Raw genomic sequence first — 115,343 nt, 5'->3', positions numbered from 1 at the left:
TTTCGTCTTTAAAATCACCAAAGGATTCAATCAACGCTATATTATCCATCTATTCTTTTTTCTTTTTAAAATTTAATTACTACTAATGCTTTTTTGATCTCAGGATAAGAAATCTCTTTCTCTTCCTCCACATCTACTTTTCCTTTTCCGATATCTTTCGGCTTGCGGTAACGTAAAACAAGTGTGATCTTCTCATCATCTACTTTTGACAATTCTCCTTCAATTTTAGAAGAATCTTCCAGCATTACCTCAATTTCTCTTCCAATATTTTTACCGAATTGTCTTGGTGTGGATAATGGCTCGCTCAGTCCTGCAGACATCACCTGAAGGCTAAAGTCATGCTCTTCACGATCCATATTAAATTCAATGGCACGGCTTGCATCAAGACAATCCTGCAAAGAAACTCCGTTATCACCATCCAAAATCACTGTAATATCATCCCCTGCAGAAATTTTAAGATCAATAAGAAACAGATCTTTTCTGGTCTCAAGGAATTCATTTAATAATTCTTCAATTCTTTTTCTAAACTCCATATATTTTTATCTTGATTTACAGTACGAAAAAAGGCTTTCTTCCGAAGCCTTCCCATTTTTTCCGTAAATCCATTGCAAATATAAGCTTTTTTTCTAAAAACACAAAATTATCTTAAGTATCAAGTAAATAGCGCCGGATTCATTTACAATAAATTAAAAGAATATGTCAGAGGATTTTTATTACTTTTGTCTTTAGAATTTTAAAACAAACATTTTGAATATAACGATTGTAGGAACAGGTTATGTGGGATTAGTTACAGGAACTACTCTGGCAGAACTTGGCAATTCAGTATACTGTGTTGATATTGATGAAAAAAAAGTAGAAGGTATGAAAAACGGCGTTGTTCCCATCTATGAGCCGAACCTTGAAGAAATGTTTTTAAGAAACATCCAGTCTGAAAGATTATTTTTCACTACCAACCTTAAAGAAGCTTTAGACAAAAGCGAAGTAATATATCTTGCACTGCCAACCCCTCCGGGTGAAGACGGATCTGCAGATTTATCTTATATACTTCAGGTAGCTAATAATATTGGCGATCTGATGACTGAGTACAAAGTCATTGTAAATAAAAGTACTGTTCCTGTAGGAACCGCAGACAGGGTAAGAGAAACGATCTCTTCTAAAACAGACATTCCTTTTGATGTCGTTTCAAATCCTGAATTCTTAAGAGAAGGCTTTGCCGTTGAAGACTCCATGAACCCCTCAAGAGTCGTTGTAGGTGCCAGCTCAGAAAGAGCAAAAGATATCATGTCTAAAATATATCAGCCTTTCACCAATACCGGAATTCCTATTATTTTCATGGACGAGAAGTCTTCAGAACTTACCAAATATGCAGCAAATTCATTTTTAGCGGTAAAAATCACCTTTATGAATGAGATTGCCAACTATTGTGAAAAAGTAGGCGCTGATGTAGACAAGGTAAGACTGGGAATGGGTAGTGACGACAGAATTGGGCATAGATTCTTATTCCCGGGAATCGGATATGGCGGAAGCTGTTTCCCTAAAGATGTAAAAGCGCTTATAAAATCAGGAAAGCAGGAAGATTTTAATTTCCAGATTCTTGAAGCTACGGAAAAAGTAAATACAACCCAGAAAGTAATCTTAGTCTCTGAAATTGAAAAATATTTTGGTGGAAATATTGAAGGAAAGAAAATTGCCATGTGGGGACTCGCCTTCAAAGCAAACACGGATGACATCAGAGAAGCTTCGTCTTTAGACAATATCGCGCTTCTGCTGGAGAAAGGTGCAGAGATTATAGCGTATGATGCTGTAGCAGAAAGCAATGTTCAAAAACGTCTAGGCAATAAAATACAATATGCCAAAGGAATGTATGATGCACTGGAAAATGCAGATGCACTATTTATTGCTACAGAATGGCCTGAATTCAAAAATCCTAATTTTGAGCTTATGGCTAAAAAAATGAAAAACAAAGTCATTTTTGACGGTAGAAATATGTATCCCTTGGAAATCCCTGAACAAAATGGATTCCATTATAAAAGTATAGGAAGAAAGACCATCTCAAAATAAATAAATGAAAAACATTATCATTACAGGAGGTGCCGGATTTATCGGCTCCCATGTTGTAAGAGAATTTGTAAAAAACAATCCGGATACTAAGATCATCAATCTCGATGCTCTTACCTACGCCGGAAATCTGGAAAACTTAAAGGACATTGAAGATGAACCCAATTATGTTTTCGAAAAAGCGGATATTACAAAACCCGAAGAACTCAGAAAAGTTTTTGAAAAATACAACCCTGATGCTGTTGTACATTTAGCAGCAGAAAGCCACGTAGACAGAAGTATTACCGATCCAATGGCATTTATCAATACCAATGTAAACGGAACAGCTAATCTTCTTAATCTTTGTAAAGAGTTCTGGACATTAAATCCTGATCATACTCATGGCAGATTCCCCGATGAAAAAAGAAACAACCTTTTTTATCACATTTCTACAGATGAAGTATATGGAAGTTTAGGGGAAACAGGTTTCTTTTTAGAAACGACATCCTATGATCCTCAATCTCCATATTCCGCTTCAAAAGCTGCTTCAGACCATCTGGTAAGAGCGTATGGAAATACCTATGGAATGCCATTCATTGTGTCGAACTGTTCTAACAACTACGGCCCGAATCATTTCCCTGAAAAGCTGATTCCACTTTGTATTTCTAATATTATCAATGAAAAACCGCTTCCTATTTATGGGGATGGAAAGTACACCAGAGACTGGTTATTTGTCATTGACCACGCCAGAGCCATTCATCAGATTTTTAAAGAAGCTAAAACGGGTGAAACTTATAATATCGGAGGATTCAATGAGTGGCAGAATATTGATCTTGTAAAAGAGCTGATTAAACAAATGGATGCCAAACTGGAAAGACCGGAAGGCTATTCTGAAAAACTGATCACTTTTGTAAAAGACAGACCAGGCCATGATAAACGTTACGCCATTGATGCTACAAAATTAAATAAAGATTTAGGCTGGAAACCATCGGTAACTTTCGAAGAAGGTTTAGGAAAAACCATCGACTGGTATCTTGAAAACAAAGAATGGCTTGAAAATGTAACCAGCGGAGATTACCAAAAGTATTACGAAAAGCAATATTCGTAAAATGAAAAAGTACTTATTTTTATTTTTCGTGATTTTCTCAGCTTTGTTGTATTCGCAATCTGTCATTCAGACCAAATATCCCACTGAAACCCAAAAGAAACTTATTGATAAGCTTATTGAAGTGAGTGGATATAATGACTCATTGATGAAAACAGCCAACTTACTATTGTTCAGAAAGTCTATGCAGCATGAAAATGGTAAAAATTTCGAAATTTTAAATACAGAAGAAAAGAAAATCATCCTTAATAGAATAAGACATAATTATTCAGAAAAAGATAAACTCTATTTTGATTTCATGAATTTGACTGAAAAGAATCTGGTGAATTTGATTCAATTTTATGATGAAAATCCGAATTTGAAATCCAGCAATTATATATTTTCCTCAGATATTATAATTCATAATCTGGACAATGAAATCAGCCATGAAGTCAATAAGATTTTAAAAGAAAAATCCACACAATAAAATGAAAGGAATAATATTAGCCGGAGGTTCCGGAACAAGACTTTACCCTCTAACAATCGCAGTAAGCAAGCAGCTGATGCCTGTTTACGACAAACCTATGATCTACTATCCTCTTTCCACATTACTTTTAGCAGGAATAAAGGATATTCTCATCATCACTACTCCACATGACCAGGCAGGTTTTATCAAACTTTTGGGCGACGGTTCCCAAATCGGCTGTAATATAGAATATGTTGTACAGCCTAGCCCGGACGGTTTAGCACAAGCTTTTATTCTGGGCGAACAGTTTATTGGTAATGATCCCGCTGCCCTGGTATTGGGTGATAATATTTTCTACGGCTCAGAAATGGGAACATTGCTTAAGAATAAAACCAACCCTAAGGGAGGTGTTGTTTTTGCTTACCACGTAGCAGACCCTGAAAGATATGGGGTAGTAGAATTTGACAAGGATCTGAAAGCCGTTTCTATTGAAGAAAAACCTTTAAATCCGAAATCAAACTACGCTGTTCCTGGTCTTTATTTTTACGACAACAATGTAGTGGAAATTGCTAAAAATATCAAACCTTCTGCAAGAGGGGAACTGGAAATCACAGATATCAACAATGTTTATTTAAACAATGGAAAGCTTGAAGTAGCTGTTCTAAACAGAGGAACTGCATGGCTGGATACAGGAACTTTTGATTCTCTTCATGACGCTTCAGAATTTGTAAGCGTAATTGAAAAAAGACAAGGGTTTAAAATCGGATGTATCGAAGAAATTGCCTTCAGAAACAAATTCATTGATGAAGACAAACTGCTGGAAACAGCTACCAAATATGGTAAAAGCGGATACGGTGAATATTTGAAACAACTTATCAGAAAATAATAAATAGAATTTATAAAAATCATAGACTATTGGCTTTATGGCCAATAGTTTTTGTTCATACCGTCAAATATCAATATATTAGTTGTTGATTTTTAGTTTTATTTACAATGAAAATACATAAACTAAGAAATACGGTAAGAATTAATTATTATAAATTTGCAAAAACTTACACAGATGAATGAACCACAACAGAAGTGGACTGAAACGATTGATGCTGATCATTCGTTATTTGACTTGAAGCTAAAAGAAGTCTGGAGATACAAAGATCTTGTTTATATGTTTGTAAAAAGAGATTTCGTGTCCAGTTTTAAGCAGACTATTTTAGGACCGATCTGGTTTTTTATCAATCCCATCTTAACAACCATCGTATATCTGGTTATTTTTGGAAGAATCGCCAAATTACCTACAGATGGAGCTCCGCCGCTCCTTTTTTACCTGGCAGGTGTTACTCTCTGGAACTACTTTTCGGCATCATTACTGGCTACCTCCTCTACTTTTACAGGAAATGCAGGAATCTTCGGAAAAGTATATTTTCCAAGGCTCGTCACTCCATTATCCATTGTGATCTCTAATCTAATGAGGTTTGGGGTTCAGTTTCTTTTATTTATTCTTGCGTGGGCATATTACCTGAACGAAGGAATGGTTCATCCTAATATCTGGGTTCTGGCAACTCCTGTACTTATTTTACTGATGGCTCTTTTTTCTTTGGGGCTGGGCATGATTTTTTCTGCGCTTACAACAAAGTATAAAGATCTTACCATGTTGCTGGGCTTTGGGGTGAGTTTATATATGTATGCAACCCCTGTCATCTATCCTATTTCTTCTCTCAGCGGTATTTTCAAAAAACTTGCTTTATATAACCCTTTAACAGGGATCTTCGAATGTTTTAAATATGCATGGTTAGGTGTTGGTGACTTCTCTCCTCTTATGTTAGGCATGAGCTCTGTTATCATCATCATCATCATGGCAATAGGAGTTGTGATTTTCAATAAAGTTGAGAAAACTTTTATGGATACAGTGTAATTATTTGCTGTTTAAAAATTAAAATTTAAAAAACATGCTGGCTTTAAAAGCAGAAAACATATCAAAACAATACCGTCTGGGACAAGTCGGAACAGGAACTCTTTCTCATGATTTAAACAGATTCTGGCATAAAGTAAGAGGGAAGGAAGATCCTTATCTGAAAATTGGAGAAACCAACGACAGAACGACAAAAGGAGATTCTGAATACGTATGGTCTCTTCGTGATATTAATTTTGAAATTGAAAAAGGAGATGCTGTAGGAATCATTGGAAGAAATGGAGCCGGGAAATCCACATTGCTTAAATTATTGAGTAAAGTAACAAAACCCACTACAGGAAAAATATATACGAATGGAAGAATAGCTTCTTTATTAGAAGTAGGCACAGGCTTCCATCCGGAAATGACAGGAAGAGAAAACGTATTTTTAAATGGAGCCATTCTAGGAATGACCCGCAAAGAGATCAAACGAAAATTTGATGAAATTGTAGCCTTCTCCGGGGTTGAAAGATACATTGATACTCCTGTTAAAAGATATTCTTCCGGAATGTATGTTCGTCTGGCTTTTGCAGTTGCTGCTCATTTGGAATCTGAAATTCTTATTGTAGATGAAGTTCTGGCCGTTGGAGATGCCGAATTTCAGAAAAAATGCCTGGGAAAAATGAATGATGTAACCAAAGGGGAAGGAAGAACTATTCTTTTTGTAAGTCATAATATGGCAGCTGTCAAGCAACTTTGCACATCAGGTATATTAATGAAAAACGGGCAGGTATCCCATCGCGGAGACATCAATAGTGTGTTGGAAAATTATATTATCAATGAGCTGTCTCCTAATATTGAATTCAGGTACATTGAAGATATAAGCAAAAAAGCTCAGATTCAAAAAGTGAAAGTATACAATGATAAATCTGTAGAAACCACAGAATTTGGGCATAATGAAGACATCAACATAGATTTGAGTTTTATCAATAGAAGTGTAAATACAGGTATCAGGGTTAATGTTGCGGTTTTAGATAAATTTGAAAATGTAATCTTCATCACAAGAAAAGTATTTGAAGAAAAAAATGAGAACAATTTCACAATAAAGATTGAAGGTGGTAAATTAATACCTAATACTTATGTACTTTCAGTCGCTATAGATACTCCGTCAGTAGAATTGTACGATATCATAAAAGGAGGTATACAACTTAATATCATTGAAACAGGACATGAGAATTTCCTTGCCGGAGATACAGATAACGGAATTATCACTCCTCCTGTAATATGGATGTAAAATAATGGGTAAAAAAGTATTAATTCTTTCTACAGGTGATGTAAATGGTGCTTATGAAGCCATGTACAAAGTAGCTCATATCATGAAAAATATGGGACATGAAGTAGTCATGTGCGTGAAACATAAAACAAAGAATGAAGAATTCATTAAAGCCTATAATCCTCCCTCTTCTACTGCTGTAAAGCCGGGTTTACTGACTTCCGTGATTAACAAAGTCAAAACCAGACTTAATATAGCAACCCCTAAAGAGACAAAAAAAACAATTAGCACAGACAGAAAATATTCTTTCTTCAGTAAAGACGAAATAACAGAAAACATCAATATTGACAGCTTATTAAAAACAACAGGATTTACACCGGATTTTGTTTTTACTGGGATGACTATTGACTTTCTCAACAGCACAGATCTTCTTAATCTATATAATGCAACGCAGGCAAAAATATATAATATCACCGTAGATATGAATCATTTCACTGGAGGATGTCATTTTTCCTGGGGATGTGATGGTTATGTCAGAGGATGTGATGAAAATTGTCCTGCTATTACAAAAGAAGATGAAAAAGTAATAGCTAAAAATAATTTTGAAAGAAAATATGAAAATGCTAAAAAAGCCAATTTCAAAATCATTGCAGGCTCAGGGCTAACATTGATACAGGCTCAAAACTCAAAAATTTATAAAGACCAAAAGACAATTTATAATATTAATAGTTTAATTGACACTACCCTGCTCAATGATAGAAACAAGCCAATAGCAAAACAAATATTTTCATTATCTGATGACTGTTTTTATATTTTAACAGGGGCTCAGAATATGGAAGACCCAAGAAAAGGTTTTGCCTATCTGATAGAAGCTCTTGAACTGCTGGACCAGGAATTACCCCAAGAATTAAAAGAAAAAATTGTGCTTCTTGTTGTTTCTAATACCGTCAATGAAGAATTTGACAAGGTCACTTTTAAAAAGCAAAAAATAGATTATATAAAAGATTATAGATTATTGTCATTATTGTATCAGGCAGCTGATATCTTCATCAACTCATCTATTGAAGATTCCGGACCAATGATGGTTTCGGAAGCTCTGGCCTGCGGAACACCTGTGGTAGGTTTTGATACAGGAGTCGTTATGAATATGGTAATCAATGACTATAATGGATATAAAGCACCATTGAAAGACAGCCGAAAATTAGCAGACGGAATAAAAAAGATTTTTGAATTGGATAAAGATTCTTACAGCGTATTTTCTAAAAATGCGGTAAAGCAGGTAGAAGAATTTTCATCGTATGAGTATGCCTCAGCAATATTCTCAAAAATATTAGAACAGAATGATTAAAAGATTATATAATAAAAAAATCTCAGGATTGGGGCTCGCTATATTCAGAATTGTTTATTCATTGGTATTATTATGCAGTGTTACTCAATTCAATTATTTCAGACATTTGATTTTTGATAAAGTACCTTTCATAAACCCCGCAGAAATTGATTTTGGAATTCCTATTAAAATCTGGATGATCGCTATCATCTTTATTATATTCGGCCTCTTTACCAGATTAGCAACCATTATCAATTATCTGATGACCATTATTCTCATTGGAAGCATCAACACTTATGAATACCATATGTTTTATGCTTACCTTGGGATCAATTTCCTGATTTTATTTTTACCCATATCAAGAAATTTGTCATTAGACCGTCTTATTCTAAAGCTAAAATATTCCAATACCCGTTTTACCTATGAGCCTCCTAAAAAAGTAAGCGTTCTAAGCTATCTTATACCCATTTTTATTGGGATTGCATTTGTATATTTTGACTCTATATTTTACAAATCTTCATCTTCTTACTGGACTAGAGGTTTAGGAGTATGGTATCCTACCAGCTTTCCTTTTACCAACTTTTTTTCTATTCCGGATATTTTGGATCAGGAATATCTGATGCTATTTTTGGGGTACCTTACGTTACTCTTCGAACTGATATTTATTTTTACTTTTTTCCGTAAAAAATGGCGTGTCCCTTTACTCATTATTGGTTTAGGTTTACATCTGGGAATATCTGTCTGCTATCCTATCCCCTGGTTTGGATTAGGGATGTGCTCTATATATTTATTAATGGTTCCTGTTGCATGTTGGGAAAAACTATTTGCAACAAGCAGGACCCCAAAAAAAATGGTATTTTATTATGATGGTGAATGCCCTTTGTGTAACCGTACAAAGATTATCATTCAACATTTTGATATTGCCGGAAGAATAGATTTTAAAACGGTGCAGTATTATGCTGAACAGGAGGAATTGCTAAAAAACATACCCGTTGATGATCTTTTGAATGATATTCATTCTATCAGAAATGGAAAAATTTATAAAGGATTAGATACCTATATTCAGGTTTTTGATTCTATTATCTATCTAAAACCGATCAGTTGGTTTTTAAGAGTTCCCGGGATCTATCATTTGGGAAAATCCGTATATCAATTTGTCGCCAAAAACAGAAATACAGAACGCTGCACCGAAGAAAACTGTGGCTACACTCCTCCTACATTACCTCAGGATGAGGATAGTTTTAAAATCCTCCAGAACTATACTTTAAAAGATCTGAAAATATCAGGAATTAAATCGGGGCTTTACTTTATTATCCTGATTCAGGTGATTATCTCCTACAATTCTATAGGGAATAAAGGAGGCTTTGAAAAAACTTCTATCAGCCGGGTCATAAACATTTTTTCAGATGCTGTGGAAAGGTCTTCCAAAACCTTTCTGGGAATTACCCATCATGCGGTCTTTATGGATTACCACTTCAAGAACTACAACCATATCGTGGCTATTTCTTATATGGACAAAAAAGGCAATGAGACATGGTTACCAATAATAAAAAAAGACGGCACCCCCGGAACGGCTCTTTATTATGGTCCAGTATGGGTAAAATGGTCATTCAGAGTCAACAATAATGAAATCAACCAATCTAATCTGAAAAAAGGAATACGGGACTTCACCGCTTTCTGGGCCTATCAAAATAATATAAATTTAGATGATGCTAAATTTATCATTAAGCTTAAGAAAATAGATACCACCCCTTATCATTGGGAAAAAGGATTCCTAAAAAAACAAATGGGAAAACCATGGACTGATGTAGGAGTTGCAACATGGAATAATAAAAAATATTCAATCCAGATTCCGGAAATTGAAACATTATAATTTTTAAACAAAGTATCATCTTTCAAACTTTAAATAGTCTTTCATGAAAAAAATCGCCATATTAGGAGCCAGCTATTTACAGATGCCACTTGTTCAGAAGGCAAAAGAAAATGGACACGAAGTACATTGTTTCGCATGGGATGATGGAAGAGCCGTGTGCAAAGAATATGCAGATTATTTTTATGATGTTTCTGTTCTGGAAAAAGATATCATTCTTGAAAAATGTAAGGTAATAGGCATCAATGGCATTCTTACTATTGCCACTGATATCTGTATTCCGACAATAGCCTACGTAGCTCATGAGCTCAATCTTCCGGGAAACAGTATTGAATGTTCATTACTGACCACCAACAAGTCGTTGATGAGAAAATGTTTTGAAGAACATCATATCCGCTCACCTCGCTCCATTACAGTTTCTGAATTTAATGCGGATGATTTTACAACGTTTAATTATCCTTTAATCATAAAGCCGTCTGACAGATCAGGAAGCTTAGGGGTGATAAAAGCTGCTTCTCTTGAAGAAGGTAAAACAGCTATTGAAAATGCAATAACCTATTCTTTTTCTAAAACCTGTGTGGTAGAAGAATACATCAAAGGAAAAGAAGTAAGTGTTGAAACCATCAGCTTCAAGGGTGAACATCAAATTATAATTATTACAGATAAAGTAATTACTACAGAACCTTATTTTGTAGAACTGGCACATCACCAGCCCAGTTCATTCCCGGAACATATTCAAAATAAAATTCATGATATTACCTATGCAATTCTGAATGCCACCAAAGTTGAAAACGGAGCCTCACATGTAGAGCTTATGATAACAGAAAACGGAGATGTTTATCCTATTGAAATAGGCAGCCGTATGGGTGGAGACTTTATAGGATCAGATTTGGTTCAGCTCTCAACAGGATTTGATTATGTGCAGGCTGTTTTAGATATCGCACTAGGTCAATTCATTTTACCCCTTGAAATACAACAAAAAAAATACTCAGGTGTTTATTTTCTATCCGAAAACACTAAGCACCTGTTACCAATTTTCACCGAAAGTCAATTTGACAAATACATCGTAAAAAAAGAAATAACCAATTCTTCATTACAAAATGTACACTCCAGTAATGACCGATCCGGATATTTAATTTATCAGTCTGACCAAAAAATTGATTTATTATGAAACGTATTGCTATAATTGGGTCTGGCCACCTTGGGCAGCAGATTCTTTATCATATCCAGACTGACACCGATGATAAAGTTGTTGGCTTTTTTGATGACTTTCAGGAAAAAGGAAATACAGTTAAGAATCTTCCCATATTAGGAGGAAAAGAAGAGATTACTAATATTTTCCAACAGGATATTTTTGATGAAATAATCATTGCTATTGGTTATAAACACCTGGAATTTAAAAAGCAGGTGTTTGAAACTTTTAAAAATAAAATTCCTTTTTATACTTTTATTCATTCTACAAGCTATATTGATCCTTCTGCAACAATAGGAGAAGGTTCAGTGATTTACCCGAATTGTATGATCGATCAGAATGTGAACATCGGAGACAACGTCCTTATGAATATTTCGTGTACAATAGCTCATGATTCATGGGTCGGAAATCATTGTTTTCTATCTCCATCTGTAGCGGTAGCTGGTTTTGTTTCTATCTCAGAACTATGTATTCTTGGAATAAACAGCACCATTATTGACAACATCAACATTTCAGAAAAAGTACAGCTGGGGGGAGGCTCGGTTGTTATTAAAAATATTTCCGAATCTGGTCTATATGTAGGAAATCCTGTAAGATTTATACGATAACTCAGTGATTACATTTTATAATAATATATTTGTATTTAATATTGGTGTATTTATTTTTATACCAGGCATAACTATTTTAGTCAGTTAAGTCTCTTATAGATATATTGAAAAAAGTTTATAGACATCAAAGATTCAAAATTTAAAACACTATGATCCCATTTAACAAACCATTTATTATTGGTAAAGAGCTTACATATATTGAAGAAGCGGTAAAGAGCGGTAAAATTTCAGGAGATGGAATGTTTACAAAAAAATGCCAGAATTTCTTTGAACAGAAATATCATTTTCCTAAAGTACTGATGACTACATCTTGTACCGATGCTCTGGAGATGGCAGCCATTTTGTGTAATGTAGAGCCAGGTGACGAAGTAATTGTACCAAGCTACACCTTTGTATCTTCAGCCAATGCTTTTGCCCTGAGGGGAGCAAAAATAGTTTTTGTAGACTCCTGCCATAATAATCCCAATATTGATCCTGTAGAAATAGAAAAGCATATCACCGAAAAAACAAAAGTAATTGTTCCCGTGCATTATGCAGGTGTAGCATGTGATATGGAAAAGATTATGGATCTGGCTCAAAAGCATAATTTATTTGTAGTGGAAGATGCTGCACAGGCTATCGACAGCTATTATACTTTCTCAGACGGAACCAGAAAAGCACTTGGCTCTATAGGCCACTTTGCAGCCTTTTCATTCCATGAAACCAAAAATATCATTGCCGGAGAAGGCGGAATGCTGGCCATCAATGATCCTCAATATTTTGACCGTGCTGAAGTAATCCGTGAAAAAGGAACAAACAGAAGTGCTTTCTTCAGAGGAGAAGTGAACAAATATGGCTGGGTAGACCTTGGATCATCGTTCCTGCCTTCAGAAATTATCTCAGCTTTCCTGTATGCTCAGCTGGAGAATCTCGAAATCATCCAGAAAAAAAGATTGGAGATCTGGAACAACTATCAAAACGGACTCTCATCATTACAGGAAAAAGGCTTTATAACCTTACCTGATATGCCTTCTTATGCAACCAATAATGCTCATATGTATTATATTATATGCAGAAGCTATGAAGAAAGGACCCATCTGATCCAATATTTAAAGACTCAGGATATTCACCCTGTTTTTCATTATTTAAGTTTGAATAAAAGTGATTTTTTCCTGGCCAACAATCCTAAAATAGATATTCCTAATTCAGATCATTTCACAGATTGTCTGCTAAGGTTGCCATTTTATTATGAATTATCTGAAAATGAGCAGAATAAAATCATAGAACTGATCAACAGTTTTTATACAAAATAATACAACTGCCTTGTCACTTCTCAATCATAAAACATGAATTTTTTTAAAAAATATATTGTCAGTTTTTTATTCGATATACTGAATTCGAATGCTTATAAAACCCACCAGCAAAACAAACTGAATATATGGGCTCAGAAAAGCTTCAAAAAATTCGGAACGAATTCTGCATTACCGGAAGAACACTGGATAAAAAATCCTAAATATATCTCAATAGGTAAAAATTTCAGTTCTTTATATCATTTAAGGCTGGAGGCATGGGATCGTTTTCAGGGAGAAGAATTTCATCCTGAAATTGTAATTGGAGATAATGTAGTGTGTAATTCCGATGTTCATATTGGAGCAATTAATAAAATTGTTATAGGAAATAATGTACTTATGGCCAGCAGAATATATATTTCTGACCATTCCCATGGAAATATAGCGTTTAATGACCTGGAAAACACTCCTGCTACAAGGCCTTTATATTCTAAAGGTCCCGTTATTATTGAAGATAACGTATGGATTGGTGAAGGAGTATGTATACTTCCGGGAGTCACCATTGGGGAAAATAGCATCATAGGAGCCAATGCTGTAGTGAACAAAAGTTTCCCTAAAAATTCAGTTATTGCAGGAATTCCCGCCAGATTAATAAAAACATTAGAAAACTGATTATGAAAAAAATAAAACCGCTTGCATTTTATCTCCCTCAATACCACCCTGTCCCCGAAAATGACGAATGGTGGGGAAAAGGTTTTACAGAATGGACCAATGTAAGTAAAGCTCAACCGTTATTTGAAGGGCATGAACAGCCTATATTTCCTGCAGACCTTGGATATTATGATCTCCGTGTTCCTGAAGTAAGAGAACATCAGGCTCAGATTGCAAAAGATTATGGAGTACACGGGTTTATCTTTTATCATTACTGGTTTGGCAGCGGTAAACAATTGTTGGAGCGCGTTGCTAATGATGTATTGAAATCAGGAAAGCCAGATTTCCCGTTTTGTTTCTGCTGGGCCAATGAAACGTGGTCAGGAATATGGCATGGGTTATCAGAAAAAATACTGGCAGAACAAACTTATCCTGATGAGCAGGATTTAATCGCTCATTTTGAATATCTGCTTCCTTTCTTTAAGGACGAAAGATATATCAAAGTAGATAATAAGCCTCTTTTCATCATCTATGATCCTAATCATTTAAATGAAGGAGATCCGCACTATATTTCAAAATTCAGAGAGCTTGCCAAAGAAAACGGATTTGATGGATTGTATGTGATGGCTTCCAACAAACTTTCTGATGATATAGATTTTCAATCTATGGGATATGACAGTAAAATTTCCAATGCTTTTCATAAAGCCTGGATACCGCATATTAATAAAAAAGAATACATCTCTCATTCCCAATATTATAAAAACAGAATAAAAGGATTAATCGGAATTAAGAAAAAAGAACAGCCTAAAGTCAGAATTCAGGATGCTAAGGCAGTTGTAAATGACTTAAAGTTTGAAGAAAGCAATGTAGCGACCTATCCATGCGTTCTGCCCAATTGGGACAATACGCCAAGAAGTGGCTACCGAGGGATTATCCTGGCCAACAATTCACCGGAACTGTTTGAACAGCAGGTAGAAAAAGCGGCACAATATCTTGAAGATAAAAAAGATTATCCGGAACAGTTCTTAATTGTTAAATCCTGGAACGAATGGGCAGAAGGAAACATTTTGGAACCGGATAGAAAAAATGGTTTCGGCTATTTGAATGCATTAAAAAAAATCTTGAATAAACACAGTAGAAATGAGTAAATTCAGCGTACTTATTGCCAATTATAATAATGGTCATTTTTTTGAAAAATGTTACCAAAGTTTAATGGCTCAGACTGAAACCGACTGGGAAGCTGTAATTTTAGATGATGGCTCTACTGATGATTCTCTTGAAGTCATAAGAAAAATGACAGGTGATGATTCCCGGTTTAAAATCAATCAGAATGATCAAAACAGAGGAATCGGATATACAAAAAAGAGATTAATAGAGCTTGCTGAATCTGAAATATGTGGTTTTTTAGACCCTGATGATGCGTTGGCTCCCCATGCGCTGGAGTTTGTTTTAAAAACACATTCTGAATATCCTGAAGCAGGGATGGTTTATTCCAATCTCGTATTTTGTGATGAACACCTTAATCCTAAATCAGTACATAAAGCAAAACAGATTACTGAGCTCGATCAGTCTTATCTAAATTTTAATGGTGAAATTTCACATTTTGCTACTTTTAAAAAAAAGATATACGAAAAGACTTCCGGAATTGATCCGTTTTTAAAAATTGCTGAAGATAAAGACTGGTACATGAAAATGTGCGAGGCAGCTCCCGTAAAGTATATTGATGAAGATTTATACCTGTATAGGATTCATCAAAATGGAATATCTACCACAAAAAATACAGAAAAAGCCCTGTTCTGGCATTGGGTAGCTCTTATCAAAATGGCTGAAAGAAGAAATATCAATATTGAAGATCTTTTTCTCGAGAACTATATTCCAAAAAACAAATACAAATATACTCTTGACAAGCTGGATCGTGTGAAGAATTCACGATGGGCAAAACTGGGAAATAAACTTGGACTATTTAAAATCTTCAGATACCTGTAAGGTTTTTTAAAACGTTTAGATAAAAAAAGCATATGATTATTGGCAATGGAATTCTGGCAACAGCCGTAAGACCTTATGACAGAGAAGAGATACTATTTTTCGCTTCAGGGGTTTCCAATTCTCTGGAAAAAAATCCTGCAGAATTTGAAAGGGAAATCTCTCTATTAACAAAAGTAACAGAAGAGTTTCCGGATAAAAAAATAGTGTATTTTTCGACTTGCAGTATTTATGATCCTACAAAAAAAGACAGCCCATACGTTAATCATAAACTTAACGCTGAAAAGTTCATTACAGAGCAATGCAAAAACTTTGTCATTTTCAGAATCGGAAATGCCGTAGGCCGTGGAGGGAATCCAAATACGTTGATCAACTTCCTTAAGAACTCAATTCTGTCCGGAAACAAATTCACGATACACAATAACGCCAGAAGAATCCTTATTGGCACGGATGATATTGCTTTATTTACGGAGCAATATCTCGATGTATTCAACAATGAAATTATCAATCTTACTTATCCTTATCAGTATTCTCTTCCCGAAATTCTTTCCCTATTGGAAGAACATTTAGGCAAAAAAGCAGAATATGAAAATATTAATGAGGGCTCTTATTATAATATAGAATTTAATCCCCGTACAGAATCTTTTTTCCATGGAATTTCTTCCGAGGATTACCTAAGAAAATTATTTTCAGCATATTTATAAAATAAAACATATTGAATGACAAATAAAGTTTCCATCATTGTTCCTTGTTTTAATCATGCAAAATATCTGGAAGAATGCATACAGTCTGTTATGAACCAGTCTTATCCCAACTGGGAATGCATTATTGTAGATGATGGTTCTACAGATGATACAGCAGTGGTATCCAAAAAACTTGAAAATGATAGGATACGCTATGTTTATCAGGAAAACAAAGGTCTTTCCGGAGCCCGCAATACAGGGATAAGAAATGCTTCAGGAGATTATATTCTGCCTCTGGATGCAGATGATACGCTTAACCCGTTGGCTTTAGAAAAGATGATGGATGTTTTTGATCAAAACCCTGATACTCTAATTGTTTTTTCAGATACGATTACCTTCGGTCACACCAGTAAAAAATCAAATTTACAGGAAAAGTTTACGCTTCAGGAATTGCTTTTGGGAAATAAATTATACTGTACTTCTATGTTTGCCAAAAAATATTTTGATGAAGGCATTATTTATGACGAAAAATTAAGACACGGATTTGAAGACTGGGAGTTTTGGATACAACTTATCTCTTCACACAGAAATCAACCTATAACCAAGATTGATTATGTTGTTTTCAATTACAGATCCCATCCGGACACTTCCATGATAAAAGATATTACCGGCAGCAATGATAAAAAAGAGTTTATCTATCATGCCGTTTATGAAAAACACAAAGCACTGTTTCATGAGTTTTTCCCCAGTTATATTGCCCTTTTAAACAGGAAAACCTTTTATGAAATAAAACTGGAAAATATTTACAACAGTAAACCTTACAGAATATATAACTTTTTAAAAAATTTATTTAGATGAGTCAGTTTGTACACGTGATAATGACAAGATTCAATGTTCCCACAAAAGGCTGGAACGAGACACGTTCAGGATATAAACCTCTTACCGAAGATTGGCTGGATGACAGATTCAAATTATTCAGAACCTACGTACTCCCTTCCTATAAAAATCAGACGAATCAAAACTATGTATGGCTTACTTTTTTTGACATCAATACATCTGATAAGTTTAGAAAAATCATCAAAGAAATCGAAGCGGAATACCCTGTTTTCAGAGCTGTTTTTGTAGAGGATTTTGATGCAATGAAAACCAAAGCTGTAGAAGTTATTCCTCAATTCTTCACTCCTGATACAAAATTCGTAATCACCAGTGAACTTGATAATGATGATATGCTTCATCAGGATTATATAAAAACCGTACAGGAGCACTTCAAGCCGATTCATGACCTTGTTATCGATTTAAGAAGAGGATACCAGCTTACCATGCTTCCGGACCGTAAAGCAGTAGTGAATGTTTATAATGCTGTGGTAAATCCTTTTGTAAGCCTGGCAGAAAGTGTAGATAACTTCAAAACGATGTTAAAAGAAAGAGCTCACAATAGTTATCGCCATTATCCGGATTTTTCTGTGGAAGACAGCAAGGAAATGTACATACAGATCATCCATCAGTATAATCTGATGAATGTTACTTTTAAACATAAAGCCGTTCCTAAGGTTGATTTTTCAGAATATGGAATGACTGAAGACACGAAATTTACCATAGATGGCTTCAAAACCTTTCAGCATAATATAGCAAGAGTACCTTTTGTAATGGGACTTATTTTGAAGAAAATTTTTAAAAGATAGGATTCGTCCGGGTATGAAACTGAACAACCTCCAGATATTAAGAGGAATTTCAGCATTATTGGTATGTTGCTTTCACTTTCGTGATACCATCAACTTACCAGGGCTGAATCTTGGTGACTTTCTATTTAAAAAAGGAAGCATCGGTGTTCCCGTATTCTTTATTATCAGTGGATTTATCATGGCTTTCACCACTCAAAAAATAAATTTCAGCAAGGATACTTTTCAGCAGATCACTTTATTTTACAAAAGAAGAGTGATCAGAATTGTTCCGCTGTATTATCTTTTGACATTTGCCGCAATAATACCGGGAGGCGTTTTCTTTCTATACTTCCATGGAGAAGGCCTTTATGAGCTTATTCATTCTTTATTATTTCTTCCTACCCAAAAGGAATTCCCTGTGCTTTTCTTGGGCTGGTCTTTAAATTTTGAAATGTTCTTTTATCTCATATTTGGACTCTCGTTATTTTTTAAAGAAAAAAGGTATTATTTCATCGTAGGATTTTTCATTCTTACTTCAATTTTAGGCTATATTATCCATTTTGACAGTCCTTATCTGAAAATGGTAACCCACTCACTGAATCTTTATTTTGTAGTAGGAATTCTTTTTGCTCTTTTACTTAATAAATACACAATTCCCAAAAATTGGGCAGCCATAATTTCTGTAATAGGAATACTATCATTTATTCTCGTTTTGCTTGGTATTATTCCTATCGACAATGACTGGGTGAAGTTGGCCATCATATCCACCTTTGTTTTTTCTTTCCTTACTTTTGATTATATTTTCCATTGGAAAGGAAATAAATTATTAATATTTCTGGGTGATATTTCCTATTCATTATACCTGTCTCATCCATTCGTGGAGATTGTTCTCAAAAGATTCAAAGTAGAAGGCTATTTAAATATTTCTTTTTTTCTTCTCAAAATTGTTTTAGTTATTATGGTAGCTTCCCTTCTGTATTATTTTGTAGAGAAAAAAGTTACCCATTATTTGAAAATTAAATTAAAAGCATAATCGAAAAAATGAAAATTTCAGTCATCATTCCCGTCTACAATGCCGAAAAGTATGTTGCTCAGGCTGTAGAATCTGCACTTCAGTTCGAAGAGGTATATGAAGTGGTATTGGTAGAAGACAAATCACCGGACAATGCATTGCAGGTGTGCCGGGAGCTCGCTGAAAAATATGAAAGGGTAAAGCTCTATCAGCATCCGGACAAAGGAAATCACGGGGCAGGTGCCAGCAGAAACCTGGGGATGGAAAAAGCAGAAGGAGATTTTATTGCTTTTCTTGATGCAGATGATTATTATCTTCCCAACCGTTTTGATGCAGAAAAAAAACTGTTTACCAATCATGAAGTAGATGGCGTATACGGTGCTATAGGCGTTCATTATTATTCTGAAAAGGCAAAAGAACAGTATTATAAAGTTTTTGGAGACCGCCTGACTACAGTTTATAAAGAACATCCTCCTAAAGATGTATTTCCGGGACAACTTAATATGAGAGGAACTTTCGGGCTTTTCAGTATTGATGCATTAACGATCCGTAAAAGTTCTTTGAAAAACATGGAGTATTTCTTTAAAACCCATCTAAAGCTTCATCAGGACACAGAATTTTTATTCAGGCTTTCCTACTATCTGAATCTGTATCCGGGAATTCTTGACAAAGCGGTAGCGGTGAGAGGTGTTCATGAGAATAACAGAATTACCAAAGTAGATTCCGGAGAAGTAAAACCAGCCTCAACAAGGGTTGTATTATGGAAAGAGGTCAATCATTGGGCAGAAAATGAAAATACCATTCCTGAAGAGATTAAACTTCACATCAAAAGAGTATACAGAAGTTTCCAGATCGCCAATGCTCCTCTTCTCAAAAAATGGGGAATGATTACAAAATATCTGTTTACAGATTATAAAAGTATACGTTCAGGACTGTATAATATTAATTTTAGAAACGATTTGTTCTAACGACAGAAGTAAACTAAACGACTAGTTTAAACTATTTTTAAAATTGTTATCGTTTAGCAAAATGGATTTTCCTTAAAAGATCACGCATGGGTTTTTCAATAAACTGGTAAAAAACGGCCGAACTGAAAAGCATAACAATAATATAAATCACAAATACAATATCAATACTGAAGGTATATTCCTGCCATTTTAAAAATGCTCTCACAAGATAAAGAACAGGAATATGGGTAATGTATATTCCATAACTTATTTCTCCCAGATATTCCAGAGGCTTTAGTGAAAAGAACTTACTGACTCTTCCGTTATTAGCCGAAATAAAAAGAATGGCAGGAACAAAAAGCAAAGCCATCAACCCGTTGTGGTAAAAAAGCGGAACAAACATCAGAGATACAAGAATTAGTAAAAAGACGGCGATCACCTGACGATCGTAATTTTTTTGTTTGTAATTTCTCACGAAAAATATCCCTGCAAGGTTTCCGATCAGGAACTCATTAAGATGCCAGAAAGGAAAATAGTATAGAAACTCATGGCTTTTTGTATGTGGCCCTTCATAAGCTCCATACACAGGATAAAGATTAGAAAATACCTGAGTGATCAACCAGAGGCCGATCGCAAATACCCAGATCATTTTATTTTTCTTAGCATAAAAGTAATTGTACAAAAACGGAAAAAGCAAATAAAAGAAGAACTCTACGGAAATGGACCATCCCGGAAAATTAAGGATCATTGCTTCTCCCGGGATCCAGCTCTGAATGCCCAATCCATATAAAACCAGTTTATACCAATCAAACATCTCGTATCTCGTCATAAAATACAGCAGAAGCCCCAGCATATAAAGCGGATAAATCCTGGCAAACCTATTTTTATAAAATTCCAGGTAATCAATTTTATCTTTTTTATGATAAGCAATGATCATGATAAATCCTGAAAGAATAAAGAAATAGCTTACTCCAACATTCGCCCTCAAAAAAAGATTGGAAATATAATCTATCTTATATAAAAACAGATCTTTATTGAAATGAGAAATAACAATTGCCATGGCGGCAATAAACCTGGTAAATGTAATCTGACTTATCTTCACAGAACACAAAATGCTTTCCTTTATCAAAACCGGACAACCTGAACGTTGAAGGCTGTTTTATTTGATATAAAGTATTAATTTAAAGGCACAAAAATAAGATTTATTCTTATAATTATATAAAACAAATTATATTTGTAAACTACAAATGTGAAAATAAATTCAGGTATGCTTGATGAAATTTTAGCAAAAATTCAACGAAAAGGCCAGATTTCTCGTCTCAAAAAACACCCCAATGTTTCTTTTAAAGGGATAAAACTTGGGATCAGTAATCATTTTGTTCTGCACGAAAATCTAAAAAATATTACTATTGGAAATTCCGTTAGTTTCAGAAACTATGTACATATTCTTGTGCAGCAAAATGCCACTTTAGAAATCGGAAATAATTTTTTTATGAATAATTTCTGCTCCATCAATTGTCTCGACAGAATTTCAATAGGAGATAATACATTATTCGGAGAAGGGGTGAAACTGTATGACCACAACCATGCTTACCAAACCCAGCCGGAATTCAAACTGCTCTCCTCAGAATTTACCACCGCTCCCATCAAAATAGGAAGTAACTGCTGGCTTGGAAGTAATGTGACCGTCTTAAAAGGGGTTACTATTGGAGACAACTGTATCATCGGAGCTGGATGCACCATTCATAAAGATATTCCGTCTAATACCACTGTTATCAACCATCAAGATTTAATACTCAAGGACCGGTAATGAAGTTTTCTATTCTTATTGCACATTACAACAACGCCATTTTTTTTAAAGACTGTTTGGAAAGTATCCTTCAACAGACCTATACAAACTGGGAAGCTGTAATTTTAGACGATGCCTCTTCTGAAAATGAGAAGAAAATGATCCAGGAAATGATTTCAAATGACAAAAGATTTAAATTTTTTGAAAATGAAAAAAATTCCGGTGTAGGTGTTACAAAAAGTAAACTGATTGAGCTTGCTGAAGGAGAAATCTGTGGTTTTGTGGATCCGGATGATGCCATTTCCCCTACCGCTATTCAAAAATGTATGGAGATTTTTCAGGCTAAAAAAAATACGGTACTTACCTATTCAAGGTTTATGACATGTGATCAGAATCTGAAGCCTATAGCTCCGTTCAGATCAGCTATGCAGGTTCCGAACAGAGATCCTTATTTTTTTAATTTCCCGATTCAGATTGCTCATTTTGTAACCTTCAGAAAAGCGGTTTATGAACAGACTGAAAAAATGAATCCTAATTTAAAAATAGGAGAAGATCAGGATTTATATCTTAAAATGTATGAAAAAGGGAACGTTCAGTTTATTAATGAAACCAACTATCTTTACAGAACCCATCAGGGCGGAATTTCCCAGAATGACAATAAAAAGAAATCCCATGAGTATTTTGCCCAGGTGATTTTCAATACCATGAAACGCAGAGGACTTACCACCATCAATGGAGAAAAAGTTCCTGATCAGTATACAGGTTCAGATAAAATATTTGGACTATTGCAGTATCAGCATCAGCTGCCTTTCCGTATCATGAAAAAAATAAAAATTACGTTACAATCAATCTTCGGATAATGTTAGAAAAAAAAATAAAAATTTTGTTCAGGCATCGTTCCATGGAAATGGGAGGTGTAGAAAAAGTATTGCTGGGACTTCTCAATAATCTTAATCCTGACAAATTTGAAATGACAGTATGTTTGACTCTCAACCAGGGGAAACTGCGTGATGAACTTCCGAAACATATCAGAAAAGTATACCTTACCGACGGAAAAGAAGATTTTTCCCACAACTCTCTTTTACAGAAACTTCAGCTCGTTAAAAGAAGAATAAAGCTAAGAAAACTGAAAAATTCTCCTGCCATTGCAGACCGTCTGATTAATGATACTTTTGATATTGAGATCGGGATGGATTACAGGGACTATGATGCCATTCTTAATTCTACCCATAAGAATTCCAAAAAAATAGGCTGGTTTCATTCTGAAATTAACGTTCCTAAGTTTCAGCCGTTAGTGCCGAATATTTTAAAGAGCTTTCCACAATTTGACCATATGGTATACTGCTCTCATAAGATAAAGGATATGATGCATCAGTATTACCCGAATCTCAATTATCCTGCTGAGAGTGTTATCATCAATCCTATCCCTATCGAAGAAATCAAACGTAAGGCCGAAGAAAAGCTTGAAAATTTTCCTGAAGGGCCTGTTTTTGCGTCTATCGGAAGACTTCATTCAAGAAAAGGATATCATAAACTTATTGACGCTCATACGAAGCTTATCAATGAAGGGTTTCATCACAGCATCATTGTCATTGGTGATGGTGATGAAATGAACAACCTCAAAGCACAGGCAGCCAAAAATAATGTTGAAAAGACATTTATTTTAATGGGAAATCAGATGAATCCTTATCCTTATATTAAAAAGGCTGATTATTTTATCCTTTCTTCTGAATCTGAAGCATGGCCACTGGTCATTGCTGAAGCTTTAATCCTTCAGAAGCCTATTATTGCAACAGAAGTAGGAGATGTAGGCCTTATGATCAAAGACCGGGAAACAGGATACCTCATCAATTATGAGACAGATGAAATGTATTCAGCGATGAAAACATTCCTTACCGATCCCAGCCTTGTTTCGCACATTAAAGAGAATCTTAAAACTATTGAAAGTCAGTTTGATAATAAGAAAATATTTGACAGTGTAGAAAATATTATAGAAACACTGCTCAAAAAATAAGTTATTGTGCGGAATATCCTCCGTCAATCACAAGGTTAGTTCCTGTGACCCATCTTGAGGCATCAGACAGTAAAAAAATACAGGCATTCGCTACATCTTTAGGCTCACCTATTCCCAGCGGATGCTTTTTTATAATTTCTGATGAAGCTTCTTCTCCGATATTTTCAAACATTTTCTCTAAAATTGGAGTATTGACCATCGCCGGACTTATGCTGTTAACCCGAATATTACTTCTTGATAGTTCCATAGCCAAAGAACGCGCTCCGGAAATCACAGCCCCTTTGCTGGCAGAATAAGCAGCCTTCCCCGCCTCTCCTATCATTCCTGCAACGGAAGAAATAAATACAAAACTTGAGGTCTCATCCTTATATTTTTTTAAAGATAAAATTTTAGCAATTTCAAGTCCTGCAATGACATTGACAGCAAATATATCCTGATAAAGCTGAGGGTTATGTTTCTTTAGTGGTAATGTTTTCTCAATACCGGCACAATGTATAAATCCTGCTATTTTACCTAATACTGAAATTTTATCCGCAATGATGGCTTCAAGGTTTTCAGATTGGGTAATATCTTCAGTGATGGTTTCAACTTTTGTTTCAGGATTCAGCATAGATACTGTTTTCATCAGTTCCTCATGGTTTCTTCCCACGAGAATAAGATCAGCACCACTTTTACTGCATTCTACAGAACAGCTTCTCCCGATCCCGGAAGAAGCGCCTGTAATGAGAATAATTTTATTTTTTAATGAGAAAGCATCCATTAATCTTCAAAATTTTCTTTTCCTATAACATTCATCAGGTCTGAAACGGTTTCAATATCTTTAAAATGTTTAGTATCAATTTTTTTGCTGAAGTTTTCGTCTACAAATGCAATAACAGAAAGCAAGCTGATAGAATCGTAGCTTTCCAAAGATTTTAAATTTGTTTCAGTGGTTAATGTTTCATCTTCTTCCAATTCCTCCTGTAGTTTTTCTAAAAAAACGGATGTTTTCATATTTTATAATTTTAAATGTTTTGTTCTCTTATATTTCAATAATGGTGGCTCCCCATGAGTATCCTACTCCAAACCCAGCCATTAAAACCTTATCCCCTTCTTTCAGCATTCCTTTATTCATCATATTTTTAAGAGCAATAGGAATGGTTGCGGAAACGGTATTCCCGGTTTTTTCCATATCAATATAGAACTTTTCTGCCGGAATTTTTGTTTTCTTTCTTAAATAATTCAGCATAAAAGAATTGGCCTGATGAAAAACAAAATGGTCAATATCATCCATCGTCATTCCATTCACTTCCAGTGTTTCTTTTACCAGTCCAGGGATATTTTCAATCGTAAAATTAAAAATTTCAGGACCATTCATATAAATATTTTCAGGGCTGAATTCATGTTCAGGATTCAGTTCAAAATCTTTTTTGAAAGCTCCTTTCTTCACGATAAGATTTTCTGCACCACTTCCATCTGTTCCCAGGCAAAACTGATAATCATTGCCTTCTGATTTTTCAATAATTGCAGAAGCAGAGGCATCCCCGAATATACTGCGGTTCCCTTTATCTTCAGGGTGAATGTGTTTGGTATACGTCTCTGATGTTACCAGGAGGATACTTTTTGCAATGCCTGCGGAAATTAATCCTTTTGCAAAAGCCAGTCCATACACAAATCCTGAGCAGCCAAGGTTAAAATCTATAGCTCCGATATTTTTTCTAAGCCCTAATCTGTCCTGCAAAATACAGGCCGTTGTAGGCAGGAAATATTCCGGGCTTTGGGTACAGAACAAAATAAAATCTACTTTGTTTCTGTCATAGTTTTCAAAAATTTTTTCTGAAGATTGTACAGCCATATCCAGTACGGTTTCGCTGTCAGAAGAAATATGACGTTGGGAAATACCTACTTTCTCCTGGATACGTTCGGAGCTCCATTCAGGGAACTGTTTCTCAAGGTCTTCGTTAGTTAACACCTGCTGAGGCAGATAATATTCTATTTTTGAAATTTTCATCATATTAATAAATTCTCTTTCTTTGCAAAAGTAACGAAAACAAATTTACACTTGTGATGATTTTTATATTCAGAATCCTATTAAAAATAGACTCCCTCTACCATACTTTTTTGAACAGAGGCAGCCTTGAAGTGGCTAAATATAGAGGGATGAAAGTAGGAAAAAACTTTAATATGCCTGATAAAGTGTATTTCGGAACTGAACCTTACCTTATCGAAATTGGTGATCATGTAAATATTGCCGGTGATGTAAGGTTTGTGAATCACGGGGGAACAACCACCTTGCTCAGAAGACTTCCAGGCTATGAAGATGCAAGGATTCTGGGAAGAATAAAAATTGGAAACAACTGCACTATTGGACTTAATTGTGTGATCATGCAGGATGTTCAGATTGGAAACAACTGTATTTTGGGCGCCAACTCTGTATTATCACAGTCTATGCCTGACAATACGGTCTTCATCGGAAACCCGGCACAATTTCTGTGTACTATTGAGGATTATGGTGATATTGTTCTTAAAAACAACCCGGAATATCCTCGTGAACTGGAGAAAGACCGAAAAAAACTGGATGCTTATATCAAAGAAAATCTTCCTCACAAGTATAAAAAAGCAAGAAAAATTAAATAAATTTAATCTTGCCAAATCATAAAAAAGAAAAAAAGCAAATTGAAAAAGAAAAAACTCCTCATTCGTATAGGTTCATTACGTCATGGTGGTGCTGAGAAAGTATTAATCAACTTTTTGAAAAATCTTCCTCCTGATAAATATGAAGTCGACCTTTTACTTAATCTCTATTCGGGGCTCTATCTTAAAGAGGTTCCGTCATGGGTGACCCTGTACTATTTGACGAAAGGAGAAATGATAACCACCAACAGGCTGCAGGATATTCCTGTGAAAGCATACAGGGTGCTTTATCAGAAGATGTTTCTTTGGTTTCCTTTCCTACTTTATAAATTTGTTTTAAAGAATAAAAAATACGACGTAGAGATTGCTGCCATCCATGCGATGCATCAGGAAATTCTCTCCAGTCCTCAAAAAGATTCGAAAAAGATTATCTGGGTACAGAATGATATTTTCAATTTAAAAGGATATACTCCGGAAGTCATCAGACAGTTTTTCAAGTTTGACAGAATCCTCGTTATTTCCAACAAACTTCAGGAAGGGATGTATGAATTGGCTAAAAACGACGCAGAAAAAGCATCCGTGATTAAGATCTTTAATCCGATTGACAAAAATGACACGTTAAGAAAGGCAGATATTGAAGTTAATGACTACCCTTTCAACAGTGATCTTCCTACTTTTGTAACCGTAGGAACAGTATACCCGCAGAAAGGATATGACAGATTGCTTAATGTTCATAAAAAACTGATTGACGAAGGGCTTCAACACCAACTCCTGATCATTGGTGACGGATACGACTTTGATACTATTCAAAACCAACTTGATACCTTAGGGCTTCAAAATACTGCCAAAATGCTTGGCTTCAGCAGTAATCCGTATCCTTATATGAAAAAGGCAGATTTTTACATTATGTCTTCACGACACGAGGGATTCCCTACGATTATAGCAGAAGCGCTTATCCTCAATAAACCTATTTCTGCAACAGACATTTCCGGCATCAGGGATCTTCTTCAGGATGGAAAGCTGGGAAATATCACACCCAATTCCGAAGAAGGAATATATGAAGGAATGAAAAAGTTTCTTACGGATAAAAATATCACTGAAGAATACAAAAAGCAGGTATCAGAAACTGAGCTTCCGTTTGTTTTGGAAAAATCTGTAGAACACCTTCAGAAAATAATTGACGAAGTATAAAAATATTGACGATGGCCGATTATTCTATCATTCAAAAAGATTTTTACCGGGAAAGCGGAAAATGGCTTTCCACTTTTCAGATCTGGAAAAAATGCATTCATCCGAATCTTCATTTTGTCTATATTCTGAGAAAGGCTCAGAAATATCAGAAAATTCCTTTTTTGAATACTTTCTGGAAAATTGTACTGAGGCATTATCAGATCAAATATGGTTTTCAGATTTACCCTGAGACCCAGATCGGCGAAGGTTTTTATTTAGGGCATTTTGGAAGCCTTGTCATTAATCCCAAAACAATTATCGGGAAAAACTGCAATATTGCTCATGGAGTCACGATAGGTCAGCAGAACCGTGGAAAAAATGAAGGTTATCCGGTTATTGGCGATGAAGTATGGATCGGCACCAATGCCGTTATTGTAGGAGGAATCACTATCGGAAATAATGTATTGATTGTTCCTAATTCTTATGTCAACTTTGATGTTCCCTCCAATTCTGTTGTCATAGGAAATCCTGCTAAAATTATCCCTACCGCAGATGCAACAAAGGATTACATCAACCGTAAAGTATAGTAAATCCAATAGTTATAGTAAAAATTCTACTTGCATTTATCGGTAATTTCGTGTACATTTGAAAAAAATGTATTGTTTGGTTATATAATAATAACACAATCATCAATTTTAAATAAAATATGATATTTTATTTTTGATGAAACCTATCCTTCAATACCACTTGTTCTGAAAAAAATCGCTTAATATTAAAAACACAACCCAGACTTATTATTAATTTTTTAAAATAATTTTTGATGAAAAAAAATACTACCCAAATATTCCAATTCCTACTTATACAATCAACTCTATAAAGCGGAAAAAGACATACCGCTCTAAACCATAACAATTTATCTTCAAAAGTTTCTTTTTTGAGTTGATGCAATATCTATAACACTCAGGAATTATTATCTGATAGTAATTCTTTTCATGCACTCCATGATTCTGATATTCGGCAGGCTCTTCTGGAAACTCTAAGAGGAAGATGATATAAAATTTATCTTAACAGCCCAGACACCCACAACCATGTTCAAAAAAATAGTTCCCATTCTTCTCATTATAATATACCTAACGGGTTTTTTGATTTCATTCCCTTATATCTTTGATAATCTCTTTGGGGCTGAAAAAACAGACAGTATCCGGAATATTTTTGAGTATGGAATTATGTTTTCTTCGTTTCTGGTATTCAATGCACTTCTTTTTAAGAATAAATATACAACTGTCATTGCTGGTATTCTCTGTTTATTGCTAAGCATTAACTTTCTGATCTCAGTATCCTGTTTTCTTATTTATCATTCCGGATTTAATGTAGGAATGGCCATCAGTATTCTTGAGTCTAATCCTGATGAAGCCATGAGCATGTCTTATATGTTTATTCTTCCGGTCATCTTATTTTTCATTTTTCTGGGAATGGTAGTGTACTCGGTGAATTACCTAAAAACAAGTGTGGTCAAGTTTGATGCTAAATTTATCATTATTGCATTACTGTGGCTTATTTTACCCTTCGGATATCACCTTAAACACACCTATGTAAGCAATAAAGGTGGAGGTAAGATGATCAAGAATGTATATTATCATTTATCGGATTTCAATACTGCATTGAATATACAGAGAGATATTAATGAAATAAAAAAGAATATTCCGGTTTTCAATATCAAAAAAGTACAGCCTGGAATAGAAAATGTAATTCTTATCATCGGAGAATCGGAAAGAAAACAAAACATGTCCCTGTATGGCTATTCTAAAAAAACAACTCCTTATACAGATCAACAGGCCGAAAACATGATGATTTTTGATCATGCTGTTTCTCCTGCAGGAATTACGAACCTGAGTGTCCCATTAATGTTATCCAGCATTCATCCGGATGAATTCAGATATCGTTATGATAAACTTTCCTACAATATCATTAATCTTGCCAATCAGAGTGGCTACAATTCTTTTTGGCTCAGTACACAGGCAAGTGCAAGAGGAATTACAGCCATAGCCTCCATGTCTAAAAATAAAAAATGGGTCAACGGCTACGATGAAGTAATTGTTCCTGAGCTCAAAAATGTAATACAGAAGAATGAGAATAAATTTGTAGTTCTTCACATTATGGGAAGCCATCCAAACCCATGTAACAGACTTCCTCCTAACTGGAGTTCCGGAGATCTTAACTGCTATGACAGCTCTATCAAATACACGGATTATGTTTTCAACAATATTTTCAAAACGCTGAAAAACACTAATTCTGTGGTAATTTATGCTTCAGATCATGGCCTTAAAATACAAGGAGACAAATTATTGCACGTAGACTCTAAAGAATCTACTCAGGTACCGTTTTTTGTATGGTTTGGAGACAAAGTTCCGGCAAACTACAGAATTACCGGACATGAATCCCAACAGACCCAAACTACTTACATCTATCCTCTGATCATGAAATATATGGGGCTGGAAGCTCCTCAACACTATAAAAATGAAGGAAATAAGTATTTGAACTTAGAGATGAAGAGTATGGAGTATAGTCAACTACCGGAATAGAACCTTATTCTGAAATTGCAACCGTTTTTGTATTAATAAAATAGGCCATTAACAGATTGGGAACCCAACACAGCCACGCTACTGCAATATAAGAGCTTTCAGCATCTCCAGTAATCTTTGTCAGCAGAGGATACCATAGCCTCAGTGTCACTGCAGCAAAGGTGCAGGCATAACTATAGGTCATGAATTGCTGATGTTTACTGACATTCCCTTTTCTGATCTGTATAACCGCTGCAAGAGTAGTCACCAGCCAGATTAATCCCAAACTGATGAACCCTGCCGATGAAATTAATCCGCCATTCGCATAAAAGCCCATATAAACAGCCGAAACAGAGCTAATAACCACTGCAATCACATAGAGTTTCCCAATGATGCGATGCACCCTGATATTTTTATTGCGGAATGATTTCCCAAACTGAGACCAGCCAATAAAAAGTGCCAGCCCACCCAAAATAATATGAGAGAAAAAGGCGGATTTCCAGATAACATTATGGAGAACTTCTGATGATTTTGAACCCAGAAAAGTATATTTTTGTTCTACAAAAGCGTAAATAAAAGGATATAATCCGATAAGTAATGCCAAAATACCCATTATTACAAACAGTAACTTTTTCATAGTTGTCAATTTAATTTTCTGTAAAAATGAGCATTATAAAAGTGTCAACTGTTCCAAAATGAAAGGTGGAACCTATTTATAAATCACTAGTAATAAATCGTTTACAAATTACCAACCAGAAATATCAACAAAATCATTCCATATGAATGCTTTGGCTTTTTAAAAATTCTGTGGGTGAGCAATTCATGTATTTTTTAAAATTTCTGTTGAAAGAAGTTTTAGAATTGAATCCACATTCAAAAGCCAATGAAAGAATTGTATATTTTTGATTTTCCTGAAGTACTACAGTCCGTTTAAATTCTTCAATACGCTGTCTGTTGATATAATCATAAAAATTTTTCTGCTCCATAGAATTAATGACCTGAGACAATACATTAGGGTGCACCTCTAATACTTTGGCAATATTGTTCAGATTAAGTTCCGGGTCTTTGTATAGTTTTTCGTGTTCCATTTTATACACGAGCTTTTCATAAATAGATTGTATGGCCTCATCACCCGGAGAATTTTTCTGATATTTTACCATTTCATGATCCTCTTCCTTATCCTCTGTCATATCAATACTAACAGGCAGATCCAAAATCCCCACCCGACTGATTCCAAAGTAAGCCGCCACTACAATGAATAGAACAACGATGGAAAAAATAAGAATATCATTTCTAATAACGACAGCAATCCATATGAAAGCGATACCTGCAATAAGATAATATAACCAGTTCAGATTAATTTTCTCAGTATTTGAGTATTGGCTGGATATTCCTTTCGTATATTTCCTGACAGCAAGAAGGCTTAAAACAACATATACAATTCCTGATAAGATCATAAGATATTTAATGACCTTACTTAATGATTTACACCCGTTATTCCCATTCTGATAAGAAGCAAGCTTATCCCAGGGAGACAACATCAGAAGTGGAGATAACAATATACAGATCATCAGAACAGGAATACCATGCAGCAACGCTGTCTTCACACCAGGATTTCTTCCTGTTACACACAGAACATATACATACAGCATTGGCCCATGAACAAAGGGAAAGATCACTTCAAAACCAAGAAAATAAGGATACTTCACATAGCTGCCGGAAAAAAACAGCATAAATAATATAAGATGTATTCCTATAATCAAAAACCAAACTGCCAGTACATAATCTGCCATTATTTTTTTGCGTTTCCCCAGAATCAAAAGAGAAGAAAAACAGGCAATAAAAACCCCTGCCAGGTAAAATAAGGATGGTAAAGATGGCAATCCAAAATCAGACATTCAATGAATAGATTTATCAGACCTTTAAATTATTCATTTTCTGATATATTTCGATGATTTTTTTAAAGCTCAAATCCAATACATCCATGAACCGATAAATAATTAAGAATATTTTAATTCACAAATCTCAAATTTTCATTTATACTTCGTAATTTTATCCTAGCTTTTTAAACGTTTGGATTACCTTATAGATGTCAATATGTGTAAAGCAAAGTATATAGGAATATTAGATATGATTTTAAGCATATTTTAATATTAAACTTTGTTAAAAGTGTTTGACTTTTTAACAAAAAGTATATTTTTGCATAATTATTGATTTAGTCTATTGATTTTGAAAATAATTTAAACGAAATAAATAATTATAAACTTTTAAAATTTAAAATTATGTCACAATCGTACGAGGTTATTTTCGAAAACAATAAAAAATGGGTAGAGTCAAAGTTAGCTGAAGATCCAAATTTCTTCCATGAGCTTGCAAAAACTCAGCATCCGGATTATCTGTATATAGGATGTTCAGATAGCAGAGCCACTGCAGAAGAGCTGATGGGAGCAAAACCGGGAGAGGTATTTGTTTACAGAAACATTGCCAATGTTGTTAATACTTTGGATATGAGTTCCACAGCTGTTATTCAGTATGCTGTAGAACATCTGAAAGTAAAACACATTATTGTTTGTGGGCATTACAATTGCGGAGGTGTAAAAGCAGCGATGACCCCTCAGGATCTTGGATTATTAAATCCATGGCTGAGAACCATCCGCGATGTTTACAGACTGCATCAGGCAGAGCTGGATTCTATTCAGGACGAAAACAAGCGTTATGACAGACTTGTAGAGCTTAATGTTCAGGAGCAGTGCATCAACGTGATCAAAATGGCCTGTGTACAGGAAAGATACATTTTAGAAGAGTATCCTATTGTTCACGGGTGGGTATTTGACCTTAGAACAGGTAAAATCATTGATCTGGAGATTGATTTTGAGAAAATCTTGAAAGACATCCAAAAGATCTACAATCTTACAGGTTCTGATTGGGTAATGAGCAGAAAGACCAAGTAGTTTTTCTAAAAAGAAGGTAAAATGAAATTCTGGAGTATTATTGTATTAACGTTTTTTCTCAATTTCACAGCGCTGCCAGGCATTGCTGCAGTTGCAGGCTGGGATATTGCGAGAACGAATATAATAATCAATGAAGAAGAGCCACATTCTCACCCATCCTCATTCATTGTTTACGAAAAGACAATTCCGAAACCTTTAGATGTTTTCGATTATCTGAAGTTTTCTGAACCTGATGTTCAGGGCGTGTCTTTTATTCTGATTGATGATTCTTTTCATCTTTCACCTTTACTTACTATATTTTCTCCTCCTCCGGAAGCGTAACTCCTATAGTTAGATTTTTTTGATACTATTTCCATATCATTTTTGATATCGGATACGCATGTACTTTAAAAATTATTTTTTTCAACTTTTATAATTGACTTATTTAAAAACAGATAAGCCGGTTATACCTTACAGCTTCACATTATGAAAAAGACATCATTAATAGGAGGAATCAAGGAAAATTTTCCTTCAGGACTCGTGGTATTTTTAGTAGCACTTCCGTTGTGTTTAGGAATTGCTTTAGCATCAGGTGCTCCCCCATTATCCGGTATTATTTCCGGTATCGTAGGCGGCCTGGTAGTAGGAACAATCAGTAATTCAAATATTTCAGTATCAGGACCTGCAGCGGGTCTGACGGCTATTGTTTTAACAGCAATAACAGATCTTGGCGCATTTGAACTCTTTCTGTGTGCAGGAATTATTGCAGGACTTATTCAATTGGTTTTAGGGTTTGTAAGAGCCGGAAGTATTTCCAACTATTTCCCGAATAACGTTATTGAAGGAATGCTGGCAGCCATAGGAATCATTATTATTTTAAAACAGATTCCGCACGCTTTAGGATTTGATAAAGATTATGAAGGTCACGAATCTATTTTTGATAACGGCCTGAATTTCGGATATTTTACAGAATTATTCGGAGCTATTCATCCGGGAGCCATTGTTATTACTTTAGTTTCTGTAGCCATCCTTATTGCATGGGACAAAATCCACGTACTGAAAAGGATGAAAATGCTTCCGGGAGCATTGGTGGCAGTAATTGTAAGTATCCTTTTGAATCAACTCTTTAAGATGTCCGGAAGTTCTCTGGCTATCGAAACCCAGCATTTGGTTTCTTTACCGGTTCCGCAGACTTTTGATGATTTTAAAAATCTGATCACCACTCCGGACTTTAATGGTTTTACCAATCCTAAAGTATGGATTGTAGGGGCAACGATTGCCATTGTAGCTTCTATTGAAACGTTACTTTGTATTGAAGCTTCGGACCGTTTAGACAGACAGAGAAGAATTACAGATACCAATCTTGAACTTAAAGCTCAGGGAATAGGAAACCTTATCAGTTCATTTATTGGTGGCCTTCCAATGACTTCTGTAGTGGTAAGAAGTTCTGCCAATGCCAATGCCGGAGCAACCTCTAAAATTTCCTCTATTATTCATGGAGTCTTTTTATTGATCTGTGTGCTTTCAATTCCTGTTATTCTAAATTTAATTCCATTAGCAACATTAGCTGCGGTATTAATTTTAGTGGGATATAAATTGGCAAAACCAGCTACATTCAAACATTTCTGGCACTTAGGAAAATTCCAGTTTATACCGTTTGTAGCAACCGTGGTAGCTGTAGTGGCAACAGACCTGTTAAAAGGGGTAGGAATTGGTCTTACCATCTCCGTTTTCTATATCCTTCAGGGAAATATGAAAAGAGCTTACTATTTAAGCAGAGAAAGGCTGGATGACGCTGATGGGATCAATATCAAACTGGCAGAAGAAGTATCATTTTTAAATAAGGCAGCCATCAAAAAAACACTTAAAAATATAAAACCCAACTCTACAGTGATCATAGATGCGAAAAGTACATCCTACATTGCAACCGATGTGTTGGAAATGATTCAGGACTTTGCCAATATCCGTGCCAAGGAACAAGACATCAATGTAGAACTGATAGGGTTTAAAACTTCATACAGAGATTACGAAAGAAGTGAGGACTCTCACATTTTAGTTACGCATAAAAGAGCTATGTAATCTCTATAATTAATTAATTTTTTTAACTTTAAATTCGAAAACAATAAAAATATGAAAGCACATACATACGAAACACAGTCAACTATTACTCCTGAGAAAGCATTAGAATTCTTAAAAGAAGGAAACCAGAGATTTGTAAACAACCTTAAGGCAAACAGAGACCTTCTTGAGCAAGTGAACGCTACCCGTGAAGGACAGTGGCCTTTTGCAGTAGTTTTAAGCTGTATAGACAGCCGTACTTCTGCAGAGCTTATCTTTGATCAGGGATTAGGAGATGTATTCAGTATTAGAATTGCTGGTAATTTTGTTAATCAAGATATTTTAGGGTCTATGGAATTCGGTTGTAACGTTGCCGGTTCTAAGCTTATCGTAGTGTTAGGACACACGAAATGCGGAGCTTTGAAAGGAGGTCTTGACGCGGCACAAATTGAAGGACTGGGAATGGATAACCTGAACCACCTTATCAATCATTTCAACCCTATCATCAATGACATCATTGAAGAGAACGAAGAACGTTCATCAAAAAACAGCTCACTTCTGGAAAGGCTTAATCATCAAAACGTAAAAAGTGCGATTGAAGATATCCGTAAGCAAAGTTCAACACTTAAAAATCTTGAAGCAGAGGGTAAAATTAAAATTGTTGGAGCAAATTATGATGTTGAGACCGGTGCAGTAACCTGGTTATAAGAAGTAACTTCATTAAATTTCAATTATAATTTACAGAAAATGCCATCGAAATTCGGTGGCATTTATTTTTTGTTCCAAATCAAGGTATAATTACCTTGTTGAAATTTCATTTCAAAGAAGCTTTTTTAATTATCTAAAAATAATTATATATTCGTGCTGCTGAGAAAATACTCTCACAAACCATGATTACAAACTCAAAAGAATATGATTTTTCCAAAAGCAAAAAAAATAGCCAGAGACCTTGGATGGCATAAAACAAACCATAAGGTGTTCGGACTTTACAAAGGCTATTTTTTCAATGTTTCAGATGCAAGTATAATACACACTCCTCAATACAAATATGTTTCAGTAACAACCGGCAATTTGACCGAGGAACAAAGGCAAAAAATCAAAACAGAGCTGACGATAAACAAAAAAAGATTAAAATTTACTTTCTTTGATATCAGAGAAAACACTATTTTTTTCAAGTTCACTGAAAATATAATGCCGACTAAAATCAGCACTGTTTATGTTCTGTTTGACTTTTTAGTTGGCTTATTAAAAGACTTAAGCATACCGGAGCAAAGCAATTGTCATAGCTGTAAAACAAATGAAGGAATTAACTATTACGATCTGAACCATACTGGTGTACTCCTTTGTGATCATTGTTTTAAACAGACAGATGATAAATTCTATGAAATTGAAAAGGAAAGAATTTCAAAAGAGAAAAGCTATCTGACAGGATTTTTAGGGTCCGTTGTTTTTTCAATTCCTGCCATTATCATTTGGGTCTTATTTGCTGTATATTTTGGAGCTATTTCTTCAGGAATGGCATTTGTTATTGGCCTTCTTGGTTTTTTAGGTTATGATTATTTCAAAGGATTTCGTGGAAAACTGACAAGATATATCATCTTCTTCACAAGCATTATAAGCATATTTGCAGCCAATATTATCACTGTAATGGCTTTATTAATAAAACAGGGACTCACAATTAACCAGGCGATATCTGAGTTTCAAACAAACCCTGCAGCAAATGAAATATTTATGCAGAATATTATTGTATCTTTTATATTATCATGTATTCCTTGGATATGGATATTGTTTATCAGGAAAGATGATAAATTAATTATAAAACCAGCAGAAAAATTTTAGAAGTACATAAATAAATGACTGCCTCAATAATAAGGCAGTCATTCAATATGATAAACTGTATTTTAATTTCAGAACTTCTTTATCCTCATTAGAAATTATTTCCCGTTAAATGCAGACATTGTATTATTCAAGCCTGCGAAAACGAAAGAAAGACTTGCCTTGGAAAAGGTTTCAATTCTCTCCGAAAGTTTTTCTGTTTCTTCTTCATTCCACGTGCCCAGAACATAATCTACCTGTCTTCCGGCAGAAAAATCAGCAGAGATGCCAAAACGCAGCCTTGCATAGTTCTGAGTCTGCAATACTTCATTGATATTTTTAAGTCCGTTATGCCCTGCATCAGAGCCCTTTCCTTTCATTCTTAAAGTTCCGAAAGGTAAAGCCAGATCATCGGTTACGATCAGCACATTTTCCAAGGGAATATTTTCTTTCTGCATCCAGTATTTCACTGCATTACCAGAAAGGTTCATATAAGTATCCGGTTTAAGAACAAAAACTTTTCTGCCTTTGTACTTTCCTTCTGCCAGCCAGCCAAAATTGGAGGTATTGAATGATACTTCGAGAGTTTCAGCGATTTTTTCAGCTACTTTAAAACCTATATTATGTCGTGTATTTTCATATTCTGAGCCTTTATTACCAAGCCCGACAATTAAATATTTCATCAGAAATTTTTTGCAAAATTAAGGGATAAAAAATAAAAAACTCAATCTTAGGAAAGATTGAGTTTGAATATTGTTAAAAAATTCTTCTATTGTGGTTTATAGATGTAATTAACGCCATATCCTTTTGTCATATAAGTCTGAGGATCATAAACGTAATTGGTACTCTTCACAATCGGAGTTGGAATAGGTGGTGTAAGATCTGTTACCGACCATCTCTTAGGGTTGTTTGGAGATAAAATAAGACTTTCTTTATCATTGATTACTGTAGATAACAATCTTGAGATTTTATATACATGTGGCAACAATGTGAATGGACTTACCTGATCATCGTATGCATAGTACTCGTAGCTATATTTTCCAGTAACAGCACCAAATACTCCTCCTGTCATTGTTCCGTAATTTCTTACCACTTTAGATACATTGTCTCCTACGTAAGTATAAGCTGTTTTAGAGTAATCTGTGAAATTAAGTGGAGCTCCCGGAACATCTGGTCCGTTCTTCATAATGATTGAATCCAGCTTTCCTGTAGCAGTACTGTACTTAACCTGATAAGCAGTTTTCTCTTTTTTCAGTAACGTCTGTGGTCCCGAAGGGCCTCCCGGTATTACAGGCGGAGGTCTTCTGAAGGTTGAACGGCTTTCAGAAATCAGCTGAAGCTTATTGTTATTAGCATAAGTGAATAATTGAGTATACGATACACTGTCCTTATCAAGTTTTCCGTTTCCGTCAAGATCCAGGAAACCGTTGAAATTAATCTGGCTGATTTTATCACCACTGTACATAATATCAGTGATGGAAGCACTGTCTGTGAGTACTTTAGTCACAAGAAGTCCGCTGTAGTGATATTCTGCGATAGTATCTTTATCTGTAATTTCTCTGTATAATGCTCTGGGACCGCTTAGTCCTCCTGTATTGTTAAGATCCAACAATGGATTTCCGTCCTCATCCAGCATGTCCTTGCAAGAATGTATTGAGGAGAAACCTGCGATCAGTAAAATAAAATAGAAAATTTGTTTCATTTCCTTGTAATTGATTATTTTTTTGACAAATATAATTTTTTTTTGCCTAAAAATTGTATTATTATTTATATTCTGGTAAGATTAATAACTATATTTCTCCTATAAATTTTTATAGGTAAAAGTTAAATTCTGATTTTTCTCAACAACCACATATCCTTGATTATCATAAGAATAGCTTTGCGCAGTATTAACAGGAGTGGCGGGTGCCGGTAATTCTATATACATTGAAGTAGGGTTATTCGGAGATATTTTATAGAACTGAGCCGGATTGATCAGACTTCGCGCGATGAAATAAGCTGTTGGAAGTGTGGAGTACGGACTTTTCTGAGCATCATAGTTCTGAAAGCTATACTTACTTATTACAGCCGTACCCATATTTGGACTTCCGTTGATATCCAATAATCCTTTGGAACAAACTACTTGAATTACATTTTCTCCGCTATACACAAAAGCATAGTTGATAAATTTATTATAAGCACTTATTCCTCCTTCTTTTCTCTTCTCAAGAATCTTGGTAAGCCTATTGGTAACCGGGTCATAGGTAAATGCATAATCACTCACCACTGAAGCGGAAGGAGTTGCTCCCGTTGTAGTGGATGTGGCATTATAAATCTTTTTACCTGTAGCATCGGGAACAATATTAAATTCATAAACAAGGCTGGATGTTGCTGAACTTACAAATTTAATTTTAGTGATATTTTTGTTAGTATACGTTACCGTTCCTGTGTAATACGCACTTCCGGCAAAAGATTCATCTTTAGACACAGCAGTCTGCAGGTCTCCGGTTACAGCTGTTGTAACATAGTCTTCCTGAGACATATTATTCGAGCTCACCTTTGCTAAAACCCTTTTAGGAGGTGGTCCATCATCCGGATTCGGGATAGATTCTGTAGGATCTGAAGTAGTATTACATGCTGTCAGCAGCCCAAGAAAAGCAATACCGGCAAACATTTTTAAAAAATAGTTTTTTACCATATAGAATTTTTTTAGCTTGTCCAAATATAATTCAATTTTCGATAATACACTTCACTTTATCTGAACAAATTCACAAGAAATAGAGTTAATAAACAAAAAAAATCTAAAAACATAACGTTTTTAGATTTCCTATTATTGTATTATGATGAAAATTAATAAGGCTGCAATATAGAGGTTGTCAAAACAGACTGTGACATATCGCTATTGAGGAAGGTAGTATTCACCGCAGTTCCTACTCCAAGTGTTGATCCGGAAATAGCTCTTTTTGTACAGGCAACTTTAACTTTATAATCATTTTTAGGCATAAGATTAGTCAGTGTTGCATTAAGATTGAAAATTTTATATGCTCCTGGATCACCAAGCAATACGTCAGTTCTTACGGCTCTCAACACATCGTCTACAAATACCCCACAGGCAAAACTTGCAGAATTGGAGCCTGTTTTCTGTACTGTTGTTTGAAACGAAAAAGTGGCTTTATTCGTTTGATTGGTCACAGAGAAAGTATCCATTGTTCCTGTAAGTACAGACCAATTCGCATTTAATGGATCTCCGTCACCGTAAGGGTTAGTTGAACCATTATTTCCTGAAAAACTAACTCCTGTCTTGTCTGAAACCGTATTTATTGAAAATACAGACATACTTCCTTGTCCGTCAGCAATTTTTATTGCTTTCCAGTCATTGGTGTTTAAATCTGCATTATTATGCAGGATATCACCTGCTGTTCCGGCAGATCCTTTCAGTATATCAGTACCTCCTGTTCTTAATTCTTTTCCAATATTCAGATCTCCGTTTACATCCAGCATATTCGTTGGATTAGGAGTATTAATTCCCACTTGTGCAGTTACTATAACAGCTAAAAGAAGTGATGTTACAAATAGTATTTTTTTCATGACCTGCTTAGTTTATAATTGTGTTAAACACTTCTGGAACTTCATATACGTCAACTTTTAGAGATGACTGGGCAATAAAGTCATTAATGTTAGAATATCCATTAATTCCTATCGAAAGTTTATTGCCGGAAGCTCCGTAAGAACCCAATCTTGTACAGGCAACGTCTACCGTATGATCTCCTTTAGCAAGATTATCTACAATCCCGATCTGAGTATGGGTAAGAAACGGATGTGTACTGGTAATGGCCTTTAAATTCCTTTGTCTCAGGTTCACCAGTTTACCATCTACAAAAATACCACAAGCATAATCTATTGAAGTATCTACTGATCCTACTGCTCCAAAGTCAGCCTGAACCACTGTTTCGAACTGGAAGTAAGCCTTACTTTGAGTACTGAATACACTGATCGTCTTTGAAAGATTCGTAATTTTTTTAAAACCCGGAAGACTGTTAAGTTCTTTTCCTTTGGTAAAAGTTGCCCCTCTTGAAGCGAAACCTACCGTAGAATCTTCTGAAGAGGTAAAGGTAACTCCTACTTTATCTGAAAAGGAGTTATTGTAGATCAGATAAAATTTATTCGGTTCATATTCAGGAATACGAAGGGATTTCCAGATTGGCGCAAAACCCTCACCTCTGGAAACCAAAAGCTGATCATTATTTCCCTGAAATACGGTGTTATCTGTGGCATTAAAAATACCAATCTTATTTCTGAAGTTGGCATCTCCGTTTACATCAAGCTGTGCTTTTGGGGTATCTGTTTTTATTCCTACCTGAGCTGTTGCCAAAAGTCCTATGCTAAAAAGCAGTGTTGATAATAGTTTTTTCATCATTAGTTAGTTTTATAGCTCACGTATTCGATAACATCCATTTTCATGGTAGATTCCAAAGTAAACGAGCTGGATACTCCACTTGAAGATTGTACATTACTTCCGATTGAAAATTCTGAAGTGGAATTTGAAGTATCGATCTTGCGGCATGCAATTTCAATATTGTGAACCCCTACAGGGACATTCTGTTCCGTATAATTGAGGGTAAAGATATAGTCCTGAAGACCATTTTTTCCACTGTTGTTATTCGTAGCAATTCTATCCGGACGTACAGCCACCAATAAACCGTTTCTGAAAACACCACAGGCAAATCTGACACTTTCTATAGTGGTAGATGACTGTGCCTTCATTTCAATACCTGTCTGAAACTGATAAGTGATCCTGTTTTTTCCGTTTTTGATTGTAAACGTATTTTTAAGACCATCAATTTTTTTCCAGTTACCTTTAGCTGCATCAGTGACATTATCTCCCACTTTGTTTGTATAGATATTATCCCCGGCAACCCCATTAGAAATAGAGGTAACCCCTAATTGATCAGACGACAGATAAGAATTGATCAGCTTATACTGTCCCTCTTCCATAAAGGAAACATTCAAAGATTTCCACACAGGAGGCAAACCCTCACCCTGAGAAACCAAAACCTGGCCGTTTAACCCGGCATTTCCAGCCTGAGTTGAAGTCCCGCCTACTCTAAGTTCTTTTCTTAAGGTGGTTTTTCCGTTCACATCAAGAACAGATTTCGGTTTCGCTGTACCTATTCCCACCTGTGCGTTGGCGTAGAATGAAAGAAGTCCAGCCGCGCAGCAATATATAAGTTTTTTCATAATAAGGACTGCAAAGGTAAACAATGAAGTCCAAAAAATTCCAGTTATATATCGGTAAACCTATAGAAATAAACGCATTACAGAATAGAATTAATAACACACAAAAGTAGAATTATTTCTACATAACTCCACTTTTCACAATTAAAAAAAAGAGAATAACGTCTCAAACCCTTACTGTACGGGCATTTACAAGAATTCTTTAATCATCAGAAAGTGATTTCAAGCCCCTAAAAAGGCCCTTAATTCTCTGTAACAGGAATATTACAAAATAAAAACATGATAACAATCACAAAAAAACGTATAAAAATTTAATATTCTTATACGTTTTTCACAACTTTTATCATCTTATTTCCAACAAATAAAAAATAAAATTTAATTATGTTCAATGATAGCTTTAAGCAATAGATTAACCTCATCTACATTTTTAACCCTTTCCTTTCTCATCATCAGTTGGTTACCTTCTTTTCCTGACTTCTCTTTGAGCTGTGCTTCAGCAGGATTTCGGGTCAGATAATTAATGATATGCCTGAATCGGTCAGTCTGATAAAACTTATCCTGAGGATTCCCCGGAAAGTATCCTAAAAACACCCCGTTTTTCATGACAATTTTCTCAAAGCCAATATCAGCAGCAAGCCATTTCAGAGAAACGCTCTTCAAGAGATTGACCGCTTCTTTTGGCAATGCTCCGAAACGGTCAATCAATTCCAGTTCAAACTGATGAAGATCCGCCTCATTATTAATCTCTGCAATTTTCTGATACAACAACAACCTTTCTTCCGTATTGGAAATGTATGAATCGGGTAACATCAACTCTAAATCTGTATCGATATTAACATCCTTCACAGATTTGAAAAGTTTCTGCCTGTCTTCTTCATTTTCAAAAAGGCTTTCAAAATCAGCATCATCTTTCAGTTCTTCTAAAGCTTCCTGCATCAGTTTCTGATAGGTTTCAAACCCCATTTCATTGATAAATCCACTCTGCTCAGCCCCCAAAAGATCACCGGCACCACGGATCTCAAGATCTTTCATTGCAATCTGGAAACCGCTTCCCAGATCCGAAAACTGCTCAATGGCTTCCAGACGTTTTCTGGCATCTGAAGTCATCATATCGTAAGGAGGAGTGATGAGATAACAGAATGCTTTTCTGTTGCTACGTCCTACTCTTCCTCTCATCTGATGCAGGTCTGCCATACCAAACCTTTGGGCATCATTGATAAAGATAGTATTGGCATTCGGAACGTCCACCCCACTTTCTACAATGGTAGTAGAGACAAGAACATCATATTTCCCTTCCATAAAATCCAGCACATTCTTTTCCAGCTGTTTTCCTTCCATCTGCCCGTGTCCTGTGATCACTCTTGCATCAGGCACCAGCCTTTGGATAAGTCCCGCAATATCTTTGAGATTTTCAATTCTGTTGTTGATAAAATAGACCTGTCCATCTCTCTGAAGTTCATAGGAAACAGCATCTCGAAGAGTTTCTTCATTAAATCCTATCAACTGCGTATCTACAGGCTGCCTGTTAGGCGGTGGTGTTTTGATAACAGATAAATCCCTTGCAGCCATTAAAGAAAACTGTAAAGTTCTTGGAATAGGAGTAGCTGTCAGAGTAAGCGTATCTACATTACTTTTAAGTGTTTTCAGCTTATCCTTTACTGAAACTCCAAACTTATGTTCTTCATCAATAATCAGCAAGCCCAAATCTTTAAATTTAACAGAGCTGCTTACTAATTGATGAGTCCCGATAATAATATCCACCTTTCCATCTTTCAGAGCACTTAATGTTTCTGATTTCTGTTTAGCTGTTCTGAATCTGTTTACATAACCAACATTTACCGGAAAATCTTTAAGTCTTTCTTTAAAACTTCTGTAATGCTGAAAAGCAAGAATAGTCGTGGGAACCAATATCGCAACCTGCTTCCCGTCTGTAGCCGCTTTAAATGCAGCACGGATGGCAACCTCCGTTTTACCGAAACCTACATCACCACACACAAGTCGGTCCATAACCGTATCAGCTTCCATATCTTTTTTCACATCTATGGTCGCTTTTTCCTGATCTGGTGTATCTTCATAAATAAAGCTTGCTTCCAACTCGTTCTGCAGATAGGAATCTGGTGTAAAAGCAAAACCTTTTGCCGTTTTTCTCTGAGCATATAGCTGAATAAGATCAAAAGCAATCTGTTTAACCTTCGCCTTTGTTTTCTGTTTCAAAGATTTCCAGGTTGGAGATCCCAGTTTACTCAATACAATTTCTCTTCCATCCGGTCCGTTGTACTTCGAAATCTTATGCAGAGAGTGAATACTTACATATAATAAATCTCCATTTTTATAGGTCAGTTTAAAGCATTCCTGAATTTTACCATCGTTATTAACTTTTACAAGTCCCATAAATTTCCCGATTCCATGATCAATATGGGCGATATAATCTCCGATTTTCAAAGACATCAGGTCTTTCAGGGTAAGCTGTTCAGATTTTGCAAAAGTATTTTTAGCTTTATATCTCTGGTAACGGTCAAAAATCTGGTGATCAGTATAAACCATCAGTTTATGGCCATTATCTACAAAACCTTCATGAAGTTCAGATTTAAAACTTTTAAAAGGGAGTTCATGTTCAAGTTCTTCAAAAATAGATTCCAGTCTTTCTTTCTGTTTTTCTGTTGAAAAGGAAATCCAGGTATCAAATCCGACATTCTGCTTTTCTTCAATATCTTCAATCAGCAATTCAAAGTTTTTATGAAAAGACGGTTGTGGAAGCTGTTCCATTTTGACCTCCGTAATTTCTTTCAGTCCTTCAATCACCGTTCCTCCAAAGTCAACCGTTTTGAATTTTTTATAATCGAATAGAAACTCCTGATCAGAAATAAAAAGTTCCTGTGGAGCTCTGTGCGCAATATCTTTACTTAATGTATCATATTTCTCCAGAGATTTTTCGTAGAATGTCCTGATCTTCTGCATTCCCACCATACCGTTTTTGGTAACCACAAAACTTTCTTTAGGCAATAGCTGAAGCAAGGACACTCTGGTTCCCGTTACTGAAAAGTTCATATTGGATACCAATTGGAAATCCTTCACTTTATCCACCGACAACTGAGTTTCGATATCGAAGGTTTTAATACTTTCCACTTCATTACCAAAGAAGGTAATTCTGTAAGGTTTTTCATGTGAATAGGAAAACACATCTACAATCCCTCCTCTTACTGAAAACTCTCCAGGTTCGGAAACGAAATCAGCTTGCTGGAAATGATAATGATTAAGCAGCTCATCCACGAAATCAAAATCAAGCTGGTCGCCCACTTTTATATGATGAGAAATTGCTTTAAAATCTTCCTTTTTCAAAACTTTTTCAGATAAGGCTCCGGCATAAGCTACAATCACTTTTGGAGATCTTCCTGAATTGATTTTATTCAACACCTCGGTTCTTAAAACCAGATTGGCATTTTGTGTTTTTTCCACCTGATAAGGTTCAAGATGGGTGGCAGGAAAATACAGCACTTTATCCTTACCAAGAAGATCTTCCATCTCCGTATTGGCATACAATGCATCCTCTTTATCGTCTACCAGATAAAGAATATTTCTCTTCTGAACCAAAAAAAGCTCAGCGACAAAAATAGAAACCGAAGATCCGGCACTTCCTTTTACAGCAATATGCTGATTGTTTTCTAGCTGGGTAAAAATTTCTTTCCCAAACTCTTTCTGCATAAGGTCTGGAAGGAACTTTTCATTAATGGATTTTAACTGCATAGATAGTAAAGGTATAAACGACAAAAGCGATTTCGGGAGTTTTCCGAAACCGTTTATGAGGTACAAAGGTACGGATATTTTTTCTCTTCCCCGGAAAAACTGAAAGACTGAACGTTTAAAATGAAGGACTTACCCTCAGAAATCTTAATTTTTTACAATTTTATTTAATAACCTGTTAAAAAAATTCAAGTTTCCCCTCATGGCATAGTGTTTGGCCTTTTAAGGATAACCAAACATTTAAGAATGATATTATGAAAAAAGCAATTAAAATCTTAGGAGTTATGATGCTGTTACTATTCACAGCATTATCTTTTTCGTCGTGTAGCAAAGATGACGACCCTGTAAACAATGAATTTTTTGCCGGAACCTATAAAGGAAAGATTTCCTATAATGATGGAGGCTCTACCAGCATCAGTACCGATAACGGAAGTGTATTTGTAACAAAAATCGCCAGCGGTACCAAGTATAATTTCGCTTTCTCAAACAGTATTCCGGATCTTAACGGAATTGAATTCAATCAGGAAGGAGACCATACTTTGGTTATGATTGGTTCTACAGCAACCTCTTATATCAGAATTGACAATAATACCTTAAAAATATTATTTGCAAAAGACGGCAAAACGTGGACAGCCAACTGTACGCGTTAGATTTGTCTATTTATATATTATGCAAGCCTGTCTTCATCTTTGAAGGCAGGCTTTTTTATGATAAATGAAGCGTTTTAATTTTTTTTTAAGCTGTAATAAACTTTAGTTAAGTTTCAAAAACCCAACTTTCTAGCCTGCTTTTTGTATATCTTTATTCAACAAAAAACAAACATTAATTCTTATGAAAAAATTCTTATCTGCAATGTCTTTGATCCTGGGATTAGGACTTGCCACTGCTCAGCAGACTGCTCCCGCTACAAGCGCTACCGCACATCCACCTGTAAAAGCAACGGCTGCAAAAGCTGTTAAACCAGCAGAAGTAAAAGCTGCAAAACCGGCCATGGATGCAAAAGCGGCGAAGCCTGCACAACCGGCTGCCAAAATGAAAAAAGACGGTACACCGGATAAGAGATATAAAGAAAACAAACACCTGAAAAAAGACGGTACGCCTGATAAAAGATATAAGGCCAACAAATAAGCATAACATTAACATATAGTTGTTATTTTCATAATCAAATTTCGAAAAGCCGATGGAACCTGTTCCATCGGTTTTTTTATGTGAAGCTTTATAAAAAATGATTCCAGATTCTCTACTTATTTATAAATTTGACCCATGTTAAACTTCTTCAAGAAAAATGCGGCGCTGATCTGGGCAAAGAAACATGTCCAAAAAGCAGAGGATTTCAAAAAAAATGCTGAGAAAAATCAGGATGATCTATTAATTTCTCTGGTAAACACTGCTCAAAAGACACTTTTTGGGCGTGAACATGATTTTGAAAATATCCATTCTGTAAAAGAATTTCAGGACAGAGTTCCTGTAGCCGACTATGAAGATCTGAAACCTTATATTGAAAGGGTAAAAAAAGGACAGTCTAATATTCTATGGACAGAAACTCCGGAATATTTTGCCAAAACTTCGGGAACAACCTCAGGATCTAAATATATTCCAATTTCCAAGGAAGGAATGCCATTTCAGATTGCAGGAGCTCAAAGTGCCCTTTTTCATTATATCAGCAAAAAAAACAATGCTGATTTCGTCAACGGAAAAATGATTTTTCTGCAGGGCAGCCCGGAGCTTGAAGAGGTATTCGGAATAAAAACAGGAAGATTATCCGGCATTGTAGCCCATCACATCCCTAATTACCTCCAAAAAAACCGCCTTCCAAGCTGGGAAACCAACATTATGGAAGACTGGGAATCCAAAGTAGACAAAATCATTGAGGAAACAGAACGTGAAAACATGACACTGATCTCTGGAATCCCACCATGGCTGATTATGTATTTTGAGAAACTATCGGAAAAACATGGTAAAAAGATCAAACAGCTTTTCCCTAATCTTCAGCTTATTGTAACCGGAGGAGTCAACTATGAACCGTACCGGGATAAAATGGAAGAATTATTGGGCGGTACAGTAGATATTGTTCAGACTTTCCCGGCATCTGAAGGTTTTTTTGCCTTCCAGGACGACTATACCAAAGAAGGACTTCTGCTATTGACTAATCATGGAATTTTCTATGAATTTATTCCTTTGGAAGAATATGGTAAGCCCGGAGCGAGAAGATTAACGTTAAAAGAAATTGAACTTCATAAAGATTATGCGCTGATTCTTACCACTAATTCCGGATTATGGGCATATTCTATTGGAGATGTTGTAAGGTTTATCAGCAAAGACCCGTACAGGGTTTTGGTAAGCGGAAGAACCAAACATTTTACTTCTGCATTTGGAGAACATGTGATTGCCTTTGAAATAGAAGAGGCTATGAAAGCTACGCTTGAAAAATATCCGGCACAGATTACGGAATTTCATCTTGCTCCTCAGGTAAATCCATCCGAAGGCCTTCCTTATCACGAATGGCTGATTGAATTTGAAAAAGAACCGGAGCATTTGGAAGCATTCAGAGAGGAACTGGATCAACAGCTGCGGGCAAGGAATACTTATTATGATGATTTGATTTCAGGAAATATTTTACAGAAGCTACACATTACGAGACTTAAAAAAAATGCCTTTCATGAATATGCCAAATCTCAGGGAAAATTAGGAGGCCAGAATAAGACTCCGAGATTGGCTAATGACAGAAAGATTGCAAATCTCTTAGAAATTTACAAACTTTAATCATATTTTTTCAATTCCGAAAACGTATATTCGAAAAAAATTATAAATTTGAAAAACTAAAAGAAAATAATGAAAGCATCTGTACTGTTGAAATCATCTTTACTAACGTCTTTATTTGTTATTACGTCTTGTGCTACGACAAAATACAGCGAAGATATTTCAAAAAACAACTATTCTAATCTTGAAGCCGGAAAAGTATATAAAGTCACTATGAGAGACGGCTCTCCAAAACAGACCATCTTATTCAGAAATGTCGTTGGCGAAAATCTTGTAGGTACAGCCGGTAAAAAAGACAGTACAGAAGTAATTATTCCTAAATCAAATGTAGCGGCTGTAAAAGACAGAAGAAAAGCAAGAATTGCTGCAGGAGCTACTATCATTGGTGCAGCAGGAGTTGCAGCCATCGTATTGAGTTCTTCCAGAGCTGACTAAAATAGATTTTATCTTTTGAGATATATTTAATATATCTTTCAGAAATTGTCATATGAATAGCCTTAAATAAATTTTTAGGGCTATTTTTGTTCATGATTTCCTTTACCCCGTTACAAACATTACAAAATGTTGAATTCAGAAATCTTCTCACCGGGAGATTTTTTATTGTTTTAGCTTTCAGAATGCTTGCCACTTTATTAGGATGGTGGGTGTATCAATTAACAAAAGATCCCTTTTCAATAGGCCTTATCGGACTTTCAGAGGTTATTCCTGCTGTAAGCTGTGCGCTGTATGCGGGACATGTTATTGATATGAATGAAAAAAAGAGGCTGCTTCTCATCTGCAATTATGCTTACATTTTCCTGATCGGGCTTCTGCTGATTCCGGCCTTTCTGGATGTAGAAATGCATTTCACCGGTCATCAGATTACATATTATATTTATGGAGTTATCTTTTTTACGGGAATAGCAAGGGCTTTTATCGGGCCTATCGTTCCTTCTATGATTCCTAAAATTGTAAAGAAGGAAAACCTTCCGAATGCAGTAACTCTGAACCAGGCCACTTTCCTGATCTCTTCTGTTTGCGGACATGCAATTGGTGGTGTTCTTATTGGATTCATCGGCGTAAAATGGACTCTGGTTGCTATTTTAGCATTAATATTTGTTGCCTCATTATTTTTCTGGCAGCTCCATAAGCAGTATTCAGAATATAAAAAAGAAACGGTGAATATAGTGGAAAGTATGCGTGAAGGGATTTCTTATATTTTTAAAACCAAAGAAATTCTGGGTGCTTTATGTCTTGATATGTTTGCGGTACTTTTCGGGGGTGCGGTGGCAATGATCCCTGTATTTGCAACAGATATTTTAAATTCAGGAGCTGAAGGCTTCGGTTTATTGAATGCAGCTTCAGACATTGGTTCCATGTGTATTATTACTATTTTGTCGATTGTCCCTCTGCGAAAAAATCAGGGAAAAATACTTCTTGTCGTTGTTACGGGATTCGGACTATGCATCATTGGATTCGGCTTATCAAAGCTGTACTGGTTGTCTTTTATGTTCCTGGTGATGAGTGGTATGCTTGATGGAATTTCCGTGGTTATCCGAGGTACAATTGTTCAGTTGAAAACACCTGATCATATCAGAGGACGTGTTCTGAGTGTGAATTCAATTTTCATTATGTCCAGCAATGAAATGGGGCAATTCGAAAGTGGACTTATGGCTAAATTATTAGGGGTTGTACGCTCCGTTGTATTTGGCGGCTGTATGACTGTTTTAATTGCTTTGCTTGTAGGAAGTACCAATCCTAAATTGAGAAAGATGCAATATTAATTTATTGTTTATCAGTCTATTTAAAATCTGAGACAAAAAAAATCAGAATTCGAAATACTTAAAATCAGAATAGAACGTTTTTCTATTCTGATTTTTATTTTATACCTGTTTTTTAAAACCTTATAAAAGAATTAAACTATAAATATTCATTAAAACCACTCATATCTTTACGATCTCCATATAATTCAACCTAAAGAATAAAATACCATATTAAAAACCAATATATTACTTTCATTAAATATATCTCAAAATCTTTAATTTAACGTTAATAATTTTTTATATTTGCTTCATAAAATATCCCCTATGACTAAACTTTTACTATTTTTGAGCTTTCTCATGGCAGGTTCTCTGATGAATGCTCAATTTTTTTCAGATCAAACCTTACAACAAACTGTTCTGCAGCTCAATACTGCTAAAACAGAAAACGACTATGATATGCTTTTCTCTAAGTTTTCAGAGGCTAAAACTTCAGAAAAATGGCAGGCTAATTACTATGCAGCTGCAGCATTATATCTTAAAACAAATTTCCTGTTAAAGAACAGCCCGAACAGCCCTCTTGGAGATCCTAATGAGTCTGCAAGAAAGCTGGCAATGCAGGCACTTGCTTCGGAAAAGAATAACGGAGAAGTAAACCTTCTTCTTGCTCTTATTCATTTTCAGAAAATCAGGATAAAAACAACTGCAGATCCCAAAAAGGAACTAAAGACTGTTACAAGCTTCATGAATAAAGCCGAAACAACTTTAAAGAATAACCCAAGACTTTCCTTCTTAAAAGCTGAAATGGCTGAAAAACAAGGAAACAAGGTAGAAGCAATAAAGTTATATCAAAAAGCAGCCCAAGAATTTGAAACATCAACCCCTTCATCCGGTTCACCTAGCTGGGGAAAACAGTTGATAGGAACAAATTAACCGTAAGAAAATGCATGATCTTCTGAATACATCGGATGATCAGTTTTTTTTGATATAAAAGCTTTAAAATTCACTTAATGATCAGCGCATCATTTTTTATATCAGATAAAGGACAGCATTTTTTTAGTAAAAAAAACTTTTAATATTTCTTTTTAAAATCTACTCTTATGAAAAAAACATTACTTGTTTTCTTACTCATATTTTCACATATTCTATTTGCCCAATCAGACTGTAATACTGCAATGGCAGTCTGTGGTAACTCGGATATTTCATATACACCAGGCGGACACGGGGACATTGCAGAAGATTTGGGCGGATGTTTAACTTCTGATGAAAAGTACTCTGTATGGTATTCTTTTACCATAGCTACAGCAGGAACCCTTACCTTTGAAATTATCCCTAATGATCAGGGAGATGATTATGACTTTGGAGTATATGGCCCTAACAAATCTTGTGGTAATCTTGGAGCTCCGATCCGTTGTTCTTATTCAGGACAAAGCGGAAACACAGGTCTTAACATGACCTCAACAGACCTTAGTGAGGATGCAACAGGAGACAAATGGGTAAAATACCTTGATGTATTGCCTGGCCAGACTTACTATCTGATTGTAAATAACCACAGAGAAACGGCTAACGGATTCAAATTATCATGGGGTGGAACAGCTACTTTATCTTCTCCATTCACAGATCCGAATATACAGCCTCATCCGTTTATCCCACCGGGAGTTCCGGGAGCTAATCCTAATGATCCAAGAGAAGTTGTGATATGTTCAAACCCGGCTACTTTTGATTTTGCCTCATTATCAGCAGGAATTCTGAACGGTAACCCTAACTTCAGCATCAGCTATCATACCAGCCAAAATGATGCCTTAACAGGTAACAACCCTCTTATTGGGCCTCAAACAGTTACTCCTGTTGGAGTGTATTTCTATAGCATCAACTATACGGATCCTACGAATCCTAACAGTCCTATTAACAAATGTAGACAGACTGGTAAATTTAAATTTAAAGATGGTACCATAACAGCTACAGACGTTACGCTAACAAGCTGTAACAACAACAATGCAGGTACGGCAATGTATGACCTTACTACGGCCGCTGTTTTTGCTGATCCTACGGCAACCAAAAAATATTATTATACTTTATATGATCTGAATAACTCAATCAATGAGATTACAAACATTTATCAGTTTGTTTCTGCAGAAGGTAAAATATATGTAAAAGTAACTTCTGTATTCGGATGTACTGATATTGCAGAAATTACCCTTAAGTTCTACCCGGCAATTATCGCAAAAGATGCAGAATTAAGATCATGTTTTCTTGAAGCCAATCCTTCCACAGCTTTATTCAACCTTGATAACGCTGCTGTCATTACACCGCAAGCAGGTATCACTAAAAAATATTTCCCTTCACTGACAGATGCAGTAGATGGAACCAACCAGATTTTAAATGCTAACTATATTGCACCAAGTGGTTTGGTTTACGTAAGAGTATCTGATACCAGAGGATGTTTTGTAGTAGTAAAAATTGGTTTAACTGTAATTGCTCCGGTAACGTCTAGTGTTCTGAAAGACAAAATCATTTGTGTAGAAGATACAACAACGTTAGATGCCGGACCTGGATTTAAAAGCTACGAATGGAGTACAGGAGCGACAACCCAGTCTATCAAAGATGTAGGAGTGGGCGTTTACTGGGTAAAATTAAAAACAGGAGAATGTGTTGCCACTCAAAAGGTGACCGTATATCCTTCTGAGCAACCGGTAGTAACCAACGTTGATATCTCCAACACTACATTAACAATCAATGTGATAGGAGGAACACCGGATTACCAGTACTCTATGGATAAAATTTTATGGCAAGCCTCTAATACATTCTCCAATGTAGCAAGAGGAACTTATAAAGTATACGTAAAAGATGCTTATGACTGCGAGCCTATTGAAGTTACCGTAGTAGTTCCTAACCTTATCAATATGATCACTCCAAACGGAGATGGTGTAAATGATGTTGTAGATTATTCTGCTATGGCAGATAAACAAAGCCTAGTTTTAAGTATCTTTGACAGATATGGAACAAAAATCCACCAGGGAGACAAATCCAATGGTTACAAATGGGATGGCACAATTGCCGGCAAGAAAATCCCAACTGGTACTTACTGGTATTCTGTAACATGGAATGAGAATGACAAGAAGAACACTCCTTTCAAGTTTTCAGGTTGGATTGTTGTAAAAAACAGAGAGTAATTCTTAACAATATAAAAAGCCGCTTTGGCGGCTTTTTCTTTTACAAATAATGATAAAATTTATTGATTTCAAATTTGTTTAACAAAAATAGTTTTAACAATGAAAAAAATATTACTTCTTTTTATTTTATTGATAACGCAAATGGCCTTTTCACAGTCAGACTGTGTCACAGCAATTCCCATCTGTGGTAACTCTGACATTTCTTACACCCCTTCAGGACCTGGAAATATCATAGAAATTCTTAACCAAAACGGAGGATGTCTTGGTACCAATGAAAGATATACCGTTTGGTACACCTTCACGGTATCCTCACCAGGAACACTGGCATTTAAAATAAAACCTAACGATCAAGGGGACGATTATGACTTTGCAGTGTATGGGCCAACAGCAAACGGTTGTGCTTCTTTACAGAATGCAGATCATGTCTTCATACAGCCTATAAGATGTAACTATAGCGGTACTCCGGGAGACACAGGTCTGGATCTTACTCTTGCTCCACCTGCAGTATTCCCTACTAACCCTCCTGGCGTTACATCCAGTATGAACAATGGTAAATGGAGTCCTTACATGGATGTGCTGGCAGGTCAAACATATTATTTGGTGATTGACAACTTCAGTAGATCCGTTAATGGTTTCTCTTTAGAATGGTCGGGTACGGCAAGTTTAAGTTCCGCATTTAACGATCCGGTTCTTTCCCCTAACCCATTTATTGCACCGGGAATTCCTGGAGCTACTCCTACTGACCCGAACCAGGTGATGGTTTGTGCATTACCTACGCAGTTTGATTTTACAACACTTTCTGCAGCTATCATCAATGGTAACAGCCCTAACTTCAAGGTTAGTTATCATAAAACAACCAACGATGCTCTTACAGGACAAAGCCCTCTTACAGTAGCAACTGTTGATGGGGTTACAACATACTATTACCGAGTTGTATACCAAGATCCAAACAATCCGAACAACCCTATTAACGGATGTTTCATAACAGGGAAATTTAAATTTGTCAACGTGGGTATTTCAGCCAATGCGGCCACTTTATACTCTTGTAACAACTATGGAGCCGGTACTGCAAAATATAATTTAACAACAGCCAATGTATTTGGAGGTGGTGGTGCAACCATTAAGTATTATGCTACCATTGCTGATATGAACGCAGAGATTAATGAAATTACAGATCCTGCCAACTATACTTCTCCCGAAACAACGATATACGTAAAAGTAGTTTCTACTTTCGGATGTATTGCAACCACTACGATCAGATTATTATTCTACCCTACGGTTGTATTGAAAGACGCTGTACTGCAAAACTGTTATATTGATAACGATGTTACCCGCTCAACATTTGACCTTTCTAAAGCAGATATCGGAGTAGCTGTTCCAACACCTGCCGGAACGATTATCAAATATTATACCTCTATAGCTGATGCCCAAGCACAGACAAACCCTATTGTAATGGCATTAAACTATCTTTCAGAAAGCAAAACGGTATATGCAAGAGTAGATAATGACAAGCTGTGTTATTCGATTGCTAAGATAGAACTGATTGTATTACCTCCGGTAAAATCAGCTGTATTAAAGGATAAAACGATTTGTGCAGAAGCCAAAACTACTTTAGATGCAGGACCTGGATTTGTAAGCTACGAATGGAGCACAGGTGAAACTACACAAGCGATCAACAACGTAGGTGTGGGTGTTTATTGGGTAAAACTTCAGACCGGAAAATGTTTCACCCTTCAGGAAGTACGTGTACACGCAAGTCTTCAGCCTGTAATCTCAGGAATAGAAATTAACAACAATAATATCACTGTAACAGCTTCAGGTGGAGTTCCTCCTTACAAGTATTCTGTAGATGGTGTTAACTGGCAGGATTCCAATATATTTACAGGACTTCCTAGAGGAGAGAACACAATCTATGTAAAAGATACTTACAACTGTACTCCTATTCAGGTAACTGTGACGGTTCCTAACCTTATTAACGCTATTACGCCTAACGGAGATAACGTAAATGATGTTATTGACTACTCAGCATTAGCTTACAAGAAAAATCTAGTCTTCATTGTATATGACAGATATGGAAACAAACTTCATGAAGCAAATAGAATGAATAACTTCTCTTGGGACGGAACAGCCTTTGGTAAGAAAATTCTTACCGGAACCTACTGGTACACGATCTCATGGAACGAAAACAATAAAGACAATACCGAAACCAAATATTCAGGATGGGTATTGGTAAAGAATAAAGAATAAGTTTTACTTCATCTTTTTGAAAAATCACCTCAATCTGAGGTGATTTTTTTTATCAACAAGACCAACCTCCTGTTTACAGCAGATTGCAGAGAACTGCTAATAATTTGTTGAATACTATTTTCTTATTATTTTTTAAATAAACTATCTTTGCATCATGGCGCAGAAAGAAACATTATCATCCCTGACACACGGAAACTTTGCAAAAGAATTGTCTATTGCGGATGGAAAAATGCCTCCCAATGCAGTGGATTTCGAAAGACTTGTTATCGGAACCTTCTTAATTGATAAGAAAGGGCTTGACCATTCCATTGACCTTCTTACCTCAGAAGTATTTTATGATCCGAGACATCAGGTCATCTTTTCTACCATCTTAAAGCTTTATGAAGGCAACCATCCGGTAGACTTAATGACCATTATTCAGGAGTTAAAAAAAGGCGACAAACTAAGCCAGGCAGGTGGTGATCATTACATCATTGATCTTACTATGGGAGTAAGTTCATCTGCCCACATTGAATATCACGTACGTGTTATTCTTGAAAAATATATTTTAAGAAGCCTTATCAATGTTTCTGCCAACGTTATTGATTCTTCCTATAAAGAATCAACCGATGTTTTTGAACTTTTGGATAAAGCGGAACAGTCTTTTTTTGAGATCACCAACGGAACGATTAAGAAAGGATTCGATACCGCCAATTCATTGGTAAAACAGGCTATTGATACCATTAAATCTTTGAAAGATAAGGAAGGACTTTCAGGAGTTCCTTCAGGATTTAGAGATGTGGATAAAGAAACCGGTGGATGGCAAAACTCTGACCTTATCATTATTGCAGCCCGTCCGGCGATGGGGAAAACAGCATTCCTGCTTTCCATGGCGAGAAATATTGCAGTAGGCCACCAAGTTCCTATGGCTCTTTTCTCTCTCGAGATGGCATCCGTACAGCTTATCACCAGAATGATTGCTTCTGAAACCAGAATCTCTTCAGAAAAATTAAGAAAAGGAACGCTGGATGATGAAGAATGGCAAAGGCTATTCTCCAATGTATCTGAATTGGAAAATGCTCCTTTATATATTGACGAAACCCCTTCCCTTTCTATATTCGACTTCCGTGCAAAATGCCGAAGACTGGTAATGCAGCATGGAGTAAGGATTATCATGGTCGACTACCTTCAGCTGATGACAGCAGGAAGTGGAGGAAAAGGAGTTGGAAACCGTGAACAGGAGATCTCCATGATTTCACGTTCATTAAAAGCCATTGCAAAAGAACTTAACGTTCCGGTAATTGCTCTTTCCCAGCTTTCAAGAAGTGTGGAAGCCCGTCCAGGAAAAAGACCTCAGCTTTCAGATCTGAGGGAATCGGGAGCGATCGAGCAGGATGCAGATATCGTGTCTTTCATTTTCAGACCGGAGTATTATAAAATTACCGTTTGGGATAATGATGAAGAAGGGCAGGAAACATCTACTGAAAACCAGGCTGAGCTGATTATTGCAAAACACAGAAATGGTGCTACAGCAGATGTAAGATTATCATTCTTAAAACATTTTGCAAAATTTGGTGATATTGAAGCTGCACTTGACGGTGCCGGTGGTGGATACCCTTCCAACTTCGGAGAACCAAGCGGCTTTGACAAGATCAAAACAACCATTCAGCCGGGAGCAGCATTCGACCTTCCGGACAGCTCAAAACTTTCCGGTTCTTCAATGAATGATTTTGATGATGATGATGACTTCCCATTTTAAGGAAGACTAAAGCTTAGATCAAATTCATTTTAATTTTACTGTCAATACATCAATTTTTAAAAAACAGATTTGAGAATCGAAATTTATACCGACGGGGCTTGCAGCGGAAATCCGGGAAAAGGCGGATATGGAATTCTCATGCGCGTTCCTGAAAAAAATTACCAGAAAACATTTTCAAAAGGTTTTCGAAAAACCACGAACAACAGAATGGAACTTCTGGCTGTTATCACGGCATTGGAAAAACTGAAATCAACAGAAAATGAAATCCATGTCTACACTGACAGCAAGTACGTATCTGATGCCATCAACCAAAACTGGATTGCCGGATGGATCAAAAGAGGCTGGAAAAATGTAAAGAACCCTGACCTCTGGAAAAAATTCGTTGAGCTATACAATAAGCACACCCCAAAAATGCATTGGGTAAAAGGCCATGCAGGACACTTTGAGAATGAGCTTTGCGACAAATTAGCCGTGGCAGCAGCCAATTCTTCGGATCTCGAAATTGATACTTATTTCGAGAGTCTTGATAGTAATTCTCTATTTTAATCTTAATTAAAACAAATCTAAAGCCGCCGCTCAATATTTACCATTTCATCAGAAGAAACAAGATTTATTAAAAAATAATTAAATTTTTTAACAAAATTAACATTAAATACATATTGTTTAGTTGGGATTTAATATCTTTACACCTTAATAAAAGTCCCATCTACATGAATAAAAATCTATTATTGTATTTATCTGTTTTTTTACTCTGTATAGCCGGGAAGTCCTTTGCCCAGACTTATCAGCTTGTTGGAAACCCGGTGAACACTACCGGATGGACGATGGTTTCACCTACTCAGGTAAACACAGATTTTATTCAGCTTACTCCGGATACCAACAACCAGTCCGGCTCCATCAGGCTGAATGACCCTATTAATTTAAAATATTGCGACAAATGGAGAGTGGAATTTGATTTCAGAATGGACTCCAACCAAACTTCTAACGGGGATGGAATTGCCTTCTGGTATCTTGCCAACCCACCCGTTGCCAGTGTATTAGGTTCCGGTCTTGGAGTATCTCAAAATGCTGTAGGGCTTATCGTAGGACTTGACACTTATAACAATACCACTACTGCTACCATGAGTAAGGTTCATGTTGCTTATGGACAGGTTCAAAACACAACTGATAACAATAACGTAGAATTCTTCAATGTTCCCGGAAGTTCTTTTCACTCACCGGACTTGAATACTACGCAGCCTTTTCAGGGAACAACTTTTAAACATGTTGAAGTTACAGCGCAGGTAGATCCCGCTTCTCCTACCGGCTGGATTATCAAGATCACAATAGATGGAAATGTAATTTGTAATCAGCCTTTTGCTCCTTCAGGCACCGCTGCCGCAATGACTGTAGGATATTTTGGTTTTTCCGCTTCTACAGGAGGGGCAAGATCAAGACATTCTATTAAAAATGTAAAAATTTATACGGATAAAGTTCCTATTTTACAGAACTCAGCAACACAATCGTTTTGTCCTAATCCCACAACGGGATTTGGGTCTGTAAACCTGACCTCTTTCAATTCACAATTTGTCAACAATACATCAAATTATACCTTTACCTATTACCCGCTGGGAAGCTCAACACCTATTGCTAACCCCACCAGTTATCAGTTCAATGCCAACACAACGGTTACGGTGGTTATTAAAGATAATGCAGGATTGCTCTGTGATAACCCGGATGGTAAAATTTTATTGGTTCTCGCCCCTTTCAAAGCAGAAGACAAAACAATTACCGTTTGTAACAATAACAAGGTAGGAACAGCCGCTTTCAATCTGAATACTGCAGCTGTCACAAATGTTCTCGGGGCCACAAAAAAATATTATAAAACTTTAGCGGACCTCAATGCTGATGTTAATGAGATTCAAAATCCTGATAATTACTTATCGGCTCCCGGTGTCGTTTACGTAAAAGTAACCACTCCTCAGGGATGTACGGGTTCAGCAAAAATTACACTTGCATTCTATCCTGATACTCCAGTGAAAGAAGCGACCTTGAGATCATGTTTCATTGAAAATAATATCACGAGCGCCATCTTTAATTTAACAACAGCAGATGTTACTACTTTAGGAGCGGGTGCCGCAAAGAAATATTATACGTCAATAACCAATGCTTTAGACGGAATCAATGAGATCATGAATCCTCTTCAGTATTTATCTACAAACACTGTCGTATACGCAAAAGTAACTGATACCAACGGATGTTTTAATATTGCTAAAATCAACCTTATTGTATTACCACCTGTACCATCTTCTGTTCTGAAAGACAAAACCATTTGTATTGGTGAAAAAACAGATTTGGATGCAGGTCCCGGATTCGATGGTTATGAATGGAGCACCGGAGCAACAACCTCTTCCATTAAAGATGTAGGAGTAGGCACTTATTGGGTAAGACTTAAAACAGGCAACTGTATCACTACGCAGATTGTCAATGTAAAAGCATCTGCAAATCCTGTAATTTCCAGCATTGATATCGACAACAACACGATAACAGTGAATGTAGCAGGCGGAACTCCTCCATACCAATATTCACTGGATGGAGTTAATTGGCAGCCCAGCAATATATTTACAGGCTTAGCAAGAGGAGAAGTAAGAGTTTATGTAAAGGATTTTTACAACTGTACCCCTGTTGAAGTTCAGATTACAGTACCCAACCTTGTTAATGCGATCACTCCAAATGGCGACAATGTAAATGATTTCATTGACTATTCAGCACTTGCTTACAAGAAAAATCTTGTATTCATCGTCTACGACAGATATGGCAACAAATTATACGAAGCCGGAAAAATGAGAAACTTTACCTGGGACGGAACAGCTTCCGGTAAAAAAGTTCTTACAGGAACGTATTGGTACACCATTTCATGGAACGAAAACAATAAAGACAATACTGAAACTAAATACTCAGGCTGGGTATTGGTTAAAAACAGAGAATAAATTTTACTATCAGAAACTACCTCATTTGGGGTAGTTTCGGTATTAAGAGCAGGATCTGCCTCATCAGAATCTGAGACCGGATATTGCTTTTTATGATCTATACAAACATTCAAAAAACAATTTTATATCTAAGAATAAATATAACATCACAATCCATCCACTATGAAAAAAGATATACTCATTTTTGCACTGACTATCTTATTATGCTTGCCGGGAAGATTATTTTCACAAACCTATCAGCTTACCGGAAACCCAGTAAATACAACAGGCTGGGATCTTGTCTCTGATGCCATAGTAAGTGGAGACTTTGTACGGCTTACAACCGATCAGACCAGCAGATACGGCGCTGTAAAATTATCAACCCCAATTACGTTAAGCTATTGTGATAAATGGAAAGTAGAATTCGATTTCAGAATTGACGGAAACGGAACCACGCAGTTTGGAAAAGGAGATGGTTTTACCTTCTGGTATCTTGCTAATCCACCAACAGGATTTGTATCAGGAGGTGGACTGGGTATTCCGGCCAATGCTTCCGGTCTTATGGTTGGTTTTGATATCTTCAACAATACCACTGAAGGCCAGATGAGTAAAGTTCACATTCTTTACGGAACCAACAATACAGCAGGTAACAATATTGAATACAATACCACTCCTGGAAGCACATTCCACTCTCCGGATCTTATTGCTACCCAACCATTTGTGGGAGATACCTACAGACACGTTGAAGTAAACGGAGAAACAGACCTTACCAACCCAACAAACTGGATCATCAAAGTAAGAATAAACGGTGTTCTTATCGTAGATCAGTCTTTTGCTCCATCCGGAGGGGCGGTAGGAATGTCACAGGGATATTTTGGTTTTTCTGCAGCTACCGGAGGAGCCAGCGCAAGACATTCCATTAAAGACGTTAAAGTATTTGTAGATAAAGTACCCATTTTAAGTAATACTCTAACTCCGTTCGTATGTACCAATCCTGCTACAGGAAACGGTGTGGTAGACCTTACTTCTTACAATTCTCAATTTGTAAATAATCCTGGAAATTATATTTTCACTTATTATGTATTGGGAAGTTCTACCCCTATTGCCAATCCTTCAGCTTTCCAGTATTCAGGAAACACTACTATTAAAGTGGTTGTAAAAGATCCTACCTCTACGCTTTGTGATAATGGTGACGGAGTTATTCAGCTTAATCCTACTCCATTTGCTGCAACAGATGCCAGTCTTTCCGGATGTAATAACAACAATGCCGGAACAGCGACTTTTGATCTTAATACTGCGGCTGTAACAACTGTTGCCGGAGTTACCAAAGAATTCTACCCTACTTTATTTGATCTGAATAATGGAACAAACCAGATTACAAACCCTTCTGCCTATGCATCAGCAGCAGCAACTATATATGTAAAAGTAACCACACCTCAAGGTTGTGTAAGTACTGCAAAAATTACATTGAATATTTACCCTGTTGTGGTTGTCAATGACGTTGAAATAAAATCCTGCTTTATAGAAGCCAACCCTTCTATGGCATCCTTTAATCTTACAGGAGCTATAGTTTCTCAGGGCGGAGTTACCAAAGAATATTATCCATCATTGACTGATGCGATCAGCGGGACTAACGCCATCTCTACTCCGGCAGCATACATTGCACCTAATGGAGTTATTTATATTAAAGTATTCGGGGCAAACGGATGTTATTCTATTGCTAAAGTTACATTAACCGTAATCCCTCCTGTTTTCTCAAGAACTTTACATGATGTAACTATTTGTATTGAAAACACCACAACATTAGATGCCGGAGCAGGATTCAAAAGCTATGAATGGAGCACAGGAGCTACTACACAATCTATCAAGAATGTAGGAGTAGGAACGTACTGGGTAAAACTAAAAACCGGAGATTGTATCGCAACACAAAAAGTGACGGTATATCCTTCCGATAATCCAGTGGTTACCACTGTAGATATTTCAGGAAGCACAGTGACCGTATATGCCAACGGCGGAACTCCTCCTTATCAGTATTCTATGGATAATATTAACTGGCAGGATTCCAATGTGTTTACCAATATCGCCAGAGGAGAGGCTAAAGTATATGTAAGAGACGGTTACAACTGCATCCCTGTTGAAGTGAATATCACCGTTCCTAATCTGATCAATATCATTACCCCTAATGAGGATGGAATCAATGATTTCGTTGATTATTCAGCACTGGCCAATAAACAAAATCTGGAAATAGCGATCTTCGACAGATATGGTTATAAAATGTTCCAGGCAGATAAAACCAACGGCTACAAATGGGCAGGAACTACCAATGGAAGCAAAAAAGTTCCTACAGGAAACTACTGGTATTCTGTTTCATGGAATGAAAATAATAAAAACAGTACTCCGATAAAATTCTCAGGCTGGATTGTTGTAAAAAACAGAGAATAATTACACTTTCCGCCACATCAAAAGAATCACCCTGCCAGTCGGGGTGATTTTTTGCATTTACAGGGAGGAGATATTTCATTTTAAAGACTCTTTATTCATATTCAATTCTTAAATTTGTGCTATGAATTATTTGGAAGCTTTAAGCAGAAGATATTCTGTAAAAAAATTCAACCATCAGATTATTCCTCAGGAAGCCCTTCACAACATTCTTGAGTCAGGAAAGCTGTCTGCCAGTTCTCTGGGACTTCAGCCCTATAAAATTGTGATTGTTGAGAGTGAGGAGATGAAGCAGAAATTAATTCCGGCTTTCTATAATCCATCTCAGATTTCCACCTGTTCTCATCTTATTGTCATTATTTCAAAGAAAATTATTGAAGAGAACTATATCCGGGGTTATTTTAATCATATCTCTGAAGTAAGGGATACTCCTATGGAAAAACTGGATCCTTTCAGAAATAGCATTAATCAGCATATTAACCAGAAAACACACGATGAAATTTTCAACTGGGCGGAAAAACAGTCTTATATAGTATTGGCCAATCTTATGTATGCCGCTGCTATTGAAAGTATAGACTCTTGTCCTATGGAAGGCTTCCGTCAGGATCTTATAGAAGAAATTCTGAATATCAATCCTGAAACAGAAAAAGTAACCGTTACCCTCGCTTTAGGCTACCGTTCTGAAGAAGATCATTTCCAACACATGAAAAAAGTAAGAAAACCAAACGAAAAATTGTTTAAATTTATTTAATATTTTAAACGATTGTACCTAAAGCCAGCATATGATAAAAGCGGATGTATTAGTAATCGGTTCCGGCATTTCCGGACTTTCCTATGCCATTAAAGTTTCTGAACAGCTCCCTGATGCCAAAATCATTATTGTAACAAAATCTGATGAAGACGAAAGCAACACAAAATACGCTCAAGGCGGTCTGGCTGTTGTTACAGATTTTCAAAATGATAATTTCCAAAAACATATTGACGATACGATGCGTGCCGGGGACGGAGAAAACAAACGCGATGTCGTAGAAATGGTGGTAAGAGAAGCTCCCGCAAGATTCAATGAAATTGTAGAATGGGGAGCACAGTTCGATATGAAGAATGGTAAATTCGCTTTAGGAAGAGAAGGAGGTCATACCGAAAACAGAATTGTCCATCATAAAGATATCACAGGTTTTGAAATTGAAAGAGCTTTATTGCAAACGGCTAATAACAGCCCGAATATCGAAATTCTTGATCATCATTATGTGATTGATATTATTACACAGCACCATGTTCCCGGAAAAGAACTTAACGAAGGAGACATCCACTGCTATGGTGCTTATATTCTGGATGAGAAATCCAAAACAATCAAAAAAATAACGTCTAAAATAACACTGGCTGCCACTGGTGGAGCCGGACACGTTTATAAGAATACGACTAATCCTACTATTGCTACCGGAGACGGAATTGCTTTCGTAGCCCGTGCCAAAGGAAAGGTATCCAATATGCAGTATTATCAGTTCCACCCAACGGCTTTATATAGCAAAATGGATGGAATGTTATTTTTAATTTCAGAAGCTGTTCGCGGAGACGGCGCTAAATTAAGAACCAAAAGAGGCGAAAAGTTCATGCATAAATATGATGAACGTGAGGAACTGGCATCAAGAGATATTGTAGCAAGAGCCATCGATGCCGAAATGAAAATTACAGGAGACGAATTTGTCGGTTTAGATTGCAAGGAAATGAACCATGAAAAATTCTTAGAACATTTCCCGAATATTTATAAAAAATGTAAAGACGAAGGAATTGATCCTTTCACTCAATTGATTCCTGTTGTACCTGCCTGCCACTACTTAATGGGAGGAATTGAAGTAGACAGAGACGGACAATCTTCCATCAGAAATCTTTTTGCAGTAGGAGAATGTACCAATTCAGGACTTCACGGTGCCAACAGACTTGCTTCCAACTCACTGCTTGAAGGTTTGGTTTTCGGACACAATGCCGCCATGAAAACAGTAGAACTTCTGAATGAAAACAGTTTCAACTTTGATGATCTTAAAGCCGTTCCGGAATGGAATGAAGAAGGAATGAAAATCATGGACGAAATGGTAATTGTCAGCTATCTGAGAAAACAGCTTCAGGAAATGATGAGTGATCTGGTAGGTATTGTAAGAAGTAACAGACGTCTGAATATGGCATTACAAAAACATCAGGAAATTGCCGCAGCGGTGGATGAAATCTACCACTACTCTATTCTTTCTCCACAATTATCAGAATTAAGAAACTTAACAACCGTTGCACACCTCATCATTACCCAATCTATGGAAATGACTGAAAATAAAGGAGCATTTTATAATAAAGATTTAGTCTAAAAGAATCACACAATGAAAAGACCAGCATACGTAACAGATAAAGCGTTAAAGACATTCATAAAAAGTGCACTTGAAGAAGATATTCAGGATGGAGATCACTCTACCCTGTCTACTATTCCGCAGGATCTTGTACAAAGTGCGAAGCTTTTAGTAAAACAGGATTGCATTCTTGCAGGTGTTGAACTGGCTGAAATCATTTTTAAAACATTTGACAAGAATTTAAAAGTTGAAATTTTCATTAAAGATGGAACCCCTTGTAAATTCGGGGATATAGCTCTTATTGTAACAGGAAGCGCAAGATCTATTCTTTCCACGGAGAGATTTGTTCTTAACTGCATGCAAAGAATGAGCGGTATCGCAACCCTTACTCATGAATGGGATTCCCGATTAGTGGGTACAAAAACTAAACTTTTAGATACAAGAAAAACGACCCCTAACTTCAGAATGTGTGAAAAATGGGCTGTAGCTATTGGCGGCGGAACCAATCACAGATATGGTCTTTATGACATGATCATGCTGAAAGATAATCATATTGACTACAACGGAAGTATTACCAATGCTGTAGCAATGGCAAAAGATTATGTCAAAAAGAACAAGAAAAAGTTAAAAATAGAGGTCGAAACCAGAAATCTTGAAGAAGTTCAGGAAGCAATTAATGCAAAGGTGGACAGAATCATGCTTGATAATATGGATGTAAAAACAATGAAGCAGGCTGTAAAAATGATCAATGGCGCTTGTGAGTCTGAAGCTTCCGGAGGAATTACCCGGGATATGCTCAAGGAAATTGCGTCAACAGGCGTAACATTCATCTCTGTAGGAGCCCTTACACACTCTGCTGATAATATAGATCTGAGTCTCAAAGCAGTGAAATAGCGTTGAATTTTTAACAAAAACACCCCCACTTTGTTAAAAATTCAATAACATGACTTTTTTCATACAAAAATTCAATTTTTAGCCATAATATTGATTTTTAACACTTTAAGATTATTAAGACTGATTAAAAATTAACATTGAGTTAATAATAGTTAAATTTTATTTTGCGAATTTTGCAGAAAATTAAATCTAATTATTACTAACGATTATGAAATTAATCAACAAATCGATACTAACTGCGGTTATTACATTATCTACAGCTAGTGTTTATTACGCTCAACAAGTTCAGGACACGGTACAGAAGTCCAAAGATATTGAGGAGGTAATCTTAAGAGGTGTTACGGATATCGCTAAAGATAGAAAGACACCTGTTGCAGTATCTACTATTAAGGCTGCTCAGATTTTAGAAAGACAAGGAAACCAAGAACTTGTCGAAATACTAAACACAACACCTTCCGTATATGCTACAAAAGGAGGTGGTGGTTTCGGAGATTCTCAAATTGTAATGCGTGGATTTGAGTCTAGAAACATTGCAGTAATGGTAAACGGTATGCCTGTAAACGATATGGAGGGCGGTAGTGTTTATTTCTCAAACTGGACTGGATTATCTGATGTAACAAGTACATTACAGGTTCAAAGGGGATTAGGTTCTTCTAAATTAGCAATTGCTTCTGTTGGAGGTACAATGAACTTCATCACCAAGTCTGCAGACATGAAAAGAGGAGGAGTTATTAGATTAGGAGTTGGTAACAATGACTATTTAAAAACATCTTTTGCCTATAATACTGGAAAATCTAAGGATGGTATTTCTGCATCATTCTTAATGAGCAGACAAGCTGGTGGTACTTATATTGAAAATACGGATTACGAATCTTATGCATATTTCTTTGCATTAGGTTATGAGATCAATAAAAAACATAACTTACAGTTCTCAATCACTTCTGCTCCTCAGTGGCACGATCAAAGAACTTTTGCTCCAACAATCCAAAATTATATCAACTATAATCCAGATCATGACGGAACTCCTAATAGAAGATATAATTCAGATTTTGGATATTATACTGATGCAAATGGAAACAAAGTTGCTTTAGCAAACAGAGCAAACTACTATTCTAAGCCGGTAATGATGTTAAACTGGGACTGGACGATGAGCGAAAAGTCAAAGTTAAGTACAGTTGCATACATGTCTAACGGTAGAGGTGGTGGAACTGGAGACTTAGGTAAAGTAGGAGGAAAAGGGATGACCGATTTCTATGATGCAGCAGGTCACTTCAACTATGATGCTATTTTTGCAGCTAACGCAGCCGTTAACTTAAATACTGCAGGTGCAGGAAGTACTTTAGTTCGTAGATCAAATATCAACTCTCACAACTGGTATGGTATCTTGGCTAACTTCCAACACAAAGTTAACGATAACTGGAATTTCTCAATCGGTACAGACGACAGATACTACTACGGTTACCACTATCAGGTGCTTACAGATCTTTACGGAGCTAAAGGATACAAAGATGCAGCTAACAAAAACATCACAGCACCTAGAATCGTAAATGCACTTTATGACTATAAAAAACTTTCTTGGAATCCTTTCGGAGGAAAATTAGCTCCAGCTGAAGATCAGATAGGATACAGCAACGATGGTGAAGTTATTTGGTACAGTGGATTTGCACAGGTAGAATATACCAAAGATAAATTATCTGCATTCTTACAAGGTTCCGTATCTAACCAAGGGTATCAGAGAATTGATAACTACGTAGTAGACGGAAGCACATTAAGAGGTCAAACCGTCAACACGAAAACAGGATTCAAAAATATTTTCGGATATAATATTAAAGGGGGTGCTAACTATAACATTAATGAGCAACATAACGTTTTTGCTAACTTAGGTTATTACAGCAAACAACCATTCCTTAATACTGTTTACCCAAGTAACCAGCAGCTTATTAATCCTTATCTAACGAACGAGAAGATTTCTTCTGCGGAAGTTGGTTATGGGTTCAGATCTGCAAAATTCACTGCAAATGTTAACGTATACAGAACACAGTGGAAAGACAGATGGTTAAGAAAAACAGGTCAGACTTTCAATTTAGTAGACGGTACAACGACTACAGGTTATTCTGAGATCAATGGTATTACTGAAATTCACCAGGGAGTAGAATTCGATGGAGTTTACAAACCAAACCGTTTCTTAGAAATTCAAGGGATGTTCTCTTGGGGAGATTACTATTACAAAGGAAATGCTAGTGTAGCTTCTTTTGATGACAACAACAACCCTGTTACTTTAGCTGGATCAGCAGGAAACGAATTATACTTAGATAAAGTAAAAGTAGGTGGTTCAAGTAACAACAGTATCCCTCAGATGACTGCATCATTAGGACTTACTGTAAAACCGGTAAAAGATCTTAACATCTTCGGAACATGGAGATATGTAGGTAAACTTTATTCTACAATTGACGCTGGAACATTTACCAATATTGCAGCTCAAGACAGAGGAGTATTGAAATTACCTGATTTCAACTTATTTGATGTAGGTTTCTCTTACAAAATCAGATTACAAAACGAAGCTCAGTACTTCACAATCGGAGCTAACGTTTATAACTTGTTTGATAAAATTTATATTTCTGATTCTGCAACAAGTATCTTCGGAACAGATAAAATTACAGCAAACAATGATCCTGACAAAGGAAAAACTTATGAAGAAGCTGGTAGAATGTACAATGGTATTGCAACAGGTAACCGTGCTTATTTCGGTTTCGGAACTACTTGGGCAGCAACCTTATCATTCAACTTCTAATAATATCACAATATTAGATTTTATAAATATCAATCCCGGCTTTGAGCCGGGATTTTTGTTATCTTTGTGTACAAAAAAATAGGATTATGGATTTTTACAACATTTTACTTAATGCCCACAAAGGTTTCGGGTATCTTGAAATTCTTTTGGTAACATTATTTATCATTGCACTTTTAGCTACCATGTTTGGTTTCAGTGGAAAAGTGAACAAATTTTTGAAGAAGACCACTCTTTTCACGATGATTTTCTTCCACGTTCAGTTTTTATTGGGAATCATTATGTTGATCACAACTTTTAGCAAAGGTTTAAACATGGGAGAAGTAATGAAAAATGCAGCATTGAGATTTCAATATGTTGAACATCCATTCTCTATGCTTATTGCAGCAGTTTTGATGACGATTGTCAACAAAAAAGTAAAATCCAATGATACTATTTCTTTAGGAGTAGTGATTATGGGATTGATCGCAGTAGGTTTATTTGCATTCGCGTTCCCTTGGACAAGAGTCTTTGGAGCTTAAAACAGATAAAGAAATTATATGTGTTATAATTTATAAATAGTTTAATCTTAAATTTTTAATTAAATCAATGAAAGTAGCTGTAGTAGGTTCAACAGGAATGGTTGGACAAGTTATGCTTAAAGTTTTGGAGGAGAGAAACTTCCCTGTAACAGAATTAATCCCGGTAGCATCCGAAAGATCTGTAGGCAAGAAGGTGAAGTATAAACAGAAGGAATTTACGATTGTAAGCATGAAGGACGCTATAGCTGCCAAACCGGATATTGCCATCTTCTCTGCTGGAGGTTCTACTTCCCTTGAATTCGCTCCTTTATTTGCAGAAGCCGGAACAACAGTCATTGACAATTCTTCTGCATGGAGAATGGATCCTGATAAAAAATTAGTGGTTCCGGAAATCAATGCTGATGTCCTAACAAAAGAAGATAAAATCATTGCAAATCCGAATTGTTCTACCATTCAATTGGTAATGGTTCTTGGACCGTTGAACAAAAAATATGATTTAAAAAGAGTAATTGTTTCTACTTACCAGTCTGTAACAGGTACAGGTAAAGCTGCTGTAGATCAGTTAAACGGTGAAATCAATGGAGATGATTCTACTGAAAAAGTCTATCCTTATCAGATTTTCAAAAATGCGTTACCACACTGTGATGTATTTGCAGAAGATGATTACACCAAAGAAGAGATCAAACTGATGAAGGAACCTAAGAAAATTTTAGGTGATGATACCTTCAACCTGACAGCAACAGCTGTAAGAGTTCCGGTTCAAGGAGGACATTCTGAAAGTGTAAATATTGAATTCGAAAATGAATTTGAACTGGATGAAGTAAGAAAAATATTAGCTGAAACTCCGGGAGTCATTGTAATGGATGATGTAAAAAACAACCACTACCCGATGCCTCTGTATTCAGAAGGAAAAGATGAGGTCTTTGTGGGAAGAATCAGAAGAGATCTTTCGCAGCCCAAAACGCTCAACCTCTGGATCGTTGCAGACAATCTGAGGAAAGGAGCAGCAACAAACGCTGTACAAATTGCAGAATACCTTGTAGCAAACAACTTAGTATAAACTAACAAAATAAAAAGAGTCTCAGAATTGAGATTCTTTTTTTTATCAAACACAGTATGAATACCCAGAAAAATACCCATAAAGAGAAAATAGGATTCCAGAAGCTTATTGCCACATTTGGAATTATCCTTTTTGTCGGAAAAATTATAGCATGGAAACTCACCAATTCCGACGCCGTTTTTTCCGATGCTATGGAAAGTATTGTCAATGTCATCAGTGCATTTATGGGGCTTTATTCACTCCATCTTGCCGCCAAACCTAAAGACGAAGACCACCCTTACGGTCATGGAAAAGTAGAATTCGTTACTTCCGGCATTGAAGGTGCTCTTATTGCGATAGCCGGCGTTATGATTATTTATGAAGGAATTCATAGTCTTATCGTAGGAAAAACGCTGAGTAAAATTGATCTCGGAATCTGGATTATTGCAGCCACAGCAGTCATTAATTATCTGCTGGGATATATTTCTATAAAAAAAGGAAAAAAAGAAAATTCTCTCGTTCTCATTTCATCCGGTAAACACCTTCAGTCTGACACCATTACAACGCTTGGAGTGGTTGCCAGTTTAATTATTGTTTACTTCACCAAAATCTATTGGCTCGATTCAGTAGTGGCCTTAAGTTTTGGACTTTATATCATATTTGTAGGCTATAAAATCGTCCGAAAATCATTAAGCGGTATTATGGACGAGCAGGATCCTGAAATATTAAATCAGGTAATTAGAATCCTTGAAGAGAATCGACAAATAGAATGGATTGATGTGCACAATATGAAAATTCAACAATTTGGATCTTCCCTGCATATTGATGCCCATATCACCCTTCCATGGTATTATGATCTGCGTGATGCCCATGGTGAAATGGAAAAAGTAATTATCCTTCTCGCTAAAAACATGAAGCGCAGTATTGAGTTCAATTTTCATATGGATGATTGCAAACCGATTTCATGTCCGGTATGCCAGATCAAAGACTGTCCTGTGCGGGAGAAAGATTTCATTAAACGGGTGGAATGGACTCCGGAAAATATCACCAGCGTGGATAAACATACTACAGAATAACTGGAAAAATAAAGAAATACCCATGACTTTTCGCTTTCTTATCTATTTTCAGTTTCTTTACTGATCATTTGTTTCCTGTAATAAAACATCGGAACAATCAACAGGATAATCAAAGGCTGGATCACAAATCTTCTCATATAAAAAGAAAAGAGATAACCTATTTCGAACTTATCATAAATACAGTACAGATAAATTGGCAGCGTAATAACAAATACCACAAGTATCATGATCGCTCCCTGTAAAGTCCATTCCTTATTTTTAAATAAACCATAGATAATCAGGCAGGAAAAAAGAAGGTTTAAAATAAACCTGAAAACATGTCCGGCAATAAGCCTTCCCCATTCAAATGCAGGGAATTCGATATTTTTATTGGCTTCATGAAAGTAGCCTAAAAACGGGTCATAAAAAACCGCATTCTCAAGAACTCTTACACTTATCAATCCGCAAACTCCTGCGATAACCAGAAACCAACTAAGAATTTTCATGTTTTAAAGCAAAAAATTTAATCCAGATCAACCAAAGAACTACCACACTTCCGTAAATAATAGCAGGGAAAATAAAATCATGAAACATCTTTCCATATTCCTTATGATCAGACATGACGATATTTAATCCTACAATCCTCAAAAGGTTTATAATATATAACAATACTAATCCTACTCCCACAAAAACAAAAGTTTTCACCCCTTTGTAAAAAGCAAAAACAAAAGACACAAATAAAATGATGACAGAAATCGCATTACAACCCTCCACCATTCTCGTTACATAATTTTGTTTTACATAAAACCAAACCTGCTCGTTCTTTACATCATCATAAAGCTCCGTGGGATAACCAATAACGTTCTGCAGAGAAGTCACCTGATTGGCAATCATCCTTGAAAAAGAATCCAGCCCGGAATCTTTACCGCTGTTCAGATAGAACTGATAGGCGATAAGCAACACCAGATAGATAATAATAAAACGCAATAAGATACCTAAAACAGGTTTAAAGTCTTTCAGCATACTGCAAAGATAAAAATTAGCATGTAATATCCTGAATTTGAATAAAGAAAGTTAAAAATCAGGAGTAAAACCCAACGGATTTAGGATATAATACTTAAAATTTTTCGCAAAAACATTCAATAAGATCAATATTCTAAAGCTCCACTCCTATACTCTTCAGCTTTCATCCATCACTTCTTTAAACTATAATTTCCAACTCATGTTAATTTAGTATATTTGTTTCCATATTATGACTTCTGAAAACGCAAAACGATTTTTTGAAAACCATTTAGGTAAAAAATCTTCCGAATTCGTCACATTAGCTCAAAGCGGCTCTGCGAGGGTAAATTTTCTGGCCACTGCCGGTACTGAAAAATACATCATCACGTACAATGAAAATATCCCGGAAAATGAAAGTTTTCTTTATTATTCCGAAGTATTCTCAGGCCTGAAACTTAATACCCCATCCATTCTTGCCGTTTCTGATGACAGAAAAATGTACATCCAGGAATTCCTGGGACAACATACACTTTCTGAGATCATTGCAAAAGAAAAAACTGTTTCTTCAGTAAGGTCCTTGGTTCAGCAGACTTTAGGAAAGCTTTTCAAAATGCAGGTAGAGACCCAGGGAAAAATTGATTTTTCAAAAACCTTTGAATATGAAAGTTATGATGAACTTCCAGTGATTCATGATCTTTATTATTTTAAAAACTTTGTGGCCGATTTCCTGGAGCTTGAATACAGTAAATCTGCTCTTCTGAAAGAATTCAAAAGAATTGCAGTTCTCATTGAGAATCTTGAGCCTAAAGGAATTATGATCCGCGATTTTCAGGCAAGAAATATCATGGTAAATGAAAAGAATCAAGTCTCTTTCATCGATTACCAGTCGGCAATGAAAGGCCCGTTAATGTATGATGTGATCTCTTTTCTTTTTCAGGCTAAAGCTAATTTTCCAGAAGATTTCAAACAGGAAATGCTGGAATTTTACATTCAACAGTTCGAAGATCCTGAAACAAGAATCCAGCTAAAAAATGCAGTGATGCCTATTCAAATGATGAGATTTTTACAGGTTTTAGGAGCCTACGGCTTCAGAGGATTGATTCAGAGAAAGCAACATTTCATGGCCAGCCTTGAAAAAGGGATACAGAATATTACCCAATTTGCAGACTCATGGGAACAGATGAACAATTATCCGGAACTGCAAAAAGTAATTCAGCAACTGACATCAGAGAAAGCGAAACAAAAAATTGAAGAAATTATAAATTTAAACCATTAAGAATGCTTTAAGCCATTAAGAACATTAAGGTTATGACCAAAAAAGAAATTACTCAACTGTCATATGAAATTACTGGCTTTGCTATCAAAGTCCATAAGACACTTGGTCCTGGCCTACTTGAAAGTGTTTATGAAGAGTGTTTGAAAATTGAGCTTGTTAAAAATGGGTACGATGTTAAACAACAATTATATTTTCCCATCAATTATGACGGGATAGAAATCGAAACAAAACTTGTTGTAGATCTCCTAGTAAATGATGTAATTATTATAGAGTTAAAAGCTGTGGAAGACGTATTACCAATCCATGAAGCACAATTACTCACTTACATGAAAGTTCTTAAAAAGCCACAAGGTCTTCTTATTAATTTTTTCACTAACAATATTACAAAGTCAATGAAACCCTTTATTAATGAATTCTTCAAAGAGCTTCCTGACTAAATTTTGATTTATCAAAATCTTAACTTACCTTAAAAACTAAATAAGCCTTAATGGTTTAAAAAAGATAAAAAATATGCTACACATCGAGATACACAGTTTTTCTTACAAGAAAGGAGGAATTCCTAAAGACAATTCAGGAAATGGCGGAGGTTTCGCTTTTGACTGCCGTGGAATTTTAAATCCCGGAAGAATTGAAGAATATAAAATCCAGACCGGAAATGACATTGGAGTTCAGGAATATCTGGAAACGAAAACAGAAATGCCCAGGTTTTTAGAACTGATAAAATCTCTTGTTTCCATCAATATCGACGACTATCTTGCAAGAGGTTTTGAACACCTGCAGATCAATTTCGGGTGTACAGGCGGGCAGCACAGATCGGTATATTCTGCTATAAAAATTGCCGAATTTATCAAAGAAAAATATCCTGAAGGAACTCAGGTAACCCTTCATCATGACGAACAACCCCAACTGAATAAATAAATGATAAGCCATGATTGATAAATGATTTAATTGTCATTTATTAATTGTAAGGCTTTATCATTCATCCATTATCATTTATCAATTATAAAAAATGAAAGCTCTAATCTTCGCAGCTGGAAAAGGCACCAGACTTAAACCGTTTACAGATCACCATCCGAAAGCTTTGGCAAAAGTAAATGAAGTTCCGCTTCTGGAAAGAAATATCAGATACCTGAAAAGCTATGGAATCACTGATTTTGTGATTAATATTCATCATTTTGGAGATCAGATTGTTGACTTTTTAAATAAAAACAATAATTTCGGATGCAAGATTGAAATCTCTGATGAAACCAATGAACTTCTGGAAACAGGTGGCGGCTTGATTTTTGCAAGAAAATTTCTAGATCATGGAGAAGATTTTTTAATCATGAATGCTGATATTCTAACCGATCTGAACATCAATGCATTGGTAGAATACCACAAAAAGATAAAAGATTTTGCTACTTTAGCGGTTTCGGACAGAGAAAGTTCGAGAAAACTCCTTTTCAATGATGATATGGTTTTGAGAGGCTGGCTGAATGTACAAACCGGAGAACAGAGGCTGGCAGAATTCAATAAAGGTTTTAAGGCTCTTGCTTTCAGTGGAATTCATTGTATCAATCCTGTCATCTTTAAAAAAATAAAAAGAACAGGCAAATTTTCTGTTATGGAAGAATATCTTGACCTAATGCAGACCGAACATATACACGGTTTTGTACATGACAGTATTCTTATTGATGTTGGAAGACCGTCTTCCGTAATAGAGGCCGAGAAACATTTTAAATAAATTTTACAATGGAAATTGATGGAACTAGGGATGAAAGTTTAGTAAATCCAGAACTTGACATTAACGAAACAAAACTGCACAACAGTTTCAGACAAAAAACCTGGGACGAAACAATCACCAAAGACAGCTGGATGGTATTCAAGGTCATGGCTGAATTTGTTGACGGCTATGAAAAACTGGCTAAAATTGGTCCTTGTGTTTCTATATTTGGGTCTGCCCGACTGAAGCCGGAGAACAAATATTATGAAATGGCTGTAGACATTGCTGAAAAGATCACCAAACTAGGTTTCGGAATTATTACCGGAGGCGGCCCGGGGATCATGGAGGCAGGAAATAAAGGAGCTTTCAATGCGAAAGGAAAGTCTATCGGACTAAATATTGATCTTCCTTTTGAACAGCACTTTAATCCTTATATTAATAAATCCTATTCCATGAATTTTGATTACTTTTTCGTGAGAAAGGTAATGTTTGTAAAATACTCTCAAGGTTTCGTAGTAATGCCTGGAGGTTTCGGAACACTGGATGAGCTGACTGAAGCAATGACCCTGATTCAGACCAACAAAATTGGAAAATTTCCAATCGTTTTGGTAGGAAGTGAATTTTGGGGAGGATTACTGGATTGGTTTAAAGCAACCCTGTTAAAAGAAGGGATGATTGCTGAAGATGATCTTGATCTTTATCGTGTGGTAGACACTGCTGATGAGGCTGTAGCACATATAAAAGCCTTTTATGATAAATATTCTGTGAATGTAAATTTTTAATTGGCATATTATTTGTGACTTATAACGAACAAGTATGATTGTAAATCTATTAATTAAGATGAAAAAACTTTTATATATATCAGGAATTTTAACATTTTTTGTGTTAATGAGTTTTATGTATGTAGACTTTTTCTCTTCAATGACCAAAGTGGACTATATTGATGGAAGCAAGACATTGAAGTTTACCACAAAAATGAATACAAGCCATATCTCTGATGCGATTAAAATCAACCCAAATACGGCAGGATTTGAAGCAGAGGTAAAAAAATATGTGAACAATAATTTTGATGTATTTGTCAATGGAGCTCCTAAAACGATTACCTTCACAGGAAGTCAGGTCAGCGGAGAAACTGTATGGGTGTATTTTGAAACCGGAGGCGTTTCGGATATCAACACCTTAAAGATTAAAAATACGATCCTTTTGAGCGCTTTTCCTAAGCAGATCAATCTGGTGAACATTGCCTATAAAGGCAGCCAGAAAACAATGAACTTCCAAAGAGGAAAAGAAGTGAACGAGGTTTCGTTTTAAACGTGAATTAGATTTAACCATTATAAAATGGGTACCCTGAGAAGTTGAACTTTTCAGGGTATTTTTTTTGAGTTTTAAAAAATCACTAAAAAGAGATTAATTAAGTACAAATACCTAATCTGAAATTTCAGCATTTTTACTCTAATATTTTCATTTTCAGCAATGTACATTTGTATTGTAATTACAACCACCAAGGTGAAGCCGGAATCACATAAATAACGGGGCGAAATCTGAAAAGCCACATGAGTAAGAAAACACCAAACTAAAAACGAAATATCATGGACGATGTACAACAAAAATCATCCAGTCAGGAAATAGATGTCCTGATTGTAATAGACACGGATTATGTAAGAGCTACTTATCCAAACCCAAGTAAAGACCCTAATAATCCTACAGGAATTGATCATAACAGCCAGCATATGATTGTTTCCAATGCCAACGCAATTTCCGGACAAGGTTCTGCCGATCTGAATTTCAGCGCAAGAGCCGGAGATACAGTTTCCTTCAGAGGAACTTCAATCTATCAGAATTCTGACGATGCTGTTATCATCTACAATATTAAGTACTGGTCCGGAGATCAGGTTTTTAACAGCTTTATATACAATTCTGTTGAAAGAAGACAAGCTGCAGTACCTAATTTGAATTCTCAAAATGGTCTTCCTGCCGCTGCTGCTGATATTACTTTTGCCAGTATCGACTCTAAAGTGAAAGCTACAGGAAAAGAGAATTTCTATGTACAGTTTGGACTTTATATTTTAGATCCGAATGACAGTAACAAACAGATTCTGTTCGGTTACTTTTACTGGGATCCAACAATTACAGTTAAATAAAAGGAAATAAAAAAACCACTGCTGATGCGGTGGTTTTTGTTTTTTAAACGCCACCAAATCCGCTACTCCATAAAAGGGTTGCAAGATCCAGTTCACAGATAATAAAATCATCTTGATGATCTTTAAAACCTGGTTTATTTTTGAGTTCTTCAATAGCTTTCTCCACCTTTTCTAACGTTGAAAATACTCCGATATATCTTTCATCATCTAAAAAAGTATGGATTGTATAGGAATGGCTGACACTGAAAACAGCATTTAAACCTAATTCTTTGACTGAAATACAGTTCTCATCTATTTCATCACCTTTTTCAATATAGTCACGTCCTATTTCACCAATTACCTCCTCAAACCCATCATTCCAATGTATTTTATCTATAATATAGCAATCTGTAACAAAACAATCGGGATAATCTCTGAATCCAGCCATAAGAACGGCTTTTGCTTTTAACTTCTCCAAATCCTCAAGGCAATTTGAAAAGCCCAGAAATTTGGTATTTGTATGGGTTTCATCAGTGTAAGTATGATTTAATGCGTAAATGAAATATTCCATTTTTGAATATGGTTTCTGTTTTTAGAGATAAAAGTATTAAATTCTTAATTGATTTAATATCACTATTAAAATTAAAATAAAATCGGACAGCTTGAGAAGCCGCCCGATTTTTATAAAATGTATTAGAATATATTGTATCCTAATGTCTTACTCAATTTTAATGTTATCAATCTGAACATCATAGATTCCTCCATTTCCAGTTTTGATCGCAAACATATCTTTTCCGGCTGTAGTGTTAATATCCGTAATACCTGTAAGGGTAAGCTCTACTAATCTCCACTGTCCGCTTGTATTGATAGATCCTGTGTACGAGTTAGCACTTTCTACTCCTAAAGTAGCCCCCGTAGAGAATGTACCTAAGTTAAACACATAGAAACCTCCACCTGCTTTGTATACGTTGAAAGAAAGAGTTTTTCCTGTTGCAGTACCTTTGATATACATTGTAATTCTTTTTGGTACAGCTGGGATTCCCGTAGTAGCCACAGAGGTAAATACATAATCATTAGCTGTAGGAGTTCCTTTGATCTGAAGTGAATTTGTACCATTGTATCCCAGACCCACACCTTGTGTAGCGTAAGGCTTAAGACCGAAAGTATTTACACTTGATAAGAAAGTTGTCCAGTTTTCAAAGTCTGATCCTGCGAAAAGGTTTACAGCAGAAGCAGAAGGAGCATCTGGTTCACCTGGATTGAATCTGTCATTCGGGAAGTTTATATCATCAAGATTTCTGATATACGCCTGATCCGTGAAAACCGTTGCGTTACTTGAGCTTGTAAAACGGCTCAAAAGCAGGACGATTTCACCACTTTTTGCATATTTAGGAGAGATCGGAGATTTCGCAAAAGTTGCATAGTTACTGAAACGAAGATCTAATCTACCAGCTTTTTTATCAGTAATATAACGATCCCCTGTTCCTGATTCATCAGCAAAAGTTTTTGTCAATTCAGGCTCTTCGAACTGAACATTTTTAATTTTTACAAGCTGATTGATGTGAGCACCATTTTTAAGAGCATCAGCGATAGAATTAAACTCTAATGGCTTTATTGCAGTTACTACAGCCTTTTGTCCGTCACAAACTCTTGCAATATAATTTGAAACTTTATTAGGATTGATTCTACCGATAGGATAGTTAGGATCAAAAGAACCTACTTTAATGTTCCCGTTAATACCTTGAACAATCAATCCTTTCAGGTTAATTCTTACTAAAGATCCGGTAGGATAATCAAGATACTGATTTCCACCATCGATGTCAATTTCAATCCCTTGTGTCGGGTTTTCAGGCTTATCCTGAAGGAACATCATTTTATAGATATTTCCTGATTCATCACTTGAAGAAACATAGGCTTCAACGATGTAATCTTCTTTAATGATATCCGCTTCCGTTGGTTTTGCTTTTGCAATAGTAGCAAGATCAGTTAACGGGTGATTAGCTGCTGCAAATTTGTTAGTACATTTAATTTCCGGTAATTCATAATCATCAGTTTTTACACAAGACGAGAATGACAGTATTGAAATAGCACTAAAGATCGCCGCTTTAAAATATATATTTTTCATTGTTTTCGATTTTTAATTTTAGTTTTTTAGAATCTGAATTGAAGGTTAACAAAATAAGATCGCCCTTGATTATACCAATATTTTGGTGCGAAAACCATGTTTCCACTGTCATAATCTTTCGAATAATCAATATAGTTAACGTTTCTGGTCTGCTCAAATCCTCCAGTAATATAATTTCTGTTATTAAGGATGTTATTGACAGATGCAGACACCAATACATAATATTTACCAATCATCCAGGACTTCCCTGCGTTTACATTGAAGAAAAATGCTGAAGGAAGCTTTGTAGGCGTAAGAACTCTTGCAAGCTCTTCATCATTTACCTGGTCATAAGGAACTCCCGGTGTGCCAGGATTGGTATAGAATCTGTCTGTTCTGGTTACTGGAGACGGATCCAGGAATGAATGCCCGAAGTAGTTCCATGTTGCTCCCAGCCACCAGTATTTAGGACTGCTGTAACGAAGGCCTAGCGTATATGCCTCCTGAGGAGTACCACCTTGTTTGTAGTTTTTAAGTGTTGCTTCACCCATGTTGGTATAAGATCTTGACACGATATTTCCGTTTCCGTCAAGCTCTCTGAATGTTCCAACCGCATCAGATGCAAAATAAACAGTAGGATTATTGGTATACGTGTATTGTCCTAAACTTAATAATCCACTGGCAGTTAAAGTAGGAGTTACCTTCACCTGTGCGCCAAGTTCAATACCCATATTTCTCTTATTGGCTCCGGCTAATACCTGTGTAATGAAAGCACCATCCTGAATTGGAGCCTGATCACCGCTCTCAGTAAGGTTTGTCAGTTTAACACCCTGTGCGAAATATCGTTGTACACTTGTTTCGTTTTGAGTATTAACAAGGTAACCTGTCAGTCTAAGTTTAACAATCGGAGTAGAGATAACATAACTCAAATCGTTGGCATCAACAACAACATTCTTGATACCAGGAGTTGTTACACCACTTACTCTTGTATTAAAATAAATATCATTTAAGAAAGGAGACTGTGAAAAGTAAGCTCCGTTATAAACCAGGAAGTTTCTCCCGTTAATTTTATAAGTAACCTGACCTTTAACCCCTGCATTCCAGAAGTTTTGATCTGCTCCTTTTCCATAAGATGACTCATACAGATAATGCTGGAACAATCCTTCTCTGCTGTTTGTTGTATATCCGAATAATCCGGAAATAAAAACATCAAATTTTCCTGTTGAGAATTTGAAAGCTGGGTTTATTTTGAATTCCTGTCTTCTGAAAATATAACTGTACCCGATTTTATCACCTTCTCTTTTGGCAACATCGGTGTCACTTTCTCTTGTATTGAATTTACCCCAAACACTTCCTGCTGTGGTATTGGATGCAAAAGGATCCATATTCAGGGCAAAATCAGCACCTAAAAGGTCGTTTACTTCTCTGTACTGTTCAGATCTGTAGTTCTGGTACGATAAGTTTAAGATAAAACGGGAAGTATCGGTGAAGTTATACGTATAGTGAGTAGATACATTCCATACTTTATCATCTTTAACATCATCTACAAGATAATACGCTGCTCTTCTTCCGCCAAGTAACGCATTGTATTCTACGTTTCTGTTGGCATTATAAAGATTATCCCAGTTGATCTGTGTATGAGACTGATCATCATTCGTCCACCAGTCTCTTGTAATTCCGATGTTGGCACTCTGCTCCGGAGACGGATTTGTATAATTTAACCAATAACTTGGTAGATTACGATAATAGGTTGGAGACGGGTTATTCGCTCTGTACCAATCCAATCTCGAACTGTATTCTTTCCCAAACTGGTAAGAAACAGATGTCCATAGCTGAGAGTTTTTATTGATTTTCCAGAAATCCTGCAATTGGATCATTGGCTGGAAACCTCTTTTTACTCTTTCATTTCTTTTATCTCCGTTTTGCCATCCCCAGTAAGAGTTGTAATGAACTCCTCTGAAGTCATATACTTCCTGAGTACTTGGGCTTGAAGAACTTCTTGCATATTTAGAACCAATGGCATTTAAAGTCATGGTATGACTGTCACTGAATTTCTTCTCAATACCAATATATCCACTGTAAGCATCATAAGCGGTACCATCCTGAATCCCTTCCTGTGCCCATCTTCTTGCAATCATTCCTGTAAATGCCCATCCGTTCTTGTTCATTCCGGAAGAGAATCTGTAGGATAATCTGTTGGTATAGTTTCTGTTGGTTAGAGAGTACGTCAGCTGACTTCCTTTTCTGTACTCACTGGCTTTTGTATTCTTATAAAATACTCCGGTAGTTCCTCCGAAAGCATATTCTGACGGGGCATGGTTCACTGCAATTTCCGGGTAACGGGTAATTTCGTTCAATCCTCCCCAGGTACTGAAGTCTACATCTCCATTATCTGCTGCGGCCATAGAAATCCCGTTGATCATATTCTCCCCTGTTCTGCTATCAATTCCTCTTGGGCGGAACCAGTATGGTCCTAAATCGAAACTTGCAATTCTGTTGAAAACATCCTGAGAAGACTGTAGCAAACCTACAGTTGCGGTTTGCTGAGCACCACCGCCATCACTTTCTCCAGAATCTTCTACGATAGCCAATCCCTGATCTGCACCGTTCAATACAGAATAAAGAGTAATTACTCCAAGATCTTTTCTTTTCTCATCACTGGTTACATCAAATTCAAAAATTTTAGTTTCAAAATTGGGTTTTGTAACCATAATCTGATAATGTCCAGGCATCAAATCTTTAAATTGGAAATATCCGATTTTGTCTGCCTTTGCATCATTTCCTGCTCCTTTTAAATCTACACTTGCTTGCTCAACAGGTTTACCGTCTGCATCCTTAAGATACGCAAACACAGTTGTCTGCGCATAATAATATGAAGCAGGCAGCAAAGTAAATAAAGAGATCAATGATAATTTTTTAATCATGAGTATATTTATTTTTTAAATACTTTTCTTGTTAATTTTCAACAGTTTAAAAGTTGGGGGCACAAATTTAATCAAATTTTGTAATTCAGAACTTTTTTAACATTATTTTTTCATAACATTGCAATCTTTTAAGAATCATTATAAAAGAGAGGTTCGAATTACTGCTTTTAAATTTACAAATATTTAAAACGCAGTGAATTAAAAAAAAGTAAATTTGTAATTAACAGAATAATAAAACGCTAAAGAGATGAAGAGATTTTCGAGTCTGTTTGCCATTCTTATTTCGATCGTGGCATTCTCACAACAACAGGGAAAACTGAGAAAAGTAGCTACCGTAGGTTTTTTAAATGTAGAAAACCTTTGGGACACTATCCGTTCAGCAGATTATATTGACGGAACAAAAGACATAAAAAATCCTGCTTTCCACAGAAGTATCCCTATGGATTCTATCAAATTTCTGGAAGCTGAAAAATACGACGGACCATGGAGTGACGGAGCATTAAAAGGAAAAAAAGCCGTAAGAGAACAAAGTGGATCTGAGGAATTTACCCCAAAAAGTGCCAAGAACTACGGAACTAAAATTTACAAAGCGAAACTGGCTAATGAAGCTAAAGTAATTTCCGAAATGGGCGCACAGTATACCAAAACAGCTCCGGCAGTAGTTGGCTTAATCGAGGTTGAAAACAGACAGGTCATTCAGGATCTTGTGAACGAACCTGCTTTAAAGAAATATGACTACGGAATTATTCATTACAATTCTTATGACTACAGAGGGATTGACGTAGCGCTGATCTACCAGAAAAGAAGATTCACCCCTACCAATTCATTAAAAAAAGAACTGAAAATTTACGGTGACAACGGAAAAAGAGAATATACCAGAGACATCCTTGTCGTAACTGGGTTTTTAGATAATGAAAAAGTAGCATTTTTCATGAACCACTGGCCTTCCAGAAGAGGTGGTGAAGCGATTTCTTTACCTAAAAGAAATGCAGCCGCTGCATTGTTAAAACAACAGATGGACAGTGTAAGAGCTGCAGACCCAACCACAAAGCTTTTTGCGATGGGTGACTTTAACGATGATCCTGTAAGCCCAAGTTTAAAAAACCACCTGAAAGCCCAGGCAAGCCCTAAAGATTTAAGTGAAGAAACACCTTATCTAAATCTGATGTATCCTTTATATAAGAAAGGAGTGGCTTCTTTGGCTTATCAGGATGCTCCCAACCTGTTTGACCAGATCATCGTTTCTAAAAACGTAATTTCAGATCAGGTGACAAAAGAATATTCTGTTTATAAGGCAGAGATTTTTGCACCCGCTTATTTAGTCAATAAAGAAGGAAATTATAAAGGATATCCTTTCAGATCCTGGAATGGAGACCAGTTTACAGGAGGCTATAGTGACCACTTTCCGGCATTTGTAGTTCTTCAGAAAGAACCATAAAAAAGTTAGGCACTCTTATTGGAGTGCTTTTTTTATGTAAATACCTATATCATGAAAAATATTTTTTTATTAATAATGATTGCATGGATCCCTTTCAGCTGTTTTTCTCAGGAAACTCCTAAGAAAGATAAAGAGCAACATGAAATGAAGCCTTCTAAAAACGAAGACGGCGAATGGGATCTTACGGTCATTGATACTCAGTTTGATTATTTTCTGAACGCAGTGGCTAAACCCATCAGTCAGTATACAGAATCTTATCTCAAGACAAAAAATACATTTTTGGTCAACGAATGGAACGGCTATTATAATTCCGGCAGATATAGAGATATTATAGAATCCGGGATAGATTATGATCCTCAGGAAAAGTACGGGATCAAGTTTGAATATAAATTATACCAGGTTTTCGTGTATGTCAACTGGAAATACAAACTAAGATTGAACGGGCTAACCGGAAGTGACTCCATAAGGTAAGTATTACATAATTCCCAATAAAAAAGGTTCAGAGTAATTCTGAACCTTTTCATTTTTATAATAGCTGAAAATTATTTATTGAATAATTCCTCTACTTTATCCCAGTTTACTACATCGAAAAATGCAGAAACATAATCAGGTCTTCTGTTTTGGTAGTTTAAATAATAAGCGTGCTCCCAAACATCTAATCCTAAAACAGGTGTTCCTTTAACGTCTGCTACAGGCATTAATGGGTTATCCTGATTAGGTGTAGAAGAAACAGATACAGAACCGTCAGCATTTTTTACTAACCAAGCCCATCCTGAACCGAATCTTGTTTTAGCAGCATCAGAAAAATCAGTTTTGAATTTGTCAAGACCACCATAATTTTCAATAGCAGCTTTTACATTTCCTACTGGCTCCTTGCTTCCTCCTGGAGTTAAAATTTCCCAGAATAAAGAGTGGTTGAAGTGACCTCCACCGTTGTTTCTTACTGCTGGTTTGTCTGTTCCTGTCTGGCAGATTTCTTCAATCGTTTTTCCTGCTAGTTCAGTTCCTTCAATTGCTTTATTTAAATTGTCAATATATGCCTGGTGGTGTTTTGTATGGTGGATTTCCATAGTTCTTGCATCGATAGTTGGCTCTAATGCATCGTATGCATATCCTAGTTTTGGTAATTCAAATGACATAATCTTTATTTTTAATGTTATAATTCAAAATTAGCCAATATTTAAGGGATTATCAAGGATTGTGGATTACTTTAATAAATCTTTAACATTGATATATTGATTTAGAATGAATTAAGTTTTATTTTTTTATTAAATACTAACAAAAAGCACGAACCTAATGATCCGTGCTTTTTATTTAACAATATTAAATTAAATTTATTTATTCATTGACATCAGGAATTCTTCATTATTCAGAGTTCCTTTGATGTTCTTATTAACAAATTCCATAGCTTCTACAGGATTCATTTCAGAAAGATATTTTCTGAAGATCCACATTCTCTGAGAAGTCACTTCATCTAAAAGAAGATCATCTCTACGAGTACTGGAAGAAATTAAATCGATAGCCGGATAAATTCTTCTGTTAGCAATTTTTCTGTCTAACTGAAGCTCCATATTTCCTGTACCTTTAAATTCTTCAAAGATTACTTCATCCATTTTAGATCCTGTGTCAATCAATGCTGTTGCAATAATTGTTAAAGATCCTCCACCTTCAATTTTTCTTGCGGCTCCAAAGAATCTTTTTGGCTTGTGAAGCGCATTAGCGTCTACCCCACCAGAAAGAACTTTACCTGATGCCGGAGTAACCGTATTGTATGCTCTTGCCAGTCTTGTAATAGAGTCCAGCAAAATCACCACATCATGTCCACATTCTACCATTCTTTGTGCTTTTGCAAGAACAAGATTAGCTACCTTCACATGTTTTTCTGCCGCTTCATCAAATGTAGATGCAATTACTTCTGCATTTACACTTCTTTCCATATCTGTAACTTCTTCCGGACGTTCATCGATCAAAAGAACCATCATATATACCTCCGGGTGGTTGGCCGCAATAGAATTGGCGATATCTTTAAGCAACATTGTTTTACCTGTTTTAGGCTGTGCAACAATCATTGCTCTTTGTCCTTTTCCAATAGGGGCAAATAAATCTACAATTCTTGTCGAAATAGTGGAGTTACTTCCTGCCAAATTGAATTTTTCTTCCGGGAAAAGCGGAGTCAAATATTCAAAAGCTACACGGTCCTTGATAAATGCAAGGTCACGCCCGTTAACTTCTGTAGGTTTCAATAATGAAAAATATTTCTCTCCTTCTTTCGGAAGTCTTACAATTCCTTTAACTGTATCTCCGGTTTTCAACCCATAATTCCTGATCTGTGCTGTAGATACATACACGTCATCCGGAGAAGAGATATAGCTAAAATCTGAGGAACGTAAAAATCCGTAGTTATCGGGTAAGATTTCCAACACCCCTTCAATGCTTACCAATCCATCGAAATTAAATTCTTTTTTATGGTCGTGCTGCTCCTCTGCCTTTTCAGAATGTCTGTTTTGATTCTGATTTTGGTTTTGATGCTGATGTTGGTTCTGGTTTTGGTTTTTATGTTGGTTTCCACTGTTCTGTGGATGGTTATGTCCTTTTTGAGGTCTGTTAGCCTGTTGTTGAGGAGGATTGTTAGGCTTTTCTTCGGCCTGGGCAGGCTCTTGAGAATCTGTGTTTTTTGGAGCTTCTGGTTTTTCCTGAGATACTTCAGTATTACCTGTATTGGTAGAAACTCTTTTTCTTTTCTTTTTAGCTTGAGCGGTGGCTGATGTATCTTCTGTTACGATTGCAGTGGCTTCAGCTTTGGGCTCTTCCTGTTTTACTTCTTCAGCAGCAGGAACCTTTTCTTCTATTTTTTCCTCTTCTTTAGGTTCTACCGGAGCTTTTGTATTTGCTTTTGGCTTGGGGGCTGCCGGTTTTTTGGGGGCAGCTTTTCTTGCCGGGGCTTTAGCAGGTTTTTCTGCTGAGGCCTCTTCAGTATTTACACTGGTGGTTTCTGTGGCGTTGAAATAATCTTTTGCAACTTTAGGGTTAGAAGCCTGAAAGTCAAGAATAGCAAAGATCTTGTCATTTTCATTGCTGGTTCTTGCAACTTTAACGCCCAAATCTTTTAAGATTTTAGTCAGTTCCGTTACGGATTTTGACCTTAACGTTTCTATGTTAAACATATTTATGTAAAAATGTAATTAATTGTGAGTAAGAAAAGTAAGTCCGGTGACTTTGGTTTTCAAGTACATTGTATAATGCAAATCTACACTTATTTTTGAATTGTGCAAAATTTATATTATTTTTGCCTAGAATTTAATATTCAATGCTACAGAGAATACAAACTATATGGACTTTATTAGCAGTTTTAGCTGCAGTTTTCCTTTTCATAACAGGACAGGATGTTGTCATTTCTGACAGTATTCCCTTGCTTAATATAAGCTGTATCGTGCTTGTTATTACAGGAGCATTAAGTATTTTTAGTTTCAAAAACAGAAAAAGACAAATTTTGCTGAATACCATCAGCATCATTATAAACGTTTTGTTGATTGGTGTATTGGCGTACTGGTTACTAAACTTATCCGGAGGAATTCATTTTCCTGAGAAGGGTATTGAGCCGATTTTCCCATTGCTTGCGGTGATCTGTCTGCTTATTGCAAACATTTGCATCCGAAAAGATGAGAGGCTCGTAAAATCTGTAGACAGACTTCGATAGCCTTACAACGATTTTTTGAGTGAGAACAGCTTCTTTTAAGGAGCTGTTTTTTATTTATCTCATATTCTTATTTAATTTATGTAATTTCATTGCAACTTTTTGATCAGAAATACGACAGATCATATAACTTTTAATAAAAGACAATGAAAAAGCTAACGTATCTTACATTATCACTATTCTCCATATTTACTTTTGCACAGGAGGTTTCCAAGGAAAGAGTAAAAACAGTTCTTTCCACTCTTGCTTCAGATGAAATGAAAGGCCGTGAAATCGGAACTCAGGAAAATGAAAATGCTGCCAACTATATTGCAAAGCTTTTCAAAGAAAATAACCTGGAATACTGTACCGGAAAATCTTATCTGGTTCCTTTTGATTATAATGGAAAAACGGTATATAATGTCTGTGGAATCAAAAAGGGAAAAACTGATCAATATCTTGGATTCTCAGGGCATTTTGATCATATCGGAACCAGTGATAAAAGCGGAGACAATATTTACAACGGAGCGGATGATGATGCCAGCGGAATTACCACCCTGGTAGGTATTGCCGATTATTTCAAAAACAAAAAACCGGAATTCTCTATGGTGTTCATGGCATTCAATGGGGAAGAAAAAGGAATGCTGGGCTCAAGAGCTATTTCAACGGATAAAAATCTGGATCCTATTTATAATAAGATGACTGCTCTTTTCAATTTTGAAATGGTCGCTACAGAATCTCAATGGGGAAAAAACGCATTATATATGACAGGAGACGGATTCTCGGATCTTGATGAACTTTTCAATCAAAATGCTGTGAATGGATTAAAAATCAATGCAGACCCATATGCAAAACAACAGCTTTTCTACCGTTCAGACAATGTGAGTTTTGTAAAAAAGAAAATCATTGCCCATTCATTTTCAACCGTTGATATGACCAAAGCATCTCATTATCACCACGAAAATGATGATATCAATATTGTAGATTTTGATAATATGACCCACATCATCAATAATTTGGGAAAAACACTGGACAAACTGAATCCTAAAAACTTTGCTCCGAAATATAATGACCAAGTGAAATTTTAATTAAACCATATATGAAAACCGCTGAGATAGCGGTTTTTGCATTAAACAGCCTTAGTCTTTTACTTCCTGTTCTTTAGTCTTATTGATTCAAAAAATAAGATTCAATAGTTGTGAGTTGTAACAAAAAGACATTTTTTGAAACTTATCCATTAAAGTAAAACAGGATTAAGAACGTCTTATCTTTTAATTTTACGTAATTTTGCTATCCAATTTTTTCATTGAATGAACCAATATATTAAAATACTAAAGTTCGCAAGACCCCACCAAAAATACATCTACGGAAGTTTATTTTTTAATCTCCTGTATTCTGTATTTCAAATTGCTTCTTTGGGAACTATTCTACCCGTTTTGGGAATGCTTTTCGGCACCATTGAGGCTAAAAAATACAGCCAACCCCCTGTGTATTCGGGAGAAATTTTAGACTTTTTCTCTTATGCAAAAGAATATGCCAATTATTATGTTCAGAGTTTAGTAACCGAACATGGGGCACTTAACGTTTTGGCCTGGCTTTGCGTGATAACGGCTTTTATGTTTCTACTGAGAAACCTTTTCAGATATTTAGGTTCATTTTTATTGATCAATTATCGTGTGGGTGTTACTAAAGACCTGCGTGGAGCGATGTACAGAAAGATTCTTTCTCTGCCTGTTTCCTTTTTTACAGAAAGCAAAAAAGGAGATCTGATGTCTCGTATGTCAAATGATGTGGGTGAAGTTGAAGGGAATATTTTGGGAAGTTTAGTTGAATTAATCAACGCTCCTTTTATGCTGATAAGCACGTTGGTGACTCTTTTCTTTTTAAGTACAGAAATGACTCTTTTCTCGCTTTTAGTATTACCTGTAATGGGAACAATGATTGCTTTAATAGGAAAAAGTCTGAAAAAAGATTCTCACGAGGCTCAAAATGAGATGGGAAATATTTTCTCCATTGTAGACGAAACATTAAAGTCTACAAAGGTGATTAAGATTTTCAGTGCAGAAAAAATAATGGACAACCGTTTTATGCAGTCTATGCAGAAATGGATTAACAGTTCAATAAGATTAGGAAGAAAAAAGGAATTGGCCTCTCCAATGAGCGAATTTTTAGGCTCCGTTACTTTTTTAATTATTGCCTGGTACGGTGGAAAGCAAATCATTGTAGAACAAAGCATCTCACCTGCAGATTTCCTGGTTTTCCTGGGTATTTTCTTCCAGATTTTACCTCCTGTAAAAAGTTTATCCCAGTCCATTTCGAATGTGCAGAAAGGAGAAGCATCTCTTGAAAGGGTGTTGGCAATTCTTGATGCTGATGTAAGAATTGACGAAATAGCGAACCCTGTTTCCATCTCAACATTAAATAAATCAATCGAGTTTAATAATATTGGTTTTTACTACGATAAAGATCATACGATTCTTAAAAATTTCTCACTTTCCATCCAAAAAGGAAAAACGGTTGCTCTTGTTGGGCAAAGTGGAAGTGGTAAAACAACTATTGCCAATCTTTTAGCAAGATTCTATGATGTTTCGGAAGGAGAAATTCTGATTGACGGAACAGACATCAAGCATTTAAAATTACAGAAATACCGTAAGCTTCTGGGAATGGTAACACAGGAATCTGTATTATTCAATGATTCCGTTTACAACAATATCCTGATGGGTAAACCTGATGCCACCAGAGAAGAAGTGATTGCAGCCGCTAAAATTGCCAATGCAGACACCTTCATCACCAATCTTCCAGAAGGATATGATACCAATATCGGTGATGATGGCGGAAAGCTTTCCGGAGGTCAGAAACAAAGGGTTTCTATTGCCAGAGCAGTGTTGAAAAACCCACCTATTATGATTCTGGATGAAGCCACCTCTGCACTGGATACGGAATCTGAAAGATTTGTACAGGATGCACTGGAAAAAATGATGGAAAACAGAACTTCTTTAGTCATTGCCCATCGTCTTTCAACCATTCAGAAAGCAGACTGGATTGTGGTCATGGAAAAAGGTGATATTGTAGAACAAGGGACACACCATGATCTGATTGCTAAAAGAGGCGTATACCACAAACTGGTTGAACTTCAAAACTTTGACTAATCATTTAACTGAATTACAATGAACCCCATACAAGAGTATTTCTACAGAATCGAAGAGCCTGAAAGAAGTACTCTTTTGTTTTTGCGTGATACTATTTTAGCTTCAGATCCGGAAAATATTACAGAAACATTCAGTTTCGGACTTCCGTTTATTAAATACAAAAAGAAAATGCTGTGCTACTTCTATTACAGCAAAAAATACCAAAAACACTATCTGAGTTTTTATCACGGTGACAGACTTGATTATCCTGAACTGATTCAGGATGGCAGAAAGAAGTTCAAAATTCTACTTATCAATACAGAAGAGGATATCCCTGTGGAATTTATATTAAACCTGACACAGGAGGTTAAAAGATATATAAAATAAAAAACTCCGGCACGAATAATCGTGCCGGAGCCATCTTTAAAAAACCTTATCATTTTGTGTTTATTCCACTGAATTCTGCCTTTTTAATTGCCCAGGCAAGAGCATTTGCATAGAATATTGAGTTATATACATTCATTTCATAGGCAGCTGCCCCATTTCCATAGTTGGGTTTAGGAATTGGTTTATAGTTCGTATCTGCATAGAATGGACATATCGTATCTGAAGTATTGGGAGAAGTAACAGTTCCACACTGAGAGTTAAATCCTCCATCTCCTACCCAGATAAAGTTCAGGGTGTTATGCTTAAATGCTGTTACACGACCTACATTTCCTGTGGGTGAAGCTGTAGAAATATTTGTATCTCCTGAATATACAGTAATCTCACTGGAAGGCAGCCCTGTTGCATATGTTGTAGAAGAAGCATCTTCACCCCATTGCAATCCTCTTATATCGCCAAAAGGGCCATTCAGTATTTCGTCATTGGTAAGTGGAAGTTTATAGATAGCTCCCGCACTGTTTACACTTCCGGTATTTACAGATCCGTCAAAAACATTTCTGAAAAGGTTCTGCATTCCGCTATTACTTTCAGAATAAGCAACGATTACACCTCCTTTTGCCAGATAATTTTTTAATACCTGAGCCTCTGCAGCATTCATTCCCCATGCATATCCAATAACAATAATATCTACAGGATTTGCTCCCGTTGTCCAGGTTGTCAGCTGTGTGGCATTTGGACTGTCTGTACCATCTATGATCTGATCCCATCCTTCGTATTTTACAATACTGTTTGCCAGTGTTCCAAAATTAGCGGCAGCTTTAGTCACCATACCTGATGGTGAAGTTCCTGATACATTATATCCACAACCATTTGGAGCTGTTCCAATGGTTAAAAGTTTTTTCTTGGGAACCACCACAATCACATTGACAGTACATGTGGTGGAAACTCCTCCCTGGCTGTCAGAAGTAATGGTCATTGTTTTTACAGTCGTGGAGGAAGGTGTACCTGTCCCTTGCAGTGTAATATTCTGATTTCCTGTAGCAGCAAATACTCCTGATCCACTGAAAGAAATTCCATCAACAGTATTGGTGGTAATGGTGTAACTTCCAAGTGTTGAAACATTCACTGGCAAAGTAATCGTATTGGAAGCTGTAAGAGCAGTTCCTACTTTATAGACTCCGTTTACCGTTGCACTTCCACAGCTCATAGTATATGTTCCGGAAGGACTCAGTACCGTAATAGAAATTGCAGGAGTACAGGTAACAGCAGTTCCGTTGGCTTCAAGGGCTACATTATCTGTCTGAATATTCTGAGGAGCTCCCTGTCCCGGAATCTGTATGGTTTGAGTTCCGGTATTAAGGAATACTCCGGTTCCATAAAAGTTATATCCATTTGTTGTCGTTCCGGAAATGGTATAATTCCCTGGTTTTGTAACATTAACAGCAATGCTCAGGTAATTCGAATTGGTAAGTTCTTTCCCTTTCACGTAGCTTCCCATTGCTTTGGAAGAGGAGCAGTCTATGGTAAAAACAGCTTTCCCCATTTGTCCGCAGACACTTTTCCATTCATTGTCAGCAAGACTCCAGTAATTAAAACAGTCTTCTGTGGTATTGTAAATTGTCAAGCCATCATCTTTGGATTGATTAATTACAATTGCATTTCGCTCTGTTTCAGTTAACCTCGGAATAAGTACTCCTTTGTTATTATTTCCTGAAACAACATCCAAAACAGAGTTTGAATTGGGTGCAGTAGTATTAATTCCTACCGCTCCATTATTAGCCTGTGAATAAATTTTTCCAAAAGCAAAGAGCATTGCTATCAGCAAGACTTTGATTGGGAACATTGTAAATTTTGTGTCCATCATTGTATGAATTATAATTGTTTAATGATTAAAATTTCAACCAAGCAGCTCAGTCATTTAACCGTCACAAAATTATCATTCACAGACCATTACTAATTAATTCCCACTACGCAATACTACTCACGCGTAGTAAAACTCACAAAAAGTCAACAACTTACAATCGTGAAAAAGCACTAACAAAAAGTTGAATTATTTAATAAATCTCAAACATAAAATAAAAAAGAAAAACAGAAACAACACAAATATCATTATTGATTATTTATTTAAAATCATAACGCCAAGAGATTAAATGAAACACAATTATTCATACTTTAAAAATGATTTTCCATTTGGCAATGGTATTTCGGCTTATTTTAAAATGATGACTGAGCTGAAGATTGGTAAGCTCATTTCTTTTCTGATAACTGAGAATCTTCAAAATAGATTCTTCGTCATAAGAACGGAGTCTTTGGCTTTTGCGCCCCAACGTATATTCAGGTTCACCAAAAATGATTTGATTAAATTTCAGAATATCAATAGCAGAATGGAGAGTTTCCAACTTAAACATGATGGTGCTATCTATTAATTTTTCAGGGAATTTTTCTTGAAGAATATCAGTATAAATCTGCTTATAGTCAGGCATCATATTATATTTTTTTCATCCATTTATATAAGGTGGTTTTAGGAATCTTATACCGTTCCACAACATCGTTAGCCGTCATTGTACTACTATCAATTTTTTCAAGTATAAAATCTTTTACTTCCTGGGTATAGATACTTTTCCGGAAAACCATCGCCTTTCCCTTTTGGATGGCTGTATTATCAATTCTTGACTGAGGAGCATATAAAATCAGGTGGCTGGTATAAAACCTAAAGAAATCAAATTTTAAAAGCTTGCACCACTTCAACAGAACTTCGGTATCCATGCTTCTTGCATGATACATCATTTCTATTTCATCTTCCGCTCTGTTTAAAAATCGGGAAATTCTTTCTATTGAAATCTGATGTTCTTCTACTTTGGATCTGACCAGACTCCCAATATGAATGTTCTTAATATTCATCACAATATTTTTAAGTAAAAATATTGACAAGAAAAACAAAAAATGCCATCAAATACTACTCAACACTACGTATAAGTAACAAAAATCGGAATTTTGTTTAAATTTTAATAAGAAAGCTATTAACGTTGATCTCTGAGGAGATGTTCAGTTTTTTCCGGATTCTGTATTTTTTACTTTCTACCGCACGAATACTGTTATTGGTACATTGTGCTATTTTCTTGGTATCAAAATCAAGTTTCATCAAAGCACAGAAATACAGTTCAGAATGGATAAGATTAGGATTTATTTTTAAAATATCAGGAATAAAATGAGGAAAAAACACCTGAAATTTTTCAAAAAACATAGGCGAATTATTTTCAGCCAGGCTTAAAATTTCCTCGATATTTTCTTCTGAAAGATGATTGATAAGCATCTGGTGCTTCATGAGTTCTGTATTTGTTTTCACCAGATCCTTGATGGTAGAGTCTTTTTCTTTTCTGTCCGTAATTAAGCCGTGGATAAGGGCATCCTTCTGGGTAATAAAGACAATATCCATCAAAAAGGAAGCAATAGAAAATAAAATATTCAACAGTTTTATTGTTTTAAAATCTTCTTTTTCTATAAATCTGCTCTTTGGCAGAAAATCAAAATCAAAATACAGACATACTATAAAATTGATGCTGATCATGAATGTAATAAAAAAGATGGAAAAAGAATCTTTTTTGTAATTCAGGAAGAAAGGAACCGCAAACAGAAGACAAAAGTAGAAATATTCTACCCCTGCATTCTTGTAAGTATAAATATTAAAAAAGTTGACAATAAAAGTCAGTAAAACAAATGTACCGATAATAGAAGTTTTCAAAACCTTTTTAAACCGCCTGGTTTTTCCTTTTATAGCCATAAGAAACAGCCAGAAAAAGGTAATTACGGTAAGAAATGTTGAGATCAACATATCTCCGAAAAAAGCGATAATAAAAATGGAATAAAACAGAAATATGAAAAACAGTAAAAGCAGATACCGATTGATAAGATGCAGATAATTACTGTCAAAATCGTCATCCATCTTCTCTGTTTCGTCATTGATCATCTTAAAGAAAAACTTATAAATCATCTTGTTGTTTTTTATGTTTTCACAAGCTCAAGTTGGCATTCGTACTACTGAAAGCATAAATTTCCCAATATTAATAGCTTCTCAATAAAATAAAAACTAACAAGACAAAATGTTCGCCTGTAATTTTTAATGATAAAAGAATATGATTCGTGTTTTTCAGTTCCAATTTACTAAAATTCAGATTAAATTATTAAACAAATTATGAGCAATGATAAAAAATCAACATTAAAGACCTGTGTTTTTTGAGCATACAAAATTATTAATCCACACCAGAAAGTTTCAATGCCCCAGTACGCAATATTACGCGTGCGTAGTTAAACTCAAATACTCTACTGAACTTCATACTGTCAAAATAAAAAAGAGAGCCGTTACGGCTCTCTTTTTATATGTATTTACAATAAGAATATTAATTTTCTTTCAGTTTGGCGATTATATCTTCACCTCCTTTTGTAATATCACCAATCTTGCAGATGATCTCCGTATCCAGCGGCAGGAATACATCCATTCTGGAACCGAATTTAATAAATCCGAACTCATGCCCGGCTTTTGCTTTATCACCTTCGTTACAGTAGAAAACGATTCTTCTTGCCACATATCCGGCAATCTGTCTGAAGACTACTTTATGATTGGTCATCGTTTGTACGGCTACCGTAGTTCTTTCATTCTCCGTAGAAGACTTTTCATGCCATGCTACCAGATATTTTCCCGGGTGATATTTTTTATAAATCACTTCTCCCGAAACCGGATATCTACAGATGTGAACATTCAGTGGAGACATGAAAATAGAAACCTGGATGGCTTTTCCTTTAATAAATTCACCTTCATCCACTTCTTTGATCATTACCACTTTTCCGTCTACCGGAGCTATTACGTTTTCTTTGTGATCAAGGATATTACGATCCGGAACTCTGAAGAACCAGAAAACTAAACCGTAAATAACCAACAAAGGCATAATGATCACCAGTGACCATATTTCAAGGAAATAAATTGCTAAAGCACCCAGAATAATAAAAAGCAGGGTTGCAACGGTAATTGTTCCTTTTGATTCTCTATGTAATTTCATGAGACTAAATAAATTTTTCTAAAATAAAGTACAAATATACGACAGGAACGCAGATAATAAAACTATCCAGTCTGTCTAAAACTCCACCATGGCCAGGAATGATGTTTCCACTGTCTTTTACACCGAAATTTCTTTTCAATTGACTTTCTACTAAATCCCCCAAAGGAGCAAAGGCAGCAACCAGGAATCCTACGATCATCCAGTTTCCTCTCAGCTCAGGCTGATAATGTTCAATAAAATAAGACAGAACCAATGTAAGAACTACACCTCCGGCATATCCTTCCCATGTTTTTTTAGGAGAAATTTTAGGAGCCATTTTATGTTTACCGAAAAACTTCCCTACCAGATACGCAAAGGTATCACTACTCCAGATCAGGATAAACAGAAACAGAACCTCCAGGGAGAAACTGTCTGTATAGCTGGAGAACTTTGGAAGTCCCAATGCAAAACTGAACGGCAGAGCTACATAAATAACGGTAAAAATGAGTTTCCCACTGTCGAAGTATAATTCGTTAGGATATTTGAATAAGGTAACCACAGCAATCCCAATAAGCGCCAGTGCCAGTATTTCACTAAGTCTGAAATCAAAAAAGAAATCGTGACTAAAATATCTTTTGGAAAAAATATAGAAAATAAACATGACTAATGGGAATACCACCCATTTTTCATATCCGTTTCCAAATTTCATGATTTTGACACATTCCCAGGTTCCCACAATCAGCAACAGACTCATTAAGCCATAAAAAAGATACTGCTGTTTGATGAGACCAGGTACAATACTGTTCAGCAGCTGTGCTCCCAACGGTGTAGAACAAAGAATAATGACGGCTACATACACTATCCCTGATACGGTTCTTTGAATGAGGTTTTTGTCCAAAATTTAAAATTTAGAAGTGGTTGCTTAATCTTCAAGCAGCAATAAAAACAGTTTTGTATTGGCATTGGAAGAACTGTCCATTTTTGACTGGCTTCCGCTGATGGAAGTAAGGTTCTTGATATTTCCGTTTCTTTTTATTTTCCCCATTGCATCATTCAGGTTGTTCACAATCTGAGAAACATTGGCAATGATAATAATTTTGTCAGGAAGCCTTGAAGAATGATAATGAAGGATATTATTATGGGAAAGCATGATTCTGCCATCATAGGCAATCAGGTACTCACAAGTAATGAATGCGGCCTCATTAGAAGACTGCAGTTCTGAAGTATAAGTAGACTTCACAACGTTCAAAAAGTTCTGAAGTTCTTTATCCCAACAGAAAAGGTTGTTAATACCTTCTATTTTGATAATTTGATTTAAAGTTTGTAGAGCTTCCGCTTCATCTGCACAATAATTAAAAAATCCCCCCGAATGCGTAAATAATTGCGCAAACTTATAGTCAAGATCCGCATTTTTCAGCGAATCCCCAAGCTTCTCCAGGCTCTGTTTGTCCTCTTCTTCAGGCTGGTTGGTAAGTTTGCTTACAATCCTCTTGAATAAATTCAACTTAATCTATTTTTAGTCAACTTTATACAAAAATAGAAAATAAATTACAATAGTGTCCAAAATATCTCTTCAAATATGAAAAAACCTGACAATTTTGCAGTTGTCAGGTTTTTGTTAATTCTATTTTTTAGAGTCTTAAAGCTGTGTTGGGCTTTCTGGAGCCTGAATTTCGCTTTCTTCTTCTTTTTCTTTGATCTGAGGTGTTTCCACTGCTGTTGGCTGATCTTTCTCAGGAATAGTATTGGTAACAGGTTTCTCTGTCAATTCAGGATCCCATGCTCTCTTACCGAATATTTCTTCTAAGTCTTCACGGAAGATCACTTCTTTTTCCAACAGTTTATTAGCTAAAGCATCCAGCTTATCTTTATTTTCTTCAAGAATTCTTACTGCTCTTTCGTACTGATTTTCGATAATCAATTTGATCTCTGCATCAATCTTAGTAGCCGTCTCTTCAGAGTAAGGCTTTCCGAAAGAATATTCAGACTGTCCTGAACTGTCATAGTAAGAAATATTACCAATGTTCGGACTTAATCCATAGATTGTCACCATTGCCTGGGCTCTCTTCGTTACTGTTTCAAGATCAGAAAGTGCTCCTGTAGAGATATTGTTGAAGATCACCTGCTCTGCGGCTCTACCTCCCAATGTTGCACACATTTCGTCCAGCATCTGCTCAGTAGTGGTAAGCTGTCTTTCTTCCGGAAGATACCATGCTGCCCCTAAAGAACGTCCTCTTGGAACAATTGTTACTTTTAAAAGTGGTGATGCATGTTCTACTAACCAGGAAATAGTTGCATGTCCTGCTTCATGGTAAGCTACTCTTCTCTTTTCAGATGGCTTGATGGCCATATTTTTCTTCTCAAGTCCACCGATAATTCTGTCTACCGCATCCAGGAAGTCCTGTTTTGTAACAGAAGTATGGTTATATCTTGCTGCGATTAATGCTGCTTCATTACAAACATTAGCAATATCTGCCCCACTGAAACCAGGAGTTTGTTTGGCTAAGAAATCTCTGTCAACATTATCATCAAGTTTGATCTTTTTCAAGTGAACATCAAAGATCTGTCTTCTTTCATGAAGCTCCGGAAGGTCTACATAGATAGAACGGTCAAAACGTCCTGCTCTCATCAAAGCTTTATCAAGGATATCTGCTCTGTTGGTTGCAGCCATTACAATTACATTCACATCTGTTCCGAAACCATCCATTTCAGTAAGAAGCTGGTTCAATGTATTTTCTCTTTCATCGTTTCCGCCTGAGAAATTATTTTTTCCTCTTGCACGTCCGATAGCATCAATCTCATCAATGAAGATAATTGCCGGAGATTTTGCTTTAGCTTGGGCAAAAAGGTCTCTTACTCTTGACGCTCCTACCCCAACAAACATTTCAACGAAATCAGATCCTGAAAGTGAGAAGAACGGAACTTTAGCTTCACCAGCAACAGCTTTTGCCAATAAGGTTTTACCTGTTCCCGGAGGGCCTACCAAAAGAACTCCTTTAGGAATTTTACCTCCCAGTTTTGTATATTTTTCAGAGTTTTTCAAGAAATCTACTACTTCCTGAACTTCTTCTTTAGCACCTTCCAATCCTGCAACATCTTTAAATGTTACCTGAATTCTTTCTTTTTCGTCGAAAAGTTTTGCTTTAGATTTTCCGATAGAGAAGATTTGTCCGCCAGGACCTCCACCTCCACCCATCTTTCTGAAAAGAAGGAAGTAGAATAATCCTAAGATAGAAATCCAAACCAGCGCAGGAATTAAAATATCCATTAATGCGCTTTTTCCTGTACCGTAATCTTTAGTTGTTTTAATAACCGGATTGCTGGCTTTGACCTGCTCAAATTTCTGAAGGAAAAGTTGAAGGTCTCCATATTTCACAGAAAAATCTGCTTTAGGAGCCATGTCCAGGACGGAAAGTGGGTTGTTTTCTTTTCCGGCTTTGGAAACCATTGCCGATTTTGCTTCTTTTGTTAGGAAAACATCCGCTTTCTCTATGTCTTTGTATATAATTATATTCTGGACTTTGCCCGCCTGCATTTCTCTAAAGAAACCATCTTCATCAATAGATTTTGCAGTATCGCCTCCAAGGAAATTGGAGCCAAAGAACAGCAAAAGAGCTATGATTGCAATAGGAAAGAACCAGTTGAATCCTTTATTATTCATTTAGACTTTTTAAAATTTTTATTATTCATTTTCAATTTTGGTAATGACTGCGTCACCCCAAAGCTCTTCTATATCATAGTACTCACGTACTTGTTTTTGGAATATATGAACCACCACTGAAACGTAATCCACCAATACCCACATCGCATTTTCAGTCCCTTCTACGTGCCAAGGTCTGTCCTGCAGTTCGTTTCTTACTTTTTTCTCTACACTTCCTGCTAATGCAGCTACCTGTGTATTTGAGTTTCCACTACATATCACGAACGTTTCTGCTACGGAGTTTTCGATGTTGGAAAGATCAAAGATCATAATGTCTTCTCCTTTTACATCCTGGATAGCTTCAACGATTTTATCTATTAACGCTTGTTTTTCTGCTGTTTTATTCATTAAAAAAATACTATAATCTGCAAATTTATTGTTTTTTCTTTACTTTAACCTTACTTTTACCCTCCTAATGTCTTAAATTTTTCTTAAATGAGCCAACTCTTCTACCTGAAAGAATGTTCTTCTACTAATGACGAAATATCAAAGTTTTTACTTTACGGAAATTCAAATTTTATAGGACTTCATACTTTTAATCAAACTAAAGGCCGTGGTCAGTATGGAAATGTTTGGACTCAGACTGCCGGAAAAAACCTGGCTTATACGCTGGCAGTGAGTACTCAGAACATCCTGTGCTCCGACTTTATATTCAATTATTATACCGCAATGGTGATTCGGGATTTCCTTGCCAAATTGTCTGACTCTGAGGTAAAAATCAAATGGCCGAATGATATCATCCTTAAAGGTAAAAAAATCGTTGGAATTTTAATAGAAAAGAAAAAAATTAATCAAAATAATTATTTCATCATAGGAGCAGGAATCAACATCCTCCAGGAAGATTTTGATACAATATCCAATGCGGGATCACTTCTGACCCAGACGGAAATACAATTTGACCTTGAAGAACTGGCTTTAAATCTCCATGAATACCTATCTGAAAAACTAAAAAACATCCCTTCTGACCAGGAAATTCTGGATGGGTTTAATAAAAATCTTTTCAGAAAAGATCAGGTATCTGTCTTTGAAATTGAAAAAGAGCGACAAAATGGCATTATCCGACATGCAGACGAGAAGGGCGAACTCTGGATCGAACTGGAAGACGGAATGCATTCCTTTTATCACAAGGAAGTAAAATTACTTTACTGATTTGCTCTTTTAATGTACAAATAAAGGGTAAGCGGCAGGAATACCATATTCGGCAGCCACATGGCTACAGCCGGAGACAAGCTTTTATTTTCAGAAACCACTTTTAAGGCTTCAAATGAAAACACGAAAATAAAGGCCAATGAAATCCCTATTGCCAGGTTAACTCCCAATCCTCCTCTTTTCTTCTGTGATGACAGGGAAAGAGCCAGGAAAGTAAGAATAATGATGGAAACAGGCATCGATGTTCTTTGGTGAAGCTCATTCAGATAGGAATTCAGGTTACTGTTTCCTCTTGCCTTTTCTCTTTCAATAAATTTCAAAAGTTCCGGTGTGGTTTTATTTTGCCCCAAAAGCTCGTTAGGAAAAAGTTCTTCCGGTGAGTGACCGTAATTTTTTCTTAATTCTATTCCGTTTCCTAGTTTTTCGGTATTGTCTTTATTGATGGTTTTTTCCAGATAATTATTAAGAACAAACTGTTTTTTTGTTTTATCCCAATATACTTCGCTTGCTTTCAGCTCGTAGGTCATTTTTCTGTCTTTATCATATTTCTGATAGACAAAACTCGATCCTCTTTTTTCTCTTTTATTCCATGAATCAACGAAAATATATTCCGTTTTACTCAGCTGTGAAGAAGCGGGTGCTGTTCCTAAAATCTTCTCTTTATTGGCTGCATTATAGGTATAAGCTTCCAGTTCATTTTTCTTGATATTGGCCCATGGAAGAACCATATGATACACCACAAGAGCAATCAACCCAATAAAAATAGAGGTAAACAGATAAGGTTTGGAAAACCTGTGAAAACTGGCTCCACTACTGATAATAGCAACAATTTCAGTATTATTTGCCATCCTGGAGGTAAAATAAATCACCGAAATAAATACCAGAATGGAAAGGAAAGTCACTACAAGATTGATGATCCAGAAGGGATAAAAATGGATAAGGAAATAAGTCAGATCCAATTTCGGATCAATGGCCTTGGCGTTTTCTATCCTTGGAATCTTTTGCTGAACATCAATTACCAATACGACTATAGACAATAATACCAACATGAAACTGAAAGTTCCAAGGTATTTTTTAATGATATATCTGTCTACAATTTTAAGCATATTTTCTTACAGTCTTTGTCTAAGAATCGGTACTACAGAGTTTTTCCATTCATAGAAATCTCCTGCAATAATATGTTCTCTGGCTACTTTTACTAAATCCAGGTAGAATGCAAGATTATGAATCGAAGCAATCTGTTTTGCCAGATATTCTTTGGATACAAACAGGTGGCGAAGATACGCTTTTGAATATTCACGATCCACAAAACTGGTTCCGAATTCGTCCAAAGGCGAAAAATCACGCTTCCATTTTTCATTTTTAAGGTTCATCACCCCTTGCCATGTGAAAAGCATTGCATTTCTTGCATTTCTTGTGGGCATTACACAATCCATCATATCAATTCCTAACCCGATGGATTCAAGAATATTCCATGGAGTTCCTACTCCCATCAAATATCTTGGTTTTTCTTTTGGAAGAATGTCTGTTACTTCATCTGTAATTCTGTACATTTCTTCTTCCGGTTCTCCAACAGAAAGTCCTCCGATGGCATTTCCTTCTGCTCCTGCTTCAGAAATCACTTCTGCAGAAATTTTTCTAAGATCGGAATAGGTAGATCCCTGAACAATTGGGAAAAGTCTTTGTTTGTACCCGTATAATTCAGGGTTATCATTCGTCCATTCAATACATCTTTTCAGCCAACGGTGTGTAAGCTCCATAGATGATTTTGCCTGGTTGTAGTCACAAGGATAAGGAGTACATTCATCAAAAGCCATAAAAATATCGGCTCCGATCTGTCTTTGAATTTCCATTGATCTTTCCGGGGAGAACATGTGGTAACTACCGTCGATGTGAGATTTGAATCTCGCACCTTCTTCTGTCATCTTTCTGTTGCTCGCCAGGGAAAACACCTGAAAACCTCCGGAATCGGTAAGGATTGGAAGATCCCAGTTCATGAATTTATGTAAACCACCAGCATCCTGCATCGTCTCCATTCCGGGACGAAGGTATAGGTGATAAGTATTTCCCAGAATAATCTGAGCTTTAATGTCTTCTTTTAATTCTCTCTGATGAACTGTTTTCACACTTGCTACAGTTCCCACAGGCATAAAAATGGGAGTTTGAATCTTCCCGTGATCTGTGGTAATTTCCCCTGCTCTGGCTTTTCCTTCAGAGGTTTTTTCTATATTAAAAAATTTCATCTCTATACTTTTTTAAAACACTGTTTTACCAGTGATTCTTGTAGGATCGAAACGTCCGGGTCATTTTACCTTACGACAGGCATTACAACACCATTTTGTTTCAGTTTATCCTTTATGTATTTATCTGCTTTGGGATCTTTTTTCAGCAATATTTCCTGTGCATCATTGGTAATCCCATCCATTTCTTCTTTAATCACATAGTATTTGAAACTGTCTACAAAGTCATCAGATTTTACTTTATGAGACTTCAGCACAGCTCTTGTACCTGCTTCCATATTTTTATCAGGATATACAAAAATAGCCTGATCATTGATCGCAAGATCGGCAATAATTTCTGCCATCATCTCTTTATCGATCAGATTTTTAGGCTTATCAATATAATCGCCGCACGAAAACAGGCCCAGCAAAACGAAAATAAAGATTAGCTTTTTCATCAGTTTCATAATCTGTTGATGATTGATTTCCATTTTAAGTTCAGTACTCCAAAAACGGCTTCATGGATAATTCCTCCGTTCATTTTGCTTTCTCCTAAAATTCTGTTGGTAAATATAATAGGAACTTCTACAATTCTAAAACCTTTTTTAAATGCTCTGAATTTCATCTCTATCTGAAACCCATAGCCTTTCAATTTCACATTATCCAATCCTATTTCCTCCAATACTTTTCTTGAAAAACACACAAATCCTGCTGTCGTATCATGAATGGGAAGTCCCAGTACAAACCTTACATATTTTGAGGCAAAGTAAGACAACAATACTCTTCCCATTGGCCAGTTCACCACATTCACTCCTTTTGAGTAACGGGAACCAATGGCCATATCTGCATTTTTACAAGCCTCAAAAAGTTTTGGAAGATCATTCGGGTTATGTGAGAAATCAGCATCCATCTCGAAAATATAATCATATTTATTTTCAATTGCCCATTTAAAACCATGAATATATGCCTTTCCCAAGCCATCTTTCACATGTCTTATCGACAGGTGAAGATAATGCGGATTTTTCTTCTGCAACTCTTTTACGATCTCTGCAGTTCCATCCGGAGAAGAATCATCTACCACTAAGATATGAAAGTCGTCCTCCAATGCAAAAACTGCGGAAATAATATTTTCAATATTTTCCTTTTCGTTGTATGTTGGGATGATGACGAGTTTTTTCATTTCAGTTTGCAAAGATAGTTTATTTAACCTTTTTATTTTATACAAAATAATCTATAATTTTGCAAAAATATTTCTCAGGGATTAAGCGGATGAAACAGAAACTTTTATTCAATAGATCTGAACACTCTGTAAAATCTGTGGGAGCAAATATTTTAACTGCAAATTCACGAATCAGGTCACAGGAAAATCTGTGCCGTATTGTGTTATATGAAGTTAAATAATAAATAAAAAACTTAAATTTTGCCATCATCACAACACTTTGTCAATCACGTAAGAATACCTGAGAATAATGACTGGGTAATTTTTATCCTCGTGGGCTGTATATTTTTGTATGTTTTTATGATGAACGTCATAGAAAGGGATGCCAGTCTCAAAGATTTTCTGCTTCAGAAATATTTTGATGCGAGCAATAACCTTCCCAGCTGGATTATCACCTCATGTGTGACAACGCTCACACTGTCCGTCTTAATTTCACAATACGTTCCTATTGTCCCGAAATATATTGCCGATCTTCAGCTTTTTGGATATCAGCTTAATAAATTTGGATATACTTTGCTGGCAGTACTTTTTTTTTATTTAATAAAATCAACATTCGGTTTTTTATTTTATCAAAGTATAGGGGATGGAAAAAAATGGACTATTTTCTATTTTACCTCCACAAAATTTTATTTCATTCTTTCATTTTTGCTAATAATTCTTTGTGTAGCCCATTATTACTTCCCGATAGACAGAAATAAAATGTTTTTATATTATTTCTGCTTCTTCGCTTTTGTATTCATTTTCAAAGTTTTTTTCTATTTATTTCACAAGAACAAGATTCTTCCCGAGAAATGGTATTATAAATTTTTGTATATTTGCACCCTCCAAATCGCACCATTATTATTGCTTTGGAAGTTGTTATTTTTTTAATAAATGTCAATGATGAGAATAAAGTCTATATTGGTTTCTCAACCAGCGCCTAGTGAGTCTTCTCCATATTTGGATATAGCGAAGAAGGAAAAAATAAAGATTGATTTCCGTCCATTTATCCACGTCGAAGGGGTTGACAATAAAGAGCTCAGAACACAGAAAATAGATCTGACGCAGTATACCGGTATTATTTTTACCAGTAAAAATGCGATTGACCATTACTTCAGACTAGCAGAGGAATTGCGTTTCGCTGTTCCGGATACAATGAGATACATCTGCCAGTCGGAAGCAATTGCCAACTACCTTCAAAAGCATATTGTGTACAGAAAAAGAAAAATCAGCTTTGGGGAGAAAAACTTCTCAGACCTGCTTCCTCTTTTCAAAAAATTCCCAACTGAAAAATATCTGTTGCCATCTTCAGATGTTTTAAGTCCGGATATTGTAAAAACCATGGATGCATCTAATGTAGACTGGACAAGAGCAATTATGTACCGTACCGTATGCAGCGACCTTACAGATATCAATGTCAAAGATTACGACATGTTGATTTTCTTCAGTCCGCAAGGTATCAAATCGTTACAACAAAATTTCCCTGGCTTCAAGCAGGATGAAACAAAGATCGGAGTTTTCGGAAACACGACTTTGGCAGCCGCAGAAGAAGCAGGATTAAAAGTAGATTTAATGGCCCCTACGAAGGAAACTCCTTCTATGACAATGGCCCTTGAAAAGTATATTAAAGCACTTCATAAATAGTCTTTAAATATAAAAATACAATCAACCATCTTTTCAATAAAGGAAAGATGGTTTTTTTTTACCTAAATTTGAACAAAAATTAACATTGATGGAATCTCTGTGTAAATCACTTACTTTCAGAAGAAAAGTATAAAGCAGATTCTATTCAATAAAAAAATCAAAATACCCGGATGAAAGCTCCACAGGCAAAAAAAATAGAAAAAATATTAGAAACCCACGGCGATAAAAGAACCGATAATTACTTTTGGCTGAATGAAAGGGAAAACCCTGAAGTCATCAAATATATTGAGGAAGAAAATGCCTACGAAGAATTCATCATGAAAGATACGGAAGCTCTTCAGGAAGAGCTTTTCGAAGAGATGAAAGCCCGTTATAAAAAGGATGATGAATCTCTGCCTTACTTCTTTAATGAGTACTGGTATATTGTACGTTATGAAGAAGGTAAGGAATATCCTATTTTCTGCAGAAAACACAAAAGTCTCGACAATGATGAGGAAATTGTACTTGACGTTAACATCCTGGCAGATGGCAAAGAATTTTTTGAAGTAGGAAGCGTAGCAGTAAGCCCCAATAATGAACTGGCTTCTTTTTCTTCAGATGATGTGGGAAGAAGAATTTACACTCTTAACTTCAAGAGCCTAAAGACAGGTGAAATTCTTGCAGACACAATTCCGAATACAACAGGAAAAGCAGTTTGGGCAAATGATAATCAGCATGTCTTTTATATTAGAAAAGATAAGAGTCTGCGTGCATTCCAGGTATACAGACACCAGCTGGGAACAGATTCTGCAGACGATGTACTGATCTTCCACGAAGAGGATGATACTTTTGATGTGAATGTATTTAAAACAAAATCTTTACAGTATATTTTCATTGCAAGTTCAAGTACAATTTCTGATGAGCACCGCTTTATCCCTTCTGATAATGTATTTGAAGAATGGAAGGTAATTCAGCCCAGAATAGATGATCTTGAGTATTCTGTAGAGCATTATGAAGATGAATTTTACATCATTACCAATGCTGATGATGCAATCAATTTCAAAATTGTAAAAACGAAGATTGACAACTGCAGTATGGAAAATTGGGTGGATGTTATCCCTCACCGTGCAGAAGTTTTACTGGAAGGCTTTGAAATTTTCAAAGACTATCTTGTTCTTGAGGAAAGAGAAAGAGGATTACTTCAGATCAAAATTATTGATGAAAAGACCCAGGAATCTTATTATTTACCTTTCTCCGATCCTACTTATACGGCCTATATCGGAATCAACCTGGAATTTGATACAGAGATTCTACGTTATGGCTACACCTCTCTTACACAGCCGAGTTCCACATATGAATACAATATGAAGGACAAAACCACAAAGCTCCTGAAACAACAGGAAGTACTGGGTGGAAAGTTTTTCCCTGAAAATTATATTTCAGAAAGAATCTGGGCAGACTCCAGAGATGGGGAAGCAAAAGTTCCTATTTCTTTAGTATATCATAAAGACACCAAAAAATCAGCAGACACCCCACTTCTGTTGTATGGGTATGGAAGTTATGGACATACTGTTGATGCCAGTTTTTCAAATGTAAGACTATCCTTGCTTGACAGAGGTTTTATTTATGCTATTGCCCATATCCGTGGTGGAGAATATTTAGGAAGAGAATGGTATGAAGACGGAAAAATGCTGTTTAAGAAAAATACTTTCTTTGATTTTATTGACGCAGGAAAATATCTGATCAAGGAAAATTATACTTCATCAAAACATATGTATGCGATGGGAGGAAGTGCCGGAGGTCTATTGGTAGGTGCTGTGGTGAATTATGAACCTCAGTTATTCAATGGAATCGTGGCACAGGTACCATTTGTAGATGTTGTTTCTACGATGCTTGATGATACAATCCCTTTGACAACCGGAGAATATGATGAATGGGGAAACCCTAACGACGAGGAATATTATCATTATATGAAAGACTACTCTCCTTATGATAATGTAGAGGCTAAAGATTACCCTCACATGCTGATCACTACAGGATTCCATGACTCTCAGGTGCAGTATTGGGAACCGGCAAAATGGACAGCAAAACTGAGAGAATTAAAAACAGACGATAATATTTTAGTCTTTAAAACGGACATGAGCTCAGGACACGGAGGAGCAAGTGGAAGATTTGAATCTCTGAAGGAAGATGCATTGGAATTTGTATTTTTATTAAAACTAGAAAATCAAAAAGAATGATCAACGAAGCTGAATACTGGAAAAAAATAGAACAATTCTTTGAAGACAATTTCCAGACGGAGAAAAACCCGCCCATTGAAACCCTTTTATTTCTGATAGGGCTTCAGGAACTGGGAAGCGGCCAGCAAAAATATACAAAAGAAGACAAGGTAAACCTGATTCATATTGCAGTCTGCAGATTGCTTGAACCTTTTGGATATTATAAATTCACACACTATGAAGACGGATGGCCGCAGTTTGAAAGCCTGGAAGAGCTTCCGGAGTTAAAACCTAATGAGCAGACATTGCTGATGAAAAAGGCAATTATCCAATACTTTCAGGAGGAGGAGCTTTTATAAAGGCTGGAAGTTTGAAGAATGAAGCAGGAAGTTAATCCTGTCGATAAATAAAAAGAGGGTTTCCCAATGGAAAATCCTCTTTTTTTTATAAATAAGTATTTTTTAACATGTTCAAATTCATCCAATCAATTCTTCCAATTGATTAAGCCCCATTGTAAAACCGCCCTCAAATCCCATCTCCATAATTTTCTTCATTATTTCCGGAGAATGGTAATGAATATTGATGGTTACTTTGGTTCCTTCTTCTATTCCGGTAAACCCGATCAGCCATTTTGACCTTGGAAAATCTTCATTGATATTTCCTGCTCCATCAGCGAAAGCACTCAACCAATCAAGACTTCTGTGTTCCATTATCTCCCCATACTGAGTTTTAGAATACATAGGTCCTTTTTCTCCGTTTGGGCCTACCATTGCATACATCCAGATTCCTCCTTCCCTGAAATCCTGACTTATCGTTTCGCATTTCCATGGTTTGGGACCCCACCATTGATCCAGTAATTCAGCCTGGGTAAAATAGTTCCACACTGTTGAAACATCAGCTTTATAAATCTTCATGACATACGTACTTGCTGCATCAAAATCTTTGTTGAAAATGATATTAGATTCCATAAATATTTATTTTTAATAAAGTTAGCACTTTATTTATGAAAGGGACTTTTCATATGACAACTAAAGGATAATTCATAAATAATTGTTAAAAAACACTCTTTTAAGAAAAAAAAAACAATTATTTGGCTCGTTTTTTGTTTATGTACTCTTAAAACAATTAATTTTAACATTCATTTTTCCAAAACCTATATAATTAAATAATGAATAACAAATTCATCCCAATAATTTCAGTGTTTATGACGATCTCACTGATTGTCTTTGTAACGCTCCAATTTTATTGGTTGAAAGGCTATTACGGCGTACTGGAACAGGATTTTTCAAATAAAGTGTATGCAGTTTTGGAAAGTACTTCAAAAAGTATTGAAGAAATTGAGGCTGACAAATACCTGAATCAGGATTATAAAGATTTCAGGAAAAATATTCTTGCCAACAGCAAACAGCCATCTTTAACCACCATCCAGCAGGTGGAGGATTCCGGTACTCAGAGACAGATTATCTATTCTAAAAATATTATTGAAAAAACACAGCTTCCCATTTCCCAAAAAGGAGATTCTATTAAGCTGACCACTTTATATACAGATGAAGCTGCCTATAAAATAAAAAGAGACACCACCAATCGCGAACTTCTAACCCAAGATATCAATCAGGAAATTGAGACAGGAGATTACTCCATGAAAGAATTCGTCAAAGTATATGGAAACAACCTTCCTATTACTAAAAGAGTGGATCCGAAAACGCTGGACTCTGTTATTGCAAAAGAACTTAAAATACGAGGTATAACGGCCAAATTCGGATATGGAGTTCTGGACAGTAACAATAAGCTTACAAGCATTGCCAATAAGGCTTACAAAGAGAAAAAAGACAGCAATACCTACAGCTTTCCTCTTTTTGCCGATAAGAAAAATACGTTATACAGCCTCGCATTAGTCTTCCCTAAAAAAGAGTATTCTCTTGCGATGAACAACTGGCCCATGCTTCTGGGAACATTCCTATCTCTTCTTACGATTCTTGGGATTTACATTATTTCCATCAATTATATGATGAGGCAGAAGAAACTTGCTGAAGTAAAAACAGACTTCATCAACAATATGTCCCATGAGTTTAAAACACCATTGGCAACCATTTCTGTAGCTACGGATTCATTAGCTAATGACAAAATCGCAACCAATCCGGATAAGGTAAAATATTACTCCGAACTGATTAAGCAGGAGAACTTAAGGATGAAAAAGCAGGTGGAAAACGTACTCAATATGTCTAAGCTTGAAAGGAATGAAGTAGAATTATTCTTAAAAGAAACCAATGTAAGGGAATTGATCAAAAGAACAACCGAATCTTTCAATCTGATTGTACAGCAAAGAAACGGTTCTCTTACTCAGAAATTCAATGCCACTCATTATAATTTCAAAATAGACGAGTTCCACATCTCGAATATGCTGGTCAACTTACTGGACAATGCCAATAAATATTCTCCTGAAGCACCGGAAATACATGTGGAAACAAAAAATGAGGGACACTGGTATATCATTGAAATTTCCGACAAAGGAATGGGAATGGACACCCAGAATAAAACCAAAATTTTCGAAAAATTCTTCAGAGAAGAAACCGGAAATATTCACAACGTAAAAGGACAGGGATTAGGTCTTTCCTACGTTAAGAAAATTGTAGAACTGCACAAAGGACAGATTATCGTAGATTCTCATAAAGGAAAAGGAAGTACGTTTACGATAAAACTGCCGATGGGTTAGAAATATATAAATGATAAGCGATAAATGATAAAATAATTCCTTTCAGATCAACTATCATTTATCATTCATCAATTATAAAAAAGGTTAAACCAAATATCAAAATATAGAAGATAGAGTGAGGAAGTTCATTCTTAATGTTAATTATTAATTATTAAAAGTTATGAGCAACAGAATATTATTAGTAGAGGACGATCAGAGTTTCGGGGCGGTGCTTAAAGATTATTTGACCATCAATAATTTTGAAGTAACTCTTGCCACTGATGGGGAGCAGGGACTTAAAGAATTTACAGAAAATGAATTCGATATCTGCATATTTGACGTAATGATGCCTAAAAAAGATGGGTTTTCATTAGCGGAAGATGTAAAAAAGATTGATAAAAATACACCCATCATATTCCTTACAGCAAGAAATATGAGAGAAGACATTTTGAAAGGATATCAGCTGGGCGCTGATGATTATATCACAAAGCCATTTGATACTGAACTTCTTTTGTACAAAATCAAAGCGATTCTTCAGAGAAGTTCTACATTGGAAAATGAGGAGCAGGAGCAATTCAAAATCAGCAATATTTTCTTCGACTCTATGTTGAGACAGCTGAAAGTAGGTGATAAAGAATACAAACTTTCTCCTAAAGAAAATGAATTATTAAAACTTCTTTGCATCCATAGAAATGATTTCATGCCGAGAGATCTTGCTTTAAGAAAGATCTGGAAAAAAGAAAATTACTTCACCGCAAGAAGTATGGACGTATATATTGCGAAGCTTCGTAAATTATTAAAAGACGACGAAGGATTGGAAATTATCAACGTTCACGGAGAAGGATTTAGACTTTTGGTAAAAAATTAATCCAAAAATCAAATTATAAGTATAAAATTAGCAAAACAATTGAAAATGTTTTGCTAATTTTGTTTCATACCCATGGATATGAAGAATACATTTATAGGTTTGATCGCCGTATCACTACTAGCTGCCTCTTGTAAAAAGGATGAAAGAGCTACTTATTTAAAAGAAGAAGCCAACGCTGGCCAGCCCAACGTGGCACTTAATACCTCCTCAAAAACGGCCCTGATGGATCAGACAGGCATCCAATCCAGCCCTGCCCCTGCTCCGATGGCTACAGCTCCCGGAATGAATCCTCCACACGGACAACCTGGCCACCGATGCGATATTCCGGTAGGACAACCGCTGAACAGTAAACCTGCAGGAGCTACTCCCACTACACAGAATGTAAACGTGAATGGAGCCAACACCATTCAAATTGATCCTAATGCAGTATCTCCAGGGAAAATTACCCTTGATAACAACGGGAAACAGGTAAAAACAGCTCCCGGAATGAATCCTCCTCACGGGCAACCGGGACACCGCTGTGATATTCCGGTAGGACAGCCTTTAAACAGTAAACCTGCTCCAACTCCACAAGCTACACAAAATGTAATTCAGACAACACCAGCGCCTGCTCCCGCACCAGCTGCACAGAATCTGGCAATGGGTGAAAAACCCAAACTGAATCCGGCACATGGCGAGCCTTGGCACAGCTGTTCTCTAAAAGTTGGTGATCCTTTACCATAAATTTTGTATTTTTGCAGATATGAAGCTGTTTCACATACTTGCAATAGTGTTTTGCCTGGGAATCTTTTTGATTCCCAAGGATAACTTCTATGCACAAGGAATGCAGGAAACATGCTGTAAAGCAGAATCTTCCAAGAAAATGGACTGCTGCAAAAATCATTCTTCAAAAAAAGACAGCCAACATGATAAAACAAAATCATGTAATGATGACTGCTGTTCATCATGCGTTGCCTGCTATACTTTTATTGAAACGCCTTTCTCAAAAAATCTACGTTTGGAACTGTCTTATTACAAAGCGAATAAGAATCCTCAGTTTCAATATTCAGATCCATATCTTTCAGACCGTTTAAAGGAAATCTGGCAACCGCCTAAGATAGGTTAATTAAAATATCACGAGTTCATTATACTATGTAATGAGCTGTTTTTTAATTAATTTAAACTTTTAAACAAAATGAAATTACCTATTTCCAGGTTTATACTTGGTGCATTATTCCTATTTACACAATTTATATCTGCTCAGACACTTTCAAAAACCCAGTTCAAGGTAAAGGGAAACTGTGAAATGTGCCAAACAAGAATTGAAAGTGCAGCTAAAAAAGCAGGCGCAAAAACAGCAGTTTACTCTATCGATCTTCAGACACTGACGTTAGAGACAGATAAAGTATCCACGGATGATATTCTGAAAAAAGTAGCTGAAGCAGGTCATGATAATGAAAAATTCAAAGCATCTGACACAACCTATGAAGGGCTTCCGGGGTGTTGTCATTATGACAGAGATCTTCAGCCATCGCAGGCAGAGTCTCATCATGAGCACCCTACAAGCACTACGGCTTCTACAAAAAAAGAAAATGAGTTCTACGTAAGAGGAAACTGTGCTTCATGTAAAGCCAGAATAGAAAAAGCGTCAAAAGATGCCGGTGCCAATGCTGCAGAATGGAATGCAGAGAAACAAACGGTTACACTGAATTTTGACCCTTCAAAAACCTCATCAGATAAAATTTTAAAAGCAATTGCTGATGCTGGTCATGACAATGAAAAATACAAAGCTTCAGATGCTGTTTATAATGGACTTCCGGGATGTTGCCTGTATGACAGGGAGTTTACTTTTGGTGAACCGAATCCAAAGGTACATTATGAAGAAGAAACCAAACATGAAGATCATAAAGACAATGAGGCTTCATCAACGAAAGAAGATCACTCTCAGCATGAAAAAAGCATTGACGGAGTTGTAGTAACAGGTTCCAAGGCAGCGACGGCTTTAAGCAAGAAAGAAGCAGGACTTGTTTTTAATATTGATAAAAAAGAGTTGTTAAAGGCAGCTTGTTGTAATCTGTCTGAAAGTTTTGAAACCAACGCAACTGTGGATGTTTCTTTCAGCAATGCCGTTACGGGAACAAAACAACTGAAAATGCTTGGTCTGGATCAGAAATATACCAGCTTAACGAAAGAACAGTTACCTGAAATCAGGGGTCTGGCTTCTGCCTATGGTTTAAATTTTATTCCGGGAAGGTGGATTGAAAGTATCCAGCTTACTAAGGGAGGAAGCACTGTAACGAATGGTTATGAAAGCATCACAGGACAGATTAATACTGAACTTTTAAAGAATGCAAAAACTCCGGAAACTTCACTAAATCTTTTCTCCGATTTCAATGGAAGAGCTGAAGTAAATATTACCAATGTTTCTCCTATCAACGATAAATGGTCTCAGACTTTCCTTCTTCACGGAAACGGAACTTTCGGGAATACGGATATGAATCATGATGGTTTCCTGGACAGACCGAAAGGAACACAGATCAATGCCGCTTATTTGCTGAATTATAATGACCTTGAAAAATCAGGATTCGGGTCTCACTTCGGAATTAATTTTATCCGAGATGAAAGAACAGCAGGACAGGTTGGTTTTGATAAAAAATTAGCGCAGGACAAACAACCTTTTTATGGGGTAGGAATTGACATCTCAAGATTTCAGGTGTGGAATAAAACAGGATATGTTTTTAAAGGAAAACCTTATCAAAGTATCGGCTGGATGAACCAGTACGTTTATCATCAGCAGGATAGTTTCTTCGGATTGAGAAATTATGCGGGGCAGCAGCACACCTATTACTCCAATCTAATTTTTGAAAGTATCATCGGAAATACCAATCATAAGTATAAAGCAGGAGCAAGTTTCTTATATGACGGTTATAAAGAAACCTATTTGATAGATGATATGAGAAGAAATGAAATTGTACCGGGAATTTTTGCTGAGTATACTTTAACAGGGTTAAAATATACTTTAGTAGCAGGTTCCAGAGTAGATTTTCATAATCTGGCAGGGACTCAGTTTACGCCAAGGCTTAATTTCAAGTATGATTTTACCCCTCAGACTATTGTAAGACTTTCTGCAGGAAGAGGGTTCAGAACAGCCAATGTATTTGCGGAAAGCCAGCAGTATTTTGCATCAAACAGAGCGATTAATATTTTACCCAACGGAGGAAATATTTATGGCTTAAAACCTGAAATTGCATGGAACTATGGTGTAAGCTTACAACAGGAATTCAAATTATTCGGAAGAAAATCCAGCATTGTTGCCGACTTCTTCAGAACAGATTTTCAGGATCAGGTATTGGTAGATTTAGACAAATCTCCACAGCAGCTGACAT

Annotated in this window: 109 protein-coding genes (2 of these 109 cut by a window edge); 73 read left to right on the top strand and 36 right to left on the bottom strand. The window is 36.1% G+C overall.

Annotated elements, in window-relative coordinates:
* Window positions 1-49 carry the 5' end (the start) of a transcription termination factor NusA gene (gene nusA, locus CQ022_RS15685; protein WP_105683265.1) on the bottom strand. The gene continues 1,187 nt to the left of window position 1, outside the view, so the window shows 49 of its 1,236 coding nt (coding positions 1-49); the start codon lies at window positions 47-49; its stop codon lies beyond the left edge, outside the window.
* Window positions 50-65: 16 nt separating this feature from the next.
* Window positions 66-533, bottom strand: a complete 468-nt coding sequence (rimP, locus tag CQ022_RS15680) for a ribosome assembly cofactor RimP (RefSeq protein ID WP_105683264.1) — start codon at window positions 531-533, stop codon at window positions 66-68.
* Between the two features lie 214 nt (window positions 534-747).
* On the opposite strand from rimP, the gene CQ022_RS15675 reads away from it, so the two are divergent.
* From CQ022_RS15675 to CQ022_RS15585, 19 genes are all read left to right on the top strand, one after another.
* On the top strand, window positions 748-2,061 hold the full coding sequence (locus CQ022_RS15675) for a UDP-glucose dehydrogenase family protein (RefSeq protein WP_105683263.1): 1,314 nt from the start codon (window positions 748-750) through the stop codon (window positions 2,059-2,061).
* A gap of 4 nt (window positions 2,062-2,065) precedes the next feature.
* The gene (gene rfbB / locus CQ022_RS15670; protein WP_105683262.1) at window positions 2,066-3,145 is read left to right on the top strand and encodes a dTDP-glucose 4,6-dehydratase; all 1,080 of its coding nucleotides are present in this window, start codon (window positions 2,066-2,068) and stop codon (window positions 3,143-3,145) included.
* Between the two features lies 1 nt (window position 3,146).
* Window positions 3,147-3,608 (top strand): hypothetical protein, encoded by a 462-nt coding sequence (locus CQ022_RS15665; protein ID WP_105683261.1) that lies wholly within the window; start codon window positions 3,147-3,149, stop codon window positions 3,606-3,608.
* A gap of 1 nt (window position 3,609) precedes the next feature.
* Window positions 3,610-4,473 (top strand): glucose-1-phosphate thymidylyltransferase RfbA, encoded by an 864-nt coding sequence (gene rfbA, locus CQ022_RS15660; protein WP_105683260.1) that lies wholly within the window; start codon window positions 3,610-3,612, stop codon window positions 4,471-4,473.
* 174 nt (window positions 4,474-4,647) lie between these two features.
* On the top strand, window positions 4,648-5,496 hold the full coding sequence (locus CQ022_RS15655; protein WP_105683259.1) for an ABC transporter permease: 849 nt from the start codon (window positions 4,648-4,650) through the stop codon (window positions 5,494-5,496).
* 34 nt (window positions 5,497-5,530) lie between these two features.
* Window positions 5,531-6,766, top strand: coding sequence for a polysaccharide ABC transporter ATP-binding protein (locus CQ022_RS15650; RefSeq protein ID WP_105683258.1), 1,236 nt, complete (start codon window positions 5,531-5,533; stop codon window positions 6,764-6,766).
* A gap of 4 nt (window positions 6,767-6,770) precedes the next feature.
* Entirely contained in the window at window positions 6,771-8,093 is a 1,323-nt protein-coding gene (locus CQ022_RS15645; RefSeq protein ID WP_105683257.1) for a glycosyltransferase, read from the top strand.
* Window positions 8,086-9,945, top strand: a complete 1,860-nt coding sequence (locus tag CQ022_RS15640) for a DCC1-like thiol-disulfide oxidoreductase family protein (protein ID WP_105683256.1) — start codon at window positions 8,086-8,088, stop codon at window positions 9,943-9,945. Before CQ022_RS15645 ends, CQ022_RS15640 begins: the two co-directional genes overlap by 8 nt.
* Window positions 9,946-9,988: 43 nt before the next feature.
* Complete coding sequence (locus CQ022_RS15635) at window positions 9,989-11,113, top strand: acetyl-CoA carboxylase biotin carboxylase subunit family protein (protein WP_105683255.1); 1,125 nt, start codon at window positions 9,989-9,991, stop codon at window positions 11,111-11,113.
* A complete protein-coding gene (locus tag CQ022_RS15630) occupies window positions 11,110-11,742 on the top strand; it encodes an acetyltransferase (protein WP_105683254.1) in 633 nt (210 codons plus the stop codon). The genes CQ022_RS15635 and CQ022_RS15630 overlap by 4 nt, the downstream gene beginning before the upstream one ends.
* Window positions 11,743-11,891: 149 nt before the next feature.
* Window positions 11,892-13,034, top strand: a complete 1,143-nt coding sequence (rffA, locus tag CQ022_RS15625) for a dTDP-4-amino-4,6-dideoxygalactose transaminase (RefSeq protein ID WP_105683253.1) — start codon at window positions 11,892-11,894, stop codon at window positions 13,032-13,034.
* 33 nt (window positions 13,035-13,067) lie between these two features.
* A complete protein-coding gene (locus CQ022_RS15620; RefSeq protein ID WP_105683252.1) occupies window positions 13,068-13,682 on the top strand; it encodes a DapH/DapD/GlmU-related protein in 615 nt (204 codons plus the stop codon).
* 2 nt (window positions 13,683-13,684) lie between these two features.
* Window positions 13,685-14,809 (top strand): glycoside hydrolase family 99-like domain-containing protein, encoded by a 1,125-nt coding sequence (locus tag CQ022_RS15615; protein WP_105683251.1) that lies wholly within the window; start codon window positions 13,685-13,687, stop codon window positions 14,807-14,809.
* Window positions 14,802-15,647, top strand: a complete 846-nt coding sequence (locus tag CQ022_RS15610; RefSeq protein ID WP_105683250.1) for a glycosyltransferase family 2 protein — start codon at window positions 14,802-14,804, stop codon at window positions 15,645-15,647. The genes CQ022_RS15615 and CQ022_RS15610 overlap by 8 nt, the downstream gene beginning before the upstream one ends.
* 32 nt (window positions 15,648-15,679) lie before the next feature.
* Window positions 15,680-16,348, top strand: a complete 669-nt coding sequence (locus CQ022_RS15605; protein ID WP_105683249.1) for a hypothetical protein — start codon at window positions 15,680-15,682, stop codon at window positions 16,346-16,348.
* Window positions 16,349-16,363: 15 nt separating this feature from the next.
* Complete coding sequence (locus CQ022_RS15600; RefSeq protein WP_105683248.1) at window positions 16,364-17,185, top strand: glycosyltransferase family 2 protein; 822 nt, start codon at window positions 16,364-16,366, stop codon at window positions 17,183-17,185.
* Window positions 17,182-18,009, top strand: coding sequence for a glycosyltransferase (locus CQ022_RS15595; protein WP_105683247.1), 828 nt, complete (start codon window positions 17,182-17,184; stop codon window positions 18,007-18,009). Before CQ022_RS15600 ends, CQ022_RS15595 begins: the two co-directional genes overlap by 4 nt.
* A 13-nt stretch (window positions 18,010-18,022) precedes the next feature.
* On the top strand, window positions 18,023-19,021 hold the full coding sequence (locus CQ022_RS15590; RefSeq protein WP_105683246.1) for an acyltransferase family protein: 999 nt from the start codon (window positions 18,023-18,025) through the stop codon (window positions 19,019-19,021).
* Window positions 19,022-19,029: 8 nt separating this feature from the next.
* On the top strand, window positions 19,030-19,968 hold the full coding sequence (locus CQ022_RS15585) for a glycosyltransferase family 2 protein (protein ID WP_105683245.1): 939 nt from the start codon (window positions 19,030-19,032) through the stop codon (window positions 19,966-19,968).
* 46 nt (window positions 19,969-20,014) lie between these two features.
* Here the strand turns inward: CQ022_RS15585 and CQ022_RS15580 are convergent, their stop codons facing one another.
* Window positions 20,015-21,049, bottom strand: coding sequence for an acyltransferase family protein (locus CQ022_RS15580; protein ID WP_123875861.1), 1,035 nt, complete (start codon window positions 21,047-21,049; stop codon window positions 20,015-20,017).
* A gap of 147 nt (window positions 21,050-21,196) precedes the next feature.
* On the opposite strand from CQ022_RS15580, the gene CQ022_RS15575 reads away from it, so the two are divergent.
* The 3 genes from CQ022_RS15575 to CQ022_RS15565 are packed head-to-tail and all read left to right on the top strand — an operon-like array spanning window position 21,197 to window position 23,750.
* A complete protein-coding gene (locus tag CQ022_RS15575) occupies window positions 21,197-21,757 on the top strand; it encodes an acyltransferase (RefSeq protein WP_228421739.1) in 561 nt (186 codons plus the stop codon).
* Window positions 21,757-22,596 (top strand): glycosyltransferase family 2 protein, encoded by an 840-nt coding sequence (locus CQ022_RS15570; protein ID WP_105683242.1) that lies wholly within the window; start codon window positions 21,757-21,759, stop codon window positions 22,594-22,596. Before CQ022_RS15575 ends, CQ022_RS15570 begins: the two co-directional genes overlap by 1 nt.
* A complete protein-coding gene (locus tag CQ022_RS15565) occupies window positions 22,596-23,750 on the top strand; it encodes a glycosyltransferase (protein WP_105683241.1) in 1,155 nt (384 codons plus the stop codon). The genes CQ022_RS15570 and CQ022_RS15565 overlap by 1 nt, the downstream gene beginning before the upstream one ends.
* A 1-nt stretch (window position 23,751) precedes the next feature.
* On the opposite strand, the gene CQ022_RS15560 is transcribed toward CQ022_RS15565, so the two are convergent.
* From CQ022_RS15560 to CQ022_RS15550, 3 genes are read right to left on the bottom strand one after another with little or no spacing between them, the layout of a single operon-like run.
* On the bottom strand, window positions 23,752-24,510 hold the full coding sequence (locus tag CQ022_RS15560; RefSeq protein ID WP_105683240.1) for an SDR family NAD(P)-dependent oxidoreductase: 759 nt from the start codon (window positions 24,508-24,510) through the stop codon (window positions 23,752-23,754).
* Window positions 24,510-24,743, bottom strand: a complete 234-nt coding sequence (locus CQ022_RS15555) for a phosphopantetheine-binding protein (protein WP_047380387.1) — start codon at window positions 24,741-24,743, stop codon at window positions 24,510-24,512. The genes CQ022_RS15560 and CQ022_RS15555 overlap by 1 nt, the downstream gene beginning before the upstream one ends.
* A 28-nt stretch (window positions 24,744-24,771) precedes the next feature.
* Window positions 24,772-25,743 carry a 3-oxoacyl-ACP synthase III family protein gene (locus tag CQ022_RS15550; RefSeq protein ID WP_105683239.1) on the bottom strand — a complete coding sequence of 324 codons (972 nt, stop codon included), beginning with the start codon at window positions 25,741-25,743 and terminating at the stop codon, window positions 24,772-24,774.
* A gap of 146 nt (window positions 25,744-25,889) precedes the next feature.
* On the opposite strand from CQ022_RS15550, the gene CQ022_RS15545 reads away from it, so the two are divergent.
* The 4 genes from CQ022_RS15545 to CQ022_RS15530 all read left to right on the top strand — a co-directional run bounded on the left by CQ022_RS15545 (window position 25,890) and on the right by CQ022_RS15530 (window position 30,115).
* On the top strand, window positions 25,890-26,366 hold the full coding sequence (locus CQ022_RS15545; protein WP_228421873.1) for an acyltransferase: 477 nt from the start codon (window positions 25,890-25,892) through the stop codon (window positions 26,364-26,366).
* A gap of 39 nt (window positions 26,367-26,405) precedes the next feature.
* The gene (locus CQ022_RS15540) at window positions 26,406-27,554 is read left to right on the top strand and encodes a glycosyltransferase (protein ID WP_105683237.1); all 1,149 of its coding nucleotides are present in this window, start codon (window positions 26,406-26,408) and stop codon (window positions 27,552-27,554) included.
* A gap of 11 nt (window positions 27,555-27,565) precedes the next feature.
* Entirely contained in the window at window positions 27,566-28,120 is a 555-nt protein-coding gene (locus tag CQ022_RS15535; RefSeq protein WP_105683236.1) for a serine O-acetyltransferase, read from the top strand.
* A gap of 501 nt (window positions 28,121-28,621) precedes the next feature.
* Window positions 28,622-30,115, top strand: coding sequence for a phosphoethanolamine transferase (locus CQ022_RS15530; protein WP_105683235.1), 1,494 nt, complete (start codon window positions 28,622-28,624; stop codon window positions 30,113-30,115).
* A 4-nt stretch (window positions 30,116-30,119) separates the two neighbouring features.
* On the opposite strand, the gene CQ022_RS15525 is transcribed toward CQ022_RS15530, so the two are convergent.
* Together CQ022_RS15525 and CQ022_RS15520 are read right to left on the bottom strand one after the other, a co-directional pair.
* Window positions 30,120-30,731 carry a DUF2306 domain-containing protein gene (locus CQ022_RS15525; RefSeq protein WP_105683234.1) on the bottom strand — a complete coding sequence of 204 codons (612 nt, stop codon included), beginning with the start codon at window positions 30,729-30,731 and terminating at the stop codon, window positions 30,120-30,122.
* A gap of 133 nt (window positions 30,732-30,864) precedes the next feature.
* A complete protein-coding gene (locus CQ022_RS15520; protein ID WP_105683233.1) occupies window positions 30,865-31,992 on the bottom strand; it encodes a helix-turn-helix domain-containing protein in 1,128 nt (375 codons plus the stop codon).
* A 384-nt stretch (window positions 31,993-32,376) separates the two neighbouring features.
* Here CQ022_RS15520 and CQ022_RS15515 point away from each other — a divergent pair, with 384 nt between their 5' ends.
* The 5 genes from CQ022_RS15515 to CQ022_RS15495 all read left to right on the top strand — a co-directional run bounded on the left by CQ022_RS15515 (window position 32,377) and on the right by CQ022_RS15495 (window position 36,921).
* Window positions 32,377-33,045 (top strand): carbonic anhydrase, encoded by a 669-nt coding sequence (locus CQ022_RS15515; protein WP_105683232.1) that lies wholly within the window; start codon window positions 32,377-32,379, stop codon window positions 33,043-33,045.
* A gap of 21 nt (window positions 33,046-33,066) precedes the next feature.
* Window positions 33,067-33,366: a hypothetical protein gene (locus tag CQ022_RS15510; RefSeq protein WP_105683231.1), complete on the top strand. Its 300-nt coding sequence runs from the start codon at window positions 33,067-33,069 to the stop codon at window positions 33,364-33,366.
* Window positions 33,367-33,510: 144 nt separating this feature from the next.
* On the top strand, window positions 33,511-35,103 hold the full coding sequence (locus CQ022_RS15505; RefSeq protein ID WP_105683230.1) for a SulP family inorganic anion transporter: 1,593 nt from the start codon (window positions 33,511-33,513) through the stop codon (window positions 35,101-35,103).
* A gap of 51 nt (window positions 35,104-35,154) precedes the next feature.
* On the top strand, window positions 35,155-35,790 hold the full coding sequence (locus CQ022_RS15500; RefSeq protein ID WP_105683229.1) for a carbonic anhydrase: 636 nt from the start codon (window positions 35,155-35,157) through the stop codon (window positions 35,788-35,790).
* Window positions 35,791-35,994: 204 nt separating this feature from the next.
* Window positions 35,995-36,921: a hypothetical protein gene (locus CQ022_RS15495; RefSeq protein WP_105683228.1), complete on the top strand. Its 927-nt coding sequence runs from the start codon at window positions 35,995-35,997 to the stop codon at window positions 36,919-36,921.
* A 95-nt stretch (window positions 36,922-37,016) separates the two neighbouring features.
* On the opposite strand, the gene pth is transcribed toward CQ022_RS15495, so the two are convergent.
* The 7 genes from pth to mfd form a co-directional block, all read right to left on the bottom strand.
* Window positions 37,017-37,580 (bottom strand): aminoacyl-tRNA hydrolase, encoded by a 564-nt coding sequence (gene pth / locus CQ022_RS15490; RefSeq protein WP_105683227.1) that lies wholly within the window; start codon window positions 37,578-37,580, stop codon window positions 37,017-37,019.
* A gap of 86 nt (window positions 37,581-37,666) precedes the next feature.
* On the bottom strand, window positions 37,667-38,599 hold the full coding sequence (locus tag CQ022_RS15485) for a hypothetical protein (protein WP_105683226.1): 933 nt from the start codon (window positions 38,597-38,599) through the stop codon (window positions 37,667-37,669).
* A gap of 99 nt (window positions 38,600-38,698) precedes the next feature.
* Window positions 38,699-39,574, bottom strand: coding sequence for a hypothetical protein (locus CQ022_RS15480; RefSeq protein WP_105683225.1), 876 nt, complete (start codon window positions 39,572-39,574; stop codon window positions 38,699-38,701).
* 152 nt (window positions 39,575-39,726) lie between these two features.
* Window positions 39,727-40,464 carry a hypothetical protein gene (locus CQ022_RS15475; RefSeq protein ID WP_105683224.1) on the bottom strand — a complete coding sequence of 246 codons (738 nt, stop codon included), beginning with the start codon at window positions 40,462-40,464 and terminating at the stop codon, window positions 39,727-39,729.
* A gap of 7 nt (window positions 40,465-40,471) precedes the next feature.
* Complete coding sequence (locus tag CQ022_RS15470) at window positions 40,472-41,290, bottom strand: hypothetical protein (protein WP_228421737.1); 819 nt, start codon at window positions 41,288-41,290, stop codon at window positions 40,472-40,474.
* A 2-nt stretch (window positions 41,291-41,292) separates the two neighbouring features.
* Window positions 41,293-42,114, bottom strand: coding sequence for a hypothetical protein (locus tag CQ022_RS15465; protein ID WP_105683222.1), 822 nt, complete (start codon window positions 42,112-42,114; stop codon window positions 41,293-41,295).
* Between the two features lie 372 nt (window positions 42,115-42,486).
* A complete protein-coding gene (gene mfd, locus CQ022_RS15460; protein WP_105683221.1) occupies window positions 42,487-45,855 on the bottom strand; it encodes a transcription-repair coupling factor in 3,369 nt (1,122 codons plus the stop codon).
* Window positions 45,856-46,106: 251 nt separating this feature from the next.
* Here mfd and CQ022_RS15455 point away from each other — a divergent pair, with 251 nt between their 5' ends.
* The 19 genes from CQ022_RS15455 to CQ022_RS15365 all read left to right on the top strand — a co-directional run bounded on the left by CQ022_RS15455 (window position 46,107) and on the right by CQ022_RS15365 (window position 71,547).
* Window positions 46,107-46,502, top strand: a complete 396-nt coding sequence (locus CQ022_RS15455; RefSeq protein ID WP_105683220.1) for a hypothetical protein — start codon at window positions 46,107-46,109, stop codon at window positions 46,500-46,502.
* Window positions 46,503-46,683: 181 nt separating this feature from the next.
* A complete protein-coding gene (locus CQ022_RS15450; protein ID WP_105683219.1) occupies window positions 46,684-46,980 on the top strand; it encodes a hypothetical protein in 297 nt (98 codons plus the stop codon).
* A gap of 135 nt (window positions 46,981-47,115) precedes the next feature.
* Entirely contained in the window at window positions 47,116-48,615 is a 1,500-nt protein-coding gene (locus CQ022_RS15445) for a GH3 auxin-responsive promoter family protein (protein ID WP_105683218.1), read from the top strand.
* A gap of 69 nt (window positions 48,616-48,684) precedes the next feature.
* Window positions 48,685-49,047 (top strand): hypothetical protein, encoded by a 363-nt coding sequence (locus CQ022_RS15440; protein WP_034691515.1) that lies wholly within the window; start codon window positions 48,685-48,687, stop codon window positions 49,045-49,047.
* Between the two features lie 92 nt (window positions 49,048-49,139).
* Window positions 49,140-50,375: an MFS transporter gene (locus CQ022_RS15435; RefSeq protein ID WP_105683217.1), complete on the top strand. Its 1,236-nt coding sequence runs from the start codon at window positions 49,140-49,142 to the stop codon at window positions 50,373-50,375.
* A gap of 303 nt (window positions 50,376-50,678) precedes the next feature.
* Complete coding sequence (locus tag CQ022_RS15430) at window positions 50,679-51,284, top strand: hypothetical protein (protein ID WP_123864447.1); 606 nt, start codon at window positions 50,679-50,681, stop codon at window positions 51,282-51,284.
* Between the two features lie 167 nt (window positions 51,285-51,451).
* Complete coding sequence (locus CQ022_RS15425; RefSeq protein ID WP_105683215.1) at window positions 51,452-53,524, top strand: T9SS type B sorting domain-containing protein; 2,073 nt, start codon at window positions 51,452-51,454, stop codon at window positions 53,522-53,524.
* A gap of 99 nt (window positions 53,525-53,623) precedes the next feature.
* The gene (locus CQ022_RS15420; RefSeq protein WP_105683214.1) at window positions 53,624-55,771 is read left to right on the top strand and encodes a T9SS type B sorting domain-containing protein; all 2,148 of its coding nucleotides are present in this window, start codon (window positions 53,624-53,626) and stop codon (window positions 55,769-55,771) included.
* 154 nt (window positions 55,772-55,925) lie between these two features.
* Window positions 55,926-57,509 carry a replicative DNA helicase gene (gene dnaB, locus CQ022_RS15415; RefSeq protein ID WP_105683213.1) on the top strand — a complete coding sequence of 528 codons (1,584 nt, stop codon included), beginning with the start codon at window positions 55,926-55,928 and terminating at the stop codon, window positions 57,507-57,509.
* Window positions 57,510-57,578: 69 nt separating this feature from the next.
* On the top strand, window positions 57,579-58,055 hold the full coding sequence (gene rnhA / locus CQ022_RS15410) for a ribonuclease HI (RefSeq protein WP_105683212.1): 477 nt from the start codon (window positions 57,579-57,581) through the stop codon (window positions 58,053-58,055).
* A 164-nt stretch (window positions 58,056-58,219) separates the two neighbouring features.
* Entirely contained in the window at window positions 58,220-60,478 is a 2,259-nt protein-coding gene (locus CQ022_RS15405) for a lectin-like domain-containing protein (RefSeq protein ID WP_105683211.1), read from the top strand.
* A gap of 162 nt (window positions 60,479-60,640) precedes the next feature.
* On the top strand, window positions 60,641-62,899 hold the full coding sequence (locus CQ022_RS15400) for a gliding motility-associated C-terminal domain-containing protein (protein ID WP_105683210.1): 2,259 nt from the start codon (window positions 60,641-60,643) through the stop codon (window positions 62,897-62,899).
* A gap of 121 nt (window positions 62,900-63,020) precedes the next feature.
* Window positions 63,021-63,647, top strand: a complete 627-nt coding sequence (locus CQ022_RS15395) for an NAD(P)H-dependent oxidoreductase (RefSeq protein WP_105683209.1) — start codon at window positions 63,021-63,023, stop codon at window positions 63,645-63,647.
* A 31-nt stretch (window positions 63,648-63,678) separates the two neighbouring features.
* Window positions 63,679-65,250, top strand: a complete 1,572-nt coding sequence (gene nadB, locus CQ022_RS15390; RefSeq protein ID WP_105683208.1) for an L-aspartate oxidase — start codon at window positions 63,679-63,681, stop codon at window positions 65,248-65,250.
* A gap of 12 nt (window positions 65,251-65,262) precedes the next feature.
* Window positions 65,263-66,123, top strand: a complete 861-nt coding sequence (nadC, locus tag CQ022_RS15385; protein ID WP_105683207.1) for a carboxylating nicotinate-nucleotide diphosphorylase — start codon at window positions 65,263-65,265, stop codon at window positions 66,121-66,123.
* A 208-nt stretch (window positions 66,124-66,331) separates the two neighbouring features.
* Window positions 66,332-68,914, top strand: a complete 2,583-nt coding sequence (locus CQ022_RS15380; protein WP_105683206.1) for a TonB-dependent receptor — start codon at window positions 66,332-66,334, stop codon at window positions 68,912-68,914.
* A gap of 86 nt (window positions 68,915-69,000) precedes the next feature.
* A complete protein-coding gene (locus tag CQ022_RS15375; protein WP_089692819.1) occupies window positions 69,001-69,432 on the top strand; it encodes a hypothetical protein in 432 nt (143 codons plus the stop codon).
* Window positions 69,433-69,499: 67 nt separating this feature from the next.
* Window positions 69,500-70,492 (top strand): aspartate-semialdehyde dehydrogenase, encoded by a 993-nt coding sequence (locus tag CQ022_RS15370; RefSeq protein WP_105683205.1) that lies wholly within the window; start codon window positions 69,500-69,502, stop codon window positions 70,490-70,492.
* 56 nt (window positions 70,493-70,548) lie between these two features.
* Window positions 70,549-71,547 carry a cation diffusion facilitator family transporter gene (locus tag CQ022_RS15365; RefSeq protein ID WP_105683204.1) on the top strand — a complete coding sequence of 333 codons (999 nt, stop codon included), beginning with the start codon at window positions 70,549-70,551 and terminating at the stop codon, window positions 71,545-71,547.
* A 38-nt stretch (window positions 71,548-71,585) separates the two neighbouring features.
* Here CQ022_RS15365 and CQ022_RS15360 read toward each other — a convergent pair whose 3' ends face one another.
* Together CQ022_RS15360 and xrtF are read right to left on the bottom strand one after the other, a co-directional pair.
* Window positions 71,586-72,032: an exosortase F system-associated membrane protein gene (locus CQ022_RS15360; RefSeq protein WP_105683203.1), complete on the bottom strand. Its 447-nt coding sequence runs from the start codon at window positions 72,030-72,032 to the stop codon at window positions 71,586-71,588.
* On the bottom strand, window positions 72,019-72,549 hold the full coding sequence (gene xrtF, locus CQ022_RS15355; protein ID WP_105683202.1) for an exosortase family protein XrtF: 531 nt from the start codon (window positions 72,547-72,549) through the stop codon (window positions 72,019-72,021). Before xrtF ends, CQ022_RS15360 begins: the two co-directional genes overlap by 14 nt.
* Window positions 72,550-72,778: 229 nt before the next feature.
* Here xrtF and CQ022_RS15350 point away from each other — a divergent pair, with 229 nt between their 5' ends.
* The 7 genes from CQ022_RS15350 (at window position 72,779) to CQ022_RS15320 (ending at window position 77,647) form a co-directional block, all read left to right on the top strand.
* On the top strand, window positions 72,779-73,804 hold the full coding sequence (locus tag CQ022_RS15350) for an aminoglycoside phosphotransferase family protein (RefSeq protein ID WP_105683201.1): 1,026 nt from the start codon (window positions 72,779-72,781) through the stop codon (window positions 73,802-73,804).
* A 32-nt stretch (window positions 73,805-73,836) separates the two neighbouring features.
* On the top strand, window positions 73,837-74,241 hold the full coding sequence (locus CQ022_RS15345; protein WP_105683200.1) for a GxxExxY protein: 405 nt from the start codon (window positions 73,837-73,839) through the stop codon (window positions 74,239-74,241).
* 73 nt (window positions 74,242-74,314) lie between these two features.
* Window positions 74,315-74,722, top strand: coding sequence for an RNase adapter RapZ (locus CQ022_RS15340; protein WP_105683199.1), 408 nt, complete (start codon window positions 74,315-74,317; stop codon window positions 74,720-74,722).
* A gap of 91 nt (window positions 74,723-74,813) precedes the next feature.
* Window positions 74,814-75,527: an NDP-sugar synthase gene (locus CQ022_RS15335; protein WP_105683198.1), complete on the top strand. Its 714-nt coding sequence runs from the start codon at window positions 74,814-74,816 to the stop codon at window positions 75,525-75,527.
* A gap of 8 nt (window positions 75,528-75,535) precedes the next feature.
* Entirely contained in the window at window positions 75,536-76,288 is a 753-nt protein-coding gene (locus CQ022_RS15330; protein ID WP_051934163.1) for a TIGR00730 family Rossman fold protein, read from the top strand.
* 58 nt (window positions 76,289-76,346) lie between these two features.
* On the top strand, window positions 76,347-76,817 hold the full coding sequence (locus tag CQ022_RS15325) for a DUF6702 family protein (protein WP_228377469.1): 471 nt from the start codon (window positions 76,347-76,349) through the stop codon (window positions 76,815-76,817).
* A gap of 278 nt (window positions 76,818-77,095) precedes the next feature.
* Window positions 77,096-77,647: an inclusion body family protein gene (locus tag CQ022_RS15320; RefSeq protein ID WP_079240110.1), complete on the top strand. Its 552-nt coding sequence runs from the start codon at window positions 77,096-77,098 to the stop codon at window positions 77,645-77,647.
* 43 nt (window positions 77,648-77,690) lie between these two features.
* Here the strand turns inward: CQ022_RS15320 and CQ022_RS15315 are convergent, their stop codons facing one another.
* The 3 genes from CQ022_RS15315 to CQ022_RS15305 all read right to left on the bottom strand — a co-directional run bounded on the left by CQ022_RS15315 (window position 77,691) and on the right by CQ022_RS15305 (window position 82,654).
* Entirely contained in the window at window positions 77,691-78,197 is a 507-nt protein-coding gene (locus CQ022_RS15315; RefSeq protein ID WP_105683197.1) for a hypothetical protein, read from the bottom strand.
* Between the two features lie 147 nt (window positions 78,198-78,344).
* Complete coding sequence (locus CQ022_RS15310; RefSeq protein WP_105683196.1) at window positions 78,345-79,751, bottom strand: DUF5689 domain-containing protein; 1,407 nt, start codon at window positions 79,749-79,751, stop codon at window positions 78,345-78,347.
* Between the two features lie 26 nt (window positions 79,752-79,777).
* A complete protein-coding gene (locus CQ022_RS15305; RefSeq protein WP_105683195.1) occupies window positions 79,778-82,654 on the bottom strand; it encodes a carboxypeptidase-like regulatory domain-containing protein in 2,877 nt (958 codons plus the stop codon).
* A 247-nt stretch (window positions 82,655-82,901) separates the two neighbouring features.
* Here CQ022_RS15305 and CQ022_RS15300 point away from each other — a divergent pair, with 247 nt between their 5' ends.
* Entirely contained in the window at window positions 82,902-84,092 is a 1,191-nt protein-coding gene (locus CQ022_RS15300; RefSeq protein ID WP_105683194.1) for an endonuclease, read from the top strand.
* A gap of 51 nt (window positions 84,093-84,143) precedes the next feature.
* On the top strand, window positions 84,144-84,563 hold the full coding sequence (locus CQ022_RS15295; RefSeq protein ID WP_105683193.1) for a DUF6146 family protein: 420 nt from the start codon (window positions 84,144-84,146) through the stop codon (window positions 84,561-84,563).
* Window positions 84,564-84,634: 71 nt separating this feature from the next.
* Here CQ022_RS15295 and CQ022_RS15290 read toward each other — a convergent pair whose 3' ends face one another.
* Together CQ022_RS15290 and rho are read right to left on the bottom strand one after the other, a co-directional pair.
* Window positions 84,635-85,231: a superoxide dismutase gene (locus CQ022_RS15290; protein WP_034691558.1), complete on the bottom strand. Its 597-nt coding sequence runs from the start codon at window positions 85,229-85,231 to the stop codon at window positions 84,635-84,637.
* 195 nt (window positions 85,232-85,426) lie between these two features.
* Window positions 85,427-87,256 (bottom strand): transcription termination factor Rho, encoded by a 1,830-nt coding sequence (gene rho / locus CQ022_RS15285; protein ID WP_105683192.1) that lies wholly within the window; start codon window positions 87,254-87,256, stop codon window positions 85,427-85,429.
* A 143-nt stretch (window positions 87,257-87,399) separates the two neighbouring features.
* Here rho and CQ022_RS15280 point away from each other — a divergent pair, with 143 nt between their 5' ends.
* The 4 genes from CQ022_RS15280 (at window position 87,400) to CQ022_RS15265 (ending at window position 91,280) form a co-directional block, all read left to right on the top strand.
* Window positions 87,400-87,789 (top strand): DUF4293 family protein, encoded by a 390-nt coding sequence (locus CQ022_RS15280; RefSeq protein ID WP_105683191.1) that lies wholly within the window; start codon window positions 87,400-87,402, stop codon window positions 87,787-87,789.
* A 143-nt stretch (window positions 87,790-87,932) separates the two neighbouring features.
* Entirely contained in the window at window positions 87,933-88,853 is a 921-nt protein-coding gene (locus tag CQ022_RS15275) for a M28 family peptidase (RefSeq protein WP_105683190.1), read from the top strand.
* A 222-nt stretch (window positions 88,854-89,075) separates the two neighbouring features.
* A complete protein-coding gene (locus tag CQ022_RS15270; RefSeq protein WP_105683189.1) occupies window positions 89,076-90,914 on the top strand; it encodes an ABC transporter ATP-binding protein in 1,839 nt (612 codons plus the stop codon).
* 18 nt (window positions 90,915-90,932) lie between these two features.
* Window positions 90,933-91,280, top strand: a complete 348-nt coding sequence (locus CQ022_RS15265; RefSeq protein WP_105683188.1) for a DUF1801 domain-containing protein — start codon at window positions 90,933-90,935, stop codon at window positions 91,278-91,280.
* A 49-nt stretch (window positions 91,281-91,329) separates the two neighbouring features.
* Here the strand turns inward: CQ022_RS15265 and CQ022_RS15260 are convergent, their stop codons facing one another.
* The 9 genes from CQ022_RS15260 to rsfS form a co-directional block, all read right to left on the bottom strand.
* A complete protein-coding gene (locus tag CQ022_RS15260) occupies window positions 91,330-93,141 on the bottom strand; it encodes a hypothetical protein (protein ID WP_105683187.1) in 1,812 nt (603 codons plus the stop codon).
* Window positions 93,142-93,442: 301 nt separating this feature from the next.
* Window positions 93,443-93,763 carry a transposase gene (locus CQ022_RS15255; RefSeq protein WP_105683186.1) on the bottom strand — a complete coding sequence of 107 codons (321 nt, stop codon included), beginning with the start codon at window positions 93,761-93,763 and terminating at the stop codon, window positions 93,443-93,445.
* Between the two features lies 1 nt (window position 93,764).
* Window positions 93,765-94,178, bottom strand: a complete 414-nt coding sequence (locus CQ022_RS15250; protein ID WP_105683185.1) for a transposase — start codon at window positions 94,176-94,178, stop codon at window positions 93,765-93,767.
* A gap of 97 nt (window positions 94,179-94,275) precedes the next feature.
* Window positions 94,276-95,268 (bottom strand): helix-turn-helix transcriptional regulator, encoded by a 993-nt coding sequence (locus CQ022_RS15245; RefSeq protein WP_105683184.1) that lies wholly within the window; start codon window positions 95,266-95,268, stop codon window positions 94,276-94,278.
* A gap of 406 nt (window positions 95,269-95,674) precedes the next feature.
* Complete coding sequence (locus CQ022_RS15240) at window positions 95,675-96,331, bottom strand: phosphatidylserine decarboxylase family protein (protein WP_105683183.1); 657 nt, start codon at window positions 96,329-96,331, stop codon at window positions 95,675-95,677.
* A 4-nt stretch (window positions 96,332-96,335) separates the two neighbouring features.
* Window positions 96,336-97,208 (bottom strand): phosphatidate cytidylyltransferase, encoded by an 873-nt coding sequence (locus CQ022_RS15235; RefSeq protein ID WP_105683182.1) that lies wholly within the window; start codon window positions 97,206-97,208, stop codon window positions 96,336-96,338.
* A 24-nt stretch (window positions 97,209-97,232) separates the two neighbouring features.
* Complete coding sequence (locus tag CQ022_RS15230; RefSeq protein ID WP_165791670.1) at window positions 97,233-97,814, bottom strand: LUD domain-containing protein; 582 nt, start codon at window positions 97,812-97,814, stop codon at window positions 97,233-97,235.
* A gap of 135 nt (window positions 97,815-97,949) precedes the next feature.
* Window positions 97,950-99,971, bottom strand: coding sequence for an ATP-dependent zinc metalloprotease FtsH (gene ftsH, locus CQ022_RS15225; protein WP_105683180.1), 2,022 nt, complete (start codon window positions 99,969-99,971; stop codon window positions 97,950-97,952).
* 21 nt (window positions 99,972-99,992) lie between these two features.
* Complete coding sequence (gene rsfS, locus CQ022_RS15220; protein ID WP_047376360.1) at window positions 99,993-100,358, bottom strand: ribosome silencing factor; 366 nt, start codon at window positions 100,356-100,358, stop codon at window positions 99,993-99,995.
* A gap of 87 nt (window positions 100,359-100,445) precedes the next feature.
* On the opposite strand from rsfS, the gene CQ022_RS15215 reads away from it, so the two are divergent.
* Window positions 100,446-101,159, top strand: a complete 714-nt coding sequence (locus CQ022_RS15215) for a biotin--[acetyl-CoA-carboxylase] ligase (RefSeq protein ID WP_105683179.1) — start codon at window positions 100,446-100,448, stop codon at window positions 101,157-101,159.
* On the opposite strand, the gene CQ022_RS15210 is transcribed toward CQ022_RS15215, so the two are convergent.
* The 4 genes from CQ022_RS15210 to CQ022_RS15195 all read right to left on the bottom strand — a co-directional run bounded on the left by CQ022_RS15210 (window position 101,153) and on the right by CQ022_RS15195 (window position 104,558).
* Complete coding sequence (locus tag CQ022_RS15210) at window positions 101,153-102,265, bottom strand: LptF/LptG family permease (protein ID WP_089692849.1); 1,113 nt, start codon at window positions 102,263-102,265, stop codon at window positions 101,153-101,155. The genes CQ022_RS15215 and CQ022_RS15210 overlap by 7 nt on opposite strands.
* A gap of 6 nt (window positions 102,266-102,271) precedes the next feature.
* Window positions 102,272-103,402 (bottom strand): tRNA guanosine(34) transglycosylase Tgt, encoded by a 1,131-nt coding sequence (gene tgt / locus CQ022_RS15205; protein WP_105683178.1) that lies wholly within the window; start codon window positions 103,400-103,402, stop codon window positions 102,272-102,274.
* A 65-nt stretch (window positions 103,403-103,467) separates the two neighbouring features.
* Window positions 103,468-103,836 carry a DUF4296 domain-containing protein gene (locus CQ022_RS15200; RefSeq protein ID WP_228421735.1) on the bottom strand — a complete coding sequence of 123 codons (369 nt, stop codon included), beginning with the start codon at window positions 103,834-103,836 and terminating at the stop codon, window positions 103,468-103,470.
* A 5-nt stretch (window positions 103,837-103,841) separates the two neighbouring features.
* Window positions 103,842-104,558, bottom strand: coding sequence for a polyprenol monophosphomannose synthase (locus tag CQ022_RS15195; RefSeq protein ID WP_105683176.1), 717 nt, complete (start codon window positions 104,556-104,558; stop codon window positions 103,842-103,844).
* Window positions 104,559-104,798: 240 nt separating this feature from the next.
* On the opposite strand from CQ022_RS15195, the gene CQ022_RS15190 reads away from it, so the two are divergent.
* The 4 genes from CQ022_RS15190 (at window position 104,799) to CQ022_RS15175 (ending at window position 108,777) form a co-directional block, all read left to right on the top strand.
* Window positions 104,799-105,467: a DUF4271 domain-containing protein gene (locus CQ022_RS15190; protein ID WP_105683175.1), complete on the top strand. Its 669-nt coding sequence runs from the start codon at window positions 104,799-104,801 to the stop codon at window positions 105,465-105,467.
* Window positions 105,468-105,479: 12 nt separating this feature from the next.
* Window positions 105,480-106,220 (top strand): uroporphyrinogen-III synthase, encoded by a 741-nt coding sequence (locus CQ022_RS15185; RefSeq protein WP_105683416.1) that lies wholly within the window; start codon window positions 105,480-105,482, stop codon window positions 106,218-106,220.
* Window positions 106,221-106,390: 170 nt separating this feature from the next.
* Window positions 106,391-108,439 carry a S9 family peptidase gene (locus CQ022_RS15180; RefSeq protein ID WP_105683174.1) on the top strand — a complete coding sequence of 683 codons (2,049 nt, stop codon included), beginning with the start codon at window positions 106,391-106,393 and terminating at the stop codon, window positions 108,437-108,439.
* Window positions 108,436-108,777 carry a hypothetical protein gene (locus CQ022_RS15175; RefSeq protein WP_047427150.1) on the top strand — a complete coding sequence of 114 codons (342 nt, stop codon included), beginning with the start codon at window positions 108,436-108,438 and terminating at the stop codon, window positions 108,775-108,777. The genes CQ022_RS15180 and CQ022_RS15175 overlap by 4 nt, the downstream gene beginning before the upstream one ends.
* Before the next feature lie 117 nt (window positions 108,778-108,894).
* Here CQ022_RS15175 and CQ022_RS15170 read toward each other — a convergent pair whose 3' ends face one another.
* The gene (locus tag CQ022_RS15170; RefSeq protein WP_105683173.1) at window positions 108,895-109,386 is read right to left on the bottom strand and encodes an SRPBCC domain-containing protein; all 492 of its coding nucleotides are present in this window, start codon (window positions 109,384-109,386) and stop codon (window positions 108,895-108,897) included.
* A gap of 200 nt (window positions 109,387-109,586) precedes the next feature.
* On the opposite strand from CQ022_RS15170, the gene CQ022_RS15165 reads away from it, so the two are divergent.
* From CQ022_RS15165 to CQ022_RS15145, 5 genes are all read left to right on the top strand, one after another.
* On the top strand, window positions 109,587-111,131 hold the full coding sequence (locus CQ022_RS15165; protein ID WP_105683172.1) for a sensor histidine kinase: 1,545 nt from the start codon (window positions 109,587-109,589) through the stop codon (window positions 111,129-111,131).
* Between the two features lie 160 nt (window positions 111,132-111,291).
* Window positions 111,292-111,978 (top strand): response regulator transcription factor, encoded by a 687-nt coding sequence (locus CQ022_RS15160; RefSeq protein WP_002982671.1) that lies wholly within the window; start codon window positions 111,292-111,294, stop codon window positions 111,976-111,978.
* Between the two features lie 78 nt (window positions 111,979-112,056).
* Window positions 112,057-112,701: a hypothetical protein gene (locus tag CQ022_RS15155; protein WP_228421733.1), complete on the top strand. Its 645-nt coding sequence runs from the start codon at window positions 112,057-112,059 to the stop codon at window positions 112,699-112,701.
* Between the two features lie 19 nt (window positions 112,702-112,720).
* On the top strand, window positions 112,721-113,083 hold the full coding sequence (locus tag CQ022_RS15150) for a hypothetical protein (protein ID WP_165791669.1): 363 nt from the start codon (window positions 112,721-112,723) through the stop codon (window positions 113,081-113,083).
* Window positions 113,084-113,152: 69 nt separating this feature from the next.
* Window positions 113,153-115,343, top strand: partial view of a TonB-dependent receptor domain-containing protein gene (locus CQ022_RS15145; protein ID WP_105683170.1) — the 5' portion only. Its footprint extends 515 nt past the window's final position; 2,191 of the gene's 2,706 nt are visible here — the first part of the coding sequence; it begins with the start codon at window positions 113,153-113,155; its stop codon lies off the right edge, out of view.

It is taken from the genome of Chryseobacterium culicis (assembly GCF_002979755.1).
Taxonomy (GTDB): domain Bacteria; phylum Bacteroidota; class Bacteroidia; order Flavobacteriales; family Weeksellaceae; genus Chryseobacterium; species Chryseobacterium culicis_A.
Note: the sequence above shows the minus strand (reverse complement) of the source record. Positions and strands in the feature narration are given on the sequence as shown.

Bases quoted from the DNA above. Each gene is read 5' to 3' on its own strand.
- CQ022_RS15585 (WP_105683245.1), top strand. From the start codon at position 19,030: ATGAAAATTTCAGTCATCATTCCCGTCTACAATGCCGAAAAGTATGTT.
- CQ022_RS15605 (WP_105683249.1), top strand. From the start codon at position 15,680: ATGATTATTGGCAATGGAATTCTGGCAACAGCCGTAAGACCTTATGAC.
- CQ022_RS15300 (WP_105683194.1), top strand. From the start codon at position 82,902: ATGAAGAGATTTTCGAGTCTGTTTGCCATTCTTATTTCGATCGTGGCA.
- CQ022_RS15465 (WP_105683222.1), bottom strand. From the start codon at position 42,114: ATGAAAAAACTTATATATTGCTGCGCGGCTGGACTTCTTTCATTCTAC.
- CQ022_RS15480 (WP_105683225.1), bottom strand. From the start codon at position 39,574: ATGGTAAAAAACTATTTTTTAAAAATGTTTGCCGGTATTGCTTTTCTT.
- CQ022_RS15420 (WP_105683214.1), top strand. From the start codon at position 53,624: ATGAAAAAAATATTACTTCTTTTTATTTTATTGATAACGCAAATGGCC.
- CQ022_RS15260 (WP_105683187.1), bottom strand. From the start codon at position 93,141: ATGATGGACACAAAATTTACAATGTTCCCAATCAAAGTCTTGCTGATA.
- rfbA (WP_105683260.1), top strand. From the start codon at position 3,610: ATGAAAGGAATAATATTAGCCGGAGGTTCCGGAACAAGACTTTACCCT.
- CQ022_RS15305 (WP_105683195.1), bottom strand. From the start codon at position 82,654: ATGATTAAAAAATTATCATTGATCTCTTTATTTACTTTGCTGCCTGCT.
- CQ022_RS15280 (WP_105683191.1), top strand. From the start codon at position 87,400: ATGCTACAGAGAATACAAACTATATGGACTTTATTAGCAGTTTTAGCT.
- rffA (WP_105683253.1), top strand. From the start codon at position 11,892: ATGATCCCATTTAACAAACCATTTATTATTGGTAAAGAGCTTACATAT.
- CQ022_RS15160 (WP_002982671.1), top strand. From the start codon at position 111,292: ATGAGCAACAGAATATTATTAGTAGAGGACGATCAGAGTTTCGGGGCG.
- CQ022_RS15380 (WP_105683206.1), top strand. From the start codon at position 66,332: ATGAAATTAATCAACAAATCGATACTAACTGCGGTTATTACATTATCT.
- CQ022_RS15640 (WP_105683256.1), top strand. From the start codon at position 8,086: ATGATTAAAAGATTATATAATAAAAAAATCTCAGGATTGGGGCTCGCT.
- mfd (WP_105683221.1), bottom strand. From the start codon at position 45,855: ATGCAGTTAAAATCCATTAATGAAAAGTTCCTTCCAGACCTTATGCAG.
- CQ022_RS15525 (WP_105683234.1), bottom strand. From the start codon at position 30,731: ATGAAAAAGTTACTGTTTGTAATAATGGGTATTTTGGCATTACTTATC.
- CQ022_RS15375 (WP_089692819.1), top strand. From the start codon at position 69,001: ATGGATTTTTACAACATTTTACTTAATGCCCACAAAGGTTTCGGGTAT.
- CQ022_RS15295 (WP_105683193.1), top strand. From the start codon at position 84,144: ATGAAAAATATTTTTTTATTAATAATGATTGCATGGATCCCTTTCAGC.
- CQ022_RS15545 (WP_228421873.1), top strand. From the start codon at position 25,890: ATGAAAGTAGGAAAAAACTTTAATATGCCTGATAAAGTGTATTTCGGA.
- CQ022_RS15430 (WP_123864447.1), top strand. From the start codon at position 50,679: ATGACTAAACTTTTACTATTTTTGAGCTTTCTCATGGCAGGTTCTCTG.
- CQ022_RS15185 (WP_105683416.1), top strand. From the start codon at position 105,480: ATGAGAATAAAGTCTATATTGGTTTCTCAACCAGCGCCTAGTGAGTCT.
- CQ022_RS15600 (WP_105683248.1), top strand. From the start codon at position 16,364: ATGACAAATAAAGTTTCCATCATTGTTCCTTGTTTTAATCATGCAAAA.
- dnaB (WP_105683213.1), top strand. From the start codon at position 55,926: ATGGCGCAGAAAGAAACATTATCATCCCTGACACACGGAAACTTTGCA.
- nadB (WP_105683208.1), top strand. From the start codon at position 63,679: ATGATAAAAGCGGATGTATTAGTAATCGGTTCCGGCATTTCCGGACTT.
- CQ022_RS15650 (WP_105683258.1), top strand. From the start codon at position 5,531: ATGCTGGCTTTAAAAGCAGAAAACATATCAAAACAATACCGTCTGGGA.
- rfbB (WP_105683262.1), top strand. From the start codon at position 2,066: ATGAAAAACATTATCATTACAGGAGGTGCCGGATTTATCGGCTCCCAT.
- CQ022_RS15245 (WP_105683184.1), bottom strand. From the start codon at position 95,268: ATGATTTATAAGTTTTTCTTTAAGATGATCAATGACGAAACAGAGAAG.
- CQ022_RS15345 (WP_105683200.1), top strand. From the start codon at position 73,837: ATGACCAAAAAAGAAATTACTCAACTGTCATATGAAATTACTGGCTTT.
- CQ022_RS15200 (WP_228421735.1), bottom strand. From the start codon at position 103,836: ATGAAAAAGCTAATCTTTATTTTCGTTTTGCTGGGCCTGTTTTCGTGC.
- CQ022_RS15195 (WP_105683176.1), bottom strand. From the start codon at position 104,558: ATGAAAAAACTCGTCATCATCCCAACATACAACGAAAAGGAAAATATT.
- CQ022_RS15565 (WP_105683241.1), top strand. From the start codon at position 22,596: ATGTTAGAAAAAAAAATAAAAATTTTGTTCAGGCATCGTTCCATGGAA.
- CQ022_RS15425 (WP_105683215.1), top strand. From the start codon at position 51,452: ATGAAAAAAACATTACTTGTTTTCTTACTCATATTTTCACATATTCTA.
- CQ022_RS15165 (WP_105683172.1), top strand. From the start codon at position 109,587: ATGAATAACAAATTCATCCCAATAATTTCAGTGTTTATGACGATCTCA.
- CQ022_RS15570 (WP_105683242.1), top strand. From the start codon at position 21,757: ATGAAGTTTTCTATTCTTATTGCACATTACAACAACGCCATTTTTTTT.
- CQ022_RS15250 (WP_105683185.1), bottom strand. From the start codon at position 94,178: ATGAATATTAAGAACATTCATATTGGGAGTCTGGTCAGATCCAAAGTA.
- CQ022_RS15550 (WP_105683239.1), bottom strand. From the start codon at position 25,743: ATGATGAAAATTTCAAAAATAGAATATTATCTGCCTCAGCAGGTGTTA.
- CQ022_RS15150 (WP_165791669.1), top strand. From the start codon at position 112,721: ATGAAGCTGTTTCACATACTTGCAATAGTGTTTTGCCTGGGAATCTTT.
- CQ022_RS15290 (WP_034691558.1), bottom strand. From the start codon at position 85,231: ATGTCATTTGAATTACCAAAACTAGGATATGCATACGATGCATTAGAG.
- CQ022_RS15505 (WP_105683230.1), top strand. From the start codon at position 33,511: ATGAAAAAGACATCATTAATAGGAGGAATCAAGGAAAATTTTCCTTCA.
- CQ022_RS15360 (WP_105683203.1), bottom strand. From the start codon at position 72,032: ATGAAAATTCTTAGTTGGTTTCTGGTTATCGCAGGAGTTTGCGGATTG.
- CQ022_RS15215 (WP_105683179.1), top strand. From the start codon at position 100,446: ATGAGCCAACTCTTCTACCTGAAAGAATGTTCTTCTACTAATGACGAA.
- rho (WP_105683192.1), bottom strand. From the start codon at position 87,256: ATGTTTAACATAGAAACGTTAAGGTCAAAATCCGTAACGGAACTGACT.
- CQ022_RS15325 (WP_228377469.1), top strand. From the start codon at position 76,347: ATGAAAAAACTTTTATATATATCAGGAATTTTAACATTTTTTGTGTTA.
- CQ022_RS15495 (WP_105683228.1), top strand. From the start codon at position 35,995: ATGATTTTTCCAAAAGCAAAAAAAATAGCCAGAGACCTTGGATGGCAT.
- CQ022_RS15510 (WP_105683231.1), top strand. From the start codon at position 33,067: ATGAAATTCTGGAGTATTATTGTATTAACGTTTTTTCTCAATTTCACA.
- CQ022_RS15340 (WP_105683199.1), top strand. From the start codon at position 74,315: ATGCTACACATCGAGATACACAGTTTTTCTTACAAGAAAGGAGGAATT.
- CQ022_RS15520 (WP_105683233.1), bottom strand. From the start codon at position 31,992: ATGTCTGATTTTGGATTGCCATCTTTACCATCCTTATTTTACCTGGCA.
- CQ022_RS15405 (WP_105683211.1), top strand. From the start codon at position 58,220: ATGAATAAAAATCTATTATTGTATTTATCTGTTTTTTTACTCTGTATA.
- nadC (WP_105683207.1), top strand. From the start codon at position 65,263: ATGAAAAGACCAGCATACGTAACAGATAAAGCGTTAAAGACATTCATA.
- CQ022_RS15515 (WP_105683232.1), top strand. From the start codon at position 32,377: ATGTCACAATCGTACGAGGTTATTTTCGAAAACAATAAAAAATGGGTA.
- CQ022_RS15630 (WP_105683254.1), top strand. From the start codon at position 11,110: ATGAAACGTATTGCTATAATTGGGTCTGGCCACCTTGGGCAGCAGATT.
- CQ022_RS15485 (WP_105683226.1), bottom strand. From the start codon at position 38,599: ATGAAACAAATTTTCTATTTTATTTTACTGATCGCAGGTTTCTCCTCA.
- CQ022_RS15610 (WP_105683250.1), top strand. From the start codon at position 14,802: ATGAGTAAATTCAGCGTACTTATTGCCAATTATAATAATGGTCATTTT.
- CQ022_RS15310 (WP_105683196.1), bottom strand. From the start codon at position 79,751: ATGAAAAATATATATTTTAAAGCGGCGATCTTTAGTGCTATTTCAATA.
- CQ022_RS15655 (WP_105683259.1), top strand. From the start codon at position 4,648: ATGAATGAACCACAACAGAAGTGGACTGAAACGATTGATGCTGATCAT.
- CQ022_RS15175 (WP_047427150.1), top strand. From the start codon at position 108,436: ATGATCAACGAAGCTGAATACTGGAAAAAAATAGAACAATTCTTTGAA.
- CQ022_RS15270 (WP_105683189.1), top strand. From the start codon at position 89,076: ATGAACCAATATATTAAAATACTAAAGTTCGCAAGACCCCACCAAAAA.
- CQ022_RS15335 (WP_105683198.1), top strand. From the start codon at position 74,814: ATGAAAGCTCTAATCTTCGCAGCTGGAAAAGGCACCAGACTTAAACCG.
- CQ022_RS15395 (WP_105683209.1), top strand. From the start codon at position 63,021: ATGAATTATTTGGAAGCTTTAAGCAGAAGATATTCTGTAAAAAAATTC.
- xrtF (WP_105683202.1), bottom strand. From the start codon at position 72,549: ATGCTGAAAGACTTTAAACCTGTTTTAGGTATCTTATTGCGTTTTATT.
- CQ022_RS15370 (WP_105683205.1), top strand. From the start codon at position 69,500: ATGAAAGTAGCTGTAGTAGGTTCAACAGGAATGGTTGGACAAGTTATG.
- ftsH (WP_105683180.1), bottom strand. From the start codon at position 99,971: ATGAATAATAAAGGATTCAACTGGTTCTTTCCTATTGCAATCATAGCT.
- rsfS (WP_047376360.1), bottom strand. From the start codon at position 100,358: ATGAATAAAACAGCAGAAAAACAAGCGTTAATAGATAAAATCGTTGAA.
- CQ022_RS15350 (WP_105683201.1), top strand. From the start codon at position 72,779: ATGACTTCTGAAAACGCAAAACGATTTTTTGAAAACCATTTAGGTAAA.
- CQ022_RS15475 (WP_105683224.1), bottom strand. From the start codon at position 40,464: ATGAAAAAAATACTATTTGTAACATCACTTCTTTTAGCTGTTATAGTA.
- CQ022_RS15530 (WP_105683235.1), top strand. From the start codon at position 28,622: ATGTTCAAAAAAATAGTTCCCATTCTTCTCATTATAATATACCTAACG.
- CQ022_RS15330 (WP_051934163.1), top strand. From the start codon at position 75,536: ATGGAAATTGATGGAACTAGGGATGAAAGTTTAGTAAATCCAGAACTT.
- CQ022_RS15450 (WP_105683219.1), top strand. From the start codon at position 46,684: ATGAAAAAATTCTTATCTGCAATGTCTTTGATCCTGGGATTAGGACTT.
- CQ022_RS15615 (WP_105683251.1), top strand. From the start codon at position 13,685: ATGAAAAAAATAAAACCGCTTGCATTTTATCTCCCTCAATACCACCCT.
- CQ022_RS15435 (WP_105683217.1), top strand. From the start codon at position 49,140: ATGATTTCCTTTACCCCGTTACAAACATTACAAAATGTTGAATTCAGA.
- CQ022_RS15180 (WP_105683174.1), top strand. From the start codon at position 106,391: ATGAAAGCTCCACAGGCAAAAAAAATAGAAAAAATATTAGAAACCCAC.
- CQ022_RS15595 (WP_105683247.1), top strand. From the start codon at position 17,182: ATGAGTCAGTTTGTACACGTGATAATGACAAGATTCAATGTTCCCACA.
- CQ022_RS15470 (WP_228421737.1), bottom strand. From the start codon at position 41,290: ATGAAAAAACTATTATCAACACTGCTTTTTAGCATAGGACTTTTGGCA.
- CQ022_RS15210 (WP_089692849.1), bottom strand. From the start codon at position 102,265: ATGCTTAAAATTGTAGACAGATATATCATTAAAAAATACCTTGGAACT.
- CQ022_RS15255 (WP_105683186.1), bottom strand. From the start codon at position 93,763: ATGATGCCTGACTATAAGCAGATTTATACTGATATTCTTCAAGAAAAA.
- rimP (WP_105683264.1), bottom strand. From the start codon at position 533: ATGGAGTTTAGAAAAAGAATTGAAGAATTATTAAATGAATTCCTTGAG.
- CQ022_RS15535 (WP_105683236.1), top strand. From the start codon at position 27,566: ATGGCCGATTATTCTATCATTCAAAAAGATTTTTACCGGGAAAGCGGA.
- CQ022_RS15555 (WP_047380387.1), bottom strand. From the start codon at position 24,743: ATGAAAACATCCGTTTTTTTAGAAAAACTACAGGAGGAATTGGAAGAA.
- CQ022_RS15170 (WP_105683173.1), bottom strand. From the start codon at position 109,386: ATGGAATCTAATATCATTTTCAACAAAGATTTTGATGCAGCAAGTACG.
- CQ022_RS15445 (WP_105683218.1), top strand. From the start codon at position 47,116: ATGTTAAACTTCTTCAAGAAAAATGCGGCGCTGATCTGGGCAAAGAAA.
- CQ022_RS15155 (WP_228421733.1), top strand. From the start codon at position 112,057: ATGAAGAATACATTTATAGGTTTGATCGCCGTATCACTACTAGCTGCC.
- CQ022_RS15265 (WP_105683188.1), top strand. From the start codon at position 90,933: ATGAACCCCATACAAGAGTATTTCTACAGAATCGAAGAGCCTGAAAGA.
- CQ022_RS15590 (WP_105683246.1), top strand. From the start codon at position 18,023: ATGAAACTGAACAACCTCCAGATATTAAGAGGAATTTCAGCATTATTG.
- CQ022_RS15365 (WP_105683204.1), top strand. From the start codon at position 70,549: ATGAATACCCAGAAAAATACCCATAAAGAGAAAATAGGATTCCAGAAG.
- tgt (WP_105683178.1), bottom strand. From the start codon at position 103,402: ATGAAATTTTTTAATATAGAAAAAACCTCTGAAGGAAAAGCCAGAGCA.
- CQ022_RS15645 (WP_105683257.1), top strand. From the start codon at position 6,771: ATGGGTAAAAAAGTATTAATTCTTTCTACAGGTGATGTAAATGGTGCT.
- CQ022_RS15315 (WP_105683197.1), bottom strand. From the start codon at position 78,197: ATGGAATATTTCATTTACGCATTAAATCATACTTACACTGATGAAACC.
- CQ022_RS15240 (WP_105683183.1), bottom strand. From the start codon at position 96,331: ATGAAATTACATAGAGAATCAAAAGGAACAATTACCGTTGCAACCCTG.
- pth (WP_105683227.1), bottom strand. From the start codon at position 37,580: ATGAAATATTTAATTGTCGGGCTTGGTAATAAAGGCTCAGAATATGAA.
- CQ022_RS15455 (WP_105683220.1), top strand. From the start codon at position 46,107: ATGAAAAAAGCAATTAAAATCTTAGGAGTTATGATGCTGTTACTATTC.
- CQ022_RS15560 (WP_105683240.1), bottom strand. From the start codon at position 24,510: ATGGATGCTTTCTCATTAAAAAATAAAATTATTCTCATTACAGGCGCT.
- CQ022_RS15275 (WP_105683190.1), top strand. From the start codon at position 87,933: ATGAAAAAGCTAACGTATCTTACATTATCACTATTCTCCATATTTACT.
- CQ022_RS15665 (WP_105683261.1), top strand. From the start codon at position 3,147: ATGAAAAAGTACTTATTTTTATTTTTCGTGATTTTCTCAGCTTTGTTG.
- CQ022_RS15620 (WP_105683252.1), top strand. From the start codon at position 13,068: ATGAATTTTTTTAAAAAATATATTGTCAGTTTTTTATTCGATATACTG.
- CQ022_RS15400 (WP_105683210.1), top strand. From the start codon at position 60,641: ATGAAAAAAGATATACTCATTTTTGCACTGACTATCTTATTATGCTTG.
- CQ022_RS15635 (WP_105683255.1), top strand. From the start codon at position 9,989: ATGAAAAAAATCGCCATATTAGGAGCCAGCTATTTACAGATGCCACTT.
- CQ022_RS15440 (WP_034691515.1), top strand. From the start codon at position 48,685: ATGAAAGCATCTGTACTGTTGAAATCATCTTTACTAACGTCTTTATTT.
- CQ022_RS15320 (WP_079240110.1), top strand. From the start codon at position 77,096: ATGGACGATGTACAACAAAAATCATCCAGTCAGGAAATAGATGTCCTG.
- CQ022_RS15500 (WP_105683229.1), top strand. From the start codon at position 35,155: ATGAAAGCACATACATACGAAACACAGTCAACTATTACTCCTGAGAAA.